Annotated in this window: 108 protein-coding genes and 2 tRNA genes (2 of these 110 only partly in view); 78 read left to right on the forward strand and 32 right to left on the reverse strand. The window is 60.3% G+C overall.

The window, feature by feature from the left end; all coding sequences use genetic code 11:
• From RB548_RS01045 to RB548_RS01060, 4 genes are all read right to left on the reverse strand, one after another.
• Positions 1-1020: the 5' portion of an LTA synthase family protein gene (locus RB548_RS01045; protein ID WP_331373226.1), read on the reverse strand. 573 nt of this gene lie to the left of the window's left edge; the window shows 1020 of its 1593 coding nt (coding positions 1-1020); it begins with the start codon at positions 1018-1020; its stop codon lies beyond the left edge, outside the window.
• Between the two features lie 164 nt (positions 1021-1184).
• Positions 1185-1988, reverse strand: a complete 804-nt coding sequence (locus RB548_RS01050; RefSeq protein WP_331373227.1) for an SDR family oxidoreductase — start codon at positions 1986-1988, stop codon at positions 1185-1187.
• 94 nt (positions 1989-2082) lie between these two features.
• Positions 2083-3498 carry an aminotransferase class I/II-fold pyridoxal phosphate-dependent enzyme gene (locus RB548_RS01055; protein WP_331373228.1) on the reverse strand — a complete coding sequence of 472 codons (1416 nt, stop codon included), beginning with the start codon at positions 3496-3498 and terminating at the stop codon, positions 2083-2085.
• The gene (locus tag RB548_RS01060; protein WP_331373229.1) at positions 3495-11033 is read right to left on the reverse strand and encodes a type I polyketide synthase; all 7539 of its coding nucleotides are present in this window, start codon (positions 11031-11033) and stop codon (positions 3495-3497) included. The genes RB548_RS01055 and RB548_RS01060 overlap by 4 nt, the downstream gene beginning before the upstream one ends.
• A 413-nt stretch (positions 11034-11446) precedes the next feature.
• On the opposite strand from RB548_RS01060, the gene RB548_RS01065 reads away from it, so the two are divergent.
• The 3 genes from RB548_RS01065 to pncB all read left to right on the forward strand — a co-directional run bounded on the left by RB548_RS01065 (position 11447) and on the right by pncB (position 15517).
• On the forward strand, positions 11447-12634 hold the full coding sequence (locus tag RB548_RS01065; RefSeq protein WP_331373230.1) for a polysaccharide biosynthesis/export family protein: 1188 nt from the start codon (positions 11447-11449) through the stop codon (positions 12632-12634).
• 116 nt (positions 12635-12750) lie between these two features.
• A complete protein-coding gene (gene pncA / locus RB548_RS01070) occupies positions 12751-13350 on the forward strand; it encodes a bifunctional nicotinamidase/pyrazinamidase (protein WP_331373231.1) in 600 nt (199 codons plus the stop codon).
• A gap of 862 nt (positions 13351-14212) precedes the next feature.
• On the forward strand, positions 14213-15517 hold the full coding sequence (gene pncB, locus RB548_RS01075) for a nicotinate phosphoribosyltransferase (RefSeq protein ID WP_331373232.1): 1305 nt from the start codon (positions 14213-14215) through the stop codon (positions 15515-15517).
• A gap of 124 nt (positions 15518-15641) precedes the next feature.
• Here the strand turns inward: pncB and RB548_RS01080 are convergent, their stop codons facing one another.
• Entirely contained in the window at positions 15642-17927 is a 2286-nt protein-coding gene (locus RB548_RS01080; RefSeq protein ID WP_331373233.1) for a methyl-accepting chemotaxis protein, read from the reverse strand.
• A 349-nt stretch (positions 17928-18276) separates the two neighbouring features.
• Here RB548_RS01080 and RB548_RS01085 point away from each other — a divergent pair, with 349 nt between their 5' ends.
• Positions 18277-18489, forward strand: a complete 213-nt coding sequence (locus RB548_RS01085) for a hypothetical protein (RefSeq protein WP_283961895.1) — start codon at positions 18277-18279, stop codon at positions 18487-18489.
• Here RB548_RS01085 and RB548_RS01090 read toward each other — a convergent pair.
• From RB548_RS01090 to RB548_RS01095, 3 genes are all read right to left on the reverse strand, one after another.
• On the reverse strand, positions 18458-18664 hold the full coding sequence (locus tag RB548_RS01090) for a hypothetical protein (RefSeq protein ID WP_331373234.1): 207 nt from the start codon (positions 18662-18664) through the stop codon (positions 18458-18460). The genes RB548_RS01085 and RB548_RS01090 overlap by 32 nt on opposite strands.
• Before the next feature lie 170 nt (positions 18665-18834).
• On the reverse strand, positions 18835-19116 hold the full coding sequence (locus RB548_RS32130) for a DUF2380 domain-containing protein (protein ID WP_408642390.1): 282 nt from the start codon (positions 19114-19116) through the stop codon (positions 18835-18837).
• Positions 19117-19188: 72 nt separating this feature from the next.
• Entirely contained in the window at positions 19189-19326 is a 138-nt protein-coding gene (locus RB548_RS01095; RefSeq protein WP_331373235.1) for a hypothetical protein, read from the reverse strand.
• Positions 19327-19656: 330 nt separating this feature from the next.
• Between RB548_RS01095 and RB548_RS01100 the strand changes: the two genes are divergently transcribed.
• Both RB548_RS01100 and RB548_RS01105 read left to right on the forward strand, forming a co-directional pair.
• On the forward strand, positions 19657-21279 hold the full coding sequence (locus RB548_RS01100; protein ID WP_331373236.1) for an ABC-F family ATP-binding cassette domain-containing protein: 1623 nt from the start codon (positions 19657-19659) through the stop codon (positions 21277-21279).
• Positions 21280-21653: 374 nt separating this feature from the next.
• The gene (locus RB548_RS01105) at positions 21654-22457 is read left to right on the forward strand and encodes a nucleotide-binding protein (protein ID WP_331373237.1); all 804 of its coding nucleotides are present in this window, start codon (positions 21654-21656) and stop codon (positions 22455-22457) included.
• Positions 22458-22478: 21 nt separating this feature from the next.
• Here RB548_RS01105 and RB548_RS01110 read toward each other — a convergent pair whose 3' ends face one another.
• The 3 genes from RB548_RS01110 to RB548_RS01120 form a co-directional block, all read right to left on the reverse strand.
• On the reverse strand, positions 22479-24143 hold the full coding sequence (locus tag RB548_RS01110; RefSeq protein WP_331373238.1) for a P-loop ATPase, Sll1717 family: 1665 nt from the start codon (positions 24141-24143) through the stop codon (positions 22479-22481).
• Between the two features lie 325 nt (positions 24144-24468).
• Positions 24469-25644, reverse strand: a complete 1176-nt coding sequence (locus RB548_RS01115) for an HNH endonuclease (protein ID WP_331373239.1) — start codon at positions 25642-25644, stop codon at positions 24469-24471.
• Positions 25645-25809: 165 nt separating this feature from the next.
• Complete coding sequence (locus RB548_RS01120; protein ID WP_331373240.1) at positions 25810-26187, reverse strand: hypothetical protein; 378 nt, start codon at positions 26185-26187, stop codon at positions 25810-25812.
• 187 nt (positions 26188-26374) lie between these two features.
• Here RB548_RS01120 and RB548_RS01125 point away from each other — a divergent pair, with 187 nt between their 5' ends.
• Complete coding sequence (locus RB548_RS01125; RefSeq protein ID WP_331373241.1) at positions 26375-26866, forward strand: tyrosine-type recombinase/integrase; 492 nt, start codon at positions 26375-26377, stop codon at positions 26864-26866.
• Positions 26867-27559: 693 nt separating this feature from the next.
• Here RB548_RS01125 and RB548_RS01130 read toward each other — a convergent pair.
• The 5 genes from RB548_RS01130 to RB548_RS01150 form a co-directional block, all read right to left on the reverse strand.
• Positions 27560-30649 carry a type I restriction endonuclease subunit R gene (locus RB548_RS01130; protein ID WP_331373242.1) on the reverse strand — a complete coding sequence of 1030 codons (3090 nt, stop codon included), beginning with the start codon at positions 30647-30649 and terminating at the stop codon, positions 27560-27562.
• A 29-nt stretch (positions 30650-30678) separates the two neighbouring features.
• The gene (locus tag RB548_RS01135) at positions 30679-31200 is read right to left on the reverse strand and encodes a hypothetical protein (protein ID WP_331373243.1); all 522 of its coding nucleotides are present in this window, start codon (positions 31198-31200) and stop codon (positions 30679-30681) included.
• Positions 31197-32468 carry a restriction endonuclease subunit S gene (locus tag RB548_RS01140; RefSeq protein ID WP_331373244.1) on the reverse strand — a complete coding sequence of 424 codons (1272 nt, stop codon included), beginning with the start codon at positions 32466-32468 and terminating at the stop codon, positions 31197-31199. Before RB548_RS01140 ends, RB548_RS01135 begins: the two co-directional genes overlap by 4 nt.
• Complete coding sequence (locus tag RB548_RS01145; RefSeq protein ID WP_331373245.1) at positions 32465-34300, reverse strand: type I restriction-modification system subunit M; 1836 nt, start codon at positions 34298-34300, stop codon at positions 32465-32467. Before RB548_RS01145 ends, RB548_RS01140 begins: the two co-directional genes overlap by 4 nt.
• 160 nt (positions 34301-34460) lie before the next feature.
• Complete coding sequence (locus RB548_RS01150; protein WP_331373246.1) at positions 34461-35090, reverse strand: hypothetical protein; 630 nt, start codon at positions 35088-35090, stop codon at positions 34461-34463.
• A gap of 332 nt (positions 35091-35422) precedes the next feature.
• On the opposite strand from RB548_RS01150, the gene RB548_RS01155 reads away from it, so the two are divergent.
• From RB548_RS01155 to RB548_RS01170, 4 genes are all read left to right on the forward strand, one after another.
• Positions 35423-36007, forward strand: coding sequence for a recombinase family protein (locus RB548_RS01155; RefSeq protein WP_331373247.1), 585 nt, complete (start codon positions 35423-35425; stop codon positions 36005-36007).
• 126 nt (positions 36008-36133) lie between these two features.
• Positions 36134-37444: a hypothetical protein gene (locus RB548_RS01160; RefSeq protein WP_331373248.1), complete on the forward strand. Its 1311-nt coding sequence runs from the start codon at positions 36134-36136 to the stop codon at positions 37442-37444.
• A 345-nt stretch (positions 37445-37789) separates the two neighbouring features.
• On the forward strand, positions 37790-38248 hold the full coding sequence (locus RB548_RS01165) for a hypothetical protein (RefSeq protein WP_331373249.1): 459 nt from the start codon (positions 37790-37792) through the stop codon (positions 38246-38248).
• A 295-nt stretch (positions 38249-38543) separates the two neighbouring features.
• A complete protein-coding gene (locus RB548_RS01170; protein WP_331373250.1) occupies positions 38544-39584 on the forward strand; it encodes a tyrosine-type recombinase/integrase in 1041 nt (346 codons plus the stop codon).
• Here RB548_RS01170 and RB548_RS01175 read toward each other — a convergent pair.
• Together RB548_RS01175 and RB548_RS01180 are read right to left on the reverse strand one after the other, a co-directional pair.
• Positions 39581-41116 carry a DUF6538 domain-containing protein gene (locus tag RB548_RS01175; RefSeq protein WP_331373251.1) on the reverse strand — a complete coding sequence of 512 codons (1536 nt, stop codon included), beginning with the start codon at positions 41114-41116 and terminating at the stop codon, positions 39581-39583. The two genes, RB548_RS01170 and RB548_RS01175, sit on opposite strands and share 4 nt — an antisense overlap.
• A gap of 79 nt (positions 41117-41195) precedes the next feature.
• Positions 41196-41270 (reverse strand) — tRNA-Thr (locus RB548_RS01180).
• Positions 41271-41420: 150 nt separating this feature from the next.
• Between RB548_RS01180 and RB548_RS01185 the strand changes: the two genes are divergently transcribed.
• The 10 genes from RB548_RS01185 to RB548_RS01230 all read left to right on the forward strand — a co-directional run bounded on the left by RB548_RS01185 (position 41421) and on the right by RB548_RS01230 (position 47955).
• Positions 41421-41633, forward strand: coding sequence for a hypothetical protein (locus RB548_RS01185; protein ID WP_331373252.1), 213 nt, complete (start codon positions 41421-41423; stop codon positions 41631-41633).
• 266 nt (positions 41634-41899) lie between these two features.
• Positions 41900-43192 (forward strand): UDP-N-acetylglucosamine 1-carboxyvinyltransferase, encoded by a 1293-nt coding sequence (gene murA, locus RB548_RS01190; RefSeq protein WP_331373253.1) that lies wholly within the window; start codon positions 41900-41902, stop codon positions 43190-43192.
• A gap of 361 nt (positions 43193-43553) precedes the next feature.
• Positions 43554-43994 (forward strand): DUF2948 family protein, encoded by a 441-nt coding sequence (locus RB548_RS01195; protein ID WP_331373254.1) that lies wholly within the window; start codon positions 43554-43556, stop codon positions 43992-43994.
• A 36-nt stretch (positions 43995-44030) separates the two neighbouring features.
• A complete protein-coding gene (hisD, locus tag RB548_RS01200) occupies positions 44031-45335 on the forward strand; it encodes a histidinol dehydrogenase (RefSeq protein ID WP_331373255.1) in 1305 nt (434 codons plus the stop codon).
• Positions 45332-45808 carry a UPF0262 family protein gene (locus tag RB548_RS01205; protein WP_331373256.1) on the forward strand — a complete coding sequence of 159 codons (477 nt, stop codon included), beginning with the start codon at positions 45332-45334 and terminating at the stop codon, positions 45806-45808. Before hisD ends, RB548_RS01205 begins: the two co-directional genes overlap by 4 nt.
• A gap of 10 nt (positions 45809-45818) precedes the next feature.
• The gene (locus tag RB548_RS01210; RefSeq protein ID WP_331373257.1) at positions 45819-46289 is read left to right on the forward strand and encodes an arsenate-mycothiol transferase ArsC; all 471 of its coding nucleotides are present in this window, start codon (positions 45819-45821) and stop codon (positions 46287-46289) included.
• Between the two features lie 190 nt (positions 46290-46479).
• Positions 46480-46698, forward strand: coding sequence for a translation initiation factor IF-1 (gene infA, locus RB548_RS01215; RefSeq protein WP_004435948.1), 219 nt, complete (start codon positions 46480-46482; stop codon positions 46696-46698).
• Positions 46699-46747: 49 nt separating this feature from the next.
• A complete protein-coding gene (locus tag RB548_RS01220) occupies positions 46748-47368 on the forward strand; it encodes a Maf-like protein (RefSeq protein ID WP_331373258.1) in 621 nt (206 codons plus the stop codon).
• 6 nt (positions 47369-47374) lie between these two features.
• Positions 47375-47584, forward strand: coding sequence for a DNA gyrase inhibitor YacG (yacG, locus tag RB548_RS01225; RefSeq protein ID WP_331373259.1), 210 nt, complete (start codon positions 47375-47377; stop codon positions 47582-47584).
• 295 nt (positions 47585-47879) lie between these two features.
• Positions 47880-47955 (forward strand) — tRNA-Phe (locus RB548_RS01230).
• A gap of 160 nt (positions 47956-48115) precedes the next feature.
• Here the strand turns inward: RB548_RS01230 and RB548_RS01235 are convergent.
• Positions 48116-49273 carry a ceramide glucosyltransferase gene (locus tag RB548_RS01235; protein ID WP_331373260.1) on the reverse strand — a complete coding sequence of 386 codons (1158 nt, stop codon included), beginning with the start codon at positions 49271-49273 and terminating at the stop codon, positions 48116-48118.
• Positions 49274-49518: 245 nt separating this feature from the next.
• Between RB548_RS01235 and RB548_RS01240 the strand changes: the two genes are divergently transcribed.
• Both RB548_RS01240 and RB548_RS01245 read left to right on the forward strand, forming a co-directional pair.
• Entirely contained in the window at positions 49519-49707 is a 189-nt protein-coding gene (locus RB548_RS01240; protein ID WP_331373261.1) for a hypothetical protein, read from the forward strand.
• 192 nt (positions 49708-49899) lie between these two features.
• The gene (locus tag RB548_RS01245; protein ID WP_331373262.1) at positions 49900-50127 is read left to right on the forward strand and encodes a hypothetical protein; all 228 of its coding nucleotides are present in this window, start codon (positions 49900-49902) and stop codon (positions 50125-50127) included.
• A gap of 147 nt (positions 50128-50274) precedes the next feature.
• Here RB548_RS01245 and RB548_RS01250 read toward each other — a convergent pair whose 3' ends face one another.
• From RB548_RS01250 to RB548_RS01275, 6 genes are all read right to left on the reverse strand, one after another.
• Positions 50275-51318: a GlxA family transcriptional regulator gene (locus RB548_RS01250; protein ID WP_331373263.1), complete on the reverse strand. Its 1044-nt coding sequence runs from the start codon at positions 51316-51318 to the stop codon at positions 50275-50277.
• Between the two features lie 578 nt (positions 51319-51896).
• On the reverse strand, positions 51897-52358 hold the full coding sequence (locus tag RB548_RS01255; protein WP_331373264.1) for a YbaK/EbsC family protein: 462 nt from the start codon (positions 52356-52358) through the stop codon (positions 51897-51899).
• 94 nt (positions 52359-52452) lie between these two features.
• Positions 52453-52641 carry a hypothetical protein gene (locus tag RB548_RS01260; protein WP_331373265.1) on the reverse strand — a complete coding sequence of 63 codons (189 nt, stop codon included), beginning with the start codon at positions 52639-52641 and terminating at the stop codon, positions 52453-52455.
• A 68-nt stretch (positions 52642-52709) separates the two neighbouring features.
• The gene (locus RB548_RS01265; RefSeq protein WP_136506116.1) at positions 52710-52964 is read right to left on the reverse strand and encodes a GlsB/YeaQ/YmgE family stress response membrane protein; all 255 of its coding nucleotides are present in this window, start codon (positions 52962-52964) and stop codon (positions 52710-52712) included.
• 177 nt (positions 52965-53141) lie between these two features.
• Positions 53142-54434 (reverse strand): L-rhamnose catabolism isomerase, encoded by a 1293-nt coding sequence (gene rhaI, locus RB548_RS01270; RefSeq protein WP_331373266.1) that lies wholly within the window; start codon positions 54432-54434, stop codon positions 53142-53144.
• 13 nt (positions 54435-54447) lie between these two features.
• Positions 54448-56547 (reverse strand): bifunctional rhamnulose-1-phosphate aldolase/short-chain dehydrogenase, encoded by a 2100-nt coding sequence (locus RB548_RS01275; protein ID WP_331373267.1) that lies wholly within the window; start codon positions 56545-56547, stop codon positions 54448-54450.
• Positions 56548-56747: 200 nt separating this feature from the next.
• Between RB548_RS01275 and RB548_RS01280 the strand changes: the two genes are divergently transcribed.
• The 20 genes from RB548_RS01280 to visR all read left to right on the forward strand — a co-directional run bounded on the left by RB548_RS01280 (position 56748) and on the right by visR (position 77623).
• The gene (locus RB548_RS01280; RefSeq protein ID WP_331373268.1) at positions 56748-57560 is read left to right on the forward strand and encodes a DeoR/GlpR family DNA-binding transcription regulator; all 813 of its coding nucleotides are present in this window, start codon (positions 56748-56750) and stop codon (positions 57558-57560) included.
• A gap of 126 nt (positions 57561-57686) precedes the next feature.
• Complete coding sequence (gene rhaS / locus RB548_RS01285) at positions 57687-58676, forward strand: rhamnose ABC transporter substrate-binding protein (protein ID WP_331373269.1); 990 nt, start codon at positions 57687-57689, stop codon at positions 58674-58676.
• Between the two features lie 286 nt (positions 58677-58962).
• On the forward strand, positions 58963-60474 hold the full coding sequence (locus tag RB548_RS01290; protein ID WP_331373270.1) for a sugar ABC transporter ATP-binding protein: 1512 nt from the start codon (positions 58963-58965) through the stop codon (positions 60472-60474).
• On the forward strand, positions 60471-61451 hold the full coding sequence (locus RB548_RS01295; protein ID WP_331373271.1) for an ABC transporter permease: 981 nt from the start codon (positions 60471-60473) through the stop codon (positions 61449-61451). Before RB548_RS01290 ends, RB548_RS01295 begins: the two co-directional genes overlap by 4 nt.
• A complete protein-coding gene (locus RB548_RS01300) occupies positions 61451-62455 on the forward strand; it encodes an ABC transporter permease (RefSeq protein WP_331373272.1) in 1005 nt (334 codons plus the stop codon). Before RB548_RS01295 ends, RB548_RS01300 begins: the two co-directional genes overlap by 1 nt.
• Before the next feature lie 8 nt (positions 62456-62463).
• A complete protein-coding gene (gene rhaM / locus RB548_RS01305; RefSeq protein WP_331373273.1) occupies positions 62464-62778 on the forward strand; it encodes an L-rhamnose mutarotase in 315 nt (104 codons plus the stop codon).
• Positions 62775-64169, forward strand: coding sequence for an FGGY-family carbohydrate kinase (locus tag RB548_RS01310; protein ID WP_331375042.1), 1395 nt, complete (start codon positions 62775-62777; stop codon positions 64167-64169). Before rhaM ends, RB548_RS01310 begins: the two co-directional genes overlap by 4 nt.
• Before the next feature lie 711 nt (positions 64170-64880).
• Positions 64881-66515 (forward strand): globin-coupled sensor protein, encoded by a 1635-nt coding sequence (locus RB548_RS01315; protein ID WP_331373274.1) that lies wholly within the window; start codon positions 64881-64883, stop codon positions 66513-66515.
• A 42-nt stretch (positions 66516-66557) separates the two neighbouring features.
• Positions 66558-66851, forward strand: coding sequence for an STAS domain-containing protein (locus RB548_RS01320; RefSeq protein ID WP_331373275.1), 294 nt, complete (start codon positions 66558-66560; stop codon positions 66849-66851).
• Between the two features lie 3 nt (positions 66852-66854).
• Positions 66855-67220, forward strand: coding sequence for a response regulator (locus tag RB548_RS01325; protein ID WP_065784641.1), 366 nt, complete (start codon positions 66855-66857; stop codon positions 67218-67220).
• 19 nt (positions 67221-67239) lie between these two features.
• Positions 67240-69510, forward strand: a complete 2271-nt coding sequence (locus tag RB548_RS01330) for a chemotaxis protein CheA (RefSeq protein ID WP_331373276.1) — start codon at positions 67240-67242, stop codon at positions 69508-69510.
• Positions 69511-69515: 5 nt separating this feature from the next.
• A complete protein-coding gene (locus tag RB548_RS01335) occupies positions 69516-69983 on the forward strand; it encodes a chemotaxis protein CheW (RefSeq protein ID WP_331373277.1) in 468 nt (155 codons plus the stop codon).
• A complete protein-coding gene (locus tag RB548_RS01340) occupies positions 69980-70888 on the forward strand; it encodes a protein-glutamate O-methyltransferase (RefSeq protein ID WP_331373278.1) in 909 nt (302 codons plus the stop codon). Before RB548_RS01335 ends, RB548_RS01340 begins: the two co-directional genes overlap by 4 nt.
• On the forward strand, positions 70885-71943 hold the full coding sequence (cheB, locus tag RB548_RS01345) for a protein-glutamate O-methylesterase CheB (RefSeq protein WP_331373279.1): 1059 nt from the start codon (positions 70885-70887) through the stop codon (positions 71941-71943). The genes RB548_RS01340 and cheB overlap by 4 nt, the downstream gene beginning before the upstream one ends.
• Positions 71943-72332: a response regulator gene (locus RB548_RS01350; RefSeq protein WP_034851752.1), complete on the forward strand. Its 390-nt coding sequence runs from the start codon at positions 71943-71945 to the stop codon at positions 72330-72332. The genes cheB and RB548_RS01350 overlap by 1 nt, the downstream gene beginning before the upstream one ends.
• Positions 72332-72880 (forward strand): chemoreceptor glutamine deamidase CheD, encoded by a 549-nt coding sequence (gene cheD / locus RB548_RS01355; protein WP_331375043.1) that lies wholly within the window; start codon positions 72332-72334, stop codon positions 72878-72880. Before RB548_RS01350 ends, cheD begins: the two co-directional genes overlap by 1 nt.
• A 68-nt stretch (positions 72881-72948) precedes the next feature.
• Positions 72949-73341, forward strand: coding sequence for a chemotaxis protein CheT (gene cheT / locus RB548_RS01360; protein WP_331373280.1), 393 nt, complete (start codon positions 72949-72951; stop codon positions 73339-73341).
• A 259-nt stretch (positions 73342-73600) separates the two neighbouring features.
• A complete protein-coding gene (fliF, locus tag RB548_RS01365) occupies positions 73601-75274 on the forward strand; it encodes a flagellar basal-body MS-ring/collar protein FliF (protein ID WP_331373281.1) in 1674 nt (557 codons plus the stop codon).
• A gap of 854 nt (positions 75275-76128) precedes the next feature.
• Positions 76129-76866, forward strand: coding sequence for a transcriptional regulator VisN (visN, locus tag RB548_RS01370; protein ID WP_331373282.1), 738 nt, complete (start codon positions 76129-76131; stop codon positions 76864-76866).
• A gap of 13 nt (positions 76867-76879) precedes the next feature.
• Positions 76880-77623, forward strand: coding sequence for a transcriptional regulator VisR (gene visR, locus RB548_RS01375; protein ID WP_331373283.1), 744 nt, complete (start codon positions 76880-76882; stop codon positions 77621-77623).
• A 28-nt stretch (positions 77624-77651) separates the two neighbouring features.
• Here the strand turns inward: visR and RB548_RS01380 are convergent, their stop codons facing one another.
• The 6 genes from RB548_RS01380 to motA all read right to left on the reverse strand — a co-directional run bounded on the left by RB548_RS01380 (position 77652) and on the right by motA (position 83004).
• On the reverse strand, positions 77652-78098 hold the full coding sequence (locus tag RB548_RS01380; protein ID WP_331375044.1) for a hypothetical protein: 447 nt from the start codon (positions 78096-78098) through the stop codon (positions 77652-77654).
• Positions 78098-79180 carry a flagellar biosynthesis protein FlhB gene (gene flhB, locus RB548_RS01385; RefSeq protein ID WP_331373284.1) on the reverse strand — a complete coding sequence of 361 codons (1083 nt, stop codon included), beginning with the start codon at positions 79178-79180 and terminating at the stop codon, positions 78098-78100. The genes RB548_RS01380 and flhB overlap by 1 nt, the downstream gene beginning before the upstream one ends.
• Before the next feature lie 263 nt (positions 79181-79443).
• Positions 79444-80475 (reverse strand): flagellar motor switch protein FliG, encoded by a 1032-nt coding sequence (fliG, locus tag RB548_RS01390; protein ID WP_331373285.1) that lies wholly within the window; start codon positions 80473-80475, stop codon positions 79444-79446.
• A gap of 28 nt (positions 80476-80503) precedes the next feature.
• Positions 80504-81118 carry a flagellar motor switch protein FliN gene (fliN, locus tag RB548_RS01395; RefSeq protein ID WP_331373286.1) on the reverse strand — a complete coding sequence of 205 codons (615 nt, stop codon included), beginning with the start codon at positions 81116-81118 and terminating at the stop codon, positions 80504-80506.
• A 58-nt stretch (positions 81119-81176) separates the two neighbouring features.
• Complete coding sequence (locus RB548_RS01400; RefSeq protein ID WP_331373287.1) at positions 81177-82124, reverse strand: FliM/FliN family flagellar motor switch protein; 948 nt, start codon at positions 82122-82124, stop codon at positions 81177-81179.
• Between the two features lies 1 nt (position 82125).
• A complete protein-coding gene (motA, locus tag RB548_RS01405; protein ID WP_180940168.1) occupies positions 82126-83004 on the reverse strand; it encodes a flagellar motor stator protein MotA in 879 nt (292 codons plus the stop codon).
• Between the two features lie 184 nt (positions 83005-83188).
• Here motA and RB548_RS01410 point away from each other — a divergent pair, with 184 nt between their 5' ends.
• From RB548_RS01410 to fliP, 14 genes are all read left to right on the forward strand, one after another.
• Entirely contained in the window at positions 83189-83968 is a 780-nt protein-coding gene (locus RB548_RS01410) for a DUF1217 domain-containing protein (protein ID WP_331373288.1), read from the forward strand.
• Between the two features lies 1 nt (position 83969).
• On the forward strand, positions 83970-84695 hold the full coding sequence (flgF, locus tag RB548_RS01415) for a flagellar basal-body rod protein FlgF (protein WP_331373289.1): 726 nt from the start codon (positions 83970-83972) through the stop codon (positions 84693-84695).
• A gap of 15 nt (positions 84696-84710) precedes the next feature.
• Positions 84711-86117 (forward strand): flagellar protein export ATPase FliI, encoded by a 1407-nt coding sequence (gene fliI, locus RB548_RS01420; protein ID WP_331373290.1) that lies wholly within the window; start codon positions 84711-84713, stop codon positions 86115-86117.
• 56 nt (positions 86118-86173) lie between these two features.
• Complete coding sequence (locus tag RB548_RS01425; RefSeq protein WP_331375045.1) at positions 86174-86671, forward strand: flagellar protein; 498 nt, start codon at positions 86174-86176, stop codon at positions 86669-86671.
• Between the two features lie 204 nt (positions 86672-86875).
• Complete coding sequence (gene flgB, locus RB548_RS01430; protein WP_136506090.1) at positions 86876-87256, forward strand: flagellar basal body rod protein FlgB; 381 nt, start codon at positions 86876-86878, stop codon at positions 87254-87256.
• A 5-nt stretch (positions 87257-87261) separates the two neighbouring features.
• The gene (flgC, locus tag RB548_RS01435) at positions 87262-87681 is read left to right on the forward strand and encodes a flagellar basal body rod protein FlgC (RefSeq protein WP_173510903.1); all 420 of its coding nucleotides are present in this window, start codon (positions 87262-87264) and stop codon (positions 87679-87681) included.
• Positions 87681-88016 carry a flagellar hook-basal body complex protein FliE gene (locus RB548_RS01440; protein WP_331373291.1) on the forward strand — a complete coding sequence of 112 codons (336 nt, stop codon included), beginning with the start codon at positions 87681-87683 and terminating at the stop codon, positions 88014-88016. The genes flgC and RB548_RS01440 overlap by 1 nt, the downstream gene beginning before the upstream one ends.
• A gap of 11 nt (positions 88017-88027) precedes the next feature.
• A complete protein-coding gene (gene flgG, locus RB548_RS01445) occupies positions 88028-88816 on the forward strand; it encodes a flagellar basal-body rod protein FlgG (RefSeq protein WP_331373292.1) in 789 nt (262 codons plus the stop codon).
• A gap of 21 nt (positions 88817-88837) precedes the next feature.
• Positions 88838-89341: a flagellar basal body P-ring formation chaperone FlgA gene (gene flgA, locus RB548_RS01450; protein WP_408642391.1), complete on the forward strand. Its 504-nt coding sequence runs from the start codon at positions 88838-88840 to the stop codon at positions 89339-89341.
• Complete coding sequence (locus RB548_RS01455) at positions 89338-90453, forward strand: flagellar basal body P-ring protein FlgI (RefSeq protein WP_331373294.1); 1116 nt, start codon at positions 89338-89340, stop codon at positions 90451-90453. Before flgA ends, RB548_RS01455 begins: the two co-directional genes overlap by 4 nt.
• Positions 90450-90989, forward strand: a complete 540-nt coding sequence (locus tag RB548_RS01460; RefSeq protein ID WP_331373295.1) for a MotE family protein — start codon at positions 90450-90452, stop codon at positions 90987-90989. Before RB548_RS01455 ends, RB548_RS01460 begins: the two co-directional genes overlap by 4 nt.
• The gene (flgH, locus tag RB548_RS01465; RefSeq protein ID WP_331373296.1) at positions 90986-91696 is read left to right on the forward strand and encodes a flagellar basal body L-ring protein FlgH; all 711 of its coding nucleotides are present in this window, start codon (positions 90986-90988) and stop codon (positions 91694-91696) included. Before RB548_RS01460 ends, flgH begins: the two co-directional genes overlap by 4 nt.
• 90 nt (positions 91697-91786) lie before the next feature.
• Positions 91787-92278 carry a flagellar basal body-associated FliL family protein gene (locus RB548_RS01470; protein ID WP_331373297.1) on the forward strand — a complete coding sequence of 164 codons (492 nt, stop codon included), beginning with the start codon at positions 91787-91789 and terminating at the stop codon, positions 92276-92278.
• Between the two features lie 53 nt (positions 92279-92331).
• A complete protein-coding gene (gene fliP, locus RB548_RS01475) occupies positions 92332-93069 on the forward strand; it encodes a flagellar type III secretion system pore protein FliP (protein ID WP_331373298.1) in 738 nt (245 codons plus the stop codon).
• 165 nt (positions 93070-93234) lie between these two features.
• Here fliP and RB548_RS01480 read toward each other — a convergent pair whose 3' ends face one another.
• A complete protein-coding gene (locus tag RB548_RS01480) occupies positions 93235-95214 on the reverse strand; it encodes an O-linked N-acetylglucosamine transferase, SPINDLY family protein (protein ID WP_331373299.1) in 1980 nt (659 codons plus the stop codon).
• Between the two features lie 346 nt (positions 95215-95560).
• Here RB548_RS01480 and RB548_RS01485 point away from each other — a divergent pair, with 346 nt between their 5' ends.
• The 21 genes from RB548_RS01485 to RB548_RS01585 all read left to right on the forward strand — a co-directional run.
• Complete coding sequence (locus RB548_RS01485) at positions 95561-96505, forward strand: flagellin N-terminal helical domain-containing protein (protein ID WP_331373300.1); 945 nt, start codon at positions 95561-95563, stop codon at positions 96503-96505.
• A gap of 291 nt (positions 96506-96796) precedes the next feature.
• Entirely contained in the window at positions 96797-97741 is a 945-nt protein-coding gene (locus RB548_RS01490; protein ID WP_331373301.1) for a flagellin N-terminal helical domain-containing protein, read from the forward strand.
• A gap of 303 nt (positions 97742-98044) precedes the next feature.
• Complete coding sequence (locus RB548_RS01495) at positions 98045-99016, forward strand: flagellin N-terminal helical domain-containing protein (protein ID WP_331373302.1); 972 nt, start codon at positions 98045-98047, stop codon at positions 99014-99016.
• 412 nt (positions 99017-99428) lie between these two features.
• Positions 99429-100082 (forward strand): hypothetical protein, encoded by a 654-nt coding sequence (locus RB548_RS01500; protein ID WP_331373303.1) that lies wholly within the window; start codon positions 99429-99431, stop codon positions 100080-100082.
• Positions 100079-101287, forward strand: a complete 1209-nt coding sequence (locus RB548_RS01505; protein ID WP_331373304.1) for a MotB family protein — start codon at positions 100079-100081, stop codon at positions 101285-101287. The genes RB548_RS01500 and RB548_RS01505 overlap by 4 nt, the downstream gene beginning before the upstream one ends.
• Before the next feature lie 4 nt (positions 101288-101291).
• Positions 101292-102596: a chemotaxis protein MotC gene (motC, locus tag RB548_RS01510; RefSeq protein WP_331373305.1), complete on the forward strand. Its 1305-nt coding sequence runs from the start codon at positions 101292-101294 to the stop codon at positions 102594-102596.
• Positions 102593-104104, forward strand: a complete 1512-nt coding sequence (fliK, locus tag RB548_RS01515) for a flagellar hook-length control protein FliK (protein WP_331373306.1) — start codon at positions 102593-102595, stop codon at positions 104102-104104. The genes motC and fliK overlap by 4 nt, the downstream gene beginning before the upstream one ends.
• Positions 104055-104606: a transglycosylase SLT domain-containing protein gene (locus tag RB548_RS01520; protein ID WP_331373307.1), complete on the forward strand. Its 552-nt coding sequence runs from the start codon at positions 104055-104057 to the stop codon at positions 104604-104606. Before fliK ends, RB548_RS01520 begins: the two co-directional genes overlap by 50 nt.
• Positions 104607-104877: 271 nt before the next feature.
• The gene (rem, locus tag RB548_RS01525) at positions 104878-105549 is read left to right on the forward strand and encodes a transcriptional activator Rem (RefSeq protein ID WP_136506072.1); all 672 of its coding nucleotides are present in this window, start codon (positions 104878-104880) and stop codon (positions 105547-105549) included.
• Between the two features lie 88 nt (positions 105550-105637).
• Entirely contained in the window at positions 105638-106867 is a 1230-nt protein-coding gene (locus RB548_RS01530; RefSeq protein WP_331373308.1) for a flagellar hook protein FlgE, read from the forward strand.
• Positions 106868-106891: 24 nt separating this feature from the next.
• Positions 106892-108349 carry a flagellar hook-associated protein FlgK gene (flgK, locus tag RB548_RS01535; RefSeq protein ID WP_331373309.1) on the forward strand — a complete coding sequence of 486 codons (1458 nt, stop codon included), beginning with the start codon at positions 106892-106894 and terminating at the stop codon, positions 108347-108349.
• A 2-nt stretch (positions 108350-108351) separates the two neighbouring features.
• Positions 108352-109410, forward strand: coding sequence for a flagellar hook-associated family protein (locus RB548_RS01540; RefSeq protein WP_331373310.1), 1059 nt, complete (start codon positions 108352-108354; stop codon positions 109408-109410).
• 35 nt (positions 109411-109445) lie between these two features.
• The gene (gene flaF / locus RB548_RS01545) at positions 109446-109793 is read left to right on the forward strand and encodes a flagellar biosynthesis regulator FlaF (RefSeq protein WP_283961594.1); all 348 of its coding nucleotides are present in this window, start codon (positions 109446-109448) and stop codon (positions 109791-109793) included.
• The gene (flbT, locus tag RB548_RS01550) at positions 109790-110239 is read left to right on the forward strand and encodes a flagellar biosynthesis repressor FlbT (protein WP_331373311.1); all 450 of its coding nucleotides are present in this window, start codon (positions 109790-109792) and stop codon (positions 110237-110239) included. The genes flaF and flbT overlap by 4 nt, the downstream gene beginning before the upstream one ends.
• Positions 110230-110646 carry a flagellar hook assembly protein FlgD gene (gene flgD, locus RB548_RS01555; protein ID WP_331373312.1) on the forward strand — a complete coding sequence of 139 codons (417 nt, stop codon included), beginning with the start codon at positions 110230-110232 and terminating at the stop codon, positions 110644-110646. Before flbT ends, flgD begins: the two co-directional genes overlap by 10 nt.
• A 7-nt stretch (positions 110647-110653) precedes the next feature.
• A complete protein-coding gene (gene fliQ / locus RB548_RS01560) occupies positions 110654-110920 on the forward strand; it encodes a flagellar biosynthesis protein FliQ (protein WP_136506065.1) in 267 nt (88 codons plus the stop codon).
• Positions 110921-111136: 216 nt separating this feature from the next.
• Complete coding sequence (gene flhA / locus RB548_RS01565; protein WP_331373313.1) at positions 111137-113224, forward strand: flagellar biosynthesis protein FlhA; 2088 nt, start codon at positions 111137-111139, stop codon at positions 113222-113224.
• Positions 113221-113973, forward strand: a complete 753-nt coding sequence (gene fliR, locus RB548_RS01570) for a flagellar biosynthetic protein FliR (protein WP_331373314.1) — start codon at positions 113221-113223, stop codon at positions 113971-113973. Before flhA ends, fliR begins: the two co-directional genes overlap by 4 nt.
• Positions 113974-113975: 2 nt before the next feature.
• Entirely contained in the window at positions 113976-114368 is a 393-nt protein-coding gene (locus tag RB548_RS01575) for a hypothetical protein (protein WP_331373315.1), read from the forward strand.
• 223 nt (positions 114369-114591) lie between these two features.
• Positions 114592-115143 (forward strand): rod-binding protein, encoded by a 552-nt coding sequence (locus RB548_RS01580; RefSeq protein ID WP_331373316.1) that lies wholly within the window; start codon positions 114592-114594, stop codon positions 115141-115143.
• Between the two features lie 68 nt (positions 115144-115211).
• Positions 115212-115343, forward strand: the start of a protein-coding gene (locus tag RB548_RS01585; RefSeq protein WP_280660104.1) for a hypothetical protein. 237 nt of this gene lie beyond the right edge of the window; the window shows 132 of its 369 coding nt (coding positions 1-132); it begins with the start codon at positions 115212-115214; its stop codon lies beyond the right edge, outside the window.

The raw sequence follows: 115343 nt of genomic DNA on the forward strand, positions 1-115343 counted from the left end.
GCGTTTCAATTTGCCCGGCCAGACGACGTCCGCATAGTGGGAGGCGCGCAGATAGGGATAACTCGCATCGACATGGAGATCGTCCGGGACAAGTCCGCTCAGCACTGCAAATTCGGTGCGCAGGGTGTAGCCGCCCTCGAACACATTGCCGAGGCGGCCCCACTGCACCGCCTGCTTGCGCAGCCGGTCGATCGTCGGCAGCTTGATCGTGTCGACGCCGAAGTGGCGCATGTCGATGAAGGATTCCGATTGCCAGACGACGATCAGCGGGGCTTCTTCGTGCCCGATAAGATCCAGCACGGCGGCGCGAAGCCGTTCAGAGATTTCGGCGACGATTTTTTCACGTTTCACGCCCAGCCATATGATGAAATGGAAGACGACGGAGGCAAACGTCCCGAAGCGCACCGTATTCATCTTGACGTTGATGGCCCTGACGAGCTGCTGCACGAGAGCCGCTGTCGGTCGGTTCACCGGACCGTAAAACAAAAGCCCCCAGGGCGCGCTGGCAACGAGGATCATCAGCAGGATCCAGAACAGCTTGCCCTGCTCGGGCAAGATGCTCGGCTCGAAATACATGTAGAGCGCGGAAACGCCGAACACGTAAAGGAAAGCGACGATCCAGAACAGGATATTCAGCGAAGTCGCGTAGAAGATCGTCTTGTATTTGAAGACGTCCGCAACGAGGGCGATGTCCGAGAATACCAGCGGCTCGCGGATGAACTTGAACTTCGCGCGGGAAATGCCGGTGAAGATGATAAAGAAGCTCATGACGCCGGCAGCGGCATAGAGCGGCCGCCAGGAAATCGCGAAAAAACCGGCAAAGACGAGCGCTATAACCGGCAGGCGCGCAAGGATGTTGGCAATATCCTGATTGCGCCCATAGGGAGGCCTGTTCCTCCTGCGCTCGCGCGCCGGCAGCGCAAAGCGATCCGTGAAGAAAATCACGGCGCAGGACAGGAGATAGCAAAAAAGGGTCAGCGCCGCCGGATAATCATGGAGATGAAAGGAAATTTGCGGCAAACGGTTACCTTCAGGCCAATCGGTCGCGCCGCGTCCTCCTACAGCGCCGCGCGTCCAATCGGACGTGCTAAGGTCGCTGTAGCACTTTGAAATGCTGCACGGCAATCGCCCGACACTTAGAACCTATCTCCGATCGGTACAAGCGCGGTCGGGGATATCGGCGGTCACCGTCCACTGTGGCGTGCGATCGTCCGATCGAGCCACCAGTTGATGAATGGCCTGGCGGCCGGGCCGAACCGGCCGAGCAGGAACAGGGTCGCGCCGAAGTAAACTTCGAAACGTCCCCTGCCGATGCCTTCGGCAATCCTGCGGGCGACCGCATCCGCCGGCCATGGCCGGACAGTTCCCATCACCGCATTTGCCTCGCGCGGGCGCAGAGAGAGTTCGCGCTTGAACTGCGGGGTTTCCGTGTCCGGCGGGAAGCTCACCGATATCTGCACATTATGCCTTCGCGCCTCGCTGCGCAGCGCCTGGGCAAAACCGTGAAGCGCGAATTTTGACGCGCAGTAGGCCGAATAGCCATAGATGCCGATGAGACCGGCGCCCGAGGAGATCATCATGATCTTTCCTCCACGCCGTCGCTTCATGTCCGCATAGACGGCGCGCACTGCGTGCACCGTGCCCGAAAAATTCGTTTCCATCTGTCGGCGGAAGGCTGTGCTTGGCTGTTCCTCGAAAGGCGCCGGTTCGACGATGCCGGCCGAGGTCACGAGAATGTCGCAGGGGCCGAAGGTTTCGATGCAGCGCCGAATGGCCGTTTCGATTTCTTCCTCCCGGGCAACGTCGGCTGCTTCCACCTGGACATCTCCGGCCTTTGCGCCATGCTCCGAGAGGAGCTTTTGCCTGGCCTGCTCCAGAAGATCACGGGAGCGCGCGATGAGAGAGAGCCGTGCGCCGCGGCTCGCGTAGACGGAGGCAAGTGCCAGGCCTATGCCGCTCGAGCCACCGGTGATGATCACATGGGTCATGCTGAGGTTTCCGCCTGCGGCTCGGGAGCAGAGGTTTGTAGAGAATTCCGGAAACGCGTGTAACGGTTCTCTTGGAATTGCGTAAGAAATGATCCTACCGCGCCGACAGCGCCTTCAACATCTGTTCGATATCGACTCCACCAAGCCCGAAATTCCGTTCAGTCAAATCCTTGAGGCGCTCGGCGGTGAGCGCGACGGTACGGCGGATCTGCTCTTCGGTGTGATCACTGGTGATGAAGAAGCGCAGCCGCGCCAATCCTTCCGGTACGGCCGGATGGATGATCGGCAGTACGTTCACTCCGGCCGCGAGCAGATCGTTGGAAAGCTGCACCGCGCGGAGCGAATCGCCAACGATGACCGGAACGACCGAGAAGCCGCCGCTCAAGCCGGTATCGAGGCCAGCTTCCTTGGCAAGCTTGAGAAACAGGCCGCCGTTGCGCCTGAGCGCCGCGGTGCGTTCGGGCTCGCGTTCGAGGATATCGAGGCTGGCGACCGCCGATGCGCCGAGCACCGGTGCCAGGCCGACGCTGTAGACGAAGCCGCCGGCCGATGCCTTGAGCACCGCCGCCAATGCTTCGCTCCCGGCAATATAGCCGCCGCAGCTCGACGTCGTTTTCGACAGCGTTCCCATCCAGATGTCGATCTCGTGGGGATCGACGCCGAAGTGTTCGGCCAGACCCTTGCCGTGCCGCCCAAGAACACCGAGAGAATGGGCCTCGTCGACCATCAGCCAGAAGCCATATTCGGCCTTGAGCTTCAACAGCGCGGGAAGGTTCGCGACATCGCCGTCCATCGAATAGATGCCTTCGACGATGACCATGATGTGACGGTATTCGCCGGCAACGGTACGAAGCACATGCTCGAGATCGGTCGTGTCGTTGTGCTTGAAGAGACGGCGCGTAGCGCCGGAAAGCTTGATGCCGGCAAGCGCGCTGTTGTGGATGAACTCGTCATGGATGACGAGGTCCTTTGGTCCCATCAGGCAACTGATGGCGGCAACATTGGTGAGATAACCGCTGACGAAACAAACCGCCGCGTCGACGCCATAGAAGCGAGCAATCTTTTCCTCAAGCTCGACATGCACGGGCCGCTCCCCGGCAACAAGCCTGCTTGCGGAAGCGGAAATCCCGAAGTTGCCGATCGCATCGCGCGCTCTATCGAGCACGTGGGCGTGGCGGTTCAGCCCGAGGTAATCGTAGGAGGCGAAATTGATCATCGTGCGACCGTCGATCACGGTCGTCGCGCCGGCTGCCGTCTGGTGTGCCCGATAGAAGGGATTGGCAATACCCAACTGCTCGCTTGCGAATTTTTGCGTGAGCACCTGCTTATATTCGGGAAGATCCTCGAAGCGCGCCTGGCGGCGACGGGGAGGGGCCGGCAGCTCCCGTTCCGAGCGCGCCACGCGGTTGCGCTCGGACGATTGGTGCGTGTTCCTCATCCTGTCCAGCAGGTTCTCCTTGAGGCTGCTGTTCATCTTGGAGAAGGTCTGGCCGTTTCCGTCGTTGCTCATTGGCTCAGTGCTTTTTCCCTATCAGCCCCGACGTGGCGCTGTGCAAGTTCGCTCACAAGCCGGTCATCGGCCGCCTCGCCATCGTTGCCCTGGTCTCGCTTGCTTACCTTTTCATAGAGTTTGCGCGCAACATCGCCCACCGTCGTATTGTCGGCGACGCCGCTCAAGGGCATGTCGAAACCGGTGTTCTGCTGGAAGCTCATGCCGAGTTCCACCGCCATCAGGCTGTCCAGACCGATTTCCTTCAGGATCTTGCCACGGGTCACTGTATCTTTCGACACGCGAAGGATTGCGGCGATCTCGCCTGCCACCAGGTCGAACAGGATGTCTTCCGCTTCCTGCGGTGACTTCCCCTCGATCATCGCGACGAGGTCCATCTTCGCGCCCTCGGCACCGGAAGAATGCTGATCCGCGCTGCGTAGGATCACCTCGAAGAGCGCATTGCGGGCGACCGGCAGGTTGCGCGCGGCCGTCCAGTCGATCTCCGAAATCATAACGACCGCCGCATCGACGGTGCCGGGATCCGAGGCCATGTGGCTTTCGACCATGTCCAGCGCCACCTGGGCCTTCAAGGCGGTCTTGCCGATGCGCTTGGCCAGAAGATCGTTCACGTCGGTGTTTTGCACGAGATAACCGGCGTCGGCGATCGCGCCGAAGCCGACGGCGAGACCCGCCAGGCCCTCCGCGCGTCGGGCGCGGGCAAGGCCTTCGAGATAGCCGTTGGCTGCGACATAGTTGGCCTGTCCGGGGTTACCGACCAGGGTCGTTGCCGAGGAGAACAGGATAAAGTTGTCGAGTTGATCGTTACGCGTCAGCCGGTCGAGGATTGCTGCGCCCTTGGCCTTCGTATCGATCACGGGCCGGTTGCGCTCGCGGTTGAGATTGCTGATCAGGGCGTCGTCCAGTACCATCGCCGCATGGACGACGGAACGCAGCGGCACCTCGGCGCGAAGCGTCGCAAGAAGCCCGTCGACCGCGGCAGCGTCGGTGATGTCGCAGGCATGGAGCGAAGCAGACACGCCCGCCTTCTTCCAGTGCGCGAGCACCGCGCTCGTCTCGGCGTCCGCCTGACCGCGGCGCGAGCACAGTGCGATCCTGCGTGCACCCTTTTCGACCAGCCAGTTGGCGGCTGCGAGGCCGAAACCGCCGATGCCGCCGACAACGAGATGAACGCCGTCCGCATCCACCTTGACTCCCTTATGCGTCTTCACGGCGATTTCGTGCTTGCCGGCGACCGGCGGCAGGACGACGATCTTGCCGATGTGCCCGGCATTCTGCATCAGACGGAAGGCGTTGCCGATTTCATCGAAATCGAAGGCCCGGTAGGGGAGCGGCGTCAGCTTGCCTTCCTCGAAAAGCGCCCCGATTTCCATGAAGATGCGTTTGGTGAGCGCGGGCGCGTTGACCAGAAGCTGGTCGGCATCGATGCCGAAATAGCTGACATTGCGCCGGAACGGCCGCAATCCGATCTTGCTATCCGCGTAATAGTCGCGCTTGCCGAGTTCCAGGAACCGACCGAAAGGCTTCACCAGCGCGAGGCTTTGTTCCATCGCCTCGGCGAACAGCGAGTTGAGCACCAGGTCGACGCCCTCTCCGCCGGTGACGGCGCGCACGTCGTTGACGAAACCGAGCGACCGCGAATCGAAGACATGATCGGCACCGAGCATCGCCAGGAAGCGCCGTTTTTCACGCGTTCCAGCCGTCGCTATGACCTTGGCGCCCTTGAGCTTGGCGACCTGGAGCGCGGCCAGGCCGACGCCGCCTGCAGCGCCATGGATGAGGATCGTCTCTCCGGCCTGGATGCGGCCGAGCTCGACCATCGCGTAATAGGCCGTGAGGAAAGCGACCGGCACCGTGGCAGCGGCCACGGGGCTGATGGTTCGCGGCAGTTTTGCAACGCCCGCGCGGGAAACGACCGCGTGCGTCGAGAATGCCGAAGATGCGATCGCCATGACCGCGTCGCCGACGGCAAGGTCGTCGACCCCTTCGCCGACCGCCATCACATGGCCCGAAAGCTCCATGCCGATCGTCGCGCCGGCAAACCCGTCCTCGAGCGCTTCCTCGGGAAGAAGGCCCATTGCCCACATGACGTCGCGGAAGTTCAGCCCCGTTGCCGCAACCGCGACGACGATCTCGCCCCTTCCGGCCTGCGGTACGTCAGCTTCCTCCCAGGCGATGCTCGCAACCTGCGAGCTGACGCGCTGGCGGATGGTCGCTGCCGCGAAGGCACTTGTCTTGCCTTCCGTTCTGACGGCGGGGCCGGGGACGGCGCGGATTTCCGAGAGCAATCCAGTGGCCTTGTCCAGCAACCATTCACGATTTGAACCGGACACCGTCAACAGCGGCAATGCCGACGCGATGCCATCCTCCAGGCTCGCCTTGTCGGGACCACCAAGGTCGAGCGAATGGACATCGAGGAATTCGTACTCGTTCTGAAGAACGCGAGCGAACGCCCAGAGGCCGGAATTCACCCCACTGAGCGCAACGCCACTTGCGTCAGAAGTAACCGGCGCGCCGCCCGGAGCAACGAGCACCAGGCGAGCGCGGTCGTCGACTGACGCGTCAGCGCCGGCGAGATGCTGCCTCAGTGCTTCGGCGAAGGCGCTCAGCGCAAGCACATAAGTCTGCAGCGAGGCGGAATCGGTTTCGCCCGCACGACCCGTCGCGGGCGAAACGAGCACCGCGCGAACAGGATTCTCGCCCATTGTACCGAGCGCCGTCTGCAGTGTCGCAACGTCCACGGCGATGTCGCCCACGAGCGAAACTGGTACGGCGTGGCCAGGCATCGACGCGGTGTCGTGGGGCGTACCTTCCACTTGGATGATCAGGTAGGGGCCGGAAACGGCCTTGTTCTCCTGCACCGGCTCGCCGGATGTTGTCGTCGCGGTCGCGCCGCGGGCCTCGAGCAGAATGATGTTGCCGTGTGCGCACTCATGGTCCGCGACGTCGATATCGCGCAGTCCGAGATCCGAAAGACATTTCTGCCAATGCGATACGGCAGCAAGATTGCCGATCGGGAACTCAGCCGTCTGACTGCGGGCAAACCAGCCGTCGGACAATCCGAGAGCGAAGTCACCGAAGACGGAGGGCGCACTGACGGCTGCAGCGAGGGCGCCGCCTTCGCGCAGCATCGCGCGCAATGCAGTGCGCAGCGCGACTTCATCCTCGATCAGCTGGTAAAGATTGTCCGAGGCGCTGACGGCGAGGTCGAAGGGCGCGATCGCCGCGAATTCGCTTTTCTTGAGAATGCGCACATGCGCATCGTTCTCGAACGCGATCTCAAGGTTGCGCTGCGCGTTGTCGCGCGGTTCGGCGACGACCAGGTTCGCGCCATGACGCGCCGCGAGGTCAGCGAGCCGACGCGTGAAACCCGTCGACACGCTTCCGAATTCGACAACGCGCAAGGGGACGCCGGTGGTTTGCGCAGTCAGTGCCCGTTCCGCCGCGCCGAGCACCCGCTCCATGCGCTGCCGGCTCGCAACGGAATGCACGGCCTGGTGGTCGAGCGTCGCGTCGCTGATGAAGCCCGCGAAGGACGGAGAGTGGTCGCCATCCGGCCCCGCGGCGAAGAGCGCGTCAAGCCGGCTTAAGGCTTCGGCGTGGGCATTGTTGATAAGCACGGCTTCGACCGCACGGTCGGGACGCTCGCCATAGAGTTCGCCGAGGATTTCGGCCACGGCCGGAAGGCTGAACTCCCGCGCGACCGTCCAGACACCATTTTGATGTTCGCTGAGCCCGGCGTCCTCCAATACGTAGAGGCAGCTTGTCAGGAAACACTGGAAGGCGAAGTCGCCGGGCAGGGCATCGCCGCGGATCGTGGCGCCCCCCCTTGCAAGCTTCAGCGCGATTTCCTGGCAGGCGCGGTAGATCGCAGCGTTGAACAGCAGGGTCGCGTTGTCCACGCTGTCGTCGCCACCGGCGGGCGCCGTCAGCAAGGACGGCATGGGTGCGGCCCGCTTGGCGTCGGCCGGCGTCGTCTCGGAGAGCACTGTCTCGTAGTGGAAGGAAAGCCCGTCCAGCGTCTTGTGCTTGCGCAAATAGGTGCGGCGGAAACGGCAATCGTCGAAATGTGCGATCGCTTCGCCCGACTTGTCGAAGAAATGGAACCTTGCCTTAATCGAATTGGCGCTGACGCGCTCGATCTCGATCGTTGCACGGGCAATCGGCCGGCCGGCATTGACGACATGCACGGAGCCGAAGCGAACCGGAATGTAGGGTGCGCCGCCCTTGTCGCCCGTAAAGCGGTCGAAGAGCGCAACGAGCCCATGGAACGTGGCGTCGACCGAGATTGGATGGAGGGAATAGGTGACGAGCGGGTGCCCGGCCGCATTCGGCGCCTTCAGTTCGACTTCGATGACCCGGTCGCCGTATGCGACGGCCTTTGAAAGCAACTGGAAGCTCGGACCATAGTCGAGCCCGAATTGCTTCGCCGTATCGTAGGCTTTCGCAGGATCGACACTTGCCGTTTTCGCCATTTTGGCGAAGGACGGAGAGGCATTGTTTTTTCCGGGCACGGGCTTGCGGCTTCGCGCCACGGCATGCACCGTCCAATCGTCCTCCGAGAGGCGCTCGCGCGAGCGGATCTCGATGTCGCCCGTCTCTGGCGACAGGATGGTCGACAGCTCCATGATGCGGCTGTCATTGAGCTCCAGCGGGCGAACGATCTCCATATTGGTGATCTCCACCTCGTCACTGCCGTAGTACTGCTGTGCGGCGGAAACCGCCACTTCGATGAAGCCGCTACCCGGCAATATCGGTTTGCCGTCGACGACATGCTCCGCCAGATCCGGGAAGAGGTGCGCGTCGACGTGGTTCTTCCAGCTTCCGCTGTTCGGATCGCTGCGCCAGCCCGTCAGGCGATAAGGCCGGGCGGCACGGCCGAAGAGGTCGGTGGAATCGGTCGTGGCCGCAGGCCGCAGCTCGACCGGTTCGAAGGGCAGCGCCGGCAATTCGACGAAAGCGTTGCGCTTGCCATAGACGCGGGGCCGGTCGACCGCCGCACCGTGCGCGACCGCGCGCGCCATCGACGCCGAAATCGGATCGTGACCGCTCTCGCCGACGTCGCGGAGCAATGTCGGGACGACCGCCGCCGGGAAGGCGGCCTGCTTGATCGTTTCCTTGACATAGGATGCCAGGATCGGGCGCGGGGAAATTTCGATGAAAAGCCGGCAGCCGAGTTCGAGCGCCGCCTCCGCTGCGGCCTGGAAGCGGACCGGTTCGCGGACGTTCTTCCACCAATAGTCCGGGTCGAGCTGCGTTCCCTCAAGTGCCGCGCCGGTTACGGTCGAGAGATAGGTCAGCTCTGTCCGCCGCGGGGCAATGTCCGGAATGTCGGAAAGGAACGCCTGCTTTGCCTGGTCGATGACCGGATGGTGGAACGGGTAGTTGATGTCGAGGATCTGGACCGGGATCTTGGCCTTGCGCGCGGCGTCGCGGAAAGCGGAGATTTCGTGCGCCGGACCGGACATGGTGACCGAATTATGCGCGTTGACGGCTGCGACGCAGAGCTCGTTGAGACCGCGGGCCTGCGCGAAAGCCTGGGCCGCGTCCTCGCCAAGCATCGCGGCCGCCATCGTTCCCTGGCCCGCCAGGAGATCCTGATGCAGCGACCGCTTGGCAACGATCGACACGGCATCGACGAGCGACAGGGCGCCGGCCGCATAGGCGGCTGCAATCTCGCCGACCGAGTGGCCGAATACCGCAGCCGGCTTGATGCCCATCGCGACCAGAGAATCCGAGAGAGCAGCCTGCACAGCGAAAAGCAGCGGCTGCGCGATCTTCGTATCCGAGAGCTTCTTGTCGAGCTCCGGATCCGTCAGTAGGTCGGTCAGGACGATGTCGGAATGGAACTTGAAGAGCGCGCTGACGGACGTGAAGGACTGACGGAAGTGCAAGTTCTCGCGGAAGGCTTCGACGCCCATGCCGGCCCATTGAGAGCCGTTGCCCGAAAAGACGAACGCGACCTTTGCATCCTTCACCGGGGCTTCGCCCACTTCGCCGATGTCGGAGCGGGGCTTGTCCAGATGGCTGGCGATTGCACGCACGATATCTTCGGGGTGATCGCTGCGCGCCGCGAAGCGATGGCGCATATGGGTGCGGTTGGCGCCGGAGGCGGCGATCATCGCGCGCGTCTCTTCCTTCGACGCGCTCGCAAAGCTCGCCTTGTACTCCTTCAACAGGTTCTCGAGGCTCGACGCCGTGTGGGCGCTTGCCATGAACACGTGACCGGCCGACGAAGGCGCGGCTTTCTCTTCCTGTGCCGTTTCCGGATCGCTGATGACCACGTGCGCGTTGGCGCCGCCGAAGCCGAACGAGTTGATGCCGGCAAGCCGTGCACGCTTGCCCTTGAGCAGTTCGATCGGGTTGGCGGTGACGCGAACGTTCAGTCCGTCGAAATCGATGTGTTCGTTCGGCGTATCGAAATGCAGCGACGCCGGCAGGTAGTTGTGCTCAAGCGCCAGGATGGCTTTCATCATGCCGAACAGACCGGAGGCCGGCTCGGTGTGACCGATATTGGACTTGATGGAGCCGATCGGCACCGGCGCCCTGCGTTTGGCGCCAATGACGGTGCCGATGGACCATACTTCCGCCGGGTCGCCTACCTTTGTTCCGGTCCCGTGGCCCTCGACGAAGGCGACCTGGTTGGCGTCGATGCCGTTGCCTTCGTAAATGGCCCTGAGCAGATTGGCCTGCGCCTCGCGCGAAGGAAGCGAAATGCCATTGGTCCGGCCGGCGGAATTGACGCCGGTCGCCACGATCCTGGCGTAGCTGCGGTCGCGTTCGCGGCGCGCCCGGTCCGAGCGGCGCAGGATGAAGACGACGCCGCCCTCGGCGCGCACATAGCCGGCGCCGTCGTTGTCATAGGCCCGGCAGAGGCCTTCCGGCGACAACATCCGCGCCTGGGCGAAGCCGACGAAGGGAAGGGGGTGGGCAAGAATATTGACGCCGCCGACGATCGCGGTGTCGATCTCGCCGGCGCTGAGAGCCCGCATCGCCTGATCGAGCGCCACGAGCGAGGAGGAACAGGCGGTATCCACCGTCATGCTCGGCCCGCTCAACCCGAAGATGTGGGAGATGCGGTTTGAGACGATCGACAGCGTGTTGCCGGTCATGAAATAGGGACCGGCGGCGGCCGGATCTTCGACCGTCAGGTTGGCGTGGTCGAGGCTCGACGCGCCGACATAGACGCCGACATTCTCGCCATGGAGGGACGCCATGGAAATATTGGCGTCTTCAAGCGCGCGCCAGGCGAGCTGCAAGAGCACACGCTGCTGCGGGTCCATGTACATGGCTTCCCGCTGAGACATGCCAAAGACGGCCGGATCGAAATCATAGATTTGATCGAGCACACCGGCCGCAAAGGAATAGGTCTTGCCTTGCACGCCCATGACGGGATGCCAAAAGCGAGCCAAATCCCAGCGGTCCGAGGGAACACTGGATACGGTGCATTTGCCCTGCCGAAGAATCTTGAACAGCGCCTCCGGCGATTTCGCTCCGGGGGCAAGGCATGCACGCCCTATGATTTCAACAGTCATGTATGATCGAACGCTCTAAACTGCCGTTAAAATTGTCCTAGCCAATTGCCGTGCCAAACGTAAATTGCAATTGGCGAGAGTACCGATTTGTTATTTTCCCCGATTTTATTCGTCTAGCCGTCCCCGCTGTATTAGTGAGCTTTTAACTCAAAGTACCTAGCTTTCAACCCCAAAGGCTTAGATACACAGGTTGCAAGGCCCCTTCCAGACAATTACCGCGACGGATCGTAAACAATGTCGAGGAGGTATGACCGGAAAGGCGCAGTGCTGAATATTTTAGTTGCCTGGTGGTGAGGTGGCTTGTTGTGGCACGGCGATTGTGCTTTGCAGTGACCGGCGGATTCCCTGCCGGGAAAACATACGGCGCAGATCTGTAAGCAGAGTCATCGCTGTGCCGAATACGGAGTATCGTAGTGAAACGAGTGACTGCCCTTCTGCTTTGCACCGCGCTTGCGGGATGTCAGGCCGTGCCGGGAGAAGGACCTCTGACAACCGATATCGTTGCGGATGCCGGCCAGTCCGGTGCGCAGATCGGCAGGAAGAATGCGACCGTCTTTGACATTGTCGACGTTGATGGCCAATCGGCACGATTGGTCTCGGACTATGTTTCCACGACGCTCAGCCGGCGCTTCGGCATTGGCGGTGGCGTCGGGCAGGTGGTCATCGGCGTCGGCGACCAGCTGAAAATATCGATCTTCGAGGCGGGCAGCGACGGGCTGTTTTCCACAACGGAATCGAAGCAGACCAACATCGATCTGGTTGTCCAGCCTGATGGCAAGGCGGCCATTCCCTATGTCGGTCCGGTTCGCTTTGCCGGCCTGACGCTGGAACAGGCGCGACAGGCAATTCTCGAAGCACTGAAGCAGAAGGCCGTGGAGCCCGATGTCATCGTGACCAGCACGTCCACGGCATCGCGCATCGTCACCGTCTCCGGCGCGGTCGGCCGTCCGTCGGTCGTGCCGTTGAACCTCGTCAGCGAGTCGATCAACGAGGTCATCGCCAAGGCCGGCGGTCCGTCGGCGCAGCCTTACGAGACCTATGTAACGCTTGTGCGCGGCAAGAAGACCGGAACGGTCCTGTTGAAGTCGATCATCGAAAACCCGTCGGAAAATATTCACGTCAAGCCGGGCGACCAGGTCTTCGTGACCCGCGATCCGCGCACGTTCACGATCCTTGGCCAGGTCAGGGCAAACCAGCGCGTCGAGTTCGGCGCCAATGATCTGAACCTGCTCGAAGCCGTGGCGCTCGCGGGCGGTGGTGCCGACCGGACGGTCGATGCAAAGGGTTATTTCGTCTTCCGTTACGAAGAGCCAGACATCGTGATGAGCCTGCTCGGAAGAGAGCGATTCAACACGATGCTGAGCAAGGGCATGAAGCCCGACAGCGTCGGGCGCTATCCGATCGTCTATCGTTTCAATATGACCAATCCGGATAGCCTGATCGTCGGGCAGACCTTCCCGATCAAGAATCGCGATGTGATCTATGCTTCGCGTCATCCTTCCGTCGATATTGCGAAATTCCTCGACTTCGTGGCTCGCCCGATCGGCATCGCGAATACGGGCATCAACATCGCGGACAACCTGGACGATCTGCAGAACTGACGAAGCTTGGCGTCGAGCAAACCCGCTTGCTGCCAGGCCAATTCTGTGATTGATCTTCGGTTTAAATCGATTTTGTTGATGGTCGGTGCGGTCCGGCTGGATCGCGAGGAGGGCCCATGGCTGAAGAAGCCTTGATCGTCATCGATGTGCAGAACGATTTCTGCCCCGGCGGCGCCCTTGCCGTTGCCGGCGGCGATGAAATCGTGCCTATCGTCAATCGCCTCATCCAGCAGTCGGCCCATGTCATCCTCACGCAGGACTGGCATCCCGCCGGCCATTCCAGTTTCGCATCGAGCCATCCCGGCAAGGCGCCCTTTGCCACGGTTACAATGCCGTACGGCGAGCAGACGCTCTGGCCCGATCATTGCGTTCAGGGCAGCCCGGGCGCTGAATTCCATCCGGATCTTGAATGGACGACGGCAGAGCTGGTGGTCCGCAAAGGATTCCGCACCGAGATCGACAGTTATTCCGCTTTTTTCGAGAACGATCACCGGACCCCTACCGGCCTGGCCGGCTACCTGCGCGAGCGTGGCATCTCCAAGGTATCGCTCTGTGGTCTTGCGACCGACTTCTGCGTCGCCTTTTCGGCGCTCGATGCGGTCGCCCAGGGTTTTTCGACCTCCGTTGTGCTCGGCGCTTGCCGCGGCATCGATCTGAACGGATCACTCGCGACAATGACGCGGCGCATGCGCGATGCGGGCGTTAAGCTGATCTAGGGAGGAACGTTCTGCCCCCGTTCATCATTGAAGCTCTACAATTGCACCTCATGACGAGAGGAGCTCCAAGATGGCAGGTACAGGGGTTAGGCATTTTCTCGCCGCCGCGATAGTCGCCATGTCGATGGCACCGACGGCCGGTTTTTCTCAAGACTTCGAACTCTACATCGGTCCCAACGGCCCTGGTTATTACGACGACTATCGCCCACGATACTATGATGAGTATGGACCGCGGCGATATTATCGCGAGCGCTATCGTGAGGGATATCAATGCACCAAGCGCCAGGCGCTCTATCTGTCTCGGCAATATCTCCGGAGCCCCAGGATAGGGCGAACGACGAGATACTCCATCGAGGTGAGGGGGACAGGGCGTAGGGGAGAGCGCAATCGCGTAATTTTTGCAAACGAGCCCGGATGCCCACGGATAGACTAAAATCCGCACGAGGAGTCAAACGGGCGCGGCGCGGCGATCAGTTCGTGATCACCGACTTGCCGTTAAGCGTGGACGTGCGTGTGCATCGGTCGCAGTTCACCAAATCGTACCGTCTTAGTTGAACTAGAGCGCCGTGCGTTCAAGTGAACGCACAAAGGACGCTCTAGCACTTTGATTCTAGAGCATCCTATCCGCTTTCAGTGATTCCACTTGAAAGCGGGATGCTCTAGTCGCCGGAAGCGCGATCGTTCGGAATTTGCGAAACCGATCGTGATGGCCTCCTCCTTGGCCGAGTCCACGACGGCGCCAGGTGTCTTGCAGACGCACAAGGGTCGCTGTAGCACTTTGAATTGCTGCATGTTTTTATCGTTGAATCGGCTTCGATATAAGGAAGCCTGCAGCGGTGACCCGGAAGGAGCGTAATCGCAGATGCCAAAGACCGATATCGCACGGCGGGTCTATAACCATACCTGGAAGCTCGATCCGATCATCCGCAGCCTTTTGGACACGGATTTCTACAAGCTCCTGATGTTGCAGATGATCTGGCAGCTCTATCCGGACGTCGACGCGACCTTTTCGCTGATCAACCGCACCAAGACCGTGCGCCTTGCCGAGGAGATCGACGAGCAGGAGCTGCGCGATCAGCTCGACCACGCGCGGACGCTGCGTTTCAGCAAGAAAGAGATGATCTGGCTCGCCGGTAACACGTTCTACGGGCGCAAGCAGATCTTCTCGCCGGAATTCCTCGCCTGGCTCGCCAAGTTCCAACTGCCCGAATACGAGTTGTCGCGCCGCGACGGCCAGTTCGAACTGATCTTTCGCGGCCGCTGGGTCGAAACGACGATGTGGGAGATTCCGGCGCTGGCGATCATCAACGAGTTGCGTTCGCGCGCCGCGATGAAAGGCCTCGGCCCCTTCACGCTCGACGTGCTCTATGCGCGCGCCAAGGCCAAGATGTGGTCGAAGGTCGAGCAGCTCAGGCAATATCCCGACCTGCGCATTTCCGATTTCGGCACGCGCCGCCGGCACAGCTTTCTTTGGCAGCGGTGGTGCGTCGAGGCACTGAAGGAGGGGATCGGCGGCTCGTTTTCCGGTTCCAGCAACGTGCTGCTTGCCATGGACACCGACCTCGAGGCGCTCGGCACCAACGCGCACGAGCTGCCTATGGTGGCGGCGGCGCTCGCGCGCAACGACGAGGAGCTTGCCGCAGCGCCCTACAAGGTCCTGCAGGACTGGAACCGGCTCTATGGCGGCAATCTGTTGATCGTGCTGCCGGACTCCTTCGGGACCGCGGCATTCCTGCGCGACGCGCCGGATTGGGTGGCGGACTGGACGGGCTTTCGACCGGATAGCGCGCCGCCGATCGAAGGCGGCGAGAAGATCATCGCCTGGTGGATGAAGATGGGCCGCGATCCGCGAGAAAAGCTGCTGATCTTCTCCGACGGGCTGGACGTCGACACGATCATCAAGACCTATCGCCATTTCGAGGGTCGCGTGCGCATGAGTTTCGGCTGGGGAACCAACCTCACCAACGATTTCGCCGGCTGCGCGCCGACGGAAATCAGCGGCCTCAACCCGATATCGATCGTGTGCAAAGTCAGCGAAGCCAATGGCCGGCCCGCAGTCAAGCTTTCCGACAATCCGCGCAAGGCGACTGGAGATCCCAAGGAAGTGCAGCGCTATCTGAAATTCTTCGGAACCGAGGATTTCGTCGAGCAGACAGTCAAGGTCTGAACTCGCCCCATAAAAAAGAAACCGGCAAGCGCCGGTTTCAAGAAGGGGATTGCGATTGTCCATCATCGCATTGTCAGATCTAGCAATAGAATCTTAAGCTTGCGTTAAGGTCGACGTGGGGCCATCACGCGCGCCGAACGAATTGGACATCGGCGTCAGCACGGTTACCGATCTCGGCAGGCTGGTCGAAGGCTATGCGAAACTGCGAGACGAGCTCCGAGAGGCCGGACGCCTCGTTCGAAAGCCGATGCGTCATCGCCGTGCTTTCTTCGACCATCGCGTTGTTTTGCTGTGTCATGCGGTCGAGCTCACGTACGGTCTCGTTGACGTCCTGAAGGCCGCTCACCTGGGCGCGCGCATCGGCGGCGATCTCAGATATCTGGTCGTTGATGGCGTGGATTTGTCCGGAGATCCGGCTGAGTGCGTCGCCCGCTGCCCTCACGAGCGACACGCCATTCGCCACCTCGTCCGCAGAGGCTGTGATGATGGTCTTGATTTCGCGCGCTGCGACGGCGGATTTCTGCGCGAGCTCCCGCACTTCGTGTGCGACAACCGCGAACCCCTTGCCTGCCTCACCGGCACGTGCGGCTTCGACGCCGGCATTCAGCGCCAAGAGATTGGTCTGGAAGGCAATGTCGTTGATCGTCCCGATGATCTGTGAAATCGAATGCGAGGCAGCTTCGATCCTGCCCATGGCGTCAACCGCATCGTTCACGACATTGCTGGACTGGTCGGAACTGTCCTTCGCAGCGGCTGCGATCTGCGTCGCGGAAGTGGCGTGTTCGGCGGTGCGTCGTACTGTAAGCGTGATGGTGCCGAGTGCCGCCGCTGCTTGCTCCAACGACAGCGCCTGATGCTCCGTGCGCTTTGCAAGCTGGTCCACTGCGTCACGCATTTCACCGGTGTCGCCGTGAATGTGGGCGATTCTCGTCTTTACGTCGCGGAGCGTGAGCGACAGGCGGTCGAGAGACATGTTGTAATCCAGGCGCAGGCGATCGAGTCCTTCGACGAATGGCTGGTCTAAGCAGGTGGTGAGGTCGCCAAGCGAAAGCCGTTCGAGCCCTGCCGCCAGCTCGTCGACTGCTTTGCCGATGTGACGGGCCTCCTCCATCCGCGCGACATCGCGTGCCCGTCGCTCGTCCTCCATCGATGTCCGCGTATCTTCCGCCGCCTTCTCGAGGCGCACCCGGTCAATCGCCGCATCGCGGAAGACCACGACGGAGCGGGCCATGTCGCCGATTTCGTCCTTGCGCTCCTGGCCCGTGCAGGCGATCGCTGTATCTCCACCGGCGAGCCGGTTCATATCCTTCACCAGGGCCGAGATCGGTTTTGTCAGGCGGCGCGAATACCAGATTGCGGTGACGATCGCGGCAATCAGGACCATGAAAGCTGACAGCAATGTCCAGTTGCGCAGCGCCGTCACCGCCGCAAAAGCCTCGCGGGAGGTCATGACGGCTGCGACAGTCCAGCGGGTGCCGAAGGCATCGAGGGCGGTCGCCGCCATCCGTGCTTCTTCGCCGCGGAAATCCGAAAGCGCGCTGCTGGCGATCCCGTCGCTTTCGGTGACTGCCGGTCGGTCCACCCGCGCTCTCAGCATGTCGTTTTCGGTCGTCCTGATGCTGTCCGTCAGGAAGAAGCCGTTATCGTCGAGCAGGATCGTCTCGCCGGTTTCGCCGAGGCCGGTCGTGTTGCCGACGATTTGGCCGATCATTGCGTCGGGCATTTCGAGCACGAGTGCACCGATCTTGCCGTCTAGGGACGCGATCGGAATGGCAATGAAGGCCGACGGTCTCTTGCCAAGCGGGCCGTAGGTCTCGTAGGAGGCGAAGGCAAGGCTGTTCTTGTCGGTACCTTCGGCGGTCGCCTTGAAGATGCGGCCAAGTCCTGTGTCTTTCCACGACGCCTGCGAGAGACTGACGGCGAAGTTGCCCTTCTTGTTCAGCGTATAGACCACGTCGCCATTGAGATTGACGAGCAGAACATCCCTGTAACCGTGCTCCTCGGCGAACCGTCGGAAGAATGGATGGTAGCGGCCGTGCAGGTCGTCATATTTGTCCTTTCCGGCAGAGCTGAGCAGTGCCCGCTTGTACTCCGCGTTGGGGTTCGCCGTCGCGTAGCGCCGCGCAAGTTCGCCTGCAGCATCGTTGCCGATCCCGGCCATTGCACTGTTGAGATCGCTCAATGCCTTCGCGACCGTTTTTTGCGCCTGCAGATTGCGCAGGTCGTTTTCGATCGTCGTCAGGTAATGGCGCAATTCGTTGCGTCGGGCATCCGCCAGCGCTTCGAGTTTCTCGACGGCCGCTTGAGCGGACATGCTGCCGCTGACGGTGAGGCTGGCAAGGCTGGTGGCGGCGATGGAAAGGACGGCCAGACCCGCCGCTGCGAGCGGAAGCTTCACGGATAAACGCATGACAACACCGAATTTTGGAAGAAAATCAAATGCCGAAGAGGCAGGTCGTGACGCGTCATGCATCCGGCGGGTTTGCCGCAAGCGGAGTTATACGGATTTGTTTTAAGGTTTGATGACGGCGTGGCACGCATGACGCAAATAGCATCGGGCGCACGTTTCGGACCTTCGAGGGCGCGCCGCACGGGACCTGGTCGGGGCCGCCAAGAGCCGAACAACAGCCAAAACGACGTCGGAAAGCTTACCAATCGTATGACTTATTGGGGTACCTCAGTATTTTCTTGAATTTGCCCCAAAATGCCCCATGATGCCCATAATGAATGCATTGAGGTACACACCTTGGGAGGGGTTCGTGCGTCAAGCCTATTCACCGGATGATGTCGATGTCATGCGCGGGGCGCTGGATGTCTGGTGCGCTCTGCATAACGTCGGAAGGGATGGTGTGGAGGCCAATGAGGCGGCCCGCCGCATCCTGGATCTGATGGGCAGGAAGAAGTTCACCTGCGACCAGCTTCTGGCGCAGCTCGCCGATTTCAGGCCGGCCCCTCGTCACCGGGTTTCCTGATCAGGCCGGAAACGGTATCCCTGAGTTTCAGCAGCGGCAGATATTCGTTCGCCAGATGAATATCGAGGTGCGCCAGCCGTTCACCGTTCAGTTCCGCCGCCTGCCCGGTTTCCTTGTCAATCACCGTCCAGGAGCCGTCCGGTTCCTCTTTAAGGTCGTATCTCTGAGCTTCCATAAGCAGAAGCTTAAGCGACGTGCGGTGCGTTTGGTAGAGGTTTCTGCGGTTGAACGATACCCGAGCGGCTCATCCGGTCGGCTACCGGGCCTACAGCACCTCTCCGTGCCGCGTGTTGCTCATCAGGAGAACCTGTGTGCCTGACCTCTTCGGGAAGCCGCCGTGTCGCGCTACCGCAAAATTCTGTTTGTCATCAGCCATTTCGCCGAGCGGGGCCACGCATGGTTTGCGCCCATGCGAAGATTGGTAAAACCCGCTGAAACCGGTTTGCCGGTTTCGGCATCAAGGATACGGATGAGCATAGTGTGCTCTGTTCGGTTCACGCGCGTAACGACGCCCAGCAGGGCAAGAGACGCGCCATGAGCTTTGGCAATTGGGGCCTCACAGCCCCCGCAGTTCCGTAGTCCGTGCGGCGCAGCCGCCTGTTCGTTCTCTGCGGGTACATCGATCACGGAAAAACGCCCAGACTTTCGCAACCTGTGCCGATTCGGACAGATAGCGCCTGTCGTAGTCGTCTGGGGGGATTATTCCTCCCCGGCGCTCTTGTCCTCCAATTCGAAGGGAAACACCTCGATCGACATCGGCTCTTTTTGCTGAGCATGTGCAAATGGGCAGGTGCCCGCCAGCAGCGCCGCGAGAACAGTCAATGTGGGAATGCGCATGGGTGGTCCTCCCATGAACGAGGCGGTCATTGTACACGGCCTGACCACCCAAATCACGATTAACGCAGCGCAGCCGGCAGACCATGTCGTCGGCGTGCTTCGGAGCGTCCGAGGTATATGGAGTTTACCCTTGGCCGGACCCGCGTCTTGCCTCCTGACGATCGACGCCACACAGCAATTGACCGTCGTCGGTCAGATACCGAAGAATGCTTGCATCCGTTATTCCCACGACTCTGCGGCAAACGTTGACGACAAAGGATACGGGTTCGCGTGACAGCGGCACCGAGCCGTGGCATAGGGGGCCCGCAACCCCACCAGGCCGTCCTCCACATGATCCGTATCGATAACATCAGCAAGTCCAACAGTCACCGCATCCTCTACATTGAAGGCTCGGCAGCGTTGAACCGTGGCGAGAAGATTGGCCTTGTCGGTCCGAACGGGGCGGGAAAGACGACGCTCTTCCGGATGATCACAGGTGAGGAGCAGCCCGACGAGGGACAGGTCTCAGTCGAGAAGGGCATGACGATCGGCTATTTCGACCAAGACGTCGGCGAGATGGCCGGACGTTCGGCCGTCGCCGAGGTGATGGAAGGGGCAGGGCCGGTCAGCGCGGTGGCAGCGGAACTGCGCGAGCTCGAGGCGGCGATGTCGGATCCGGACCGCATGGATGAAATGGATGCGATCATCGAACGCTATGGCGAGGTGCAGGCGCGCTACGAGGAGCTCGATGGCTACGCCCTGGAGGGCCGTGCTCGCGAGGTTCTGGTGGGACTGAGCTTCAGCCAGGAGATGATGGACGGCGATGCCGCCAAGCTGTCGGGCGGCTGGAAAATGCGCGTCGCGCTCGCCCGCATCCTGCTGATGCGCCCGGACATCATGCTGCTCGACGAACCGAGCAACCACCTTGATCTCGAGAGCCTGATCTGGCTGGAGGAATTCCTGAAAGGTTATGACGGCGCACTGCTGATGACGTCTCATGATCGCGAGTTCATGAACCGGATCGTCACCAAGATCATCGAGATCGATGGGGGCGCGCTGACGACCTATTCCGGCGATTATGGTTTCTATGAGGAACAGCGGGCGCTGAACGAGCGGCAACAGCAGGCGCAGTTCGAGCGCCAGCAGGCGATGCTCGCCAAGGAGATCAAGTTCATTGAGCGCTTCAAGGCCCGCGCCTCTCACGCCTCGCAGGTTCAAAGCCGGGTGAAGAAACTTGAAAAGATCGACCGCGTCGAGGCGCCGCGCCGGCGCCAGACAGTCGCCTTTGAATTCCTGCCGGCTCCGCGCTCTGGCGAAGATGTCGTCAACCTCAAGAATGTCCACAAAGGCTACGGCAACCGGACGATCTATGACGGCCTCGACTTCATGGTGCGCCGGCGCGAACGTTGGTGCATCATGGGCATCAACGGCGCTGGCAAGTCGACACTGCTCAAGCTGGTCACCGGCACCACGACACCGGACAAGGGCAGCGTATCGCTCGGCGCCAGTGTCAAGCTCGGCTATTTCGCCCAGCACTCCATGGACCTGCTCGACGCCGACAGCACCATATTGCAATGGCTGGAGGAACGCTTTCCCAAGGCCGGGCAGGCGCCGCTCAGAGCGCTGGCCGGCTGTTTTGGCTTTTCCGGCGATGACGTCGAGAAGCGCTGCCGCGTGCTCTCCGGCGGCGAGAAGGCGCGGCTGGTGATGGCCGCGATGCTGTTCGACCCGCCAAACTTCCTCGTCCTCGACGAGCCGACCAACCATCTCGACCTCGACACGAAGGAGATGCTGATCAAGGCACTCTCGGCCTACGAGGGCACCATGCTGTTCGTCTCGCACGACCGCCGCTTCCTGTCGGCACTCTCCAATCGGGTGCTTGAGCTAACGCCGGACGGGATCCATCAATATGGCGGTGGATATATCGAATACGTGGAGCGCACTGGACAGGAAGCGCCGGGGCTGCGCGGGTGATGGGCGTTCCTTCCGCGATCTGCACCGGAGGCTGACGGACGCCTGGGCGAACGCGGTGACCGAGCGCAACTTGTTTGTAGCGGAAGAAACCGGCATCTGTCAGGGCGAAGCGCCTCCCGAAGTCCGGTAACGATTTCAAGGGGATAGACTGGTGCTGCTAGAGAGATTTGAACTCGGCGGAGTTGCTCATCGATTATTGAATTTATTGATGAATTGAGAGCGGAAATCAAGGGCTGTGTACCACCGTCGTGTTCCTCCATCATGCAACCGGGCAGTAAGCCTATTTCGAGGAGCTTCCCGGTCGAAGTCGCTTGAACTTCCTAGAATTAGCTTTAATGGTTGGCGCTTGGATGCAACTTATGCGGTGAAGTAGATTGAGCGATGCGCGAAAGGCCGTCGAACTGCTCCTGGAGCGGGGTAAGCAGTTCACTTACAGTAACTTCTCTACGAAGGGCCAATACGGGTATCCTGACGCTTATCACCCCGACTGGGTCGCTTGGAAGGCGCGCATTCAAGGCGCCCTGGGCGCTCTATTCGGAGAGAACTCCGCGCCCTATAAGCTCATGGCAGCTGCTTCAAAGGCTCAACTTCTAGGGAACGGCAAGGATCAGTTCGAAAACGCGAAGGCCCACTATCTCGGTGCCCTCCAAGCCGCACTGGAGGTGCTTGAGAATGACACGTTCGGAGAACTGATTAAACGAGAAGTGGCCGTCGCTCCCAGGGATCTTACGAATAAAGTGTTCGTCGTGCACGGACATGATGAGGCTGCGAAGAACGAGTTGGAGATCCTACTGCGAGATATGGGGCTTGAACCCATTGTCCTACATCGCCAAGCAGATGGGGGAAGGACGATAATTGAGAAGTTTGAAGATCACGCGGATGTCGGATTTGCTTTCATCCTTCTAACCCCCGACGAGATAGCCTATGTTGTCTCGGAGGAAGCCAAACCTGACCACGAACGTGCGAAAGAGTTTCGTGCTCGTCCAAATGTAATATGGGAGTTCGGTTACTTTGTCGGACGTTTGAGCCGTAAGAGAACCTGCTGCCTTCATCGTGGTAAAATGACCCTACCCAGCGATCTAAGCGGGCTCATCTACAAGCCTTTTGAAAAAGGCGTTGAGGAGGTTGCGTGGGCAATACAAAAAGAACTAAAGGCGGCTGGTTATAGGCTCAAATGACCGCGCGAGTTCCCAGGTGAATTAGCCCCTTTCGGGCTGCAGCGCTGGCTTCGGTTTTTTTCCTTTTTCGTTTATTCGAAGGTATGCGTAGAGCATTTTGACAACCCGAACGCCCGTTTCCTCGTCAATCTCAGCTGCTGAGACGATTGGCCTGTTTCGGTGTGCATAGATAACAGGCTCGTCGGGCGACAATTTGAGACCGATCGCGCCCACTCGATACAGAACCGAGGCGAGTGTGCGTTTAAATAAGCTCCGGGCATGGGGAGATGGATTGTCGCAAAGTGCAGTTGCCGACCTCGATAGCGAATTTAGGTACGGCTTTTTTCGAGCTATAATTTCCAGGGCAGTGTTATCAATTTCATGGTCAGTGAACTCGCCTAAGCGGAATGCGTGCTCTTTGCCTCGCAACAGTTCCATGATGAGGGAGAGAGAAGGAAACGGAACACGCCACTCATCGAGAAGAGCTTCGTAACGATATTGAGAGTATCGAAGCTCTGCGTTCTGTATATCACTTGGGGATATCGCGTACTTTTGATCAGCCGTCTCAAGGCACTCATTCGTAAAAGAGATGAGGTCGCGGGGCCTCAGCAATGTTCTATCTAAAATGTAGTCAAACGGAGACTGCCCCTTAACTTTTTGAGTGAATAAGTCGTCAAATAATACCTGCCTTTGTGGTGAGTATTTTCTTCGAAACGTAAGACCTATACGCTTGTCGATCAGCTCTTTGAGGCTTTTCTCATTCCACTCAATTCCAATTAGTTTGTCTCTAAATTTCTCACGTTGAAACGCGCTGTCCTCGTTCTCCTGAATTGACCTTTCAATGACGTCGGTTCGAAGGGCGACAACAATCTTGAGGTTTCGAATAGGTCTAAATTTCGGGAGAGCTTCAACAAGAGAATTTATCAGCTTATACTTTATACCCTCATCTACCCAACGCTCATCCAGATGATCAATAAGTATGTAATGATTATTCATGGCTGACGAAGATCCATCAGCGAGCAAACTTATCACTTTAGAGAGATCTTGAAGCTGGTCCGCGTTCATGATTTTGCGGACGCGCGCTATATATTCAGTCTTGTTCTGTTGGCTAAGGTTGGCGCCATAACCAGCCTTAGTCGCAAATTTGCTTACATCAATGCCAAGTTCGGCCTGAATTCGCCCTTCATAGCTTTCGGTTAACTGCTTAACATTTTCGTCTATCGTGACCCAGAGGTTACCGGCGTATTTTTCAAGATAAGCCAGTGCCCTTGCTTTACTTCTATCTGTATTAAATGTCTGCCATATACCGTTGAACCAGCCGGTTGAATTTTTCTCGTCTGTTATTCGATACTTTAACCTTATGTATTCGACTAAGAGTACGTGCTTCCATATCGCCTGAAAGAACAAGTTTAGATCTGCGCCAATGTCATTCAGGAATCTTAAGACATCTGAGTTGGAAATGTGCGTCATTGCCATATCAACAGGTGACAAGAAAGACGTTCGTTCTCGCCTGTTGATATATTGTATTATTGCACTTTTTCCGGAGCCGGTCCTCCCGGAAATAATGGATGCATTGCTATTCACATCCATAGCTTCATGTAGTGCGGAGCTGTCTACAAAGCATTCGAATAACAACTCAGTGTCTTCTTCTGCCGCATTCTTCCCGACGCGAATATCTCGCGTAATAATGTTGTTGTTCCTGGTCATTTTATCCCCAGCCACCCCAGGGTTGTGAAGCTAAGGCGGTTCACTAGCGCGCACAAGATGCTTCAGGCCCTGGATCAACAGCTCATTTGTTCACGTTCGCCGAGAAATCGCTCGGTGGCGTTCGAATTGGTGCTCCTCCAAGGCACGCGGCCCAAAAGGTGACCCGCACTGCGGCGGTCGCCAAATCTTTGGGAGAAATTTTCGAGCGGGGGATCGGACTAACAGCTTGCGCGTACACCCCTACCCCCTCCCGTTCCCCATAAGGGCCGAGCGTCTTTTCTAAACTCGAGCTGGCTGGCTTCGTCCTGAGCGCCGCACAGAACCCCTATCCGACGAACACGGATGCCCGGTGGTGCTTCAGATATGCGCGGTTTCCCTCGGTGAGCCCGGTTAAGCGCAGGGATAGGTCCAAACCGAATGCTTTTCTTGTGCCACCACTCATCAGCGCTGAAATCAAGATAACTCCTTCGTCATCGAATGAAATCAAGCCCCTGTCGAAGAGACTGTCGAGATGAACCACCAAGAGGAGACCATTGTCCGCATCGAGCCGCTCGGTTCCGCTTGATTTGCTCCAAGGCTTGATGTGGGAGGCTCGCAAAACTTCCGGCATGTCGATCGAAGTCAAAGCGCATCTGCCCTTGTATCGCTCCAGAAGGCCACTTCGAAATTTTTGCTGACCTAGACGCGCAGCTCGTGTGACCTCGGTTTCCGTAACAGGATCAACTTCAACCGCACCGGGGCTTGGAACCGGAAGGACGGAGGGCTGGGCCGCCGTCAGAACGCTTAGGAATTTGGAAAGAGCAGTCGCCCCGTCGAAGCCAAAGTCGAGGCCGTAAGGTATCTCTCCAGTCCCACCGTTAAGCCTTTGAGGGAAGCTCCGCATGGTGGAGTTATGATAATAGAAACGATCATCTGGCCTAAGCCCTCCGGCTGAAATTAATTCCGTCATCAACTGTTCCCAATCCGGCCCGATCACGAGCGGAAAGGATGTCGTAAGACGCTTGGCGTAGATGACCAACCTTCCTCGTGTCGCGCGCTGGGTGTGAACGCCTGGAGGGTCCAGCGTAAACCCCGCACTGCCCAAAGCGGCAGGTAACTCCGGATTGGCATTTCTGTCGGCGAAGGTCCAATGAATGGTTACCGGCTGCGTGTCGAGGACCTGCGTCACTCGGCCCTGCCCAGCATAAACGAACGGCGCTCTGTCCTCGTATCGGTAAAATATGTGAACTGGATATCGCTCTGACGCCAGCCTAGCAATCTGTGGCTGGCTTACATTTGTCCCGCGCTTGGCGCGCCAAACTAGCGTCTCGCCGTCCCAATAGTTGTCGTAGTCATGTCCCGTTCGACCAGCTACGCCGATATTACAGAAGATGAAGAACTCATCTTGATATTGGGTGTAGCCGGTATCCCAATCGCCGCCACGAAGGTCGTCTGGAACCTGTAGCGCTTCCTGCACTGTGGCTCGTGTAAATAGCAGCCCCGGCTGTTCGTGAAATGGCATATTACTCCCCTGTAGCGCCGATGTACCCATCCTAAGTTGTCTTGATTTCAAAAATCTCTGAAGGAAATGACAACAAGGTCAGGCAAGCACGAGGTGTGGTTCAATTCTGGGTGCATTACAGAGGTGTGCGGCCGTGCTCCAGCCGGAAAAAGCGGCGCCGCTCTTCTATTCTACGTTCTCGGTTTTGGGTATCGAGTAACAGAAGCGGTTCTTAAGGCTATGGAAAGCGCAAGTCTCATCAACCAACGCGCCTTTTGCTTCCATGCAAACACGGAACAGCCGGTATCCTTCCTGCGCGAACTGGTCCGCGATATGATTGATCTGTTCCATGGTTGTAATGTTTGGGTTGTCTGAGGTTTTGTTGATGAGGCGATCACCATCCACGTTCCACCGTTCCTCATCCTTGAGCATGCATTGCGCGTGGATTTGGCGGAGGCGGGGATCGTCTCCCCGTTGACGAATGTAGTCGGCGTGTGCTGTGGCGGTGAAAGCTGGGATTGCCAACGCGAGCGTGAGCATGGCGGCGGAGATGGATCGTGGCACGTATCAGGCTCCGTTGTCCGGTTCGCGCAAAGATATAGAGCTTTCGCGGAGCGGGGGGCAAGTATCATCGGTCCCGGCGAACCTGATCTTAAGGATATCGGGAAGGGGAGGACCGGGGGCAACGGCCCGAAGGAATGACGGTTCCGCGAATAAGCGCTTCAATCGATACCGCCTTAGAGTTGACGATATGCTGCCCGCGAACGACGAAGCCTTGCGGCGCTGGTTCATCACTCAGGCGGCACACGCCGAGCAACCGAGAGAGACGATCAAAGAGGTTCGCGACACAGGATGTCTGCGGCTCGCGTCGTCGCATCCCTGTCCAAGGCACTCAAAAGACATTGGCTTCCTGCGCTTCGTCGAGCGGCAGCGCAAGCAGAAGCACAAGCGGCTGTTCCCCGACCTTCCAAAGGCTGCGGACGGTACCTACTCAACTGCTTACTCCACGAAGTTCGGCAACACGCCGAAGGCCTTGAGCATCAAGCACGACAGGATTTCGTTCCACAGCTTCCGCCACAGCTTCGAGGACGCTTGCCGCAACAGCCGGATACCACTCGATTTCGTGAACGCGCTTCAGGGACACGCTCAGCAAGGCATGGCCGGGCGCTACGGAAACGGTCTTTATGGGCTGCAGCTGCTCAGTGAGGAAATGGAGAAGCTCAGCTATAACGGCCTCGATTGAGCAACTTGCATCCCCTTTAAACTCATGGTGCTGCATCCGGTCAGCCTGGAATTGGACGATTCCAGTTAACCGGATCCCAGCCTCAATAATTCGGTTTCAATTCTTAGAAGCTGACCGTCGCATTCACGAATTGTCTTGAGAGCAGCTTCTCGGTGCTGCTCAACTCGTTTGCGATCTTCTCGCAATATCTCAATTTGCGTCGCGGTGGGTGGGGGGCTCAGTCTTTTTGCTGGGGTGGAACTCGTTCCTACAACATTCGTCTTTACCGAAACAGGCGGCAACTCACCGCCATACTTTTTCCGCTTCTTCTCTACGAATTTCTCAAATTCGGGCTGCGAGCGAGCCCACTTCAGCGCCCCACCTGCCTTCTGTACCTGCGACTCCAAATACGCCCTCGCCTTTCGAGGGGCGTTTGGTAGGGGCTGCTGTCGGAACTGAGCGTCGAGAATTGTATGCAGGTACGCAACCCTTAAAGCATCTAAATCCGCGGGCTTCGGCCCTTTCGCCGCCTTCTTTGGTTTCGGTACAGGGGGCTTGGTTGGGGAAGATTTGGTTACACTCGGCTTGGCACCGGAGCGAGGGACGCCAACACCGGTGAACCAACCTGACAGGGGCCCCACCACAGTGCTGCCGCCCAGATAACCTCCCTTACCCATTCTCGCTGTCCCCCGTCAGATTGCATTAATGAGCTTGCTAAGCGTTCTCTGCCTTCTCCCTCAGGCCCTCCCAAAGCTGCCCAGGTCCAAGCAGGATGTCCTTGATCCCTTCGCGGATCTTCGGCGAGTCGAGGGCCTGTTTGCTCATAGCCGAATGGGCCTCGAAGGCATCCATGATCGCATCGAGAATGGCCTTGGAGAGATCCGGCGAACTCGCGAATTGCTCCTTGGTGTTGTGTTCCGCTTGCTGGACGAGCGTTTCCGACTCCAGCAGCTTCCCCTTCAAGACGCTGTTCACATAGATGACCTGGTCGTCATCCGTTAGTTCGCCCTGGAACAGATCGTTCACCCTCGCGACGATCTCAGCGAGCAGCGCCTTTTCCTTGTCCTGTACCGAGCCCGAGCCCGGGGCCGTGTAAGGCGTTAACGGAGACGCTTCGCCCGTGAGAGCGAGGGTGCGGTGTCCCTTAGTCGACAGCTTGTGATGCGTCAGCTTGATCTGAGAGACGTCAACGGTGTCCCGTTCGCGACCGAACTCGAGCAGCGGGATCAGTCGCTTGTAGAAGATCGATCGCTTCTCGATGTCGGTGTTGCCGTAGTCGAAGATCTGCGACAGGAAGGCGTAGACGCGGATGAATGCGCCCATGTCGCTGCGGAACAGGAGGAGGGCGTCCATCTCGTCCTTAGCGTCTTTCGCGGCTTTCGCATCCTCTTTGGACAGAGCGACTCGGCGGCGCTCCTGAGCCTCCCTATAGGCCCTCAAGAGAGGGTCGGCGACGGGCATGATGGCGGCAACAAGATCACCCTGCTTCGATTGCGGGTCGAGTTCCGCCTTCACGACACGATCGACCTCGAAGCTGTCATAGTATCCGGCGGCGTCCAGCTTCGCCCTGAGGTCGAACACGAGGTTGGGGTCGGTGACCCCGGCAAGTTCAGCCGTCTCATAGTAGGTCTGGAACGCCTTCAGGATGTCGTCGCCGCTATTGACGAAGTCGAGGACATAGGTCGTGTCCTTGCCCGCGTGTGCCCGGTTGAGGCGCGAGAGCGTCTGGACTGCCTGTATCCCCGCCAAGCGACGATCGACATACATGCCGCACAGGAGCGGCTGATCGAACCCGGTCTGGAATTTGTTGGCGACGAGCAGCACGTGGTATTCCGGCAGCTTGAAGGCCTCGCGGATGTCCCGCCCGTTCAATCCCGGGTTCAGCTCCTTGCTCGACTCCGAGAAAGGCTCCGGTCCGCTTCCCTTGTCATCGACCTCCCCGGAGAACGCCACGAGCGTGCCGAGGTCGTACTTCTGGTCCCTGATGTACTTCTGCATCGCGATCTGCCACCGCACTGCCTCGACACGGCTGCCGGTGACCACCATGGCCTTCGCCTTGCCGCCGAGCAGTGGCTGCACGTTCGCCCGGTAATGTTCGACGACGATCTGGACCTTCTGGCTGATATTGTACGGATGCAGCCGCACCCAGCGCATCAGCGCCTTGACCGCCTCCTTGCGCTCCACCTCCTTGTCGTCCATCTCGCCGCCAGCATTGGCCAGCTTGAAGGCGAGATCGTAGGGTGTGTAGTTCTTTAGGACGTCGAGGATGAAGCCCTCTTCGATGGCCTGACGCATCGAATAGACGTGGAAGGGCTCTGGCTTGTTGGTCTCGCTTGCCGGTTCGCTCGGTTTCGGACGGCGGCCAAAGAGCTCCAGCGTCTTGCCCTTGGGGGTCGCTGTGAAGGCCAAATAAGTGATGCCGCTTTCGCCAGCACGAGCCGCCATCTGAGCCGCGAGAATGTCTTCGCTGCTGACCTCACCACCGTCCCCGAGTTCCGCGAGTTCCTCGGCTGAGAGAACCTGCTTCAGCTTCGATGCCGCCTCGCCCGTCTGGCTTGAATGGGCCTCGTCGGCGATCACTGCGAACTTCTTGCCCTGGGTCGCTGCTAGCTCCCGCACAGCCTCCAGCGCGAAGGGGAAGGTCTGGATGGTGCAGACGACGATCTTCTTCCCCCCGGCCAGCGCCTCGGCCAGCTTGCTGCTCTTCGCCCCGCCTTCGTTGGTGATCGTCTCGACGACACCCGTGGTGCGCTCGAAGCTGAAGATTGCCTCCTGAAGCTGAGTGTCGATCACATTGCGATCGGAAACGACGATGACGGTATCGAAGATTTTCTTGTGCTGCTCGTCGTGGAGATCGGCAAGGAAATGCGCCGACCATGCAATCGAGTTGGTCTTTCCCGATCCCGCCGAATGCTGGATCAAGTACTTGCCCCCGGCTCCCTCCGCGAGAACCGCAGCTTGAAGCTTCCGGGTTGCGTCTAACTGGTGGAAGCGCGGGAAGGTCAGACCCGAGATTTTCTTCTTGGCGTCCTTCTGAGCAACGATGTAGCGCCCGAGGACTTCCAGCCAAGAATGGCGCTCCCAGATCTCCTCCCAGAGATAAGCGGTCGGATGTCCGTTCGGGTTGGGCGGGTTGCCCTTGCCACCCTCGTTGCCTTTGTTGAACGGCAGAAAGCGGGTGTCCGGCCCTTCGAGCTTTGTCGTCATCATCGCTTCGGCATTGCTGACCGCGAAGTGAACAAGGGCACCGCTGGGGAAACTCAGGAGCGGCTCGGGAGATCGCCCCTTTGGGCTCGGATGCCGATCGAACCTAAACTGGTCCACCGCATCCTGGACACTCTGGGTGAAGTCCGTCTTCAGCTCGATGGTCGACACGGGAAGGCCGTTGAGAAACAGCACCAGATCGATGCAGTTCTCGTTACCCAAGGAATAGCGCACCTGACGAACGACACGCAGCCGGTTTGCATTGTACCGGGCGAGTATCTCCTCGTTCAGGCCAAACGCCGGTTTGAACTCGGCGAGCTTCAGGGGTGCCCTAAGGCCGATCAGTTCGACGCCGTGGCGCAGCACATCCAGAGTCCCGCGCTCGTCAAGCTGCTTGCGGATGCGGTCGAGTAGCATGGTCTCGGCAGCGGATCCGTGGTTCTTCGCCAGCGTCTGCCAAGCCTTCGGCTGCGAAGTCTGGACCCACGCCACGAGATCGGCAGGAAGTAGCGCCCGGGTGCGGTCGTACTTGTTGGCAGCGTCGCCGTCCTCGTAGTGCCAGCCATGGAGCGCAAGATAACCGCAAATTTCAGTCTCCAAACTGATTTCCTTGTGGAGGCTCATGGTCGCTACCTTGTGGACGGCTTTATACCGATGGCTGCCAATCCCGCCGCTACCTCCGGCTTCATCGTGAAGCCGTGGCTGACATCCGAGTAGTTGGCGAGGATACCGCAATAGAAGTTTGCGTCCCGCGTTACCGCAGGTTCGGCGTCCCAGAGGAGACGCTCCCGCCGTTCGCACATTTTACCGAAATGCAAATGCCAGGACTGGCCGCCCCAGCCCAGCTTTGCGCTGAGGGCCTGAGATGTCTGATCAGGATTGTCGACCAGCGCCTGAAGCAGTGCCCGTTCAGTTTCTGTGGGTGGAATGGAAGTAAAGGCGTTCACCACGCGTTCGGGTATCGCCATTCCGGAAATTTTGGAGCGTCGCTCTGCCTCGTCCTCGTCGACAATCCTGGCAAGCTCCTGTAGCGCGCCCTGGGCGGCTGCCTTCTGAGCGTCGGTCCCGTGCTCTAAATAGTGTTCGGCGTTCTCCCTCAGTTGAGCCCTTTGGGTCGAATCCATCTTTGCGATATCAGGCTTCTTCATCATGCAGCGTCCTCAATGTCGACGAGGCCGCGTACATCGACTTTGCCCGTGACGGCTGCGGAAATCAGGGCCAAGCGGCGTTCCTGGAGCAGCGTAACGGACTTCTCCGCTTGGTCGCGCAACTCATCAAGTGCAGACGTGGCGCGCCTAAGGTGCTCCACAATAGCTATCTGCTCGGCCAACGGCGGTTTTGCGACGACAATCTCTGAATACCGCGACGGATTGAGATTGCACTGACCTATGGCCACAAATGCCCTCGCTCGCGCCACACCCAAGATGCCCTCTGTGTTGAGGGCGTAGGCAAAGAAATCGGGGCAGCAGTCTGGGGAGGTCCTAAGTCGAACAAGATACGAAGCAAAGCTGACCGCTTGTAAATCCCCAGGAACGTAAAGTCCCACCTTGCCGATCTGATCAAGGCTGTTAGTTCTGTTGTATAAAAGATCCCCGCGATCGAGCAGAAGAGCACTATCTACCGCATCAACGAACTTCAAATCGCCAAGATCAATGCGACCGTCCTGAATGTTGCCCATACGAAGTATTGCAACGGCCCCCTCGGGGCCTAACGTGTCTGAGATACCATAATCGACCGATCGCAAGCATCTCTTCAATTGAACAAGCTCCCAATGTTCAGGTGCCTCACGGAGCCATTCGATGCCGGTGTCCTTCAATGAGACATTTGGGTTGAGCCCCTTGGTGACCGCGTGGGATATGACGGCCTGACGCTTTTCCTTGAGCAGTTCGATAAGCCGCTTCTGCTCCTCCACTAGTGCATCGATCTTGGCTGTCTCGAGGTCGAGGAAGGCGGCAATGGCGGCTTGTTCGGACTTAGATGGATATGGCAGCCGGACCTCGTACGCGGCCTCCCGCGACAGCCCTGGAACGCCCGTATCTTGGGACAGGGTTCCGAAGTTTGCGGTATGAAAGGCCCAGTACAGCCACCTCAGATTGCATTTTGAATGGGGAGGATCCACATAGTAGACGGTATCGATGGCAAAGCTTGGAACATCGCTCCAGTTGAGTGCACCATAAGAGCCCTTTCGCCCAACGAGAATTGCGGGAGCCGACGTATTGGCTTCGCTGTGCTTTCCGAACGCACCATTCGAACCATAGACCGGCACTTCTCCAGTCTCATCCCTAACATCCGACGGCAATGCATCGCCATATACCAGCGTCGAAAGGCGTTTGACGGGCCGCATTTCCCACGTGGAAGGAACCTCGGGCGGCCAATCGACACCGGTCCTCTTGTAATGTGGATAGGCTTGGGCGCTCATGCCGACAGGTCTCCAATCATCTGCACGATACGCCTGGTGACCTGTTTCAGATCGGTATCGATCTCCGACAGCGGCCGTGGTGGCTCGAAGACGTAGAAGTGACGGTTGAACGGGATCTCATAACCCGCCCTGGTCTTCTCGTGATCGATCCAGGCATCAGGGGCATGGGGCAGGACCTCCCGTGCGAAATACGCCTCGACCTCTTCGCCGAGCGGCACGTTCTCGGAGTCGCGAAGTGAACTGTCGGCTTGTGGCTTGCCCTTTGCCTTGCCCTTGGTGCCGAGGACGACATGACCCTTCTCGTCCCTAAGGGGACGCTCGACGGTGATCGTGCGATAGCCGAAGGCCTCGGTGGGGAGGATGCGCGACAGCGGCGCGAGCTTCACCTTGCCGCCCTGGGGGACAGCCGGGGGCTTCTCACCGTCAACTACGATCTCGCGCCCGATCTCCTTGCCGCCGGCATCCAACACAGTGGCAATCTGAGCCTCGGAGAAGCTACCGAACAGCCTGGTGACAGCGGCAATATCTGCTTCACCCATCTCCTTGCGCTTGGAGCCCAGGCTTTTGCGCATCTTCTGCCAGAAGGAAGAAGCGTCGATCAGTTGGACCTTGCCCTTTCGGTGGTCCGGCTTGCGGTTCGACAGCACCCAGACATAGGTAGCGATGCCGGTGTTGTAGAACATGTCGGTCGGCAGAGCGACAATGGCTGCAAGGAGATCGTTCTCCAGCACGTAGCGTCGGACCTCGCTTTCACCACTGCCAGCCCCGCCGGTAAACAGAGGAGAGCCGTTTAGGACAATGGCGAACCGGCTGCCGCCGTCAACAGCCGGGCGCATCTTCGAAATCAGGTGCAGGAGAAACAGCAGCGACCCATCGGATACTCTGGGAAGCCCGGGCCCGAAGCGACCATTGAAACCCTTCTGCTCGTGTTCCGCCCGGATCTCCTTCTCGACCTTCTTCCACTCAACACCGAAGGGCGGATTGGAGAGCATGTAGTCGAACTTCTCCCCCGCATGGCCATCGTCGGACAAGGTGTTGCCGAAGACGATGTTGCTGACGTCCTGTCCTTTAATCAGCATGTCGGCCTTGCAGATGGCGTAGGACTCCGGGTTCAGTTCCTGTCCGTTCATCACCAGGCGGGCCTGTTCGTTGTGCTCGCTGAGATACTCCTCGGCAATCGACAGCATCCCGCCCGTTCCAGCAGTGGGGTCGTAGATCGTGCGGACCACGCCAGGCTTCGACAGGATGTCGTCATCCTCGACGAACAACAGGTTGACCATCAGCCGGATAACCTCGCGGGGCGTGAAGTGCTCCCCGGCAGTCTCGTTGGAGAGTTCGGAGAACTTGCGGATCAGTTCCTCGAAGACGAGGCCCATCTGATGGTTACTGACCTTGTCCGGGTGAAGGTCGATCCGGGCAAACTTTTCGGTGACCTGATAAAGCAGCTTGGCCTTGGCCAAACGATCAATCTGGGCAGCAAACTCGAAGCTCTCGAAGATGTCGCGGACATCCGCTGAGAAGCCCTGGATATAGGCATAGAGGTTGGCAGCAATGTTGTCCTGATCGCCCATCAGGAGCCGCATGTCGAGCTTCGACGTATTGTAAAAGGACTGTCCAGCTTTGCGCCTAAGGAACGACTCCGGGTTGATCCCGGCAGCGGTCTTGGCTTCGTATTCGGCAAGCACCGCCGCCTTGGTCGGCTCCAGAACACAATCGATGCGGCGAAGGACAGTGAACGGCAGGATCACCTTGCCATAATCGGCTTGCTTGTAGTCCCCCCTGAGAAGGTCCGCCACAGACCAGATGAATGCCGATAGTGCCTGTTGGTTCATGCGTATTCCCCGAATGCGTGTGCCGCGCCATTTATGCTCCTGGCGGGTAAACAAGGCGTGACTGCCGTGTCAGATGTTGCGAATGTTTGGCGCAGAAATGTGCGCGACCCATCAGATATACGGCAAATGCGGCTTCCCCCCGTAGGGGCTGCGGGCGTACCTAGCAGCGATCAGGTGACTTTGCCGGGGACCAATAAGAGGTGTCATCGCCGTATGTGCCGGGATCGTACCAATCTGCGACCAGCCATCCTGGTTCTCCACGAGCAGAAAGCGGCCGGAAACCGGCGACGCGATCAGATTGATAATAACGGGCAAGTCTTCGGCAATCGTCATCGGACGTTTGATCGCCATCGGGATGGGCTTTGAGAAGCGCGAGCGATCCAAATCGGCCAAACATATTTCGAGCCTCCCTCATCAGCCGCAAACCAAGCCGGTTACCGCGAAAGTCTTCCCGGACCCATAGCTTTTCAAGATGGATGAACGTGCCGGTGAAATCCATGTCGAGGTCGGGCAACACTCGCTTGATCATCGAGCGTCGCTTAGTGATGACTCTGAAGGTATCAACTGCGTGCCCACTTCTCATGTCGAATGCCTGAAACACGCCTATATCACGGACGGTCGGATAATAGCCTAGATCCAGAATAAAGCCGCTCAAGGATGCAATCTCGCAAGAGAGGTCAAAGCTTCCGTCGCTCTTGTGTCCGCAGCAGATAATCTCGAACTCGATGGACCCTCCCACATCGTTGTTCTTCCAGGACATTGTTCTGATGCTATAGAAATCGTCGCTCACATTCTTCTCGTTTATTACAAACAACGGTTAAGCCACGTGTAACCGAAGCCATTTCGCAGATCAATGCGGCTCCAACGAGGGCTTTGAACCTATGATGTTTCCGCTTCAAAGTGTATCCGGTCGCAGTGCCTAGAGTGGGCATCGCACCCAGATTGGACCTGCCACCGCATCTTGTCGTAAGCGCCCGACTCAACCAGAGCTGTCCAGATGGGCAGGGTCCAAAGGACGTCCGCTTCACGACGCCATGCAGTGTCCAATAAACCCTCTATTGACTTTTGGACGCGATTGACTCACAAGCCTAGATGCTAATGGACACATCGGGGGCTCAGACCATGCAAGTTGGATATGCGAGGACATCAACAGAAGAACAGGTCGCCGGGCTGGAGGCCCAGGTCCGAGACTTAGAGGCTGCCGGGTGCGAACGTGTATACCGCGAGCAGGTATCGGCATTAGGGGAGCGACCTGAATTGAAGGACGCGCTGTCGTTCCTTCGCTCAGGTGATACCCTTGTCATCACGAAGATTGACCGCCTTGCTCGAAACACTCGCGCCCTTGGGGATATCGTTGATGATCTTCACAAGCGTGGAGTTGGCCTAAAGGTTCTGCAGTTCGGCAAGGAGACGCTCGACACCACGGGTGCCTATGGCCGGCTCATGCTGAACATGTTCGCGGCTTTCGCCGAGTTCGAGCGCGATCTGATGAAAGAGCGGCAGAAGGAAGGCATCGCCAAAGCCAAGGTCGAGCAGAAGTACAAAGGCAGGAAGCCAACCGCCCGAGCCAAGGCCGGAGAAGCGATCGAACTCTTCCGACAAGGAAGATCGGTCTCCGAGATCGCTAAGGCGGTTGGCATCGGACGTGGTTCCGTGTACCGCGCTCTGGAAGCTGCGGGCCTGAAGGAGCCCTCGCCCTCACAGTGACACATACTTGGCTATAGGGCGGCGCTGTGAGTCCTACCAAGCCTCTTCGATCAGCTTATGCATGTCTGTCGGTGCCCCGCTGTCCGCAAGAGCGGGGTGGCTATTTTGATGATTGGAACTTTACGGATGGATCAGGTCGCACCGATCTTTGACGCACCAGACGACGAGGTCGAGGCACGGGATCGCGCCTTCAACGCCTACCGGTTCGCCGCCTCCGAGAACGCCAAGGCCATTGTGGCGGAAGTCATTCGTTTGCTTCTGAACTACGAAGCGCATTTCGGGCTAAAGAAGAACAAGCGACGTGCGAAAGATCAGGAGACGTTCGACCTCACAGTCGACGCCATCCTATCCGACCTCATGCACCACCGTCTCGTCGGAGAGGAAGGCAGCATTTATGTCACCCGCTCCAACCGAGTGCTGGGCACGAAGAGCCGCTACCGGCCACGCGCCTACAGCAAAATGTTCCCGTACATCGTGGACCTCATGGCGAAGCCGGAAATGGGCTTTGTCGTGCAGGATGTGGCACCTGCGGTCGAGGGCTTGGCGCGATCGACGGTAGTCCGAGTCGGACGGCCACTTTTGCTGCGGATCGAAGAACATGAAATCGGTCTGGATGACCTGGGCCAGCATCTGCACGGCGAGACCATTATCCTGAAGCGCACCAAGGACGTTGACGACTATTGGGATGAAGGCGGGTTTCAAGAGTATGAGGACACCGCGGTAACTGACAAGTTCCGCCAGGAACTCGACAATATAAACCAGTGGCTGGCTTCGGCAGACCTGAGATTCGACCACACGGGCACCCCATGGCCGCAGACGGCATTTCATATCGGAGACCGGCAACTGCGTCGCATCTTCACCCAGGGGCGTTTCGACAGTGGCGGCAGATTGTTCGGCGGCTTTTGGCAGCGCCTCCGGAAGCATGAGCGGCGGCAGGGGCTCTGGATCGGCGGTGAGAAAGCTGTCGAATTGGATTACGGGCAGGTCGGCCCTCGCATCTTGTATGCCCTGACCGGGCAGAAGCCACCGACAGACGATCTGTACCACCTCTGGGGCTACACTCAGCAGAGGGATGGCATCAAGCGCGTGATGAGCGCGATGATCTTCGCCTCCGATCGACTGGACAGATTTCCCAAGGGCACCCGCAAGCTGTTTCGGAGAGGCGATAAGGTCGGCGACGTGGTCGAAGCGATCGAGGCCAAACATCCGCTGATCAAGGGCAGTTTCCATCGTGGCCTCGGGCACGACACCCAGTTCATTGAAAGCCAGATCATGGTCGAGGTAATTCTGACCCTGAAGGCAGAAGGTATCGTGGGTCTACCAATCCATGACGCGGTGATGGTCCCAGCTACCAAGACTTCCATCGCAACCGACATCATGCTCTCCACTTTCCACAGGCACACAGGAGTGGAGGGAATTGTTACGGAGGAGGCATGAGAGGAGGTCTCTGACCTCTTCTTTCTTCTCTTCATTATGGTCGGGTGGGACCTCTCCTACCAACTAGGGGGAACCTACCGCTCACCTTAGAGGGACTCGAGATTGACGACAAACTGGACGAGAAAACGCGAGAGACGAGACGAGGTAAAGGCCCGGGCTGCCGAGCCCAGCCACATGTTCTCGCGGTGCCGCGTGATCGGGTGCGGCAAACCCGCTCGCGCTGGAACGGACGACGGCCTGGACACGCGGTTCTGTCGTTCCCATGCCGATCACTACGCCCGGCATGGTAGCCCCTACAAGCCTTCCTATACCGCTCACGAGATCGGCCCATATCGAAAGGCGGCCATGGAGTGGCTGAAGGCGAACGAAGGCGATCTGTGGGTCCGCAATGCTATTGACCGCGTGAGGACACTGTACGAGACCGCAGGGCCTCACGTAGAGGCGTTCCGGCTGCGCGGGTTGCCTCCAGAAGCTCGCGCCAAGGCAGCCTGGGCGAGGCTGAGAAAGGCCAACGTGGACCCGCGCCGGGTGGTCGTAGCGTGGGTCGCGATCGAGGCGATCGTTCGTGATGATCCACAATCGGACACGAAGGCCGAATACAAGCGTGTTCAGGCCGCGAAGCTCATTCACAAAATGGCATCCGGGACGCATAAAAAATGGGGCGATGGATCAGACGCTAAGCAGCTTCACGTGTATCCGAGATCACGCGGGAAAGTGCTGAGGCACATGGGCCGAGATGCCGAGCAGGCCTGTGAGCTTCTGGTGCAGCATTCGGAGCCCCGGTTCCATCGCGCAACCACTTAATGCCTCGTTCGCACCCGCTGAAGTCTTTGGCAATCAACGTGTGCTCTTTAGGAAGCCCATCCAACATCGCACTGGCGGTAAATGGCACTCGCGCTCCTTCTGTCGTTCAGGTCGAGCCTGGAACGCCATTTGCAAGAGCAAGTATGGGACGCCTGCCTACAAAATCCCTGAAGCGGGATCATCTCCAAAAGCGGATTAAATACAAAAAAACCAATCGCTTAGAGACAAGAATACCCCTTGCCTCATCTATCCGACAACCTTAGCCTGTTAGTGTGTCAACTGTAGGAGGCAGAGCATGGCGGTCCGGGAACGCGGGAAAGGCTATCAGGTAGACTTCGCCGTAGCAGGGGTAAGATATAGACCACCGGTCTTTGCCTCTGCCGAAGACGCAATCAAATGGGAAGCTGAAGCTCGGGCCGCTGCTAGGCTTGGAAAGACGTTGCCGAGCCTTCCGACATTCGTTGAGGGTTTGCAGGAGAGCAGCATCGGACATGCCCTGAAGCAAGCGAAGGAGAAACGGTGGGCGTACAAGAGGGGCTCTTCAAGGACTGTCTCCAATGCCGAGAAGTTTGCGGAATGGGTCGGCAAGAAGGAAAAAGTCTCCATCGCGCTGTCCGAGGATAAAATACACGAGTTCGTCCGCTACCTCATCAATAAGCGGAAGGTTTGCGGCTCGACAGTGAACCGATATCTCTCGGCCATCTCGGTCCTGATCGAACACGCGAGGGTGGAGCGGCCCGAACTTCCTTACCAGAGCAAAGGGAAGACACGACAACGGTTCTTTACTGACGAAGAAGTTGACCTTGTCATTCAAACCCTCTCGCTTTGGGGCAAAAGTCGCGAAAGGGACCTGTTCATTTTCCTCGTGGATACCGGAGCGCGCCCTTACGCCGAAGCTTGCTCACTCCGTTGGAAGAACATCGGCAATCGTAGGGTAACTTTCGTGGGTACCAAAAACGGCGACGACCGGACACTGCCTCTGACAACCCGCGCATGGGAAGCGGTGCAGCGCCAGCGAAGCGGGGCTCAGGGCCAACTCGAAGGGCCTTGGTTCGATATCGCCGATTGGCAGATGGTGGAGGTGTGGCGGAATATCCGGGCGCATATCCCGGCATTGAAGGACACCGTCGTCTACACAGCCCGTCACACCTGTGCATCTCGGCAGGTGATAGATGGCATAGACCTTTTGCGGGTCATGAAGTGGATGGGCCATCGATCGTACCAAACGACACTCGGCTATGCCCATCTTGCTCCAGATCATCTAATGGAAAACCTTCGCGTACTGGAAGGCCGTGGCTCGAATAGGCTGATGGAGATCAATCGCAGAAACGATTAGTGCGCCCGCATTTTTGCTTTCACATCATATTTCGGGAGCTTGAGAATTTCACGGTACAGCGCTTTCATGGTGTTCTCACCGTAGTCAGAACTTGCACTGCCATCTTCGTGACCCTGTATGGCGTCCATGTATCGAGGCGCAATATCGACATCTCGTGCGACTGTCTTGAAGCGGTGCCGCCATGCGTGGTTGGGCTGCACACGCCTGTCCGTAATCTTCGCAACATCCCTAACCCAATCACTCACTTTACCCCGAACGCTTGCTGCCTGAGTGTGGCCAGGCTTTCTTTTGCGGTCGTTCGGAATGTAGAAGAGCGGACCTTGCGGTCTCGATTGGACGAACTCTATCAATCCCAGTTCAACCAGATGGGGATGGATTGGCACCATCCGATATTGGCCCGTTTTGACCGAGCCGGCTTCCGGCGTGATCTTGAGAAACGGGATGCCGTATTCCTCTGAAAAATCCTCCCGCCTCAACTGCGTGATTTCCCCGGCTCTTGCTCCCGTATAGGCGCAAATCCACGGAACCCATCGACAGGCCAACTTATTGAGCTCTGACATCTGACCGAGAGAGGATGGATCCCCTAGGGCACACGCCAGAATGACCTTGGCCTCCGCATCTGTGAAGCTCTTGGGTCGTTCTTTGATGGCCTTCGGGACGGAGACTTTGATGTTCGCCGTGGGGTCAGCTTTGATACGAGATTTCGCGAGCCCAACTCGGAAGATGATCCGGATTGCAGCGAGGTATTTGCCGTTGACTGTATTGGCAGACAAGCCCCGATCGTGTCGCAGCATGTCGCAATATTCCGACACATTCAGCCCGGTTACCGTCTCTGCGTTCTCATGCCCTAGGTGCTTTTTGAAGTCTTCGATCTTCTGCAGGAAGTCCGCTGGCGTTCCCTGTGCGCCATTGTCGGCTAGGTGATCGCGCTCCCATAGCTTGAACAAATCTGTGAGTGTCACGGCTTTGGCCTTCGTACCCATTGGCTTCAAAGGGGGGAAGCGATTGGCATTGGGGTCTGGACTGTAGTCGCCCTCGGCTTTCTTGACTTGCTGTGCCGCCGCCAGGAGAAGTGTTTGATGCACCTGCTGGATGAGGCGCTCGCGGCTCTCGTGATCGGTTACGGTGTCTTCGCTCAGAAGAAGTTCATCGGCGCTCGGACCGTACCATTGTTCCCAGTTTCCATCAGCTGCGACCCGCTCGGCCAGCGATATGATGTTTCGCCACAGTTGCGGGCTACCGGGCTCGTCATCAAACTTCTCGATAATTTTCCGGTAGACCTTGCCGCTCAACGCGACGATCTGTTTCTGGGACAGTGGTTCCGGCTTGGTCCTAAGCAACCTCCAGTGTTTCGTGACCTGCTGTTCCTTAGCGGAGAACAGCTCTTTGGCGGCTGCTGGCTCTTTAGTCCCCAGCGAAATTTTTATCTCACGCTTTCCGATGGCACCCACCAAATCGACAGGGACGCGCATTCGAAAATAGTAGACACCGGTCTTAGGATGTTTGAACGGGCGGGGCATGTGCAGAACCATTGTGGCCACCTCTGTGTACCACCGAGGTGCTTACAAATCCTTGAAAACAGCTAGTTATTTGATTTCCAAACAGGAAAACTGGTGCTGCTAGAGAGATTTGAACTCTCGGCCTCTCCCTTACCAAGGGAGTGCTCTACCCCTGAGCTATAGCAGCATTCCGGCGGCCGGTTTGTGACAAGCCGCATCAAGCGAGGCGCCTATTGCCATAGCTTTGGGGCGAGCGCAAGCCGCATTTCGAAGTTTTTGGCTCGATCCATCAGAAATCGCCCTCATGCTTTCGAAGGTCCCGATTTTGCGCTAATGCATGGCCATGCAGGACGATGACGACAAGCAGCACGCGCCGAAGGCAGCAAAGGGCGGGCGCACCGTGGAAGCAGACGCCAAGCGGTTGCGGCTGGCAAAGAACTTGCGCGACAATCTCCAACGCCGCAAGCAGCAGATGCGCGCGCGTCGCGCCGGCGCCGCCGACGAGGCATCCGGATTGCCTGCCGCAAAATCGGACGAATCGGACGATTAGAGAGAGGTGGGGACGATTGTCGGGAATTCTTTCGGGATTCTTGGTTGTCTCCCCTACTGCATGTCTCCTTAAATCGACCTCGATTTAAGGACAAAGACATGCAGCAATTCAAGGTGCTACAGCGTCCTTTGCGCGTCTGATAAGACGCGCGGCGCTGTAGACCGCATTTCAAGGCACTTCTAATTTCACGGCATCTCCAATAAGAGACGCCTTCAAACAACACTGAATTTATGGAAAGGCGGGCTTGAGCCCGTTCAAGAGGCCTTATGGATCGCATCAGGATTGTAGGCGGCAACGAACTTCACGGTGTCATTCCCATTTCCGGCGCCAAGAATGCGGCCCTGCCGCTGATGATCGCGTCGCTGCTCACCGACGATACGCTGACCCTGGAAAACGTTCCGCATCTGGCCGACGTCGAGCAACTGATCCGCATCCTCGGCAACCATGGCGCCGACATTTCCGTCAATGGCCGCCGCGAACGCCAGGGCGAGAGCTACGCCCGCACGATCCATTTTACGAGCCGCAACATCGTCGACACGACCGCGCCCTATGAGCTCGTATCGAAGATGCGCGCGAGCTTCTGGGTCATCGGGCCGCTGCTCGCCCGCGAAGGCAAGGCGCGCGTGTCGCTGCCGGGCGGCTGCGCCATCGGCACGAGGCCCGTCGATCTCTTCATCGAGGGGCTGACCGCGCTCGGTGCCGATATCGAGATCGACGGCGGCTACGTCAACGCGACGGCGCCAGCGGGCGGGCTCATCGGCGGGCGCTACGTGTTCCCGAAGGTTTCGGTCGGCGCGACGCATGTGTTGATGATGGCTGCGACGCTCGCCAATGGCACGACGGTGCTCGGCAATGCCGCCCGCGAGCCGGAGGTCGTCGACCTCGCCAAGTGCCTCAATGCCATGGGCGCGAAGATCAGCGGGCAGGGCACGAGCACGATCACCATCGAGGGTGTGCGCTCTCTTTCCGGCGCCCGCCATCGTGTGCTGCCCGACCGCATCGAGACCGGCACCTACGCCATGGCGGTCGCGATGGCCGGCGGTGACGTCATTCTCGAAGATACCGACGCCGCCCTTCTCGATACGGCGCTCGAAGCGATCCGGCGGGCGGGCGCGGAGATCAGCCAGACCAACAGCGGCATTCGCGTCGTTCGCAACGGCGCCGGCATCAAGCCCGTCGATATCGTCACCGATCCTTTCCCGGGCTTCCCGACCGACCTGCAGGCCCAGTTTATGGGGCTGATGACCAAGTCAAGCGGCGTTTCCCACATCACGGAAACGATCTTCGAGAACCGTTTCATGCATGTGCAGGAGCTGGCGCGGCTCGGCGCGAAGATCTCGCTGTCCGGCCAGACGGCGAAGATCGAAGGGGTGAGCCGGTTGAAGGGCGCGCCGGTGATGGCGACCGATCTGCGCGCCTCGGTCTCGCTCGTCATTGCCGGGCTTGCGGCCGAGGGCGAAACCATGGTTTCGCGCGTCTACCATCTCGATCGCGGCTTCGAGCGCCTGGAAGCGAAACTTACCCGCTGCGGTGCGCATGTGGAGCGCGTCAGCGATTGATTCTCGGCGGAGCGGCCTAGAGCATCCCGCTTTCAAGTGGAATCACTGAAAGCGGATAAGATGCTCTAGAATCAAAGTGCTAGAGCGTCCTTTGTGCGTTCACTTGAACGCACGGCGCTCTAGTCCAGGCTTGCAAGGTGGGTCGACACCAGGAAAACGGAGCGGGATGCGCGCAAAACCACTTCCCGCCCTTTTCGTCGGATCAACTTTTGAGACGACGCAAGTCCGGGCGGAAAACAGCTACACACGTTTCCTGGACTTGCTGTAATGCGCGTGGAACCGTTGCGGTTTCGGGCGCGACGTCTTATGTCCATTGCGATTGCGGCGCAAAAATATAGCGTCTGATAACAGGATGGATCGCATGGATGCTCTGAAGCTGCTGGCACTCGACGAGGAAGACCTTGGCGTCGTTTCCGCGTATGTGCAGGACGCAGTCTTCAAGGTGGCGGGCATTTCCTATGACGCCCGCCGTGGTCAGCTTTCCGTGGTCATCAACCGGTTCGTCTGGGAAAATGCCGAAGGCAAGCGCCGCGGTTTCGAGCGGCGCCGGGCCGTACTCTCGTTCAAGCGTGTGGTCGCGGTACGTTCGCTCGGTTTCGACCGAGGGGATGCGGACGCGGTTCTCGACCTGCTGGCCCTGCGTTTCTCGGTCAAGGGCGAAGGGCCGGACGGTACGGTCGAACTGGTGCTCGCCGGCGAGGCATCGATCGTGGTCGATGTGGAATGTATCGAAGTACAGCTTGCCGACACGGGCGGGGCGTGGGAAACCGCCTTCAGACCCCGGCATCCCGAAGGCGCCTGAGCAGCTGACCGGTCATCACCAGAAGGATATCTCGCATTGGCAATCAGGCTGAACTATCTCGACAGCGGCTTCGAACAGGCATTTGCCGCGTTTTTGACAACCAAGCGGGAAGTATCGGAAGACGTCAATGCCGCCGTACGCGCGATCATCGATGACGTACGCGCGCGGGGCGATGCGGCGTTGGCCGACTACTCGGCTCGCTTTGACGGAATCGATTTCGGCACGACCGCGATGGCGGTCAGCGCGGCCGAGATCGATGCCGCAATCGACGCCGTCGCGCCCGAGGTTCTCGGCGCCTTGAAGGTTGCCGCAACCCGGATCGAGGCGCATCACCGCCGGCAATTGCCGAAGGACGATATCTACGAAGATGCGATGGGCGTCGGGCTCGGCTCGCGCTGGACAGCGATCGACGCAGTCGGGCTCTACGTGCCGGGCGGCACGGCAAGCTATCCGAGTTCGGTTCTCATGAATGCACTGCCTGCCAGGGTTGCCGGCGTGCCGCGCATCGTCATGGTCGTGCCCGCAAGCGGCGGCGCGATCAACCCGGCCGTTCTTGCGGCGGCGCGTCTTGCCGGTGTGGAGGAAATCTACCGTATCGGCGGCGCCCAGGCGGTTGCCGCACTTGCCTATGGCACGGAGACGATCGCGCCGGTGGCCAAGATCGTCGGTCCGGGCAACGCCTATGTCGCTGCCGCCAAGCGTCAGGTCTTCGGAACCGTCGGCATCGACATGATCGCCGGTCCGTCGGAAGTGCTGGTGATTGCCGACGGCGCAAACGACGCCGACTGGATCGCTGCTGACCTCCTGGCGCAGGCCGAGCATGACGCCGGCGCGCAGGCGATCCTGATTACCGACGATGCGGCCTTCGGGGATGCTGTGGAAGCAGCGGTCGAACGGCAGTTGAAGACGTTGCCGCGTGCCGAAACTGCGGCCGCAAGCTGGCGCGATTTCGGCGCCATCATTGAGGTACCGGATCTCGAGAAGGCGGTGCCGCTCGCCAACCGCATCGCCGCCGAGCACCTGGAACTGGCGATGGCGGATGCGGATGCGATGGTTGCGAAGATCCGCAATGCCGGTGCCATCTTCATCGGCCGCCACACACCCGAGGTCATCGGCGACTATGTCGGCGGATCCAACCATGTGCTGCCGACGGCGCGCTCGGCGCGCTTCTCGTCCGGTCTCGGCGTGCTCGACTACATGAAGCGGACGTCGATCCTGCGGCTTGGTGCGGATCAGTTGCGCGCGCTTGGTCCAGCGGCCATTGCGCTTGCGCGATCGGAAGGCCTCGAGGCTCATGCCCGCTCTGTCGCCATTCGCCTCAATCTCGGGGGCGAGGGATGAAAGCCGATCGCAACCTGCGTCTCTGCGATGTCGTGCTGGACGAAACGATCGGCCGCTCGACCCCGGACGTGGAGCACGAACGCGCGGTTGCGATCTTCGACCTGCTCGAGGAAAATCTCTTCGAGCCCGTGGGGCACCCCGGCGGTCCTTATCGACTGAACCTGTCGCTGGTTGACGCGAAGCTCGTCTTCGCGATCTCGACGGATGGCGGGGAGGATGTTGCCACGCACATCCTGTCGCTGACGCCCTTCCGGCGGATCGTGAAGGACTATTTCATGATCTGCGAAAGCTATTACGCCGCGATCCGATCGGCGACGCCGAGCCAGATCGAGGCGATCGACATGGGCCGCCGCGCTATTCACAACGAGGGCTCGCAGACGCTGATGGATCGTTTGTCCGGCAAAATCAGGCTGGACTTCGACACGGCGCGGCGGCTCTTCACGCTGGTCTGTGTGCTCTATTGGCGTGGTTGACGGGGGCGATATGATCGGTACCGCCTTGCCGCAATCGAAGACGCCTCGCTCGATACTGTTCATGTGCGGCATGAACGCCATCCGCTCGCCGATGGCCGAAGCGCTTGCCAAGGCGACGCTGCCGAAGGGGACTTACGTCGCATCCGCCGGCGTGCGGCATGGCGAGCGAGATCCCTTCGTCGATGTGGTTCTCGCCGAAGTCGGGTTGACGATCGACCGCCATCAGCCGCGCACGCTCGATGAACTCGAGGACGACTACTTCGACATCATCGTGACGCTCGCGCCGGAGGCGCATCACGTGGCGCTTGAATTGACCCGGTCCATGGCCGTCGATGTCGTCTATTGGCCGACGCCGGATCCGACGGTTGCGACAGGGACGCGGGAGCAGATCGTTGCGGCCTATCGCTCCGTTCGCGATCACCTGAAGACGTTGATCACCAGCCGGTTGGCTGCCGAGCACGCGCGCCGCAAGGAGCCCTGACCCTCAAAAAGCACTGCCGTTCCGTCCAAGGGCAAACGGCATTGATGCCGATTGAGGAAGCATTGCGGAGAATTGCTGAAAAAGCCGGATCAAAGCGGTTCACAAATCCTCCCCGATTGTGTAGTTTCCGGCAAATTTTTCGAGGATGCGTGGCGCATCCCAGAATGAACACGAGAAAGAACAATCCTGCATGGCGAAAGAAGAAGTCCTCGAATTTCCGGGCGTGGTCACCGAATTGCTTCCCAACGCGACCTTCCGCGTGAAGCTTGAAAACGAGCATGAGATTATCGCTCATACGGCCGGCCGTATGCGCAAGAATCGCATCCGCGTTCTTGCCGGCGACAAGGTGCTCGTCGAAATGACCCCCTACGATCTGACAAAGGGCCGCATCACCTACCGCTTCAAGTAGGTCCCGGCGACGGCAGCGCTTACCAACCGGGAAATAACGGCTCGCTTCGATGGCAGTGAACCAAAAACTGATACTGGCGTCCGGGTCGCCGCGTCGTGTGGAGCTTCTGGCGCAGGCAGGCATCGAACCTGCGCGCCTGCTGCCGATGGATCTCGATGAGACCCCGAAGCGTGCGGAACATCCCCGCTCTCTGGCGCGGCGCCTGTCGGCCGAGAAGGCGAAAGCGGCGCTGGATGCGATCAAGGGAGAGCCAGGCTGGGACGGCAGCTACATTCTCGCCGCTGATACCGTCGTTTGCGTCGGCCGCCGCATTCTGCCGAAGCCGGAGCTGGTGAGCGAGGCGTCGAGCGCGTTGCACCTTCTGTCCGGCCGTAGCCATCGCGTCTATACCGGCATTTGCCTCGTCACCCCGGACCGCACCATCCGCCAGAAGGTCATCGACACGAAGGTGCGCTTCAAGCGTCTTTCCGGCCACGACATCGAAAGCTACCTGGCCTCGGGCCAGTGGCGTGGCAAGGCGGGTGGCTATGCTATCCAGGGCATTGCCGGGAGTTTTGTCGTCAAGCTCGTCGGTTCCTACACGAATGTGGTAGGCTTGCCGCTCTACGAAACCGTCAATCTTCTCATCGGTGAAGGATATGACGTGCACAATCGCTGGCTGGAAGGCTGAAGAGAATTGAGTGGCGAAGGCAAGAAGAACGGTTCGAATGTCGAACCCCTGCGCGCGACGCGGCCCTGCCCGGAATGCGACCGTCCGTCGGTGCGGGAGCATTATCCATTCTGTTCCGAGCGCTGCCGCAACGTCGACCTCAATCGCTGGCTCTCCGGCTCCTATGCCATTCCGGTAGCCGACGACGAGTCGAAGGCGGACGACGAGGATCGTTGACGCCTCTTGATGCGTCCGCTCGGTGCTTCGTTCTCGGCCGCATCTCCCCTGTTCCCTGCAGCGGCCGGCCGCCATCGATTTCGGCCCGGAGCGCCCCGAAATCGTTGCTGTTCCAGCGCGATCCTGCTGAATAGCCTTAACTTTTTTGCCTTTTCCACCGCGCGCCAATTTCCTTTCAAAAAAGAGTCATTTGGTGCTGGACACGGGCGAACAAGATGTTATAACCCCGCTCGCTTCCGGGGCGAAGACACGCCCCGATGGCTCCGAAGAGAGCCATTGCCGTCAAAGGCAGGATGCCCGGATAGCTCAGTTGGTAGAGCAGCGGATTGAAAATCCGCGTGTCGGTGGTTCGAATCCGCCTCCGGGCACCATTCCCAAAATCAGTCAGCGATATTCCTTTAGTTTCGTCCGGAAATCCCAAATCCCCCCTAAAAAACTGAACTTTTGTTCGCGAATTGCTGGCTCAGTCGTCCCGACTTTCCTGTCGAGCAACTCGATCGCCATCTTGTTGAGGAATTATGCGTAGCGCTGTTAAGAGGTGCTCGCGAGCGGCCGGGGCGCAGTTGTTTCGAGCCGGGACTCATGCGAACCGATCGACATTCTGTTGCCTCGCCAATCGGCACTGCCCGCCAGCCAGCCTCGAACCCACACGATTGGAAGCAATGCATCGCGCGTGAACATGGCGATGAGCGACCATCGGGAAATGTGCCAGTTCTTCCGGTAGGCGAGGGTGAGTTCCGGCAAGTAGCTGGCACCGACGACAAAACCAGTGATGGCCAACGGGCTGCGACCTGCAACGAAGGCGGCGATCAACGACAGCAGAAGTGGCGGCATCACGCCGAGCAGGATTTCCGGCGAGTAGAATTGAGGAAAGGTAACGCGCCGCAACCTCGCCCAGCGGCACTGACGTGCCCAGACCTCGCGAAATGTCCTGGTACCCAGCGGCTGTTCGAACGGCGAGGAAACCAGGTGCACTTTCAAGCCGAGACTTCTCACAAGTTTCGTTGCTGCCGCATCCTCGGCGATCTGCGACGCCAGTGCCTGAATGCCACCATGGGCATCCAACATGCTCTTGCGCCAGAGCATGCTCTTGCCCTGCGCAAACCCGAAGCCAAGCGCTTCGCCGGCGTATTGCCAGCGCGCCTGGTGGGCGTTGAGGAACGCACATTCAACCTCCGCCCAAAATCCATGCGGACGTGAACCAAGCGGAGTCGAGCATACCAGCCCGGTATCCTGCCGCCACCCAGCCATCAGGCGAATGAGATAGTCGGCCGGCATAAGAACATTCGAGTCGGCGAGAACCACCCATTCATGCGAGGCCGCTTTCCAGCCTTTCACGCAATTGTTCAGCTTGGGATTGGCGCTGATCAGGTCGTCACCGACAAGAATTGTTGCGGAAATGGCTGGGTGGCGCTCACGCGCTTCCTCGATCAATGGGATCACCGCGTCCTCTGCGTCGGCGATGCAGAAGATGACTTCGTAATCGGGCCAATTCAGGCGAAACGCGCTCTCGAGCGTTTCCCGGGAAAATTCCTCGACGCCGCAGAGCGGGATCACGACGGAAACAGGAGGTCGATGCAGCGTCTCGGGCTGAGGATCCAGACGCGGCCAGATGCGCCAGCCCGCGATCATCAGGCTCAGCACATTGATGGCCAGGAATGCACCGGCGGCGGCGAACAAGTTCAGCATCATCTATCCAGCGACGAGTCGCGGCGCCATTCCGACGAACTCAGGCACCGGATAAACATCACCGTAAGATGACATGCCTATGACAGCCGACGCTGAGACCCAAGCGTCGGTCGCCTTGCAGCCTGTCTTCGGACAGCGATCCGTCAAGCCTCGAGTGCGCTCGGTCTCCCGCTCGGGCAAGTGTCCGCGCCGTGGAACCAAACCCCGCGACCGGCGTTCTTTGGAGGATATCCGGGAGGCGAAGGATGACACATGCTGATATCAGGACGCTCGACAAGTCTCGGGCCAAGCATGTTTGGGACGTGGCAGAATATTGCAGGCGGACGGGCATACATAAAGCCGAGGAAAAGCGCCTGATCAAAGTGCTCGGCAGGTATGCATCGAGCCACGAACTGCAGATGAACATCGTTCGGCCTCAAAGCCGCATCCGCTGACCGGTAAGATCTAGAGCATCCCGCTTTCAAGTGGAATCACTGAAATCGGATAAGATGCTCTAGAATCAAAGTGCTAGAGCGTCCTTTGTGCGTTCACTTGAACGCACGGCGCTCTAGAACGCAATTTCTCGCAGCGACATTGCGCTTCCGCGCGGCGTTTTCGTGTTGCGAGGAACGCCGGAGGAGGCGCGCGTGTGGGCAATACTGGTCGGCGTGTTTCTTGTTGTCTGCGGCATGCTCTTCATGGCGCGGGAGGCGCTCGGCCGTAGAAATCTGAGCAACCCGTCGCCCTCTTCGCAGGACGGAAACGGACCAACGCTCGAGCCGGACGAGCAGGGTTTGGGCTTTCTCGGTCTTGCGCGGAACTGGCCCGGTCTGGCGCTCATGGCAGTCGGTGCCGTCCTCTTGCTTTTCGGCTAGAGCAATTCCAGGAAAAGTGTGAAACGGTTTTCCGTCCGGAATTGCGTGATTTCAAACGGTTAGATCATTTCACTGGTTCAAAGAAACAATGAAATGATCTAAGGCGATCCGTGCCGAATTGCGTAGTTTCAAAACGAGTTGGAGCGATCAGCGGCCGGAGGCCGGGCGCCTTGCCGCCGCAAGTTGCTTGCGCGCTGCACCGGGGGTTAGCGAAAACGCCTCCCTGAACTTCCGGATGAAATGAGAGACATTCTCGAAGCCGGTTTCGAGCGCAATGTCGATCAACGGCTTTTCGGTGGATGCAACCAGCCGCATCGCCGCGTCGAGGCGAAGTTTCAGATAGACCGAAACCGGGGTGGCATCGAGTTCGTTCTGGAACAGACGTTCGAGTTGCCTGCGCGATATGCCGAGTGCGTTTGCCACATCGTCTATGCCGATGATGTCCTCAAGATGCTGCTCCATCACCATGAGCGCGAGACTGATCCGCTTGTCCTGCACGGTGACTGCGCCGAGCGGATTGCGCGTCTGCATTTCCGTGGCGTCTCTGCGGCGTGTGATCTGCATGATTTCGAGCGCGTTGCGTTCGGCCTCCTCGCCGACATGTTTGCGGATCAGGTAAGTGGCGAGGTCTGCGACGCTGCTGCCGCCGGCGCAGGTGATCACCTTGCCATCCTCGACAAAGATGCGTTTTGACGTCACCTCGATTGCGGGGAAGCGTGATCGAAATTCATTGTGATGCAGCCAGCTGACGCAGGCGGCATGTCCATCCAGCACACCCGCCTCGGCCAGAATGAAGCTTCCCGTGCATACACCGATGATCGGCACGCCCTCTCGCGCCGCCCGGTGAAGGTAGTTGATCGTTTCACGGTCGATCGGTTCTTCGACGTTGAGCCGCCCGCCAACGACGGCGATGTAGCTGAACTCGGTCGGCGGGCGAAGCGAGGCCGTGGGCGCCACCTGTATGCCGCAACTGGACATCACGAAGTTCCTCGTGCTGCCGAGCACCTCCCAGTCGCAGTTCACCCGGCCCGACTTGTCCTCGATATCGCTGCCAAGCCTCAAGGCGTCGGCAAACAGGGAAAAGGCGCTGAGCGTGAAGCTCCGCGCGAGAATGAAGCCGACGCGCAGCACCCCGTGACCGGCGAGATGCCTGTTCGCGGCCGCCTTTTTTCCTACCAGAGTCGTTTCCAATGCGATGCAATCCATTCCTGCCGGGCGGCAAGCGTCCGTGCGCGGCCCATGAGGAACGCATAATACCAAGCGCAAGGCGCTATAGGTAGGCCGCCCGCGTCCCGGACTGGCCGACAAGAGGCGGGCAGTTCCCGATGTCGTCGTCTGTGCCGGTCTGCGTCCTAGGCGGGCTAATCCCCATGTATATGATGATTTATTAACCGATTTGTCAGAAAATTGTCATTGTCCGACAGGGGCGCGGCTCGGCGCATTGGGCCGATCGAAGTGTCCCTGGGAGCCGGGGCTGGCTCCGGACGCATCGTTTCGCCGCTATTGTCGCTAGGTTCGTTCATCGGGGAATGAGGCTGGGATGTACGAAATGACGGAACACATGATGAAAGTGCTCATGAGCATCATGGCCGCGCTTTCGCTCGGCTCGCTGATGTTCCTTATTGTCGTGCTTTAGGATTTTGAACCTACCGCGCCGTGCGTTATATCGGCGCGCAAAGGACGCTGTAGCACTGCTTTCAGTGAATCCACGTGAAAGCAGGATGCTGCAACCGTGCTTAAGCCCTGTGGCTATTTCCAACGCAGAAACATCACGTTGCCGAAACGTCGACCCATTCCGCTCCGGTCAATTCCGCGATGCGTTCCGGGCTGATATGGACGGCGGCGTTGGTGGCGCCGGCCGCGGGAACAACGACGTCGTAGGCCTTCAAGGACTCGTCGCAATAGACATTGTGCGGTTTGGCGAGGCCGAAAGGGCAGACGCCGCCGACCGGATGGCCCGTTTCCGCCTCCACCTCGTCGAAGCCGAGCATGCGGGCCTTCGTGCCGAAGCGGGCCTTGTATTTCTTGTTGTCGAGCCGGGCGTCACCGCGTGTGACGATCAGGATGACGTCGTCTCCGACCTTGAGCGCCAGTGTCTTGGCAATTTGCGCGGGCTCGACACCGTGGCCTTTGGCTGCAAGTTCCACGGTGGCGGTACTTTGCGCAAGTTCAATGACATCGATATCCGGGGCGTGTTCGGAGAAGAACTGTTTGACGGAAGCAAGGCTCATCGGGCGATCTATGCGGCAAAAACAGGTTGTCGGGAAAAATACGAATGTGTGGCGGCAAGCCGGGATTGCGCTCGCTGCAGACGGCGTCAGTGTTTCAATCGTCGTTCGAGGCGTCAAGATCTTCGGGGCGCCGGCCTTCCTGCTGCGGCGGCAGATAGCCATGGCTCGCGAACCAGTTCTCAAGGATCGTCGAGATCGCCTGTTCGCGCGTAAGCATCCCCCGATGATCGGTGATGAAGGTTTTGAGGGCCGTCTCGATATTTGCGGCGTAGAGTTCGGTCATGGTTGCCTCCGGCTCTTGCAAGAGGCGGTCCGCGCTTTCGCGCGGATCGCAATATTTCATCGGCGGGCTTATGCCTGTTTGACGATGCGGATCAGTACCAGAAGGATGATCGCGCCGATCGTCGAGTGAATGATCGCGGAAAGGATACCAGTCCCGAGGCTGATGCCGATCGCGGGAAAGAGAAAGCCGGCGATGAAGGCGCCGACGATGCCGACGACGATGTTGCCGATCAGGCCGAAACCGAAGCCGCTGACGATCAGACCGGCAAGCCAGCCGGCAACAGCGCCGACAATCAGGAATACCAGGATGCTTTCAATACCCATGAATCGCTCCTCTCCGTTGGATCCATGAGGAAAAGATAGATCAGGTTTTGAAATCAGATAGAGGGCAATTTTATCGTGCGGCGATTTTGCACCGATTTCCAGCTGCCGATCACGCCTCCGGCGGCTCCGCGAGGTCGGGCGATTGGGAGCGACCGCCACTGGCCGCTCCTCGATTGCTCAGACGATGCCGCCGCCACCGCCAGCTACAGCCGGCCGTTCGCCCGCCACCTTGGCGCGGTAGCCGCTCGCACGGTAGGTCGCGACCGGCGCGATCGCACCGCCATGCTCGAGGCGTGCCATCGCGAGGATCGGTTCGACGTCTGTCCGGAAGGCGGCTTTCAGCGTCTCCGACGCCATCAGTGCATCATTGCCCTGCTGATAGTCGTTAAGCGCCTTTCGATCGACAAGAAGGGCCTGGGCGTAGGCGCGGCAGACTTCCATCGCGCTGGTCATCAGGCTTTCGATCGGGTCCGTCACGTTATGGCTCTGGTCGAGCATATGCGCGGGATTGAAGCCTTCCGCGCCGCGCACCTCGGCGTCGACCAGCTCGTTGAAGACGAGGAACAGGCGATAGGGATCGATCGATCCGGTATCGAGGTCGTCGTCTCCGTATTTTGAATCGTTGAAATGGAAGCCGCCGAGTTTTTTGAACTGGATCAACCGGGCGACGATCATCTCGATATTGACGTTCGGCGCGTGGTGTCCGAGGTCGACGAGGCAGAAGGCCTTGGGCCCGAGTTCCTGCGCAATCAGATAGTTCGTACCCCAGTCCTGCACCACCGTCGAATAAAAGGCCGGCTCGTACATCTTGTGTTCGGTGAAGACGCGCCAGTCGTCCGGAAGTGCCGCGTAGACTGCTTTCATCGCATCGAGATAGCGTTCAAACGCCTTGGTGAAATTGCACTGCCCGGGAAAGTTGGAGCCGTCGCCGATCCAGACCGTCAGCGCCTTCGACCCCAGCGCCTTGCCGATCTCGATGCATTCTAGATTGTGCTCGATCGCCTGGCGCCGCGTCGCCGCATCGCTGTGCGAGAGCGACCCGAACTTGTAGGAGTGAGCCTGCCCGGGCGCGTCCGAGAAGGTGTTCGAGTTCATCGCATCGAAACCTAGGCCCAGCGCCGCACCCTTCTCCTTCAACGCTCGGAGATCGGAAACCTTGTCCCACGGGATATGCAGCGAAACGGTCGGCGTCGCGCGCGTCAGCTCATGGATGACGCCGCAGTCTTCGAGCTTGTCGAAGATGTTGCGCGGCTCGCCCGGGCCGGGAAAGCGGGCAAAACGCGTGCCGCCCGTGCCGACCCCCCAGGAAGGAACGGCAACGCCATAGGCGGCGACCTTTTTCTTGATCGTGTCGATCTCGATGCCGCGGCGGGCAAGCCTTTCGCCGAGGCTGTCGTAGTCTCGGCTGAGCACGTCCCGGCGGCCTGCATTTTCGGCTTCGACAACGGCCTTGCTGATCATCTCGGTCATGGCAGCCTCCGCATCATCGCGTAAACGACTGGGCATTGCCCGCGTCGACATTGACGATGTTGCCGGTCGATTTTGCCGACATGTCGGAAGCGAGGAAGTAGATCGCTTCGGCAATGTCTTCCGGGAAAACGCTGAGCTTCAGCATCGAACGCTCGCGATAGTGTGCCTCCAGATCGTCCACGTCCATCTTGTAGGCGGCCGCGCGCTGCTCCTTCCATTCGCCGGTCCAGATCTTGGAACCGCGCAGCACCGCGTCCGGATTGACGACGTTGACGCGGATCTGCGCCGATGCCCCTTCGAGTGCCAAGCAGCGGGCAAGATGGATCTCCGCCGCTTTCGCGGTGCAGTAGGCGGACGCGCCGGGCGAGGCGGCAAGGCCGTTCTTCGAGGCGACGAAGACAATATTTCCGCCGGCCTTCTGGTTGCGGAAGATGCGGAAAGCCTCACGCGAGACAAGGAAATAGCCAGTCGTGAGAATGTCGATGTTTTTGTTCCAGAGGGCGAGGGTCGTATCCTCGATCGCCGCCGACGAGGCGAGCCCGGCATTGGAGACGAGAATGTCGAGGCCGCCGAAGGCGAGAAGCGCATCGCCGAAGCCGGCTTCGACCGCCGCCTCGCTGGTCACGTTCATGTTGACCGCACGGACGAAATCCTTGCCGTAGCGTCCGGCGAGTTCGCTCTGGGCAGCCTCGAGCGCCGTTTCGTCGATGTCCGCGAGAACGACGCAGGCGCCTTCCTGCATCAGCCGGTTGGCCGTCGCCTTGCCGATGCCGCCGGCGGCGCCGGTGACGAGCGCGATGCGACCCGCGAGACTCTTGGGCTTCGGCATGCGCTGGAGCTTCGCTTCTTCCAGCAGCCAGTATTCGATGTCGAACGCTTCCTGCTCGGGCAGGCCGACATAGGTCGATACGCCGGAGGCGCCGCGCATGACATTGATGGCGTTGACGTAGAATTCGCCGGAGATCCGGGCCGTCGCCTTGTCCTTGGCGAAGGTGATCATGCCGACGCCGGGGACGAGATAGACGACGGCGTTCGGGTCGCGCATGGCCGGGCTGTCGGCGCGCTTGCAGCGCTCATAGTAGCCGGCATAATCGGCGCGATAGGCGGCAATCGCCTCGCAAAGCCCGGCGAGCGTCCTGTCGATATCGGGATTGGCCGGATCAAAGTCGACCACCAGCGGGCGGATTTTCGTCCGGAGGAAGTGGTCAGGGCAGCTCGTTCCGAGCGCGGCCAGCGGTTCGAGATCTTTGGATGTCACGAAATCCAGGACAGCCTGGCTGTCGTCGAAGTGCCCGACCTTTTTCTCGTCAGCGCTGATCAGCCCGCGGATCACCGGCATCAGTCGCTTGGCGATCGCGGCGCGTTCTGCGCTGTCCAGCGTCGGCTTTACCGCCCCGCCGAAGGCCGGTGCCGTGTTTTCTGCCTCGAACCAGGCGATCGCGCGGTTGATGATCTCGATCGTCGTCTCATAGGCTTGCTTGGCCGTATCGCCCCACGTGAAGAGGCCGTGGCTTTCCAGGATAACACCGCGTGCCTTCGGATTTTCGAGGCAAAATTTTTCGAGCCACAGGCCGAGTTCGTAGCCCGGCCGTTTCCATGGCAGCCAGCCGATCTCGTCGCCGAAGATCTTTTGCGTCAGCTCCTTGCTGTTCTTGGAGGCGGCGATCGCGATGATCGCATCCGGATGCATGTGGTCGACATGCGCCTTCGGCACATAGGCATGGAGCGGCGTGTCGATCGAAGCGGCGCGCGGGTTGAGGTTGAAGGTGCAATGCGGCAGGTAGCCGACCATCTCGTCTTCGAATTCGACGCCCCGGTAGATGCCCTTCAGGGCATTGAGCCTGTCCATGTAAAGGGTTGCGAAGCCGTCGAGCTTGATGGTGCCGACGTCGCCGCCCGATCCCTTGACCCAAAGAACCTCCACCATCTCGCCCGTCAGCGGGTCCTTTTCCCTGACCTTGGCCGACGTATTGCCGCCGCCGTAATTGGTAATTCGCTTGTCCGATCCGAGAAGATTCGATCGGTAAAGAAGCCGCTCTGGCTCGCTCATTCCTGCCGCCTTGCCCTCGTCCCAGAGATTGGCCAGGCGTGCGCCCTGTTGCTTGTCGAGCATGTTGAATTCCTCCCGGTAAGCTATCCGGCGGCAGTAAGACCGCGGCGACATGATTGGCATCAGATCACACGGTCGGCGCGCGAATGTCAATCAAAAACGATCAAAATCGTTCATATTGCGCTGCACAATGAAAAAATATGATTGATACTGATTGACAATGCTTGGGACTGATGGAAGCATGCTGGGCATCGGAGGAGCGAATGCACGAAAAAGAAAGACATAGGGTCATCCTGTCTGCGGTTCAGGAAAAACCGGTCGTGACGGTGCCCGAACTCGTCGAACTGACCGATAGTTCGGAGGCGACGATCCGGCGCGATATCGCGGCGCTTCACGTGCAAAAACGCCTGCGCCGGGTGCGCGGTGGCGCCGAGGCGATCAATCCGCCACAATTCGTCGGTCTCGCCGGCCGGCCCTTCAGCGTCAACGAAGGCCTGCACGCCCGCGAGAAGCAGGCGATCGCCAAGGAAGCGGTGGCGCTTTGCGAGGACGGGGAACCGATCATCATCAACGGCGGCACCACGACCTTTCAGATGGTGCATTTTCTGGCAAACCGCCGGATGCAGGTCTTCACCAATTCCTTCCCGATCGCCGAACATCTGCTCAAGCATTCGAAGAACACGGTGATGCTTTCGGGAGGCACGATCTACCGCGAGCAGAACATCATATTGAGCCCCTTCGACAACGACGTGACGCGCAACTTCTATGCGCGCCGCATGTTCATGGGGGCGCAGGGGCTCGGGCCCCTCGGACTGATGGAAGCGGATCCGCTTCTGATCCAGGCCGAACAGAAGCTGATCGATCAGGCCGACGAATTGGTCGTGCTGGTCGATTCCTCGAAATTTCACAGGCGCTCGAGCCTCATCCTTTGCGGGCTCAAGCGCATCGCCACTGTGATCACGGATTCGGGCATCGAGGACAGGCATGCCGCAATGCTCGAAGGCGCCGGCGTCAACCTGGTCATCGCCAAGGCGAAGCCTGTCGTTGACGCGGAAAGTGCTTCATCGTCCGCCTAACGCGGGCGAGGAGAGGGGAGTGAGGACGTTGCGGTAGTTCTGGGCATGCCCGGACAGGCCGCAGATTAGGGGGCCGGACCGATGCATTCATACCGAATGCGCGCGACCCAAAGGGAGGAGAAAGTCATGAAGATTTTGAAATCATTGATGGTTACGGCCGCCGTTGCGGTGGCGCTCATGGCCAATGCCGCGCATGCGGAAAACAAGAAGATCGCGCTTGTCGTCAAGGCGCTCGGCATCGGCTTCTTCGAGGCTGCCAACAAGGGCGCGCAGGAAGCCGCCAAGGAACTTGGCGACGTCGAGGTCATCTATACCGGCCCGACCTCGACGACAGCGGAAGGCCAGATCGAGGTGATCAATTCGCTGATCGCCCAGAAGGTGGATGCGATCGCCGTTTCCGCCAACGACACCGATGCACTGGTGCCGGCTCTGAAGAAGGCAATGGATCGCGGTATCAAGGTCATCTCGTGGGATTCGGGCGTCGCCAAGGACGGCCGACTGATGCACCTTAACCCGTCCTCGAGCCCGCTCATCGGCAACATGATCATCAAGCTTGCCGCCGACAACCTGCCTGAAGGCGGCGACGTCGCGGTACTCTCCGCCTCGGCGACGGCGACCAACCAGAACACCTGGATCGCCGAAATGAAGAAGGTCCAGGGCAACTACAAGGGCATCAATGTCGTGACCACGGTCTATGGTGACGATCTCGCCGACAAGTCCTACCGCGAGACCCAAGGCCTCATTCAGTCCTATCCGAATCTGAAGGCGATCATCGCGCCGACCTCCGTCGGCATCGTTGCGGCCGCGCAGGCGGTCACTGACGCCGGCAAGATCGGCCAGATCAACGTCACCGGCCTCGGTCTGCCGTCCGAAATGGCGGGACACGTGAAGTCCGGCGCATCGAAGTCCTTCGCGATCTGGAACCCGATCGACCTCGGCTACTCGGCAACGATGATCGCCTATGGCCTCGTCAATGGCGCTGAAGCCAAGCCCGGCGCGGAACTGAAGATGGGTCGCATGGGAACGGTCAAGCTCGACGACAACAATGAAGGCGCCATGGCCGATCCGTTCGTCTACGATGCCTCGAACGTCGAAGAGTTTGCGAAGATCTTCTGATCGCGCAGGCGAGGGGCACTTGCCCCTCATCCGGCCTGCCGGCCACCTTCTCCCCGTAGGCGGGGAGAAGGAGACACGCGGCGAACGCACTCGTCCCTCTCCGCGGTAAAGGAGAAGGTACACGTAACGGCACTCTCGTCCCCTCTCCCCGCGAGCGGGGAAAGGGTTAGGGTGAGGGGCAACCGATCGAGGCCTCACCGCGAAGACCGCTGAGCCCGACCGCCGCCCAATAGAAACGACTGACTTGGTGGACTGTCTCTTGTTGCAGGATAAGATCACATCGCGGATGAAGCCCGCGGTCGCACTCGAGGGCATATCGAAGTCCTTTCCCGGTGTGCGCGCCCTTTCGGATGTCTCGCTCGCGCTCTATCCCGGTTCGGTGACGGCGCTTGTCGGGGAGAATGGCGCGGGCAAGTCGACCCTCGTCAAGATCCTGACCGGCATCTATCAGCCGGCTGCCGGCGTCATCCGCGTGGCGGAGGAGGAAACGACGTTTCCAACCGCGCTCGCCGCCGCCCGTGCGGGCGTAACCGCGATCCATCAGGAAACGGTGCTTTTCGACGAACTCTCCGTTGCCGAAAACATCTTCCTCGGCCATGCGCCGCGCAATCGCTTCGGTTTCATCGACTGGAAGAAGCTCAATGGCGAAGCACGGGCCTTGCTGCACCGCGCCGGCGCCGACTTCGATCCGACGATCCGGCTGCGCGACCTTGGCATCGCCCGGAAACATCTGGTGGCAATCGCCCGCGCGCTGTCGGTCGATGCGCGCGTCGTCATCATGGACGAGCCGACGGCGGCGCTGTCGCACAAGGAAATCCATGAACTCTACGCCTTGATCGAACGGCTCAAGGCCGACGGCAAGGCGATCCTCTTCATCAGCCACAAGTTCGACGAGATCTTCCGGATCGCCGACCGCTACACGGTCTTCCGCGACGGGACGATGGTCGGCGAGGGCCTGATCGCCGACGTGAGCCAGGATGATCTCGTCCGCATGATGGTCGGCCGTGCTGTTGGTTCCGTCTATCCGAAGAAGGAGGTCGCAATCGGCGAGCCGGTGCTGACCGTCTCCGGTTATCGCCACCCGACCGAATTCGAGGACATCAATTTTGAACTGAGGCGCGGCGAAATCCTCGGCTTCTACGGCCTCGTCGGTGCCGGACGCTCGGAATTCATGCAGTCGCTGATCGGCATCACCCGCCCGTCGGCCGGCGCGGTCAAGCTGGGCGGGCAGGTGCTGGTGATCCGAAGCCCGGCCGAGGCGATCCGCGCCGGTATCGTCTATGTGCCGGAAGAGCGCGGCCGGCAGGGGGCGATCATCGGCATGCCGATCTTTCAGAATGTCACCTTGCCCTCACTGTCGCACACATCGCGCTCCGGCTTCCTGAAGCTCGCCAACGAATTCGCCCTCGCACGTGAATACACTTCCCGGCTCGATCTCCGCGCCGCCTCGCTCGACCAGGACGTCGGCACGCTCTCCGGCGGCAATCAGCAGAAGGTCGTGATCGCAAAGTGGCTCGCAACCAGGCCGAAGGTCATCATCCTCGACGAGCCGACCAAGGGCATCGATATCGGCTCCAAGGCGGCCGTCCATGCGTTCATGAGCGAACTCGCGGCCGAAGGCCTGAGCGTCATCATGGTATCTTCGGAAATTCCCGAGATCATGGGCATGTCGGATCGCGTGATCGTCATGCGTGAGGGGCGGATCGCCGGACGCTTCGAGCGAGCCGAACTAACCGCCGAAAAGCTGGTGCGCGCGGCTGCCGGCATCGAAACGCAATCGAACGGTAGGGCCGCATGATGGCGAAGCTCCTGAAAAATCGCGAAATCCTGCTCGTTGTCGCCATCGTCGCGCTCGTCGCCCTGATCGCACTGCGCTTTCCCGCTTTCGTAACTCCGGCAAGCTTTGCCCGCGTCTACAACGACACCTCTATTCTGATCATTCTGGCGCTCGGGCAGATGGCGGTGATCCTCACCCGCTGTATCGATCTGTCGATGGCTGCAAACCTTGCGCTCAGCGGCATGGTTGCAGCCATGTTGAACACCGCCTTTCCGGGGCTGCCGATTCCCCTTGTCATTCTTGTCGCGATGGCGCTCGGCTGCCTGCTCGGCATGGTCAACGGAACGCTCGTCTGGAAACTCGACATACCCCCGATCGTCGTCACGCTCGGAACGCTGACGATCTATCGCGGCCTGATCTTCCTCCTGACGGACGGCAAATGGATCAACGCCCACGAGATGAGCGACGCCTTCAAGGCGCTGCCGCGCCTGGGCCTTGCGGGCGTGCCGGTGCTCTCGTGGCTGTCGCTCTTGATGATCGCGCTGATGTTCCTGGTGATGGGCCGCACCCCGATCGGTCGTGCCTTCTATGCGGTCGGCGGCAATCCGCACGCGGCCGTCTATACGGGCATCGACGTCGGCCGCACGCGCTTCTTCGCCTACTGCCTCTCGGGCACGCTCGCTGGCCTCTCCGGCTATCTCTGGGTGTCGCGCTATGCGGTCGCCTATGTCGATATCGCCGCCGGCTTCGAGCTAGACATCATCGCGGCCTGCGTCATCGGCGGCATTTCGATTGCCGGCGGCATCGGCTCGGTGGCAGGCGCGGTGCTCGGCGCGCTTTTCCTTGGCGTGATCAAGAACGCACTGCCGGTCATCAACATCTCGCCCTTCGCGCAGATGGCGATTTCCGGAACGGTCATCGTCATCGCGGTCGCCGTCAACGCCCGTGCCGAGAGGCGCAAGGGCCGGGTCATTCTCAGAAAAGCGGAGGCGGTCTGATGACGGACGCTCACCTCTCTCCCCGCAACATTCCAGACCGGCTGCAGGGCCGCGGTGCACGCATCCTGAAAAGCTGGGAAAGCCTGCTGCTTGCCGTCGCCGTCGCGATCTTTCTCGGCAATTCGCTGGCCTCGCCCTATTTCCTCGATCCGTGGAACCTCTCTGACGCCACGTTCAATTTCACCGAGAAGGCGATGATCGCCTTCGCCATGGCGCTCGTCATCATCTCCGGCGAGATCGATCTTTCGGTCGCATCGATCATCGCGCTTGCCTCGACGGCAATGGGCTATGCCGTGCAATTGGGCGTGGACACACCGGCGCTCGTCGCGATCGGTCTCGGCGTCGGGCTCATCTGCGGCATGGTCAACGGGCTGCTGATCACCGGCCTCGGCCTGCCGTCGATCGTGGTGACGATCGGCACGATGAGCCTGTTTCGCGGGCTTTCCTTCATCGTCCTCGGCGACCAGGCCTTTACCGGCTATCCCGAAAGCTTCGCCTGGTTCGGGCAGGGCTATGTCTGGTGGGTCTTCTCATTCGAGTTCACCTTGTTCGTCGTGCTCGCAGTCGTCTACGGCGTGCTCTTGCACAAGACGAATTTCGGCCGCGCCGTCTATGCGATCGGCAACAACCAGACGGCAGCGCTCTTTTCGGGCGTGCGCGTCGCGCGGGTGAAGTTCATCCTTTTCCTGCTCACCGGGCTGATGGCGGGGCTGGCCTCGATCTGCCTCACCTCCCGCCTTGGCTCGACGCGCCCATCGATCGCACTCGGTTGGGAACTGGAAGTGGTAACGATGGTCGTCCTCGGCGGCGTCAACATCCTCGGCGGCTCGGGCACCATTCCCGGGGTCGTGCTGGCAGCACTGATCATGGGCATGGTCACGTTCGGCTTCGGCCTGCTCAATGTACCGGGTATCGTCATGTCGATCTTCATCGGCCTGCTGCTGATATCGGTCATCGCCCTGCCGATTCTTTGGCAGCGCGCCCGCCGTCGTCTCGCACATTGAGGTTATCCATGGAAAAATACGCCTTCCGCATGCGTCTCAACCCGGGAATGGCCGACGAATACAAGGCACGCCATGATGCGATCTGGCCTGAGCTGGTTGTTCTGCTCAAGGAAGCGGGAGTTTCCGACTATTCGATCCATCTCGATGAAGAGACCAACCTGCTTTTCGGCGTGCTCTGGCGGACCGACACGCACGGGATGGCGGAGCTTCCTTCGCACCCTGTCATGCAAAAGTGGTGGGCCTACATGGCCGATATTATGGAGACGCATGCGGACAACGAGCCCGTTGCCGTGCCGCTGAAGACCGTTTTCCATCTGAGCTGACGATGAAGACGGTGGCGGTCATCGACATAGGCAAGACGAACGCCAAGGTCGCGCTGGTCGATCTCGATCGGTTCGAGGAAATCGCCGTGCGCAAGACGGGCAACGGCGTGGTCAATAGCGGCCTTTACCCGCACTTCGATATCGAGCGCCTTTGGCGCTTCATTCTCGACAGCCTCGCAGCACTTCATCGCGAGCGCAGGGTGGACGCCATATCGGTTACCACCCACGGGGCGACCGCCGTCCTGCTCGACGACGCCGGCGATCTTGCGCTTCCGGTGCTCGATTACGAGTTCGCCGGACCCGACGCGCTCGCCGACGACTACGACCGGGTTCGCGCGCCGTTTTCTGAGACCGGTTCGGCGCGCCTGCCGATGGGCCTGAATGTCGGCGCACAGCTCTTCTGGCAGGAGCGCATGTTTCCGGAGCACTTCGCGAAGGTCACGACGATCCTGACCTATGCGCAGTATTGGTCCTACCGGCTGACCGGCATAAGGGCGAACGAGTTGACATCGCTCGGCTGCCACACCGACCTCTGGAACCCAAAAGCCACGGCGTTTTCCTCGATGGTCGAGGCACTCGGCTGGCGCAACCTCTTCGCGCCGGTGCGCAAGGCAAGCGACGTGCTTGGCGGGTTGCTCCGAGAGCTCGCGGATGAAATGGGCATGCCGCAAGACCTGCCGGTCTATTGCGGGATCCACGACTCCAACGCCTCGCTGCTGCCGCATCTGCTGACGCGCAGTGCCCCGTTTTCGGTCGTTTCGACCGGCACCTGGGTCGTCATCCTGTCGGTCGGCAGCGACAGGGTGGATCTCGACGAGAAACGTGACACGCTGATCAACGTCAACGCGCTCGGCGATCCGGTGCCCTCGGCCCGTTTCATGGGTGGCCGCGCTTTCTCGACGCTTATGGGCGAAAACCCGCCCGCCGGTTCGCTGGAGGCGGAAAGCAAGGTTCTGTCTGCGCGCCACATGCTGCTGCCGTCGGTGCCGGTCGGCTCCGGCCCTTTCCCTTCGACCGGCGCGCGTTGGACCACTGACGAAAGAGCGCTTGCTTCGGCCGAGCGGCTTGCCGCCGTTTCCTTTCACCTTGCACTGATGACGGCGACATGCCTTGATCTCATCGGAGCAAGGGGAGAGATCGTCGTCGAAGGGCCGTTCGCCACCAATGCCGCCTATTTGCGGATGCTTGCCGCGGCCACGAGCCGACAGGTCCTTGCCGACAGCCGCAGTGCCACCGGAACCAGCCTTGGGGCGGCCTGTCTGGTGACCGGCGTTCGCGTCCACACGGGGGCGGAACGTTTCATGGCCACCGTCTCCGACGACTATGCGAGATACGCCGAGGAATGGCGTGCGCTCACTGCGGCGCACGTTAAGCGCGTAGTCGACGCCTAAAGTCTACCCGATGTAATGTGATGTACACGCGAAGTAGAGCGGTCGCGTTGCGCAAATCGATCAGAAAACCGCGCTCCGGTTTAGCGACCGGTTATGTTCAAGATTGATGACGATCGAAATTGCCGTCATTGTCAGGAATGCAGTGATGGCGGCGCCTATGCCAAGAACAATCATTGTTCATTTCCCGTCGGCGCACCGTCATGATGTCGCCAGCCTGTGTGAAGGTTACTGCAGGCGGTCTGCGCCTTATCACCTTTGCTTTCGATACGCGACGCCAAGTAGAAGCACAATTCTAAACTCTTGTGATTGAAAACCTGTTGTTGTCCGGTCGAATAACGCCGTTTCGTTGCAATGCAAAAACGGGCGCCCGAAGTCATAGGTGAATTTTAGCGATTCCAGTTGCGGGCCAGGAACCGTTAACTTTCAAGCAACGAATTAACCATAAACATGGTCGCACACGTCGGAATAGGAAAGTCTCAGCTACTCCTCAAGGCATGACGCCGCACCGCCGTACCGGTTCCGGTCCGGTATCTATTGTTCACCGAAATACTTGCGGGATGGGACGATGGCAAACGCTGCGGCGCGCTGATCGCATCGATCGGGCGTGACCACTGCTGGCCGTTTGGCCGGCCCTCCCCAGGCGAGTTTCGATTGCGCACTACAGCGCCGCGCGTCAGACGCGCAAAGGTCGCGGTAGCCCCGGGGATTGGTGTGAAGCAGGACGCGTCGTCAGAACAGGCAAGAAGGGGCCAAGCGGGAAGCTTGCTTGAGCGTCTGCGTTTTGCCGGGCTCGACGAAGACGGCTGCGCGCTCCTGCGCCACCATCGCCAGGCCCTTTCGCCGCGCATCAACCTTGCGCTTCGGGATCTCTTCCAAAGGTTTCAGACCTACCCGGAGGCCGCCCGCCACTTCGACAGTGACCGCCAGCTCGATCGTCTGCACGATCTGCAGTCGTCGCATTGGAACGTGCTGACCGATGCCCGTTTCGACGGGCTTTATGCGGAGCGCGTGAAAGTGCTTGCCGATACGGAGGGCCGCATGGGGCTCGACCCCCGCTGGCAAGTCGCAAGTCATGCGGTGGTGCTGGAACATTTGCTCACCGGTCTCATCGAGGACGCGTGGCCCAACCCACTGCTTTCCTTCGGCAAGGCGCGCAAGAAGGAACTCTGCAACCTCGTTGCCGCGCTCGTGCGCACCACCTTCGTCGACACGGAGATTGCGGTGTCGCTGCGGTTCAATGCGCTCAGGCAGCAGCATCAGCGGCAACTCGCCGAGCAGCGCAGGGACGACGAGACCGAAGTCAGCGACCTTTTCGCAAACTTTCTGCAGGCTCTCGGTGACGGCGATCTTGCTGCCCGGCTGCCCGAGGACGCTTCAGACGCGTATCAACCGATCGTCGCACGCCTCAATGCTTCCCTGGATCAGATTCAGGCGGCGCTGCAATCCGCGGACGAGCGCAGCACAGCGGCAGAAGCGATGGTCTCGCAGCTGCAGGCCCGCGCGGCGGAATTTTCCGGCAAGGCCGGAAGCGAAGCGGAGGCGCTTTCGCGTCAGGCGGCAGCGCTCGGCGGCATGACCGGACGCATCCAAGCGGGATCGGCGCGCATCGGCGAAACCGAGGCGAAAGCGAACGAGACGCGCATTGCCGTCGAGCGGAGCGGTGAGATTGCCGGCCAGGCGATTTCGGCGATGGCCGACATCGAGGCGTCTGCCGAAAAGATCGGTCAGATCATCGGTGTGATCGACGAGATTGCCTTCCAGACCAATCTTCTGGCTCTCAACGCCGGCATCGAGGCGGCGCGCGCCGGCGAGAGCGGCCGCGGCTTCGCGGTGGTCGCACAAGAGGTCCGCGCACTTGCCCAGCGCTCCGGCGAGGCGGCGCGGGAGATCAAGCAGCTTGTTACCGGAACCAAGGCCCAGGTCGAGGCCGGCGTCGAAATGGTCGGCCGAACCCAGGATGCGATCAGCAGCATCGTCGAGCAGGTGATTTCCATCAACGCGGCCGTTTCGGGCATCGCCCGCGATGCCGAAGGCCAGGTGAGCGACCTTCGTACCGCCACCTCTGAAATCGGCGGCATCTCGCAAGCGATGCAGCAAAGTGCGGCATTGGCGGAAAACGCGGCGAGATCGTCGGACGACCTTCATGGGGTCATTGAGGAACTCGGCCGGACGATCCGCAGGTTCCGTCACGAACGGCATCAGGCGGGACGTGCCGCGGCGACCCGCAACCCGGCGCTCTCGCGCGCAGCGCAGCGCGCGCCGGCACAGGCGAGCGACGACGACGCGATCGCTCTGTTCGACGATGGTGCTGTCACGGGACGAAACGTTGCGGGACGGCACCACTAGTCTTGGGCAAGACATTCAAAGCAGGCAGGCGAGGAAACCGAAATGGCCAGCAAGAAGACAGCTCAGAAGACGCTCAGGCTCGCTCCTGTGCTCGATCTGAACGAGGCGACGGCGCTGCATGAAAAGCTGCTGGCGCTGAAAGGCAGCGCAGTCGCTATCGATGCCTCCGCTGTCGAGCGGATCGGTGCGCTCTGCGTTCAGGTGCTGATCGCCGGCGCAAAAAGTTGGGAAGAACAGCAGCTGTCTTTCACCTTTGCAAAGGTGTCGGACGCCTTCGTTAAAACGACACAGCTCATCGGCGTGGACATCGATCCCCTGATGGCAAAGGAGATTTGAGAAATGAAGAAGAGAGTTCTGACTGTCGACGACTCCCGGACGATCCGGAACATGCTTCTCGTCACGCTCAACAATGCCGGATTCGAAACGATCCAGGCGGAGGACGGCGTCGAAGGTCTCGAGGTCCTCGAGGAAGCCAATCCGGACGTCATCGTCACGGACATCAACATGCCGCGCCTCGACGGCTTCGGTTTCATCGAGGGCGTGCGCAAGAACGACCGCTACCGCGCCGTGCCGATCCTCGTACTGACCACGGAGAGCGATGCTGAAAAGAAGAACCGCGCACGGCAGGCAGGTGCCACCGGCTGGATCGTCAAACCGTTCGACCCGACCAAGCTGATCGACGCAATCGAGCGCGTAACGGCCTGAAATCCGAGGACAGCCTCCAATGGATATGAACGAAATCAAAGAGATTTTCTTCCAGGAGTGCGAGGAGCAGCTCGCGGAACTGGAGTCGGGTCTCCTGAAGCTCAACGACGGTGATCGTGATCCGGAAACGGTCAATGCCGTCTTTCGCGCGGTCCACTCCATCAAGGGGGGCGCTGGTGCGTTCGGGCTGGATGATCTCGTGTCGTTCGCACATGTGTTCGAGACGACACTCGACTGCGTTCGATCCAACAGGCTGGAGCCCAATCAGGACGTTCTGAAGGTCATGCTGAAGTCGGCGGACGTGCTCGCTGACCTCACCAATGCTGCCCGCGATGGCGGCAGCGTCGATCAGGCGCGCAGCCGTCAACTGATCAAGGAGCTCGAAGCGCTGGCGAATGGCGAACTGCCGCAGGCGTCCGCTGCCGAACCGGCGCCCAAGGCTGCAGCTCCTGCGCCCGCGCCTGTTGCCGCGCCCCCCGTCAACGAGGAGGGCTTCCAGCCCGTTGCCTTTTCCTTCGAGGATTTCGAGGCCGACGAACCGGACCTGATCGAGGGGACATGCTACGAGATCATCTTCAGGCCAAAATCCGAGCTTTATGCCAAGGGCAATGATGCGACGCTGCTTCTGCGCGATCTGTCGCGCCTCGGCGCGATGAGCATTCACTGCGATATGGATGGCCTGCAGCCGCTCGACCGGATGAATCCGGAGGCGGCCTACTTCTCGTGGAAGATTTCGCTGAAGACGGACAAGGGCGAAGACGCGATCCGCTCTGTATTCGAATTTGCGGAATGGGATTGCGACCTCGACATTGCTTTGGCCGGTGGCGGCGCGGTTGATGCGTGCGAGGAGCTGCCGATGCAGCCCGTTCCCTTCGATCTCTCGATGCTGGACGAGGCAGCGGCCGGTTCGGCTGAAGAGGAAGTTCAAATCGCCGCCCGCGACCGCGCTGCGGCCGTTTCGGCGGCCGAGACGGCGAGCAACGTCTTGCAGATGGCCCAGTCCTCCACCAGGGCACCGGCAGAGGCGCAGAAGAACGCAACGGCTGCGGCCAACGCCGCCGCCCAGCAGGCTGCGTCAGCCGCGACCCCGACTATCCGCGTGGACCTCGATCGAGTCGATCGTCTGATCAATCTCGTCGGCGAACTCGTCATCAACCAGGCGATGCTGTCGCAGAGTGTGATCGAGAACGACACCAACGGTACGTCGTCGATCAACATGGGCCTCGAAGAGCTGCAACAGCTCACCCGCGAGATCCAGGACAGCGTCATGGCGATCCGTGCGCAGCCGGTGAAGCCCGTCTTCCAGCGCATGTCGCGCATCGTCCGCGAAATTGCCGATATGACCGGCAAATCCGTTCGTCTCGTCACTGAGGGCGAGAACACGGAAGTGGACAAGACGGTCATCGACAAGCTGGCCGAACCGCTGACGCATATGATCCGCAACGCTGTCGACCACGGCCTCGAAACGCCGGAAAAGCGACTTGCAGCCGGCAAGAGCGCCGAAGGCACCGTGCGCCTGACGGCCAAGCACCGTTCGGGTCGCATCGTCATCGAGCTTGCCGACGACGGCGCGGGCATCAATCGCGAGAAGGTGCGCCAGAAGGCGATCGACAACGATCTCATCGCCGCCGACGCCAACCTCTCGGACGAGGAAATCGACAACCTGATCTTCCACGCGGGCTTCTCGACCGCCGACAAGATCTCCGACATTTCCGGCCGCGGCGTCGGCATGGATGTCGTCAAGCGCTCGATCCAGGCGCTCGGCGGGCGCATCAACATCTCGTCGAAGCCCGGGCAGGGTTCGGTCTTCACGATGAGCTTGCCGCTCACGCTCGCCGTCCTCGACGGCATGGTGGTGACGGTCGCCAACCAGACGCTGGTCGTGCCGTTGACCGCCATCGTCGAAACGCTTCAGCCCGAGGCTTCCGCGATCCATAGCTTCGGCGCCACCCAGCGCCTGATCTCGATCCGCAACTCCTTCTGCCCGCTGGTCGATGTCGGCCGCATCCTGAACTTCCGCGCGACGCAGGCCAATCCGGTCGAGGGCGTCGCGCTGCTCGTCGAGTCCGAGGGTGGCGGCCAGCGCGCCCTGATGGTGGATGCGATCCAGGGGCAGCGGCAGGTGGTGATCAAGAGCCTGGAGGCGAACTACACCCATGTTCCAGGCATCGCAGCGGCGACCATTCTCGGCGACGGCCGCGTGGCGCTCATTCTTGATGTCGACGCCATCGTCGCCGCATCGCGCGGACAGTCTCTGAAACCTGAAATGTCATTTGCTGCAGCCGGATAATAGTCATGACCTATGCCGCAAAAAATCTGACGACTGGCGGACGGGAGCTCATCGCTTTCCGCGTCGGAGATCAGGAATTCTGCGTGAACATTATGGCGGTCCGCGAAATTCGCGGCTGGACGCGGGCTACTCGGATGCCGCATGCGCCATCCTATGTGCTCGGCGTGATCAATCTGCGCGGCGCAGTGTTGCCGATCGTCGATCTGTCGGCGCGTCTCGGCATGAAGCCCGCGGAACCGACCGTTCGGCATGTGATCATCGTCGCCCAGGTGAAGAGCCAGATGGTCGGGCTTCTGGTTGACGCCGTATCCGATATCCTGACCGTCAGGGACGAGGAGATCCAGCCGACGCCGGACATTTCGTCCGAATTCGAGAAGAGCTTTGCCCGAGGCGTGTTGGCGATCGAAGGCCGGATGATCTGCCTGGTCGAACTCGAGGCGGTCTTCCCCCAGGAAGAAAGGGAGGCTGCATGAGAGCGCACGCGATTCTCGAACAGAAACTGTCGCCGGACGAATGCCTTGCAAGCGGCGAGTATCCGCTGACGCGGCGCGATCTTAGCGAAATTGCTGCGATGATTTACGCCGATGCCGGCATCTATCTCAACGAATCCAAGGCGTCGCTCGTCTATTCGCGGCTGTCGAAGCACATCCGCAATCTGGGCCTGAAGGGTTTTCGCGACTATTGCCAGCTCGTCGCCTCGCCGGCGGGCGCAGCGGCGCGGCGCGACATGCTCTCGCACCTGACCACGAACTTCACCCGCTTCTTCCGCGAGAACCACCACTTCGAACACCTGAAGACGGACGTGTTGCCCGACCTCATCGCCCGCGCCAAGAATGGTGGGCGCGTTCGCATCTGGTCGGCTGCGTGCTCGGATGGTCAGGAGCCCTATTCGATCGCGCTCACGGTTCTGTCGCTGCTGCCGAACGCGGCGGACTATGATTTCCGCATTCTCGCGACGGACATCGATCCGAAGATCCTGGCACTCGCCCGGGCCGGTGCCTACGACGCGACGGCGCTCGAGACGGTTAACCCCGCCATGCGCAAGCAGTGGTTCAGTGAGGTCAATGTCGGCGGCCGCGTCAAATGGCAGATCGACGATCGCGTCAAGCGGCTGATCACCTTCAACGAACTCAACCTGATGGCACAATGGCCGGTAAAGGGACCCTTCGATGTGATCTTCTGCCGCAACGTGGTGATCTATTTCGATGAGCCGACGCAGATGAAGATCTGGTCGCGCTTTGCCGGCGTGCTGAACACGAACGGACATCTTTATATCGGCCATTCGGAGCGCGTGTCGGGAGACGCCAAGTCGAACTTCGACAATATCGGCATCACCACCTACCGCCATACCGGCAAGTTTCATGGAGTTCGGGCATGAGTGTTCCCGCACGCGTTCTCGTCGTCGATGACTCGGCCACCATGCGCGGTCTGATCACTGCCGTGCTCAATGCGGATCCGGAGGTCACGGTCGTCGGTCAAGCGGCCGATGCGATCGAGGCCCGCCAGGCGATCAAGCAGCTTGATCCCGACGTCGTCACCCTCGACATCGAGATGCCGAACATGAACGGCCTCGAGTTTCTCGACAAGATCATGCGGCTCAGGCCCATGCCGGTCATCATGGTCTCGACCTTGACCCACAAGGGCGCCGAAGCGTCGATCGCCGCGCTCGAGATCGGTGCCTTCGACTGTGTAGGTAAGCCGCATCCCGGCGACCCGCATCCCTTCGGCGATCTGGTCGACAAGGTGAAGGCGGCCGCCCGGTCACAGCGCAAGCTCATCATCACCGGCAACAAGGCCGCAGCACCAGCCGCCGCAAGCGCGAATGCCGCTTCCGAATACAGGGCCGGCCGCAAGATCATCGCCATCGGAGCGTCGACCGGCGGTGTCGAAGCGCTGATCTCCGTGTTGCAGAAGTTTCCGGCCAATTGCCCGCCGACGGTGATCACGCAGCATATGCCGCACACCTTCACTAGGAGCTTCGCGGAGCGGCTCAATCGCCTTTGCGCGCCGACCGTGCAGGAGGCGACCGATGGCGCCCGCCTCGAGATCGGCAAGATCTACCTGGCGCCGGGCGGCGAACGCCATCTTCAGGTGGCCAATGCCGCCGCGCCTTGCTGCCGGCTGGTCGAACGCGCCCCTGTCAACGGTCATCGCCCCTCGGTCGACGTTCTGTTCGATTCGGTCGCCGAGCTTGCAGGCCGCAATTCGATCGGTGTCATCCTGACTGGAATGGGCCGCGATGGCGCATCCGGTCTCCTCAGGATGCGACATGCCGGAGCGCGCACCTTCGGACAAAATGAAAAGACTTGTGTCGTCTACGGCATGCCGAGAGTTGCCTATGAATTGGGTGCTGTCGAAACGCAGCTCCCCCTCGGATCGATCGGGGAGGAGATCCTGAAGACCGCAGCAGCCCGAAAAGAAGGAAGCGAATAATGTCCATCGCCGAAAAAATAAAAGTTCTGATCGTCGACGATCAGGTCACCAGCCGCCTGCTCCTCGGCGACGCCCTGCAGCAGCTCGGTTTCAAGCAGATCACTGCAGCCGGCGACGGGGAGCAGGGCATGAAGATCATGGCCCAGAACCCGCACCATCTGGTTATCTCGGATTTCAACATGCCGAAGATGGACGGTCTGGGGCTGTTGCAGGCCGTTCGGTCGAACCCGACGACGAAGAAGGCGGCCTTCATCATCCTGACCGCACAGGGCGATCGCGCGCTGGTGCAGAAGGCAGCTGCCCTCGGTGCCAACAATGTTCTCGCCAAGCCGTTCACGATCGAAAAGATGAAGGCAGCAATCGAGGCCGTGTTCGGGGCACTGAAATGATGGCCGCGGCTGCTGCCGGCAGGCGCGTTCACGTCATCCAGGGCGAGTTCAAGGTCGTCAACGATCCGGATATCGTTCTTTCGACCATTCTCGGTTCCTGCGTCGCCGCCTGTCTGCGCGACCCCGCGATCGGTGTCGGCGGCATGAATCATTTCCTGTTGCCCGGCTCCGCGACAAGCTCCGGCGGCGATGCCACGCGCTATGGCGTGCACCTGATGGAACTCCTGATCAACGGCCTGTTGAAGCAGGGAGCACGTCGCGACCGCCTGGAAGCGAAGATTTTCGGTGGCGCCAAGACGATCGCAAGGTTCTCCAATGTCGGTGAGCAGAATGCCGCCTTTGCGCGCCAGTTCCTGCTGGACGAGGGGATCCGCATCGTCGGCGAGAGCACAGGAGGGGAGCACGGCCGCAAGCTGGAATATTGGCCATCCTCCGGGCGTGCCCGCCAATACGCTTTGACCGGGGTGGAAGCGCAACGGGCGATGCAGATGGACCAGCGACCTGTACCCGCGCCAAAGCCGGTGGAAAGCTCGATCGAATTCTTCTGATCGTGCTCGCCCATAGGCCCGCCAGGGAAAACGCACTTCAGAATTCGCAGACGACGTGAGAACAGACCATGCAGATCGACTATCAGAGCCATACGCCTCACGCCGAAGAATCCTTGCCCGGTGTGCTGATGCGCATCGTCACAGAGCTCCATGACGTGGCCTATCTCATCGAACGCATCGAGCCGCAGCTCTACGGCAATCGCGGCGTGGCCGCGGCCGACGAGTCCGAGCAGATGATGGTGCTTCAGGGCCTTGATCTGGCCGTGCAGAAGACGCGTGGGCTGGCCGAGTTTATCGATACGATCACGGGATCCATCCCCGACACCTGGCTTGTCGACGTTACGACTGCGGTCAACCTGATCAAGCTTGCCGATATGAGGAAGGCGTTGGGAAATGGCATGCTGCGCCATGGTCACTCGCAGCCTTTGACGAAAGCCTCCGGTGACTTCGAGGCATTCTGACCCCACCGTCGACGGTTCTCGCCACATGCCTGAGAAACGTCCGCAGTGGCCCCGAGATTGTTTTAGCCAACGCAACGCGATCTGACCAAGTTCGCGCAAGTTTCGCCGCCTAGCTTCGCATCCGGGGCTGGTAGATTCGCGCGTATTGGACATCGGCTGAAGCGCAAGCCGATACCCAGCGAACCCGAATGTTGGATCTGCGCATGGCGCAAGCCGGATGACCGGCTGGCCGTCCTGCGATACTGGGTGCGGAAACAGAATGAATCTGTTCGATCAATTCTCGACGTTCACGAAAAACCTCGGCAGTCTGGGGCAAAGCAAACTGATCGCGCTCGCCGTGGCCGGTATCGTTGCGGTCGGCTTCGTCCTTGCCGCCGGCATCTACGTCAACAGACCTTCTTATGAAACGCTCTATGTCGGCCTAGAGCGCAGCGATGTGACCCAGATCAGCATTGCGCTCGCCGAGGCGAACATCGATTTCGACGTCGGGTCCGATGGCGGTAGCATCCAGGTTCCAGTCGGCATGACCGGTAAGGCCCGGCTGTTGCTTGCCGAACGCGGTCTGCCGAGCAGCGCCAATGCCGGTTACGAACTCTTCGACAATGTCGGCTCCCTGGGCCTCACCTCCTTCATGCAGGAGGTCACGCGCGTTCGTGCGCTTGAAGGCGAAATTGCCCGCACCATCCAGCAAATTTCTGGCATCGCCGCCGCACGCGTGCACATTGTGATGCCGGAGCGCGGAAGCTTCCGCAAGGCCGACCAGACGCCGACGGCGTCGGTGATGATTCGCGCGAGCGCAACGGTGGGCCGCAATGCCGCAGCCTCGATCCGCCATCTCGTGGCATCCTCCGTGCCGGGACTTGATGTCGACGACGTTACCATACTGGATTCGACCGGACAGCTTCTCGCCTCCGGCGATGACCCGGCGAACAGCGCACTCAATCAGTCGCTCGGCGTCGTCCAAAATGTCCAGACAGATCTTGAAAAGAAGATCGATAATGCGCTCGCCCCGTTCCTCGGCATGGACAATTTCCGCACGAGCGTGACGGCGACGCTCAACACCGATGCACAGCAGATCCAGGAAACCGTCTTCGACCCCGAGTCGCGTGTCGAGCGCTCGACCCGCGTGACCAAGGAAGAGCAGAAGTCCAGCCAGCAACAGCCGGACAATGCCGCAACCGTGCAGCAGAACGTGCCCCAGGCCGCACCGCGCGGCGGCGCCGGTCCGCAGTCCAGCGACGAGGCGGCAAAGAAGGAAGAGCAGACCAACTACGAGATCAACAGCAAGACGATCGCCACCGTCAAGAACAGCTATTCGATCGAGCGGCTGTCGATCGCCGTCGTCGTCAACCGCGGTCGTCTCGCGGCGATGGTGGGAGAGCCGGCTGATCAGGCGAAGATCGACGCCTATCTGCAGGAGATGCAGAAGATCGTCTCGTCGGCCGCGGGCGTCGACGCCAACCGCGGTGACGTCGTCACCCTGAACGCGATGGATTTCGTCGAGACGCAACTGTTGGACCAGCCGGTATCCGGCCCGGGCGTGATGGAAATGCTGACGCGCAATCTCGGCGGCATCATCAACTCGCTTGCCTTCGTCGCGGTCGCCTTCCTGGTTGTCTGGATGGGCATGCGGCCGCTCGCCCGCCAGATGGGTTTCGGCGGCAAGGCAGGCCAGCTGGAAAGCGAGGCGGCCGGCCTCGAACTGCCCGACTTCTCGCCGGTCGGTGCCGGTTCCGGAGGTGCGCTCATGGAAGGCTTCGGCTCGGACTTCGGTTTCGACAGCACCGACGACCTGCTCAACATCGGCGAGGAGGGCAACTTCAACCGGCGCGTCAAGGAAGGACCGGAACGGCGGCTCTCGCGCATGGTGGAGATCAGCGAGGAGCGCGCCGCGAAGATCCTGCGCAAATGGGCCCTCGACCGCGCCGCCTGACCGACATTCGGCAAGGCAGACACTTTTCAGAAAAGTCCCGCCCGAGTGGCGGGATTTTTTGTGCGGCCGGATCAGTTCGGCCTGCGTGACGAACCCAGGGCCACGAATGCGAATTGTGGCTCTTGTCGAAATATTGGCTGAGCCCGGCGTGTATTGGCGACCGGATCGGGAATCGACATCAAGAATCCGCTGCCGCCCTCGGAGTCTCGGCCACGAGGTCCGGGATGAAAATTAACAATAAAGCAACCTTTGTAGATTCGGAGCCGCGATCGATGCCCAGACTGACGGTGCATCTACTGATCATCTCTATGTCCAATGCTGAGTTTTCGGCAAATATAGTTTGGGATATTCCAAATAAAATGGAAGAATGAGGGATTTCTATTCATGAATCGTCTCCGCGCAGACTGCGTCGAAATTGATGCATTTCGGCAACAGGCGTTGCGGTAAAGTAAATTTCGCTTTTATTTCGTTGGGAGCGTTTGGGCGAAAAAACAGGTTTGAGCGCCGCAGAAATCGCGCTCACGCGCCGGTTCAGAGGCGCCTTGGTCGTGTTCCGAGGAGCCGAAATTGCGTATAAAAATATTGAATATCAATGCGGTATGTTCAACAGGACCTTTCGGTCCGGATCCTGCTTGATTGGTCGCGAACCAAGCAATTGCAAATGATTTCATCGGTCATTGCCGAAGTAAACGGGCGGGCGGAGCCAGTGGTTTTTCCGCGGACGCGATGTACTGTTTAGGAACTGATTCGCGTCCTGATTTGCGGATGGCGGTGAATATCGGTTCCGGCCGGGCTGTCGGCGGCGATAGCAAGCGCATGTTCAGGGCGTCGAGTTCGGCACGGGGGCTGAGGTTATGGACATTTCGCAGGCAGGGGCCGTCTGGCCTTTGCAGACGGCCGCGCCGCATCGAAGCGGTCGCGAAATTTCAAAGGAACAACTGATCCAGCGGCTCGCTGAAACCGCCGAGCGCGGGGGGGTTGCAAACGCACTTGCGGCGCTGACGGATTATGTTGGTGCGACCCACTATCTGCTTGCGCGCCACGAACTGTCCCAGGACGGCGGGCTTGATAGCGTCGTCTGCTCCGATTGGCCGTTTGATGTCGTGCGACGGCTGGCGGGAATCGTCATGGGCCTGAACGCCAAGACGACCGAGCTGGAGAAGTGCCTCGCGGTTCTGCAGCCGTGCTTTCACACTATGCCGGATGACATAGACCTGACGCGCGGAGTGAGCCGGGAATATTGCGCCGTTGCTTTCAACGTCGGACGAACGCGGTTCTCGCTCATGCTCCTGTTCCCCGCGGACGTGATCCTGTCGCAGGTGGGCCTGCGCGATATTGCGCTGCTTGCCGCCTATGTCGCAAGCCTCAAGACCAGCGTCGATGCGCGGCAAGAGCGCGAATGCGAATTGACCGAGCGTGAAATCGAATGCCTGTTCTGGATTGCCGAAGGCAAGACGAGCGAGGAGATCGCCGTCATTCTCGGAATATCCCGCAACACCATCAATAACTACATCACCAGCGTGATGCGAAAGACTGCAACGCGAACGAGGTCGGAAGCGATCGCCCACGCCGTTCGCAACAATCTGGTTTAGGGGGGAGGCACCGATGGTTCATTTTGTCACAGGCAGTCGCCCCGACGACGATGGCCGACTGGCCAGGAATGGTCGAGCTGCTCGTGCGGCGACGCTGGTGACACGGCTGCAGGCGATGCAGCGGCTGATCAACGCTAGGAATTTCGCTGTTCTGCGCGTTAACGGCAGGGGCACAGCTGCGGCGCGCAAACTAACCTGCGCCCTTCACAATTGGGGCACTGCGTGCGAGGCAAACGCCCGCGAACTCATTGGTGTTTATGGCGAGGAGCTGCTCGCACATCTCGATCGATCTCTGCTGCCGGTCCTGTGGGATGGTCTGGGTGAGCATCACGCCGCCGAAGCCGCCGATTTCCGCCCGTTCGTGCAGCGGCTGCCAGGGCGAAAGCTTGCCTGTTCGGGGATCGCCTTTCCCGTCCGGCTCGGCGCCCAGGGCAACGGCTATGTCGTCTTTACCGGCAGCTATATCGATGCGTCCAGCGAGCAGGTCGTCGATCTGCATGCGCAGAGCTGCCACATCATGACGGATATGCTTGCGGCAGACGAAAGGCGGCTGTTTCAGGCGGAAGCGCTCAGCGACCGGGAGATCGCCTGCCTGCAGATGGCCGGCGACGGGCACATCAGCGAGGAAATCGCCGAGAAGATGGGTCTTTCCGTGCACACGGTGAACGCCTATCTCGGGGCGGCAACGACGAAGCTCGATTCCGTCAACCGCATCCAGGCGATCGCCAAGGCGATACGCCTCGGTTACATCAGCTGACGCCTTCGGACGCGGTGGCTCCTCAATTCTAGCTCGCGAGCGGAAGCGCGTAGGATTTGACGAATTTCGCCTCTTCCAGGCTTTTCGCGAGGAAGGCGGTGTTTTCGTCTGCATCCGTGGAGGGGTGCTGAAAGCTTATATGGCTGATCTCGACCCCAGCGGTGTCATTGCCGAGGGTCAGCCGCGCATAGATCGTAACGCCACGCGGCTTCAGTTCGAGGTCGAGGACGATCTCGGGGTTGCTGTCCCAATCCAGATTGTAGTTGCCGCCGAGACCGAAATTCACCGTGCCGGGGAGGAAGTAGAGCTCGGCGGCAGACTCCACGAGGTCGGCGAGGCTCGCATGGGACTCGAACCGTAAGAGCGCGATGAAGTCCGCAGCGTCGATCAGACGCAGTTCCGTCGCCACCGGGCGGATTGCTTCCGCCACTATCTGTTCGCGTTTTTCGGAGAATTCGCACTTTTTCATCGAGATCACGTCACCCGTTTTTGTTGCGGCTGAGCTGCATAAACCCGGTGAATGAGTTCCGCGACTGCCTTGTAAAACACCGGTGGAATCACACTATCCGCCGAGACTTGTGCAAACATGGAGCGTGCGAGCGGCGGATCCTCGAAGACCGGAATGCCGTTTTTTTCGGCAAGCTCGCGGATTTTGAGCGCAACCAGGTCCTGGCCCATGGCCACCACGACCGGCGCATCGTTCTCTTCGCGGACGTAACGCAGCGCGACGGCATAGTGGGTCGGGTTGGCGATCACCAGTGTGGCGCGCGGCACCGAGGAAATCATGCGCTTGCGCGCCCGGTCGCGCTGGATCGAGCGCAACCGCGACTTGACGATCGGATCGCCCTGGGACTGCTTCAGTTCCTCCTTTACCTCCTGCTTCGTCATCATGAGCTCCGTGTACCAGTGATGCCGCGTCCAGAAGAGGTCGACGATTGCAAGCACGGCCGTCGCCAGCAGGACCACGATCATGATCTGCTTGAGGTCGGACGTCATTGCCGTGAAAATCGTCACCGGATCGGAGAACATCAGGTCGAGCGTGGCGAAATAGTCGTTCCACAAAACGAGGACCACTATGGTCGAAACGACGACGATCTTGAACAAGGATTTGCCGAATTCGACCAGTCCCTGCACGCCGTAGATGCGCTTGAAGCCGACTGCAGGCGATATGCGGTTCATCTTCGGTTGAATGCGGTCGAGGACCGGGCGGGGGAGATTCTGGAAGATAGACGATCCGACGCCGAAGATGATGAGCAGCACGAAGATCGGCACGAGCAGCGCCCCCGATTTCAGGACGATGTGCGAGATCAGCGCGACGACGTCGGTCGAAGTGTCCAGCCGCCAGGCTTCCGGCTGCTCGAAAATGTCCTTGAGAGCCTCGGCGACGCTGGCCGCACCATCCGACAGAAAGAAGACGACGAAGATGTAAATCGCGAGCGTCGAGGCGAATACCGTCACCTCGCGGGAAAATGGGACATTACCCTTGTCGGCGGCATCGGAGAGCTTCTTCTCCGATGGCGCCTCGGTCTTGCTGTCTTTGTCCTGATCTTCCGACATGAAACAGGAAGCTCCCGGCGATTTCCCGATCGAACGTCACCCGACCTACAGCGGCGCGCGTCTTATCGGACGCGCAAAGGACGCTGTAGCGCTTTGAACTGCTGCATGCTTTGTTCTTAGATCGGCTACGATTTAAGAAAACATGCAGTAGCAAGCCTGCGGCGATGCTCTTGAGCTGTCGTGAACCGGGAAGCTCTGACGCGCAAGGGTCTGGCGACGCCGGCAGGGCCGAGTCAACAGGAATTATGGAGTCGCGGCAGGCCTCAGGCGGCCTCCGCTTCCTTGTCCTTGAGCTCCAGCTGTCCGCTGGCGGCGAGGCGGATCGCCTCCTGCGTGATCGACCGTCTGGCGATCGCGATGTCGCGGGGGTTGATACCTGCGTCGCCGACAGCCAGATCCGATTCGATCATGCGGCGCTGGCGGGCGCCGATCGACGCGAGAACCGATTCGCGCAGTTCCGGCGCCGAGCCGCGAAGTGCCATCGTGATGATATCGGTGGAGACATCGTTGAACAGCTGAACGCGGCTTCTCTGCGGCATGAAGAGAATGTCGTCGAAGAGGAAAATCTTCGGCCGGACCTTCTTGGCCGAGTCGGTGTTGATCGTCTCGAGCGAGGCGAGCAGCGTGTCCACCTGTCCCTTTTCGAGTTCGTTCATGACCTCGGCGATCTTGGCCGGTCCGGGCGAGTTGCGCTCGGCTTCCATCTCGTCGATCATTTCCATCACGCGCGCCTCGATGATGGCGGCCGCCTTCGGGCTCACGTTCTTAATGTTGACGGCACGGTTGAGGATATCGGGCCGTTGTGTTTCAGAAAGCTGTAACAGCACCTTGGCGCCGAAGCTCGAAGGCATCATCGACAGGACGTACGCAATCGTCTGCGGGTGTTCCTTGGCGAGCGACTGGGCAACGAGGATCGGATCGCACTCCTGCAGACGATCCCAGATATTTGCTTCGTAGGTCTGGAAGGTGGCGCGGCGGCCGAGCAGGCCATCGACCTCGTCGGGGGTCAGCCCTTCTTCGAGAATGCTTTCGATCGCCCGGGCATTGTCCATCAGGCCAGCACCTTCGGTGAAGAGGTCCTCGAACTCATTGACGAGCGCTTCGAGTTCGTGGGGAGGGATGGCGCGGAGTGATTGCGCCGCGGCGATGATCGCCTGGAGCTCGCTCTGGGTGAAGAACTTCAAGAGCTTCCCGGCCACGGACTTGCCCATGGCAAGCAATACGGCGGCCGCCTTGTCTGTCTGGCTCAGCGGATGTGCCGGCGTCTGTGCCCCGAAACTTTCGAAATCCATCATGGATTTATCCCTCGCCCACTCATTGGGCCTATGCGCTCTTGCTGCCCTTAATCTCGATGAGCTTGACGCCGAAACGTGTCACGTCGCCCTCGAGCACGGTAATTTCGCCACGACCGATCACCCGGCCATTGACCATGATTTCGACCGGTTCCCCGATCTTGCGGTCGAGCGCGATCGTCGCGCCCTCGGCCAGGCCCATGAGCCCGGAAACCTGCATCCGGCTGGTACCGAGTACGATCTGGACATCGATCGGGATGTCCATGATCAGATCGAGATTGGCCGTCATGCCGCTGCCCGGCGCGGATTCGATTGCCGGCTCGGGGGCATCGAAGCCGCCGCCGAAACTGCCACCGGCGTCGAAGGCGCCGGTCACTCCCGCATCGGCGAAGTCGCCGCCGAAACTGTCCGCCCCGAAGTCGCCACCGAATGCGCTCGAGCCATCGGCCGTGCCACCAAAGTCGCCGCCGAATTCTGTTGCCAAGTCCAGCGCGCCGGTGGAGGTGAAGTCGGCGCCAAAATCCGCCGCCTGCTCGCCATCCTTCTTGAGAACGCCGCGCAGGTCGTCGATCGCCTGGTCGAGCTCCGTGTCTTCGACGGCGAATGCGGCCTGTTCTTGGATGGGTGCTGCTTTCTTGGGTGCCATGTGCGAATTATTCCAGTTGAAGCTTGCCTCAGGCATTCTGCCGAGAGAGGGCGGGCTGTTAACTCATGATGTGGCGAAGAATGTCCTGTTCGGAGCCGTGCGTATCCTTGACTCGGACCGTGTATTTCGCGCCGGACCGTCCGAACTCGCAGACATAGAGCTCGCGTCCGTTGGCGTTTACGTCCACGCGAACGTCCTGGCCGTCATGAAACGGGATCACATCTCCCGGTTGCAGACGGCTGATCGTATCAAGCGTCAGGCTTTCCAACCGGATGCGTGCCTCGAGCGTCACGGCGGAGCGACGAACCTGTTCCTCGAGCTGTTCCGCCCATTCCGGCTTGCCCGTATCAGCCTGGCCGGCACCCCTGAACGGGACGATCTGTGTCTTGAGGAGAACGCTTTGGGGAACAACCACCGAAAAGGTCGACAGCACCGGCCCAAGGCCGATCGTCATATCGATGGAGGCCGCGAAAACGTCCACCATCGCCGGATCGGATTTGGGGCGTGCTTCGCTGTTGTATGGACGGCCGACGACAGGCTCGAAGCCACCCGGCGCGTTCACCGCTAGGCGCAGCACATCGGCGATTTTTTCGAAGACAGGCACCGCGACGTCGATCTCGATCTGCGACATCGACCGGGGCTGCGGTTCTCCGATGCTCATGGGCTCGGCGCCGAGCAAGGCTTCGACGAGGGTGATGAGAACCGGACTGTCGCAACCGATCTGGAAATCCTGGCACCAGTTGCGCAGCGAAGCGTCGGCTAGCAGCACGCCGTCTCCAAGACCGGCAATCAGCTCGTTCCTGAGACCGGTCTTGAAACCGGCATAGCCGATTGCAATGTCGTGACCGGTCTCGGCCTTATATATGCCCGGAAGCAATTCGCCGAAGACCTGGCCGAGTTCGAGTGCGGTGCGGCCGATGGTCTTGTCGTCGCCGAGCGCGCCGATCATGCGCGCAAGCAGCCTCTTGTCGAATGCGTAGACGTTCGTTGCCGAGCTCAGGTTCATGTTATGCCGCCTTGCTTTCGCTGCCGCCGCCCGGGTTCATCATCTCCTGCTCGACTGCGTCGATGGACGGCCGCTCGTAGGCGGAGATGGTCTTGCGGCCATATTCGAGCGCGACCTGCGGAACCGAGCCGTTCATGTAGGCAAGCAGCGTTTGCTTGACGATGACGTAGAGGCGGTTCTGCTTCTCGCGCACGGCCTTGATGTTTGCGACGAGCGGGCCGACGATCGAATAGGAGAGGAAGACGCCGAGCAGGGTTCCGACGAGTGCGGCGGCGATCTTGGCTCCAAGCACTTCCGGGGCCTCGTTGATAGCGCCCATCGCCTTTATGACACCGAGAACCGCTGCAACGATACCGATCGCCGGCAGCGCATCGCCCATGATCGTCAGGGAGTGATAGCACTTCATCTTGTCATGGGTGATCGTCTGGATCTCCTCGTCCATCAGCGCCTCGATCTCGTGCGAGCGGGCATTGCCGATGATGATCAGTCGTACATAGTCACAGATGAAGGCGGTCAGTTCCTTGTTCTGCAGGACGGTCGGCGCGGACTGGAAGATCGAGGATTCCTCCGGGTTGTCGATGTGGCTCTCGATCTCGTTGCGGGACTTGGTCCTGAGATCGCGCATCAGGCTGTAGAGCACCCCGAGCGTATCGAGGTAGTGGCGCTCCTTCGGCACCTTGTGCCGGAAGGCTTCGCCGAGCGCCTTGCCGGTGTCTTTCACGACCTTCATCGAGTTGGCCATGATGAAGCCGCCGATGCCGGCCCCGCCGATGATCATCAGCTCGAAAGGCTGGTTCAGCACTTCCAGGTGGCCGCCCATCGCGAGATATCCGCCGAGGATACAGCCGAAGGTCACAAGAAGCCCGATGATGATGTTCATTGTCGATACCTGTCGCGATCGTGGTTTTCCGTTGATGGAATAGGGATTCATCCTTGCGTGAAGCTGTTCGTAGAGCCCTCTTGAGACCCGCGCGCGGAACAGGTTCGCGCAAGCCAGTCAGGTCAGGATTTGCGAGGTCGGGCCAAGTGGCGCCCGGCTTTATTCCGGACAGGGCGAAGCGATCGTGACCACGACCTATACGAGCTACAAGCTGATCACCGCCGATCTGACGAAATCGCTGGAGCGCGTTTCCGAGCAGCCGGACGTTGCCCGCGAGACGGAATATTATCTGGCGAAGATCGGCAGCATCAAAACCATCGACGATTTTTTCGCCGATAGCCGGCTCTACAACTACGCGATGAAGGCGCACGGCCTCGAAGACATGGCCTATGCGAAGGCCTTCATGCGCAAGGTGCTTTCCGAGGGCATCGACAGCGACGACGCCTTTGCCAACAAGCTGACGGATGGTCGTTATAAGGCACTGGTCGAATCCCTGAACTTCGCCCGCAACGGCGAGGCGGCGACCTCATTCGACCGCGCGCAAAGTGGCGTTGCCGACAAATATGCGCGCCAGACGCTGGAACAGAACGCCGGCGAGGAAAATGCCGGCGTGCGGCTGGCGCTCTATTTCTCGCGCATGGCACCGACGATCACGAGTGGCTACGCCATCATCGCCGACGAGGCGCTGGCACAGGTTGTGCGAACAGCTCTGCAACTGCCCGAGGAGTTCTCGGCGACCGATGTGGATCGCCAGGCCGAGGCCTATGAGGCGGCGATCGATCTCAAGGACTTCCAGGATCCCGAGAAACTGGCGGCGTTTCTCGACCGCTTCACCGCCCTTTGGGAAGTCAACAACTCCACGGACAGCTACGATCCGCTTGCAGTTTTCGGTTCATCGAGCGGCTACGGCATTTCCTCCGATCTGCTCCTGTCCATCAACAGCCTGAAACTCGGGGGACGCTGACGTGCAGACTGGTCTCTATGTGGCGATCTCGTCGCAGATGGCGCTCGAAAAGCGCCTGAACACGCTTGCCGACAACATCGCAAACTCCGGCACCGTCGGCTTTCGCGGCGCTGAAGTGAAATTCAACCAGATGCTCGGCGACACCAAACCGACCAAGGTTTCCTATGTGTCGGAAGGCGAGGAATACCTCAACACCAATACCGGGTCGCTTGCACGCACCGGCGCCTCGCTCGACTTTGCAATCAAGGGCGACGCCTGGTTCTCGATCGACACGCCCGGCGGGCCGGCTTTGACCCGCGACGGCCGATTCACGCTGACGGAGACCGGCGAGCTCGTCACCATCAAGGGCTATCCGGTGCTCGACGCCGGCGGCGCGCCGATCCAGCTGAACGGCGGAACAGGCGAGATCACCGTCGGCGCCGATGGCGCCATCCACCAGAACGGCAATCAGGTCGCTCTGCTCGGCCTCTACGAGGCGGACTTCAGCAACGGCTTCATGCGCTACGACAACAGCGCGGTCATGCCGGCAATTCAGCCAGAGCCGGTCGTAGACCGTTTTGACGTTGGCGTGATGCAGGGTTTCCTAGAAGAGTCGAACGTCAACGCCATCCAGGAAATGTCGCAGCTCATCATGGTCACCCGCGCCTTCGACAACATCACCGCCCTGATGCGCGACAGCGAGGGATCGCTGGAAGAGGCGATCAAGACGCTGGGCGGCACCCGCTGATAAATGACGGAAACCATGGAACGCGAAGGCCCCGAGACCCTTGCTGCATCGACATCGCTGGCGGCGCTCGCCGGGCTGGTCGAACGCTACGCCAAGCCGGAGTTTTCGATCGCACCGGGTGGGCACGTGCAGACGATCGCGCCCGGGCATTACACCGTTAGCGGTCTTTCGCGCCACGTTCGGCTCGGCGACTTCGTCGCGCACAAGAGCGCGACGGGTACACATCTCGGCGAAGTCGTCCGTGTCGAACCGGAGCAGGTCGTCGTCTGCCCGATCGAACCCGGCGATCCGATCGGCATTCACGATACGGTCATACGCAAAGGCGCTTTCCGGATAGCGCCCACAGACAACTGGTGCGGCCGCACGATCAACGCGCTGGCGGAGCCGATCGACGGCCTGGGACCGCTGTTGCAAGGCGACGTTCGCCGCTCGATCTCCAACACCGCGCCGCCGTCCATGACGCGCAAGCGCGTCGAGCATGGTTTCAAGACCGGCGTGCGTGCCATCGACATTTTCTCGCCGCTCTGCCTCGGGCAGCGCCTCGGCATCTTTGCCGGCTCCGGTGTCGGCAAGTCGACGCTGCTTTCGATGCTCGCGCGTGCGGATGCCTTCGACAAGGTCGTGATCGCGCTGGTAGGCGAACGCGGCCGCGAAGTCCGCGAATTCATCGAGGACACGCTCGGCGACAATCTTTCAAAATCGGTCGCCGTCGTCGCCACCAGCGACGAAAGCCCGATGCTGAGGAAGATGGCGCCGTTGACCGCCGTCACAATTGCCGAGCACTATCGCGACAAGGGTGACAACGTGCTCCTTATCGTCGATAGCGTGACGCGCTTTGCCCATGCGATCCGCGAGGTGGCGACGGCGGCGGGTGAGCCTCCGATCGCGCGCGGTTATCCGGCTTCCGTCTTCACCGAACTGCCCCGCCTGCTCGAGCGTGCCGGTCCCGGCGTCGAAGGGACCGGGACGATCACGGCGATCATCTCGATCCTCGTGGATGGCGACAACCACAACGATCCGGTCGCCGACTCAACGCGCGGCATTCTGGACGGGCATATCGTGCTGGAGCGCAGCCTGGCGGAGGAGGGGCGCTATCCGCCGATCAATCCGCTTGCCTCGATTTCGCGCCTGGCGCGGAAGGCGTGGACTCCGGATCAGGAAAAGCTCGTGGCGCGCCTGAAGGCGTTGATCCATCGCTTCGAGGAAACGCGCGATCTACGCCTGATCGGCGGTTATCGGCCAGGCGGCGATGCCGATCTCGACATGGCGATCAAGCAGGTGCCGGTCATCTATGAGGTACTCAAGCAGACGCCCGGCGAGCGGGCCGCGTTCGACGCCTTCACCGATCTTGCCAATGCGTTGAAGGCGGCCGCGATGGGGAATCAACCGGGTGCCGCCGGCGGCATGCGACCGAGGGGGTAGGGGTGACCGACTTCGACGCAGACGAGATCGTTCGGCAGCACCGTTACGAGGGAAAGATGCCACTGTTCGACAAGTTCCTGGCTGCCATCGGATTGGCGATGGCGGCGTTCGCGACGTTCTTTCCCTGGTATGCTTTCCTCCACCAGGACGAATTCTCGATGCCTCGCCTGTGGCAAGGCACGACGCGTGATTTGCCGGAAAGCCCGGGCCGCGATGTGCCGTCGGTCTCGCCGCTGGCGATGGCCGACATGGACAGCGACACGGCCGCCGCCGTGGATCGTCTGACAACGGCGACTGTGCCTGGCCTCGGCGACGCACCAGACCACGGGCCGCCGGACCCCGAAGCAGGGATGGATCAGCCGCTGCCGGGACAGTCGGAGTTCAGGCTGATGCATGTCGTCAACGGCCGCGCTCTGATCGAGGACGCAAGCGGTTTGTATATTGTTCGCGTTGGGTCGATCCTCCCGGACAACAGTCGCCTTGCGACGTTTCAGGAACGCAACGGTCGTTGGGTGATGATCACCTCCAGGGGCGAGATCTACGAAGAGCAGTAGACGGTGGTCGGGAGTATGCGGCGGAGGAGCGGTGGCGCGCCGCTGCTTTAGCCGTCGGCAGCTCCGGTTCTGTTCCGTGCTCAAAATGAGGCGCTGCCGCGGCGCTTTAGGGCCGAATTGCGAGGCAGCCAGAAATCCGCGATCCCGACAAGTCCCACGCAAGATTACCTGCCTAGGTTCGTCACCATCAGGCAGGAGCTTTTGATGGAACCGATTCAGCTTTTCGAACTAGCGTCGCGCCAGGCCCAATGGCTGACGGTTCGTCAGAACGTCGTGGCGGGTAACATCGCCAACGCCAATACGCCGCACTACCGGGCCAAAGACGTCGAGCCCTTTGAAAGCGTGCTGCAGAACACCGGCATCCAGATGGCGGCGACGCATCGTGCGCATTTCACCGAAAGCCCGGATGCCGCCCAGGTCACCGAAGTCAGCATGATCGACGACGTGCAGGTGCAGCAGTCCGGCAACACGGTCGCGATCGAACAGGAAATGATGAAAACCGGTGAGATCAAGCGCGACTACGAGCTCAATGCCGGGCTCGTGAAAGCCTTTCACCGGATGATGCTCATGACGGTACGGAAATAAGAATCATGGATCCTTTGACTTCGGCCCTCAAGGTTTCAGCCTCCGGCCTGCAGGCGGAATCGACCCGCCTGCGCATCGTTTCAGAAAACATCGCCAACGCCCGCTCGACCGGCGACACGCCCGGCGCCGATCCCTATCGCCGCAAGACCATCAGCTTTGCGGCGGAGGTCGACCGGGCGAGCGGCGCATCGCTCGTCGAGATCCAGCGTCTTGGCACGGATGATTCGAATTTCAACATCGAGTTCGATCCCGGCAATCCGGCGGCCGACGAAAAGGGCATGGTCAAGATGCCGAACGTCAACGTCCTGATCGAAATGGCCGACATGCGCGAGGCCAACCGCGCCTATGAGGCCAACCTGCAGACCATCAAGCAGTCTCGCGATCTTATCTCCCAGACAATCGACCTGTTGAGGGCTTCGCAATAATGATCGATGCAATCCAGTCCGTCGGCGCGTTTTCGGCCATGAAGGAGACGGAACGCGCGAGCCTGACGGCTTCCAGCTCGCTTACCACGCCCAGCGCCGGCGCTTCCATTCCGCAGGCGCAGAGCTTCGCCGAGGTCCTCGGCAACATGACGACCGACACCATCCGTTCGATGAAGTCCGCGGAGGGGGCGTCGCTCCAGGCCGTTCGTGGCGAAGCCAATACCCGTGAAGTCATCGACGCGGTGATGAATGCGGAACAGTCGCTGCAGACCGCGCTCGCCATCCGCGACAAGGTTGTGAGCGCCTATCTCGAAATCGCGCGCATGCAGATCTGAAGGAACGAGACATGAAGGCCCTTTCCATCGCCGCCACGGGCATGAATGCCCAACAGCTGAACCTGGAAGTCATCGCGAACAACATCGCGAACATCAACACGACGGGCTACAAGCGGGCGCGTGCCGAGTTTTCCGATCTGCTCTATCAGACCGAGCGCGCCCAGGGCGTGCCCAACCGCGCCAACCAGGCGATCGTCCCGGAAGGCGCGATCATCGGCCTCGGCGTCCAGACCTCGGCTGTGCGCAACCTTCATATCCAGGGCAGCCTCGTCAACACCGGAAACGATTACGATCTGGCGCTCGTCGGCCGAGGCTGGTTCCAGATCGAGACGCCGGACGGAGAGACCGCCTATACCCGTTCGGGTGCTTTCAACACCAATGCCACCGGTCAGCTCGTCACGATTGACGGCTACACCGTCGTTCCCGGCATCACCGTGCCGCAGGATGCGAGCGAAATCACCTTTACCTCTTCCGGGCAGGTCCTCGTGCGTATCGGCAACAACACGGAACTGCAGGAAATCGGCCAGCTGACGATCGCGAACTTCGTCAACGAGGCCGGGCTCGAGCCGCAGGGCGAGAACCTCTTCAAGCAGACGCCGGCTTCCGGCGAGCCGATCATCGGGACGCCGGCGGATCCCGGCTTCGCCCAGGTCAAGCAGAACTATCTCGAGGCCTCGAACGTCGATCCGGTCAAGGAAATCACCGACCTGATCTCCGCCCAGCGCGCCTATGAGATGAATTCCAAGATCATTCAGGCCGCAGACGAGATGGCGGCGACGGTCAGCAAGAATCTCAGGTAACGTGAAACAGGGGCAAACATGATGTTTCGCCGATCCGCCGCAAACAAATCGCCAAACGGTTCCCCGGTTCGGGTGCGGACCGCGGCATTCGCCGTGGCTCTCGCGGCCCTTCTGTCGCCAGCTACTGTTTTCGCGGAACGGCCGACCGCTGTCATCCCCAAGCAGACGATCTATCCCGGCGAGACGCTCGATGAGAGCCTCGTCGAGGTCGTCGACGTGACCAATCCCAATCTCACGGACGGCTATGTCCGTTCCATCGAGGAGATCGAGGGCAAGGTTACGAAACGGACCCTCCTTCCCGGACGGGTAATCCTCGCCTCGGCATTGCGCGACCAATACGCGGTCGAGCGCGGTTCGACGGTTCGGCTCATCTTCAACAATGGTGCCCTGACGATCACGGCGGCCGGTTCGCCATTGCAGGACGCCGCGGTCGGCGACCTGATCCGCGCACGCAACGTCGATACCGGCGTCATCGTCTCCGGCACGGTTATGGCCGATGGCACTATCCATGTGGTGGCGAAATGAAGCTGCACGTCTGTAAGTGGTTCCTGACGCTCGTCGCGGCCTTCGTCACGACGCTGACGCTTGCTCATGGCGCCTCGCGCATCAAGGACGTGGCGTCGTTGCAGGCCGGACGGGACAACCAGCTGATCGGCTATGGTCTCGTCGTCGGCTTGCAGGGAACCGGCGACAGCCTGCGCTCCTCGCCGTTCACCGATCAGTCGATCCGCGCCATGTTGGAGAACCTCGGCATCGCCACGCAGGGCGGCGAGTCGCGCACCCGCAACGTCGCGGCAGTGCTGGTCACGGCAACGCTACCGCCCTTCGCGAGTCCCGGCAGCCGCGTCGATGTAACAGTCGGCTCTCTCGGCGATGCGACGTCGCTGCGCGGTGGTACGCTGGTCATGACCTCGCTTTCCGGCGCCGATGGCCAGATCTACGCTGTGGCGCAAGGCTCGGTCGTCGTCACCGGCTTCAATGCGCAAGGGGATGCCGCCACCCTCAATCAGGGCGTGACCACCGCCGGACGCGTGCCGAACGGCGCCATTATCGAACGGGAGCTGCCGGCGCGGTTCAAGGACGGCGTCAATCTCGTGCTGCAACTGCGCAACCCGGATTTCTCCACGGCTGTCGGCATGGCCGCGGCGATCAACAAATACGCCGCCGCACAGTTTGGCGGTCGCATCGCCGAAGCCAAGGATTCGCAATCGGTGCTGGTCGAAAAACCCAAGATGGCCGATCTTGCGCGCCTGATGGCCGACGTCGAAAATCTCGTGATCGAAACCGATGTGCCGGCGCGCGTCGTCATCAACGAAAGGACCGGCACGATCGTCATTGGCCAGGACGTGCGCATTGCCGAGGTCGCGGTCAGCTACGGCACACTCACCGTACAGGTGACCGAAGCGCCGACCGTCGTGCAGCCGGCGCCATTCTCGCGCGGCGAGACCGCCCTGGAACCGAACACCATTATCGAGGCACAATCGGATGGCGGCACGGTCGCGATCCTGAACGGCTCGAGCCTGCGTTCCCTGGTCGCCGGCCTCAACAGCATTGGCGTCAAGCCGGATGGTATCATCGCCATCCTCCAGAGCATCAAAACGGCGGGAGCCCTTCAGGCGGAGCTTGTTCTGCAATGACCGGACACTTGGACGAACTTCTCGGCAAATCGCCGCGCACGCTCCTGATCTCGGCCGTTGGCGCATTGATGTTGGCACTGCCGGGCGCTTTCGCGCAGGACGTAACGGCACCACCGCCGGAAAGCGGCAGCGCCAACGAGATCCAGCAGTTCTGCACAAATATAGCCGATGCCGCGCGTGACCAGCGCTACCTCCTGCAACGCAAGGAACTTGAAAATCTTCAGGCCAGCGTCGACGAGCGCATCTCGACGCTCGAGAAGCGGCGCGCCGAATACGAGGACTGGCTGAAGCGCCGCAACGATTTCCTCAAGCAGGCGGAGCTGGGGCTCGTCGATATCTACAAGACGATGAAACCCGATGCCGCGGCCGGCAAACTCGAAATGGTGCGCCCGGAGATCGCCGCGGCGATCGTCATGAAGCTGCCGCCGCGTCAATCTTCGCTGATCCTCAGCGAGATGAGCGACGACAAGGCAGCGGTGCTGACGAACATCATTTCGAGCGCCAGCGATCCCAACACCTCGAAGGAGCCATCATGAGAAAGCATTTTACGGCCGTCCTGGCCGCGGGCCTCCTTGCGGGATGTCAGAACCAGGCGTTGAGGGAGATCGGACAGGCTCCGTCCATGAGCCCGATCGGCAGCGGTCTGCAATACACGCAGGCGCCGCAGCTCGCTGCATATCCAAAGCAGCCGCATCAGATCAGGAACGGATATTCGCTGTGGAACGATCAGCAGGCAGCGCTCTTCAAGGATGCGCGCGCGATGAATGTTGGCGACATTCTCACGGTCGACATCAGGATCGACGACAAGGCGTCCTTTGAAAACGAGACAGACCGCAGCCGTAAGAATTCGAGCGGCTTCAACCTCGGTGCCAGCGGCGCATCGCAGACCAGCGATTTCGAATGGTCGGGTGATCTCGAATACGGCTCCAACACCAAGACCGAGGGCGATGGCAAGACCGAGCGGTCCGAGAAGCTGCGCCTGCTTGTTGCCGCAGTCGTGACCGGTGTGACGGAGAACGGCAACCTGCTGATCAGCGGTTCGCAGGAAGTTCGCGTCAACCATGAACTGCGCATTCTCAATGTCGCCGGGATCGTCCGGCCGCGGGATGTCGATGCCGACAACATCATCGCCTACGACCGTATCGCCGAGGCCCGCATCTCCTATGGCGGCCGTGGCCGCCTGACCGAAGTGCAGCAACCGCCTTGGGGTCAGCAAGTCGTAGACCTGCTCTCGCCGATCTGATCGAGGGCAGATTGCAGATCAAAGAGCCACGACGCCGCCAGTTTCCTCGACGAGGTGTGGCGCCGTGGCCAACCGGCACGGAATGGCGTCATGGAAGAAATCGATAGCGCGCAGTCCTCCAAATCCAAAGTGATGACGATTGCCGCCCTAGCCGTGCTGACCGTCATCGCCGGCGGCGGCGGGTGGCTCGTCGGCCAGTTGCTGGCACCGCCGCCCCCAACGGAGCAGACCGAAGCCGTTGCCGAAGTCGCGCCGAACGCCACCGGTGCCGAGGGGGTTCCGAAAATCGCCACCGAGGCCAACGGTGTCGTGCAGCTGGAGCCGATTACGACGAACCTCGCTTACCCCTCCGAAAACTGGGTCCGGCTGGAAGTGGCGCTGCAGTTCAATGGCATCCCGGACGTTGCCTTGGCCGAGCAGATACACCAGGACATTGCAGCCTATCTCAAGACCGTGTCGCTGCAGCAGATCCAGGGCCCGCGCGGCTTTCAATATCTCCGGGATGACATTCAGGAGCGGGTTGACCTGCGCTCCGACGGACGCGTAACGAATGTGATGTTCCGAACCTTCGTCATCCAATGATTCGGTAGCGGGTCGGGACCTATTCATTCATCCATTTCTGTTCAGGCCCCTCAATGCTCCGGATCGCTGCCTTCATAGTCGCCATGATGGCGATGTCGGGAATTGCCGGGGCGCAAGGCTTTCCCGCCGACATTCTGAACACGCCGGTCGACGGTTCCGTCGCATCGTGGATCATCCGCACCTTCGGTCTCATCACCGTTCTGTCGGTGGCGCCCGGCATTCTGATCATGGTGACGAGCTTCCCGCGCTTCGTCATCGCTTTCGCAATCCTGCGGTCCGGCATGGGACTGGCGACCACGCCGTCCAATATGATCATGGTGTCGTTGGCGCTCTTCATGACCTTCTATGTGATGGCGCCGACCTTCGATCGCGCCTGGCGCGAGGGCATCGATCCGCTGCTCGACAACGAAATCTCGGAAACCGAGGCGATGCCGCGCATGGCGGAGCCCTTCCGCGAGTTCATGCTGGCCAATACGCGCGACAAGGACCTGCAGCTCTTCATCGATATCGCCAAGGAAAAGGGCCAGACGGTCGTGGTCGACGACAAGGTCGATCTGAGGGCAGTCGTGCCGGCCTTCATGATCTCGGAGATCCGCCGAGGCTTCGAAATCGGCTTCCTGATCATGCTGCCGTTCCTGGTGATCGACCTGATCGTCGCGACCATCACCATGGCGATGGGCATGATGATGCTGCCGCCGACAGCGATCTCGCTGCCCTTCAAGATCCTCTTCTTCGTGCTGATCGATGGCTGGAATCTTCTCGTCGGCAGCCTGGTGCGATCCTTTACCTGACTTGCTCTCGGCGACAGCCGAGCAAGACAGGGGCTGCCACGTCCTGCCGGGCGCACGAAAGTTCTTGCGAAATGCACGCCGCTGACTGGTGTGGCGATCATTGAATAGAAAAAGAGGCAGTGGAACCACCGCCTCTTTTCCAATGGTCTTTTCTGCAGTGCCGATCTATCGCTCGAAGGAACCCTCGCGCGGGGGAAGGGCCGGAACGTCGATGTGATCCGGTGGCAGCTTCTGCTTGGCGCGATCCACCATCATCTCGTAGCCGCGCTCAAGATGCCGGCAGAAGCGCTCCGCATCGAACAGCGGCATGCGGAAGCGATTTTCCTGTAGCGCCTTCCTGTATTCAACAATCTTTTCGCGGTTCTCGTAGAGGGCGACCGCTTCGGCGACGTAGGCTTCGGCGCCCGCGGCCACGAGCTGCGGCAGCCCGATCGCATTGAGCAGGCTTTCGCTCACGCGCGAGGCGAAGTTGGTACCCTTGAACGTGAGCACCGGCAGGCCCGCCCAGAGCTGTTCGGACGTGGTCGTGTGGCCGTTGTAAGGGTAGGTGTCGAGGCCGAGATCGGCGGCGGGCAGTCGGTTTATGTGCTCTGCATAGGCCGTCTTGCTGCACAGGATAATGCGGTTCGAGGCGATACCGCTACTCTGGAACTTACGCAGAACGTTGGCCTGCGCGTCCCGCTTGCACATGAGCCACAGAATGCTGCCGGGCGTTCTGCGCAGGATCTCGATCCAAAGATTGATGGTCTGGAGAGAAATCTTTCTGCTGGCGTTGAACGATGCGAAGACGAACGCGTCATCCGGAAGGCCGAGATCCTTGCGGGCGATGCCGTAGGGGCGAGGGCGGTGAAAGGGATCGTTCGGCTGATAGGTTTCCGGAAGCCGGCAGAACTTTTCATAGTAATGCTCTTGGCTTCCCTCAGGCAGCACGTACGGGTCGCCGATAACATAATCGACATCGATGTTTGTCGTGGTTCCGGGGAACCCGAGCCAGGAGACCTGAACCGGTGCGGCCTGATGGTTAAGGATCTTCAGGCGGTTGTCGAGCGTGTGGCCCTTCAAGTCGACCAGGACATCGATGCCTTCTGCACGAATGACACTGGCCGCCGCCGCATCGGACATATCGTCGATGCGGATAATCCGTCCCCAATTGATGCGATTGCCCCGGTCACGGGCCAGATTGCTCTCCTTCGTGTGACAGAAGAGCGTGACCTCGAATTTTTCCGGATCGTGCAGCTCCAGCACCGCCTGCAGGAGCTTCATCGTTGCGTGCTGATCCCAGAAGTCCGCCGAAAGATAGCCGATACGGATCTTCTTCGCCCATTGATGCGGCATGTTGCGCCGCGCCTCAGCAATTGCAGAAGCAAAGGGCTGGCTCCTCGCTCCAGCCCACCGATTTAGCCTTTCATCGCCGCACCAAGTAACGTGATAGTAGGGGGACTCGGCGGCCAGAATCTCGTACTTTCCGGCATCCAGCGCTTTCTGTACGTCCGGATAGTATTTTTCGATCTCGGCGTAGTCGTTGGCCTCACGGGCAAAGACGAGATAGGCCGCCCGCAACACCGTGCTCTTCGGATTTTTCCGGAAGAGATTCACGACAGCATCGCGATCCTGCGCATCGTCGATATCGGCCGTCAGAAGTTTGAAGGCGAGGGACTGATGCTGGATGTTTACGCTCGTCGAAAGCGGCGCCTTGAACAGGCCGAGAATTTCCTTCTGGTCCCGCCTCAAGAAAATGGATGCGATGATGAACGCGATGTCGGGGTCGGTCTTCGCCTTTTCGAGAAGGGGAAGACCGATGCTGAGCGCCTCGTCCTCGTTGCCGCACGCAAAATGCAGCTTCATCGCTTCGCTCAAATAGTGCTCTGAACGCGAACCCTTTTCCTCTCCCGCCAATTGATAGGCGCGCGCCGCATCCGTCTTGAAGCCAAGTTTCAAGAGAACCTTTGCCAGCAGGACGAATGTCTTGGCCTCCCTGCTGATGTTCATCAGGTGGTTGAGTTGGTTGAGCGCCTCGGTGTACTGGCCTTTCTGATATTGCCGGGAGGCGTTCGTGAAGAGGGCATGCGCGTTCAATTGCGGCTCCGTCGCATAGGTCGGATCGCGGCCGGCATTCTGCCGCTCCGGTCCTGATTCGATCGACATGTTTCACGCAACATTGTCGTCGGCGGACCTTGCCTCAGGCGTGATTCTCAGAATGGCTGGTCTGGCCTTCGGCCATGGCTGTCGAGGGAGGGTGCGTGAACAAAAAGCTTCATGAGGTCAATCATTTAATCGTACGTTAAGCATGAATGGAGGCATCCAGAACAGGCGCCTGCATTTAATGAATTCGCAAGCATTGGCCTCGATATTCGACTCCACATGACGGGTTTGGTTTCTTCCAAAGAATGTTTGTTGGAACCGAGAGGCATGAAGCCGGTCCGTCATCACCGGTAGTGTACACAGTCCGGTATGTCCCCCAACCGTATTCAGTAAAAAAGGGACAACTCATATGACCAGCATCATGACGAACTCTTCGGCAATGGCCGCAATCGCGACCCTGCGTTCGATCAATTCCTCGATGGAAACGACCCAGGACCGGATTTCCTCCGGCTATCGCGTTGGTTCGGCCTCTGACAACGCCGCTTATTGGTCGATCGCGACCACGATGCGTTCCGACAACAAGGCGCTTTCGACGGTTCAGGACGCTCTCGGCCTCGGCGCCGCCAAGACCGACGTCGCCTATACGGCGATGAAGTCCTCGATCGACGTCGTCGACGAAATCAAGGCGAAGCTCGTTGCCGCCAGCGAACCGGGTGTCGACAAGGGCAAGATCCAGAAGGAAATCAAGGAACTTCAGAACCAGCTCGTCAGCATTGCGAAGTCCGCTTCGTTCTCCGGCGAAAACTGGGTCTACAACGACAACAACAACGCTGCCGGCACCAAGTCGATCGTCGGTTCGTTCAACCGCGACGCCAGCGGCAATGTCAGCCTGACCCAACTGCAGTTCGACACGACGAAGAGCTCGCTCATCGAAGTCGACTCGGCTGGCGCCTATGTCACCAACGGTTCGGGCCTGCTTTCGAGCGACCTCGAATACACCGACACTGACGGCACGACGACGGTCACGCTGAGCTACAACCTGCTCGAGATGGACATCAGCAGCATGACGGCCGGCGACCTGGCCGGGGCGATCTCCGGTGTCGACGCTGCCTTGCAGACCATGACCGACGCTGCCTCCGATCTCGGTGCGCTCAACAGCCGCGTCGATATGCAGAAGGACTTCGTCGCCGATCTGATGGACTCGATCGAGAAGGGTGTCGGCAAGCTCGTCGATGCCGACATGAACGAGGAATCGACCCGCCTGAAAGCCCTGCAGACGCAGCAGCAACTCGGCATCCAGTCGCTGTCGATCGCCAACAGCAACTCGCAGAACATCCTGTCGCTGTTCCGCTAAGCGAGTTTCCGATCGGCGGGTGACTACCGCACCTGGCTGCAGCCAATCGAGGCCGCGTTTCGCAGGAAACGCGGCCTTCTGCTTTTCAGGCGATGGCGTCTCTCAAAAAATTCTGACGTATCGAGGATCCGCTTTAGCCTTCGTTAACTATGTTGGTGTTTGCTGTGGCCATCGAAACAGCGGGTTAACCAACAAATTTAACGCGTTAGCAGGCATGAAGCTGACCGCCGTTTCCCGGTAATCCCGGAATGTCCCTTTCCTTTCAACTGTTCACCAAGGGGCACTCAGCCAATGACAAGCATCATGACGAACACCGCCGCAATGACGGCGCTCGCAACTCTGCGCTCGATCAACTCCTCGATGGAAACGACCCAGGACCGCGTTTCCTCGGGCTATCGCGTAGGCGCTGCCCAGGACAACGCCGCCTACTGGTCGATCGCGACCACGATGCGTTCCGACAACAAGGCACTTTCGACAGTTCAGGACGCCCTCGGCCTCGGTGCCGCCAAGACCGACGTTGCCTACACGGCAATGGAATCCTCGATCGACGTCGTCGACGAGATCAAGGCCAAGCTGGTCGCAGCCAGTGAACCGGGCGTCGACAAGAGCAAGATCCAGAAGGAAATCACCGAGCTCCAGAACCAGCTGATCAGCATCGCGAAGTCTGCTTCCTTCTCCGGCGAAAACTGGATCTACAACGACAACAACAACGTTGCCGGCACCAAGTCGATCGTCGGTTCGTTCAACCGCGACGCAAACGGCAATGTCAGCCTGACGACGCTTCAGTTCGACACGACGAAGAGCTCGCTCATCGAGGTCGACTCCGCCGGTGCCTATGTCACCAACGGCTCGGGCCTGCTTTCGAGCGACCTCGAATACACCGACACTGACGGCACGACGACGGTCACGCTGAGCTACAACCTGCTCGAGATGGACATCACCAGCATGACTGTCGGCGATCTGGCCGAAGCCATCTCCGGCGTCGACGCTGCCCTGCTGACCATGACCGATGCCGCCTCGGACCTCGGTGCACTCAACAGCCGCGTCACCATGCAGAACGACTTCGTTGCCGATCTGATGGACTCGATCGAGAAGGGTGTCGGACGCCTGGTCGATGCCGACATGAACGAGGAATCGACGCGTCTGAAGGCCCTGCAGACGCAACAGCAACTCGGCATCCAGTCGCTGTCGATCGCCAACACCAACTCGCAGAACATTCTGTCGCTGTTCCGTTAATCGGTCCAGCTTCAGCTTAGTCCGACAAGAAAGCCGCGCTGCTCGATAAGCAGCGCGGCTTTCGGCTTCCTTGCCCGACAAGCGTTTGGTTAGGATTTATCCATCTTTGTTTATTTTCGTTTATTTTTGTTACCGATGCGTAAATCGCGTTAACCATTTGTTAACCAACAAATCGTTACACCTTCGTTAAGAGCGAAGGGTCGCCTCCCAGGGCAAATTGGAGGCGGTTCGCATGACGCTGGTCCCGTCGCTGCCGGTGCACTCCGGAATGTTTTTGAAAAAATCATTCAGGGCGAACGATCTATGACCAGTATCATGACCAATGCCGCCGCCATGGCGGCGCTCCAGACATTGCGCTCGATCAACAACAACATGGCCGAGGTGCAGAACCGGATTTCGTCGGGCTACCGCGTCCAGACCGCAGGCGACAACGCGGCCTACTGGTCGATCGCAACGACCATGCGGTCCGATAATGCGGCCCTTTCGACAGTCCAGGACGCGCTCGGTCTTGGCGCCGCCAAGGTCGATACGGCTTATGCCGCCATGGACACGTCGATCGATGTGATCAGCGAGATCAAGGCGAAGCTCGTTGCCGCGCGCGAGCCTGGCGTCGACAAGCTGAAGATCGACAAGGAAATCACCGAGCTCAAGAACCAGCTCTTGTCCGCAGCGCAGTCCGCATCCTTCTCCGGCGAGAACTGGCTCTACAATTCCAACGCTGCCGCGGTCGGAACCAAATCGATCGTCGCGTCCTTCAACCGCAGCGGCAACGGCAATGTTTCCGTAACGACGCTCGACTTCGACACGGCTCAGTCGATGCTGATCGACACGGCCGATGCCACCCGCGGCCTGCTGACCAACAGTTATGACGCTGATCAATTGCAGGCCACGCCGTCCGGCACCCCGCGGCTCTTTCACCTCATCGTCGCGCCCCCGGCCACACCTGTCGCCGGCAGCACCGAGATCAAGCTGACGGGCGCGACGACGAGTGCGCAGCTGGACGACATGATCAGCGTTGTCGACAAGATGCTGAGCAAGCTCACCGATTCCGCCGCCACGCTGGGGGCGATCACCAACCGCATCGACATGCAGGAGAGCTTTGTCGCGAACCTGATGGACGTGATCGACAAGGGCGTGGGACGCCTGGTCGATGCGGACATGAACGAGGAATCGACACGGCTCAAGGCTCTGCAGACGCAGCAGCAGCTCGGCATCCAGGCGCTGTCGATCGCCAACACCAATTCCGAGAACATCCTGCGCCTCTTCCAGCAGTAAGGCGCTGGCATTTCCGTCGCTCCCCGTCCGCTTGCACGAAAGCAAGCGGCGTCGCCTTCCGCCGTGCCGCCGGTCATCGGCATTTGGCGGGAACCGTTGGACCGCGCTGTTTGCCCTGGCGCGGTCCAACCATTTTCGCGCAAGTTTGACCGAATAGCCTCCCATCACAGTCTTGTCGGACTGTCGGCCAAGATGAGTTTTGCGCCGCCGCTTGCACCGGCTCTGCCAGCTTTGCTTTCGCAAGAGCCGCTGCACATCGAGAATGTTGGGTCCTGTCGCTGTCTCGGGCGTTCGGGACCGAGGGAGACATTGGAAACGTGTCAGGCTCTTTGGATTTCCGGGCCGTGAGGCCGCGTGCGAGGGATGGGCGGAACATGCCGACGTCCGCCGCGCGACCGCGGGAGGCGCGCCGATGAGCGCGCCGCTTTCCCGGTACCTCAAGGATTTCAGCGCGCCGAAGATCGAGTTGTCGAGGATGCCGCCGAAATACTTCCCGGATATCGACTCCGGCTTTCCAGCCGTGGATCGTCCCGGCGCGAGGCCCGCCATGCCGGAGATCGACATCGATGCCGAGCGGCGCGATGCGTTCGCGGAAGGCCGCGCCGAAGCCAGCGCCGAACTCGTTTTCGAGCACCAAAAGCAGATCGCCGAACTCGAGGCGCGCCACGCCGAGGACATGCAAGCGTTGACGCTGCGCCTCGAAGGGGAAGTTGCCGGTAGACTGGCAAGCAAGTTTACGGAAATGACCGAGCGGCTTGCCGTCGGCCTCGGCGACCAGACGGCGCGCGTGCTTGCGCCGGTCATGGAAGAGGCGCTGCTGAAGCGCGCCATCGAAGATCTGGCGCAGATGGTCAGACAGGGGCTCGCGGCCGGCGAGGGTGGCGTGATCACGGTCAAGGGGCCGCAGTCTCTTTTCGAGGCGCTGAAGCGGCATATGCCGGATGACGCTACGCTTTTCCGCCATATCGAAACCAACGACATCGATCTCGCGGTCGAAATGGGTGACGCCGTACTGGTGACCAGGATGGCCGCCTGGTCCGATACCGTCCGGAAAGTTCTGGCATGAGTGACGAAAGCCATCATAACGGCAAGAACGAAATCATCATCGTCAAGCGTTCCCCGGACGGCCACGGCGAGCATCATGGCGGCTCGTGGAAGATCGCCTATGCCGACTTCATGACGGCGATGATGGCTTTCTTTCTGGTGATGTGGCTGATCAACGCCGCGAACGAAGAGACGAAAGCGGCGATCGCCTCCTATTTCAATCCGGTGCAACTCACCGACCAGAAGCCCTCGGAGAAGGGGCTGAAGGATCCCGCCAAGGACGCCCAGGGCGAGCAGACGCAGCAGCGGTCGAAGACCGACGGCGAGCAATCGAAATCCGGCGGCGCCGCCAAGAAAGGCGATCAGCTGACGGCGACCTCCGGCGAGGAAACGAAGTATTCCGACGCCGATTTCTTCGAGAACCCCTATTCGGTTCTTTCCGAAATCGCCAAGGAAGTCGGCCAGCAGGCCAATATCAGCGTCAAGGGCGATGGCGGCGCGGCGCAGTCGGGTCCGGCGACGGGTGCCGAAGGCGGCGAGGCCTACCGCGACCCCTTCGATCCGGACTTCTGGACCAAGCAGGTCGAGATCAAGGAGGCCGGCAATACCGCGCTAAGCGACGTGGCAGCCGCGACGAACCCCGCGCAGCAGGGAGCAGCCGAGCAAAAGCCGGTCGCCGATGGTCGGGTGCCGGCCAAGATCGAAGGCCAGACTGCCGCGAGCGCGGACGCATCCAAGCCTGAGCCCGACGGAAAAGATCTGCAGAAAGAGGCAGACGCGCTTAAAGTCGAAATCGAGAAGGAACTCGGCCAAAATGCCGGGCGGCTCATTGAGGGGCTGATGGTGACCCCTGCCGAGGGCGGCCTTCTCGTGACCATCAGCGAGCAGACGGACGCCGCGATGTTCGCGGTCGGCTCCGCCGTGCCGCAGAAGGAACTCGTGCTCGCGATGGAAAAAATCGGCCGGCTGCTCGCAGCGCGCAAGGGTGCCGTGGCAATCCGCGGCCACACGGACGGTCGTCCGTTCAAGGACGGAACCTACGACAACTGGCGCCTCTCGGCGGCGCGCGCGCAGAGCGCCTACTACATGCTCGTCCGTGGCGGGCTGACGGAAGACCGTGTCAGCCAGATCAGCGGCTTCGCGGATCGGCGCCTCCAGGTCCCGAGCGATCCCTACGCGCCCGGCAACCGGCGCATCGAAATCCTGTTGCAGTCGGGACAGGGCTGATCGGATGCTGAAGCGGCTGCACGCGATCCTCCTGATGTCGGCTCTGACTCTCCCGCTTCCGGGGGGGCTTGCCTGTGCGGCCGCGGCGGAAGAGCTCGCGCCCTTCAAGATGATAAGGTCGCTGCAATTCGTTCAGGATTCGGTCGTGCTCGGCGATCATTCCGCAATCGAGATGCAGCGTTTCATGCTGGGGGCGATCGACAAACGGCTGAGGGTCGTCGAGCAATCGGCCTTCCGCGATCCGCGCAACGTCGATGCGGCGCTGGTTTACGTCATGAGCGGCGGCAACCCCGACACGCTCGACTATCTGACCGACCGCGACATCGAAGGAAATTTCGATAGCAGGGTAACGGAAGCGTTGCGGCAGTATCTCAGCGGCAAGGGCGCGCTTATCGTCGAAGCCCTTTCCAAGGCCGCGCCGGAATACAAGAACGCTCGCATCGGCCCTTATCTTTTCCTGATCCTCGGCAATGCGACCTCGCAGCAGAATCCCCTGGCTGCGATGAAATATTACGACTGGGCCCGTCTGACTGCGCCAGGCACCATCATCGAGGAGGCGGCGCTGCGACGCTCCGTCTTTCTGGCGGCAAGGGCGAACGAGCCCGACAAAGGGTTTCGCTATGCCTTGAGCTATGCGCGCCGTTACCTGACGTCGCCCTATGCAAGCCAGTTCGCCGACGTGTTCGTCGAACTGGCGGTTGCACATTTCGATGAAGCGGCGGAGCAGCGGGTCTCCGAAGTCCTGGCCTTTATGGATCGGCCGCGCCAGCGCGAGGTCTATCTTCGTGTCGCCCGGCGCGCGGCGATCGGCGGCAATCAGGCTCTCGCGCGGCTTGCGTCGAAACGGGCCGAAGGTCTCGCTGATGGCGGCACTTCGCCGTCGCAGGTACTCGCGAGCTTTTATGAGGGGCTCGCCGCGGTGCCCTCGGCGGACGTGTTCACGGCCACCGAAACCATCAATGCAATCCCTGATGAAAAACTATCTCCGCGCGATCGGGCGCTCCGCGATGCGGCGAAGGCGATTGCGGATGCGGTGGTGCAGCTACCGCAGGATGAAAGCTCCATGCAAGCGTTAGCGCCTACACCGGACAGAATCGCCGCGGAAGAGGGCGAGGCTGTGTCCGAGGAGACGGGAAGCGGGATGAGCCCATTCGGCGAGACGGCTGAGGCATCGGGTCAGTCGAGCGACGGTGGCAAGACCAGTGCCGGAACGAAGCGGTCTGTGGACCCGACACTCGACCGGTTCCTCACCAACGGGCGCTCGAAGATCGCTGAGATCGATTCTCTCCTGAAGGAGGAAGGACTATGAGGCCTCTTGACGAGAGTATGCGTAGCCCACCCCCGGCTGCCACGAGCAAGGCGGGGTCGAGGCAGGGCGGAAGGGAAGAGATCGGCGGAGCGCCCCGCGGCTTCGAAGACGCGATTGCCGACGCCAGCCGCCAGAAAGCACAGGGACAAGGCCCGGCTATTAGCGATGCCAAACAGCAGGCGGACAATCCATCTGCTAACGGCTCGCGGGGACCGATCGACAACGGCACGGCAGCCGAAGATCGTGAGATACGTGCTTCGATCGGACGCAACGGATCAGAGGGCAGCTGGGACGCGGAGTCATTGCACGACCTCGGCAATGGTGGTGCGGAAGATAAGAACGCGGCCGGCAATCGAGCGACATCCGATTCGGGTTCCGTCCGCGAGCAGGCAATTAAGCGGCTTCAGCGCATGGGCCTCGCGAACAAGGAACGTACGCCATCGGGCAGAGATCGTGGCGGCGAACAGGACACGGATGCGTTGGCGCAGAAGGTAGCTGCCCTCGCGCGCGGGCAGGCAAAGGCAGGCGCCGCGGCAACGCCCGAAGCGCCGGCGGGCGCCGAGCAGGAGGACGCTTCCGGCACGGCCGAGCCGGCAAAGGGGGCCGTCGGCGATCTGCTTACGATGCTCGGCGCGGCGGCCGCGATAACCGCCGCTCTGCAGCAGCCGGAAGGCGAGGCGGACCGCCTGTCGGGTGAACGCACCGTGCCGGGCAACACGGCCCGAATCAACGGCGGCGAAGGTTTGGCCGATGCGGTCCCGGACGACGGCCTGCAGGGAGAGAAGGACGTTTCCGAACCCGATCAACTGTTCCGGTTTGCGCGTGCCGACGGCAAGGGCCAGACGGTGTCGATGGCCATTTCGCGAGATGGGGAGAAAGCCGTCGTCGATAACACCAAGCCGGGCACCACGTCCAAGGCGGAAAACGTCACTGTCTTGGAAGCGCGCCGTTACCTCGGCCTGGCGATGAACCCCAACGCAGCGTCGGTGACAGGCGCGATTGCGGGTGACAGTGGATGGACGCAGTTGATGCAATCGAGCACAGCCCTGGCGCAATCCGATACCTCGGGCCAAGTCGGCAAGACGCTCAACACGCTCAAGATCCAGATGCATCCGATCGAGCTCGGCACGGTGACGGCGACCTTGCGGTTGAAGGACGACGCGTTGCAGGTCGATCTGAAAGTGGAGTCCGGCGAGGCGTTCCGCCAGTTGCGTGACGACCAGGGTGAGATGGTCAAAGCCTTGCGCGCCCAAGGCTTCGCGGTCGACCAGGTGAATATCGTGTTCAATGCCGGCGGCGACGCTTCGTCTGGCGGCAGTGCGCAGCAGCAGGCGCAAACCGCCCCAGGCCAGCAGGGGCGCGAACACGCCGGCGAGGGGAGCGGACAGGAGCGCCAGAGACAGGATAGTGCGCAAGCAGCGGCGGCAGAAAGGTGGGCGGGCAATGATGGACAGGGTGATGCGCCGGTTGACGCTGAGCGCACTCGTGCTGGTTACGTCTACATGTAGCGCCTGGGCAAGCGCCGGCGTCTGCGAGAGCGAGATCATTTCCGCCGCTTCGAAATATGGCATTCCGACCGGTATTCTCTATTCCGTGGGCCTGACCGAGACCGGCCGCAAGGGATCCCTCCAGCCTTACGCGATGAACATCGAGGGCAAGGCGTATTTCGGCACCAGCGTTGAGGACGTCTTGGCTCGCTTCGGCACAGCGCGAGCGGAAGGGGCCAAGCTCATCGATCTCGGCTGCATGCAGATCAACTATTACTTCCACGGCGAGAATTTTCGTTCGCCGGAGGAAATGCTTGATCCGCGCAAGAATGTCGAATATGCCGCACGCTTCCTGTCCAATCTCCGCGCGAGGCACGAGAGCTGGACGATGGCCGTCGCGCGTTACCATGCCGGTCCGAACAACGATCCGGCGCAGAAGAAGTACGTCTGCCGGGTGATCGCGAATCTCGTCGCGACGGGCTACGGGAAGTGGACGCCGAACGCCACGCAGTTCTGTCAATAATCAACCTGAGATTGCTCTCGTCCGCTTGAGACCGCATTGTGGCGACAATGCGGGCAGATTGTGATGGCAAGTGGATTTGTTGCAGTTCGTTAACTTTTCCACACGATTTTAGTGTCATGATTAACGAGCACCTACTAGATGTAGATCAAATCGGCACGCAATCCCTAATCAATTATTAAAATCTCCCATTAACTTCCTCTAGTTGTTCGTGAATCCCTCGATTCGTACCTCTTTATCAACGAGGCACCCATATTGATTCGGAGGCGGACGAATGATCGTGGTGGTTGATGATAGAGAGCTCGTAAAGGATGGCTACACGTCCTTGTTCGGGCGCGAAGGTATTCCCTCGACGGGCTTTGATCCGAGGGAATTTGGCGAGTGGGTAAACACGGCTGCGGACTCGGATATCGATGCGGTCGAGGCGTTTCTGATCGGGCAGGGTGACAGCGCATTCAGCCTGCCACGCGCGATCCGTGACCGCTCGATGGCACCGGTAATCGCGATGAGCGATACACCTTCGCTCGAGAACACTCTGGCGCTGTTCGACTGCGGGGTCGACGACGTCGTGCGCAAGCCGGTGCACCCGCGAGAGATCCTCGCTAGGGTTGCCGCGATCCGCCGGCGCCTCAAGGCCATCACCAACTATACCGATATCGGTCCGATCCGCGTTTTCGCCGACGGCCGCGATCCGGAAATCAACGGCGAGGTCTTCGCCCTGCCGCGGCGCGAGCGGCGCATTCTCGAATACCTGGTCGCCAACCGCGGCCGCCGCGTGTCGAAGTCCCAGATCTTCAACGCGATCTACGGCATCTTCGACGAGGATGTCGAGGAGAACGTCGTCGAAAGCCACATCAGCAAGCTGCGCAAGAAACTGCGCAAGAAGCTCGGCTTCGACCCGATCGATTCGAAGCGCTTCCTTGGTTACTGCATCGACTGGAACTGAGTGTGTGGCAGTGGGCGGGGCAGCTCAAGACAGGTTCACGCAAGGCCCGGCTCCTAGTGTCGCCGCAACGATGAATTGAGGATCCGATATGAGTCTCTACGGTACCATGAGAACCGGCGTGTCAGGCATGAACGCCCAATCGAACCGGCTCAGCACAGTCGCGGAGAACATCGCGAACGCCAATACGACCGGCTACAAGCGTGCATCGACGGAATTCTCATCGATGATCCTGCCGTCGAGCAACGGTGCCTACAATTCCGGCGGCGTGCAGACACAGGTTCGCTACAGTATCTCCGAGCAGGGTGCGACGACCTACACGACCTCCGGCAGCGATCTCGCGATCGATGGCGGCGGTTTCTTCATCGTTGAAGGTGCAAACGGTCAGGAATACCTGACGCGTGCCGGCGCCTTCGTCCCGGACAAGGAAGGCAACCTGGTCAACGCCGCAGGCTTCACACTGATGGGCTACGAGTACCAGGCCGGCGCCGATCCGACGGTTGTTGTCAACGGCTTCGACGGTCTGACCAAGGTGAATCTCAGCTCAGAAGGCTTGGTCGCTCAGGGATCGACGAAGGGTTCTATGGGCGCCAATCTTCCCTCGGGAGCGGCCGTAGGCGATACCTCCACGACGTCGCTTGTCGTCTATGACAGCCAGGGTAACACGCGCATTCTCGATTTTGTGTATGAGAAGACCGCAGCAAACAATTGGTCGGTCGAAATCCGCGACCGTGCGACCTATACCGCCGGTCCGCCCGCCACCGGTGTACTCGGCACCGCGGCCTTGGCCTTTGATGCAAGCGGGGCGCTTACGACCTCTCCGGCAACGCTCACCACCACAGCGATGACTGGCCTGCCCGGGACTGGTGCAAACCTCGCGGCAATCACCATCGACCTGACCAAAACCACCCAGCTCGGCTACGCCTTCAACTCCGACGGCGGCACGATCGACGGCAACGCGCCGAGCAAGGTTGCCGGCTTTCAGATCGATTCCGATGGCATCGTCTACGTCAAATACGAAAACGGCAAGCTCGATCCACGCTATCGCATCGCGCTTGCCAATGTGCAGAGCCCGGACAAGCTGCTGCCGGAGTCCGGCAACGTCTATTCGCAGGGCGTCGATTCCGGCGTGATTATCACCGGCTTCGCCGGTGCCGGCAACTTCGGCGAAATCCTTTCGGGTGCGCTTGAGAGCTCGAACGTCGACATCGCTGAAGAACTGACGGCGATGATCGAATCCCAACGCAACTACACGGCCAACTCCAAGGTCTTCCAGACCGGCGCCGAATTGCTCGACGTGCTGGTCAACCTGAAACGGTAATCGGAAAGAGAGACGGTCCGCGTCATGTCGCTGTCCACCGCAATCACAATCGCGCAGTCGGCTTTCAACACCACGGCGGCTCAGACGGCCATCGTGTCGAAGAACATCGCGAATGCGGGCAACGCGGACTACTCACGCCGGATGGCGCTGCTGGGATCGACGCCGGGCGGGGCGCAGGTCGTCTCGATCTATCGGGCGCAGAACGAGGCGCTGCTCAAGCAGAGCATTGCCAGCATCGGGCAGTCCTCGGGTCAGGGTCGCCTCCTCTCCGGTCTGGAACTCCTGAAATCGTCGCTTGGCGGCAACGACTACGAAACGTCGCCGGCAAGATACCTGGCGGCATTTCGCAACAGCTTGCAGACATTCGCGTCGACACCCGGAAACCCGGCGATGGCGGCTTCCACAGTGTCGGACGCTGGCGATCTGGCAAATGCCATCAGCACGGCGGCAAATGCGGTTCAGAGCCTTCGCGCCGATGCCGACAAGGAGATCGCGATCGAGGTCGAGAAGCTGAACAGCCTGCTTGCCGAATTCGAGCAGGCCAACAATGCGGTGAAGGCGGCAACGGCTCAGGGGCAGGACGCGAGCGATGCCCTCGACCAACGGGACAAGATCCTGAAGCAGGTATCGGAGATCGTCGGCATCTCGACGGTCACGCGGGCCAACAACGACACCGTGATCTATACGGCCGACGGCACGGTGCTGTTCGAGACCATGCCCCGAGCTGTCACCTTCGCCCCCAAAGCAGCCTATGACGCGACGATCACGGGCAACAAGATCTATGTCGATGGTGTTCCGGTGGCGGCCGGCGCTGGAGCCAACACGACTGCCGAAGGCAAGCTGGCGAGCTTGCTTCAGCTGCGCGACGACGTCGGGCCGAAATTTCAGTCGCAGCTCGACGAAATTGCCCGCGGTCTGGTGACCCTCTTCCAGGAGGGCGACCCGTCCGGCGTGCCGCCGATCCCCTATGCGCCAGGACTTTTCACCTGGGCAGGTGGCACGGTTCCGCCGGCGGGCACAGTTGTTCCCGGCCTTGCGGCAACGCTCGCCGTCAATCCTTTGGCAAAAGCCAATCCGATGTTGCTGCGTGACGGTGGTTTCAACGGCGTCGTGTCCAATCCGGGCGGCGCTGCAACGCCCGATGCGGGCTATACCGCCCTGCTCGAAGGCTTTATCGACGCCATGGGTGAGGACATGGCTTTCGACCCCGCAACGGGCCTCGACGGAACCAGCTCGATCCTCGATTTCGCAACATCGTCGGTCGGTTGGCTGGAGCAGCTGCGCAGCACCGCCTCGACCGCCAGCGATAACAAATCGGCGCTTCTTGCGCGCACCCAGGAAGCCTTGAGCAAAGAAACCGGCGTCAGCATCGACGAGGAATTGTCCCTGCTGCTCGACCTGGAGCAATCCTACAAAGCATCGGCCAAGCTGGTCAGCACCGTGGACGCCATGATGGCGGCCCTGATGGAAGCCGTGAGGTAATCATGAAGACATCCTTCGTTTCGAATCTGGCGATCCAAAACGCCATGCGGCTGACGATTCAGCAGCAGCAGGCGGAAATGCTCGACCTCCAAAAGGCCTTGACGACGGGCCGCCACGCCGATGTCGGCGTCACGCTCGGCGCGTCGACCTCGCGCTCGCTCAACCTGCAACGTGAGCTCGCGCGCATGAACTCGCTCACAAGCACCAACTCGATCGTCACCCAGCGGCTCTCCGCCTCGCAGGAGGCCCTCGAGACGATGGCGAGCGCGGCGCAAAAGGTCCGCGACACACTCGTGACCTTCAAGGGCAACGATTCTGCCGACAAGCTGGCAATCCAGAAGACGGAAATCGACAGCGCTCTTTCGCTTTTCACATCGGCGGCGAATACCTCGTTCAACGGGGAGTTCCTGTTCTCGGGTATCAATTCGGACGTGAAGCCGCTTGCGGACTATAACTCCGCGGCAACCTCGGCTGCCAAGACTGCGTTCAACACGGCCCTGTCGACATACATGGCGGCCCAGGTCCCGCCGCTGACGTCGATGGACCAGTTCTCTGTCACGCAGATGCAGGATTTCATCACCACGGTCGTGGAGCCGATGTACACCGGCGCACAATGGGATGCCGATTGGTCCGATGCATCGAACCAGAACATGACGAGCCGCATCAGCACCTCCGAGGTCATTGAAAGCTCGACGAACGTCAACACGACCGGAGTGCGGATGTTCGCGCTCGCGAGCGTCATCGCCTCGGAACTGATGGACAAGGGCGTCACTTCGGAAGTCCGCAACGCGATCGGAGAAGCAGCCATCGATTACGTCGAGCAGGGTATTACCGGCATCGACGCCGAACGCAGCAAACTCGGCGTCGCCGAGGCTCGCGTGAAGAAGGCAAACGACTCCCTGGCGGCACAGATCAAACTCGTCACCACGCATATCGGCGACATCGAAGGCATCGACGAGGAGGCAGCGTCGACGCGCATAAACCTTCTGAAAACGCAGCTTGAGACATCTTACACGCTCACATCGCGGATTCAGCAGTTGAGCTTGCTCAATTTCCTCTGATCGAGAGGGACCGGACAAACATGAAGGATGTCTGAATGTATCAGTTTTCGTATGCCGAGATCATGGAGGACGGCGTCGCCGATTCCAAGGATCGCGAACGGCAGGTACTCGATCGCTCGATCGCACTTTTGGAGGCGGCGAAACAGCAGAATGGGTATTCGCGGGAGGCTATCGAGGCGATCTATTTTACCCGACGCGTCTGGATCCGCTTCATCGAGGATTTGCGCACGCCGGATAACCAGCTCAACGAAGAGCTGCGCGCCAATCTGATTTCGATCGCCATCTGGATCTTGAACGAGACCGAGAAGATCCGCAAACGCGAATCTTCCAACTTCCAGGGCATCATAGACATTACCACCATCATCAGGGATGGACTGAAATGAAGAGCACACTGCGTATCTCGCTGAAATCGGGCGAAAGGATTTTTGTAAACGGCGCGGTGCTTCGCGTTGACCGCAAGGTTGCGGTCGAATTCCTGAACGACGTCACCTTCCTCCTGGAAAACCACGTGCTGCAGCCGGAAGACGCGACAACCCCGCTGAGGCAGCTCTACTTCATTGCCCAGATGATCCTGATCAACCCGGAAGGCGCCGACCAGTCGACGGCGATGTTCCGCAAGTCGATCGTCATGCTGCTCACCTGCTTCAAGAATGAAGAGGTTCTGGCCGAGCTGAAGCGCATCGACGGTCTCGTCACGCAAGGGCGCGCATTCGAAGCACTGAAGGCGATCCGGGCGCTCTATCCGATCGAAGATCGCATCCTCAATGCGCAGGAAATCACGCCGGCAACGGTCGAGCAGATTCGCAAGGAGATCGCACCATGGCGGTAAGTGGCGTCAGCAATACTTCGACCACCTACACACCGACGGTTTCGGCCACGGAATCGTCGGACGACGCGACCGCTGCGACGCTGAACTACGAGAGCTTCCTGAAGCTGCTCGTGGCGCAGATGAAGAACCAGGATCCGACCAGCCCGATGGACGCGACGCAGCAGATTGCCCAGCTCGCGACCTTCTCGCAGGTGGAGCAGACGATCAAGACCAACAAGAACCTCGAAAGCCTGCTGCAGCGCACGTCCCTCAGCGAAGCGGACGCGGTTATCGGCAAAACGGTGACGAGCGCCGACGGCAAGACGACTGGTGTCGTCAAGGAAGTAAAACTATACTCGGACGGAATCATCGCCGTCTTGGATACGGGCAAGGAGCTCGTCATCGGACCCGGCGTCAAAGTGAAGTGATTTCCTTATGAACGAGGCGGACGCCCTTGATATTGTGCAGGCTGCGATCTGGACGGTGATCGTGGCCTCAGGCCCCGCCGTGCTCGCCGCGATGGTGGTTGGTGTCGTCATCGCGTTCATCCAGGCCCTGACCCAGGTCCAGGAAATGACGCTGACCTTCGTGCCGAAGATCCTGGCCGTGATGATCACTGTCGCCGTTTCCGCACCCTTCGTCGGTGCGCAGATCTCCATCTTCACCGACATCATCTTCTCCCGGATCCAGTCCGGATTCTGATTGTTTCCGCCTGCTGCATGTTTCCGTAAATCGCATTCGATAGACGGACAAAAAACATGCAGCGATTCGAAGTGCTACAGCGACCTTTGTGCGTCTGAAAAGACGCACGGCGCTGCAGTGCCACCCTCGCGCAAGCTTGGGCCTGTAGATCTCCGGCGATAGCTTGGGCAGCTTTCGCGGACTGCTGCCCGCCTCTCATGAAGAGACGGAAGAGACATGGCACAACAGGCGACGCTGACCATCCCGAAACTCGCACCCAAGAGCAGGGACATCGGCTTTGCGCTCGGGATCGTGATGATCCTGTCGATCCTGTTCCTGCCGATTCCGCCGTTCCTGATCGACCTCGGCCTGGCGTTCTCGATCGCTTTCTCAGTGCTGATCCTGATGGTCGCGCTGTGGATCCAGCGGCCGCTAGAGTTCTCGTCCTTTCCGACCATCCTCTTGATTTCGACGATGACGCGGCTGTCGCTGAATATCGCGACGACGCGCGTCATCCTTTCGCACGGGCATGAAGGGCACGGCGCTGCGGGTGGGGTCATTTCCGGCTTCGCCAGCCTCGTGATGTCCGGCGATTTCGTCATCGGTCTGATCGTCTTCCTGATCCTGATCACGGTGAACTTCATCGTCATCACCAAGGGTGCGACGCGTATCGCCGAAGTCGGCGCCCGCTTCACCCTCGACGCAATCCCCGGCAAGCAGATGTCGATCGACGCCGATCTTTCCGCCGGCCTGATCGACGAGAAGGAGGCGCAGCGGCGCCGCCGCGAGCTCGAAGAGGAAAGCTCCTTCTACGGCGCGATGGACGGCGCGTCGAAATTCGTCCGCGGTGACGCGATCGCCGGTCTGATCATTACCGCGATCAACATCTTCGGCGGCATCATCATCGGCTATCTGCGCCACGACATGCCGATCGGCGAGGCGGCCGACGTTTTCGTCAAGCTCTCCGTCGGCGACGGCCTCGTCTCGCAGATCCCGGCGCTGATCGTCTCGCTCGCCGCCGGCCTGCTCGTCTCGCGCGGCGGGACCGCCGGCTCCACCGACCAGGCGGTGGTCGGCCAGCTCAGCGGTTATCCGCGGGCGCTGACGGTCGCCGCCGGCCTCATCATCCTGCTTTCGGTGATGCCGGGGCTGCCCTTCCTGCCGTTCGCCGCTCTCGGCGGCGGCATGGCCTTCCTCGGCTGGGTCATTCCGAAGCAGCTCGAAGCCGCCGACGCGGAGAAGCGGGCGCAGGAGGCGATGAAGGCGCAGCAGACAAAGGAGAGCGACAAGGATTCCGTCAAGTCGGTGCTGAAGACGGCGGAGATCGAACTTCTGCTCGGCAAGCAGGTCTCGACGCGGCTGCTCGGCGCGCATCAGGAACTCGCTTTCCGCGTCGGCAAGATGCGCCGCAAATTTGCCGGCCAATACGGCCTCGTCGTTCCGGAGATCAAGGTTTCCGACGATATCTCGATCCCGGACAAGGCCTATCACATCCGCATTCACGGCACGACCATCGCGTCCAACACGGTGCGGGTTGGCGAAGTGCTGGTCGTGACGGGCGGCGGCCGCCGGCCGAGCGTGCCCGGCGACGAGATCAGGGAGCCAGCCTTCGGCATGCCGGCCGTCTCGATCCTGGAGACCTTTACGGAAGACCTGAAGCGCGAGGGTTTCCACCCGATCGACAACGTCTCGGTGGTGCTGACCCATCTGAGCGAGGTCATCCGCAACAATCTTCCGCAGCTCCTCTCCTACAAGGACGTGAAGGTGCTGATCGAGCGGCTCGATCCGGAATACAGAAAGCTCGCAGACGAGATCTGCACGTCGCACATGTCCTATTCAGGGCTGCAAGCGGTCTTGAAGCTGCTGCTTGCAGAGCGCGTGTCGATCCGCAACCTGCACCTCATTCTTGAGGCCGTGGCCGAGCTTGCACCGCATGTGCGCAAGACCGAGCAGATCGTCGAGCACGTACGCGTGCGCATGTCGCAACAGCTCTGCGGCGACCTCGCCGACAACGGCGTTCTCCGCGTTCTCCGGCTCGGCAATAAATGGGACATGGTCTTCCATCAGGCGCTCAAACGCGATGCCAAGGGCGAAATCGTCGAATTCGACATCGATCCCCGTCACCTGGAGGAATTCAGCGAACAGGCGACCAAAGTTATCCGTGAACATCTCGATCGCGGCATGCCCTTCGTGCTGGTAAGTTCGCCCGAATCCCGCTCTTATGTGCGTATGATCATCGAACGCCTCTTCGCCACGCTGCCCGTGCTTTCCCATGTCGAGCTTGCCAAGGGCCTTGAGATCAAGATCATCGGCTCGATTTCATGATCACCGACCCGGAGGGCACGGTACTGGCACTGTTTGCGGCCTTTTGCCGGATCGGCGCCTGCGTCATGATCATGCCGGGATTTTCAGCCGCACGCGTTCCCGTCCAGATCCGGCTGTTCATCGCCGTTGCGATCTCCATGGCCATTTTGCCAATCATGTGGGACGACATCTACCCGCAGGTCACCGGCAAGGGCCATACCTACATCTACCTCATCGCCACCGAGACGATCGTCGGCGCCGTCATCGGTCTCGTCGCGCGTTATTATGTGCTTGGCCTGCAGTTCGCCGGCACGGCTGCGACCATGCTGATGGGATTCAGCCCGCCGCCCACGGCGGACGTGCTTGAAGATACGGCCGAAAACCAGCTCACCACCTTGATCAGCTTCGCCGGGCTGATGATCCTGTTCATGCTGGACTTCCACCATGTGATGATCGAGGCGGTCGCCCAATCCTACCGTGTGATGCCGATCGGCAGCGGCTTTGATCCGCAAGGCGTGCTGATCACGCTCGCCAACTCGCTCGGGCAGACCTTCATGATCATGCTCAGGCTCGCGAGCCCGTTCCTGATTTATGGCCTGCTTTTCAACGTCGCGATCGGCATGGTGAACAAGCTCGCGCCGCAGATTCCGGTCTATTTCATCTCCCAGCCCTACCTCATCATGGGCGGTATGTTCCTGCTCTATCTCGGGATCGCCGCGATGCTGCGGCTCTTCGCCGACGGCTTCGCGCCGGTAATGCAGGGAGGCTAGGCGTGAAGACGCGCTCGGAAAAACTGAAGCGCCTGGTCGCCGTCCAGCGGCACCTAGAGCGGATGGCAGAAAGCGAGTTCACCGAGACCGCGCGCCAGCGCGCCGTTCTTGCCGAAACGATCGACGTGGTCGTCGACGCGATGGGTTCGGCTCACCCGATGCATCGCATCTTCTCGGCTCATTACGCCTCCCACCTCGGGCGCCTGGTACAGAAGGATCAGATGCTAATCGGCATCCAGCAGGTTCACGAGGCGCGCATGCTGAGAGAGCGCGCGAAAGGCGACCGGATCGAGGAGCACATGAAGGATGCCCGCCTCGTGGAGGACCGTGAGGCGGCCGACAACTCGATCCTCGATCTGATCGATCAGCACCTCGCTACAGCGCCGCGCGTCTAATCAGACGCGCAAAGGTCGCTGTAGAACTTTGAGTTTCTGCATGATTTTGTCCTTCAATCGATTCCGATTTAAGGAACCATGCAGGAGCGGTCCGCCAGCTTCCGGTAAGGTTGAAGGGCGATAGTGCGCCATCGGGGCTGCCCTTCCAGTGATGGGCAAGCCCCGATTCGGGACATTTGCGGCCGCGCAGGATTGCGGGTGCTTCCGTTCGAGAGGATCTGACATGGCTATTTCCCCGCCCAGCGACCTTGTGATGGACGTCGTCCGTGCGGCCGATCCGGCGGAAATCCAGGAAGCCCAGGCAAGGCTCAAGGCCAACCGCGCCGCCTTCCAGGCAACGAGCCTTGCGGAAAACGGCAATGGTTTTGCCGCGGCGGTCTCAGTTCTCGACCCCTCCGAGGGATCGACCGGACTGGGCGACATCAACAACCGGGTCGAGCAGAAGAAGATTCCCGAGACCTATCGGAAATTCGAGGCGATGGTGCTGCAGAATTTCGTGAAATCCATGCTGCCGAGCGAAAGCGAAAACGTCTATGGCAAGGGCACGTCCGGCGACGTCTGGAAGAGCATGATGGCCGAGCAGATCGGCGACGTTCTTGCCGCAGGCGGCGGTATCGGCATTGCCGATCGGTTGGTCGGAGACGATGCGACCGGTCGGGTCAATGCATCCGTCGACGGCAACAGCCACAACCTCGCGACGAGCATGGTCCAGGAATATGAGCGCAAGGCTCTCTCCGGCTTTTTGACCAACGATGAAAAGAAGAAGCAAGCCTAGAGCGGACGAGCATATCCGGCGGTTTCCGCCTGCATCTCGCTTTGGATTATTTTCGGGAGTTTATTTTTATGGAAGCTGTGGCATCGAACGACGTACGAATTCGCAATGTTCTCGGCCGGCTGGAAATGATCATCGACAACGAGAACAGCCGGATCGGCGTGGACCCTGATTTCGATATCAAGACGTCGAACGCACACAAG

This window comes from Sinorhizobium chiapasense (assembly GCF_036488675.1).
Lineage (GTDB): Bacteria > Pseudomonadota > Alphaproteobacteria > Rhizobiales > Rhizobiaceae > Sinorhizobium > Sinorhizobium chiapasense.

Excerpts from the sequence above, each read along its gene's own strand:
- RB548_RS01260 (WP_331373265.1), bottom strand. The coding sequence starts at position 52,641 with ATGACCGAACTCTACGCCGCAAATATCGAGACGGCCCTCAAAACCTTC.
- RB548_RS01165 (WP_331373249.1), top strand. The coding sequence starts at position 37,790 with ATGGAGTGGCTGAAGGCGAACGAAGGCGATCTGTGGGTCCGCAATGCT.
- fliN (WP_331373286.1), bottom strand. The coding sequence starts at position 81,118 with ATGGCACCCAAGAAAGCAGCACCCATCCAAGAACAGGCCGCATTCGCC.
- flaF (WP_283961594.1), top strand. The coding sequence starts at position 109,446 with ATGTATCAGTTTTCGTATGCCGAGATCATGGAGGACGGCGTCGCCGAT.
- RB548_RS01140 (WP_331373244.1), bottom strand. The coding sequence starts at position 32,468 with ATGAGCGCCCAAGCCTATCCACATTACAAGAGGACCGGTGTCGATTGG.
- RB548_RS01280 (WP_331373268.1), top strand. The coding sequence starts at position 56,748 with ATGCACGAAAAAGAAAGACATAGGGTCATCCTGTCTGCGGTTCAGGAA.
- RB548_RS01505 (WP_331373304.1), top strand. The coding sequence starts at position 100,079 with ATGAGTGACGAAAGCCATCATAACGGCAAGAACGAAATCATCATCGTC.
- flgK (WP_331373309.1), top strand. The coding sequence starts at position 106,892 with ATGTCGCTGTCCACCGCAATCACAATCGCGCAGTCGGCTTTCAACACC.
- flgH (WP_331373296.1), top strand. The coding sequence starts at position 90,986 with ATGAGAAAGCATTTTACGGCCGTCCTGGCCGCGGGCCTCCTTGCGGGA.
- RB548_RS01135 (WP_331373243.1), bottom strand. The coding sequence starts at position 31,200 with ATGATGAAGAAGCCTGATATCGCAAAGATGGATTCGACCCAAAGGGCT.
- RB548_RS01580 (WP_331373316.1), top strand. The coding sequence starts at position 114,592 with ATGGCTATTTCCCCGCCCAGCGACCTTGTGATGGACGTCGTCCGTGCG.
- RB548_RS01170 (WP_331373250.1), top strand. The coding sequence starts at position 38,544 with ATGGCGGTCCGGGAACGCGGGAAAGGCTATCAGGTAGACTTCGCCGTA.
- RB548_RS01490 (WP_331373301.1), top strand. The coding sequence starts at position 96,797 with ATGACAAGCATCATGACGAACACCGCCGCAATGACGGCGCTCGCAACT.
- RB548_RS01185 (WP_331373252.1), top strand. The coding sequence starts at position 41,421 with ATGGCCATGCAGGACGATGACGACAAGCAGCACGCGCCGAAGGCAGCA.
- RB548_RS01055 (WP_331373228.1), bottom strand. The coding sequence starts at position 3,498 with ATGAGCAACGACGGAAACGGCCAGACCTTCTCCAAGATGAACAGCAGC.
- visR (WP_331373283.1), top strand. The coding sequence starts at position 76,880 with ATGGTTCATTTTGTCACAGGCAGTCGCCCCGACGACGATGGCCGACTG.
- cheD (WP_331375043.1), top strand. The coding sequence starts at position 72,332 with ATGGCCGCGGCTGCTGCCGGCAGGCGCGTTCACGTCATCCAGGGCGAG.
- RB548_RS01340 (WP_331373278.1), top strand. The coding sequence starts at position 69,980 with ATGAGAGCGCACGCGATTCTCGAACAGAAACTGTCGCCGGACGAATGC.
- RB548_RS01330 (WP_331373276.1), top strand. The coding sequence starts at position 67,240 with ATGGATATGAACGAAATCAAAGAGATTTTCTTCCAGGAGTGCGAGGAG.
- RB548_RS01175 (WP_331373251.1), bottom strand. The coding sequence starts at position 41,116 with ATGGTTCTGCACATGCCCCGCCCGTTCAAACATCCTAAGACCGGTGTC.
- RB548_RS01495 (WP_331373302.1), top strand. The coding sequence starts at position 98,045 with ATGACCAGTATCATGACCAATGCCGCCGCCATGGCGGCGCTCCAGACA.
- pncA (WP_331373231.1), top strand. The coding sequence starts at position 12,751 with ATGGCTGAAGAAGCCTTGATCGTCATCGATGTGCAGAACGATTTCTGC.
- RB548_RS01325 (WP_065784641.1), top strand. The coding sequence starts at position 66,855 with ATGAAGAAGAGAGTTCTGACTGTCGACGACTCCCGGACGATCCGGAAC.
- RB548_RS01090 (WP_331373234.1), bottom strand. The coding sequence starts at position 18,664 with ATGGAAGCTCAGAGATACGACCTTAAAGAGGAACCGGACGGCTCCTGG.
- RB548_RS01160 (WP_331373248.1), top strand. The coding sequence starts at position 36,134 with ATGGATCAGGTCGCACCGATCTTTGACGCACCAGACGACGAGGTCGAG.
- RB548_RS01300 (WP_331373272.1), top strand. The coding sequence starts at position 61,451 with ATGACGGACGCTCACCTCTCTCCCCGCAACATTCCAGACCGGCTGCAG.
- visN (WP_331373282.1), top strand. The coding sequence starts at position 76,129 with ATGGACATTTCGCAGGCAGGGGCCGTCTGGCCTTTGCAGACGGCCGCG.
- RB548_RS01265 (WP_136506116.1), bottom strand. The coding sequence starts at position 52,964 with ATGGGTATTGAAAGCATCCTGGTATTCCTGATTGTCGGCGCTGTTGCC.
- RB548_RS01455 (WP_331373294.1), top strand. The coding sequence starts at position 89,338 with ATGAAGCTGCACGTCTGTAAGTGGTTCCTGACGCTCGTCGCGGCCTTC.
- RB548_RS01470 (WP_331373297.1), top strand. The coding sequence starts at position 91,787 with ATGGAAGAAATCGATAGCGCGCAGTCCTCCAAATCCAAAGTGATGACG.
- RB548_RS01210 (WP_331373257.1), top strand. The coding sequence starts at position 45,819 with ATGATCGGTACCGCCTTGCCGCAATCGAAGACGCCTCGCTCGATACTG.
- RB548_RS01060 (WP_331373229.1), bottom strand. The coding sequence starts at position 11,033 with ATGACTGTTGAAATCATAGGGCGTGCATGCCTTGCCCCCGGAGCGAAA.
- RB548_RS01540 (WP_331373310.1), top strand. The coding sequence starts at position 108,352 with ATGAAGACATCCTTCGTTTCGAATCTGGCGATCCAAAACGCCATGCGG.
- cheT (WP_331373280.1), top strand. The coding sequence starts at position 72,949 with ATGCAGATCGACTATCAGAGCCATACGCCTCACGCCGAAGAATCCTTG.
- RB548_RS01220 (WP_331373258.1), top strand. The coding sequence starts at position 46,748 with ATGGCAGTGAACCAAAAACTGATACTGGCGTCCGGGTCGCCGCGTCGT.
- rhaI (WP_331373266.1), bottom strand. The coding sequence starts at position 54,434 with ATGACCGAGATGATCAGCAAGGCCGTTGTCGAAGCCGAAAATGCAGGC.
- fliI (WP_331373290.1), top strand. The coding sequence starts at position 84,711 with ATGGAACGCGAAGGCCCCGAGACCCTTGCTGCATCGACATCGCTGGCG.
- RB548_RS01255 (WP_331373264.1), bottom strand. The coding sequence starts at position 52,358 with ATGAGCCTTGCTTCCGTCAAACAGTTCTTCTCCGAACACGCCCCGGAT.
- RB548_RS01485 (WP_331373300.1), top strand. The coding sequence starts at position 95,561 with ATGACCAGCATCATGACGAACTCTTCGGCAATGGCCGCAATCGCGACC.
- infA (WP_004435948.1), top strand. The coding sequence starts at position 46,480 with ATGGCGAAAGAAGAAGTCCTCGAATTTCCGGGCGTGGTCACCGAATTG.
- fliG (WP_331373285.1), bottom strand. The coding sequence starts at position 80,475 with ATGATGGATTTCGAAAGTTTCGGGGCACAGACGCCGGCACATCCGCTG.
- flhB (WP_331373284.1), bottom strand. The coding sequence starts at position 79,180 with ATGTCGGAAGATCAGGACAAAGACAGCAAGACCGAGGCGCCATCGGAG.
- RB548_RS01125 (WP_331373241.1), top strand. The coding sequence starts at position 26,375 with ATGCTGCCCGCGAACGACGAAGCCTTGCGGCGCTGGTTCATCACTCAG.
- RB548_RS01290 (WP_331373270.1), top strand. The coding sequence starts at position 58,963 with ATGAAGCCCGCGGTCGCACTCGAGGGCATATCGAAGTCCTTTCCCGGT.
- RB548_RS01050 (WP_331373227.1), bottom strand. The coding sequence starts at position 1,988 with ATGACCCATGTGATCATCACCGGTGGCTCGAGCGGCATAGGCCTGGCA.
- RB548_RS01110 (WP_331373238.1), bottom strand. The coding sequence starts at position 24,143 with ATGACCAGGAACAACAACATTATTACGCGAGATATTCGCGTCGGGAAG.
- pncB (WP_331373232.1), top strand. The coding sequence starts at position 14,213 with ATGCCAAAGACCGATATCGCACGGCGGGTCTATAACCATACCTGGAAG.
- RB548_RS01155 (WP_331373247.1), top strand. The coding sequence starts at position 35,423 with ATGCAAGTTGGATATGCGAGGACATCAACAGAAGAACAGGTCGCCGGG.
- RB548_RS01145 (WP_331373245.1), bottom strand. The coding sequence starts at position 34,300 with ATGAACCAACAGGCACTATCGGCATTCATCTGGTCTGTGGCGGACCTT.
- RB548_RS01425 (WP_331375045.1), top strand. The coding sequence starts at position 86,174 with ATGCCACTGTTCGACAAGTTCCTGGCTGCCATCGGATTGGCGATGGCG.
- RB548_RS01530 (WP_331373308.1), top strand. The coding sequence starts at position 105,638 with ATGAGTCTCTACGGTACCATGAGAACCGGCGTGTCAGGCATGAACGCC.
- fliQ (WP_136506065.1), top strand. The coding sequence starts at position 110,654 with ATGAACGAGGCGGACGCCCTTGATATTGTGCAGGCTGCGATCTGGACG.
- RB548_RS01080 (WP_331373233.1), bottom strand. The coding sequence starts at position 17,927 with ATGCGTTTATCCGTGAAGCTTCCGCTCGCAGCGGCGGGTCTGGCCGTC.
- rem (WP_136506072.1), top strand. The coding sequence starts at position 104,878 with ATGATCGTGGTGGTTGATGATAGAGAGCTCGTAAAGGATGGCTACACG.
- RB548_RS01295 (WP_331373271.1), top strand. The coding sequence starts at position 60,471 with ATGATGGCGAAGCTCCTGAAAAATCGCGAAATCCTGCTCGTTGTCGCC.
- RB548_RS01440 (WP_331373291.1), top strand. The coding sequence starts at position 87,681 with ATGATCGATGCAATCCAGTCCGTCGGCGCGTTTTCGGCCATGAAGGAG.
- RB548_RS01400 (WP_331373287.1), bottom strand. The coding sequence starts at position 82,124 with ATGAACCTGAGCTCGGCAACGAACGTCTACGCATTCGACAAGAGGCTG.
- RB548_RS01235 (WP_331373260.1), bottom strand. The coding sequence starts at position 49,273 with ATGCTGAACTTGTTCGCCGCCGCCGGTGCATTCCTGGCCATCAATGTG.
- flgG (WP_331373292.1), top strand. The coding sequence starts at position 88,028 with ATGAAGGCCCTTTCCATCGCCGCCACGGGCATGAATGCCCAACAGCTG.
- RB548_RS01480 (WP_331373299.1), bottom strand. The coding sequence starts at position 95,214 with ATGTCGATCGAATCAGGACCGGAGCGGCAGAATGCCGGCCGCGATCCG.
- motA (WP_180940168.1), bottom strand. The coding sequence starts at position 83,004 with ATGAACATCATCATCGGGCTTCTTGTGACCTTCGGCTGTATCCTCGGC.
- RB548_RS01350 (WP_034851752.1), top strand. The coding sequence starts at position 71,943 with ATGTCCATCGCCGAAAAAATAAAAGTTCTGATCGTCGACGATCAGGTC.
- rhaM (WP_331373273.1), top strand. The coding sequence starts at position 62,464 with ATGGAAAAATACGCCTTCCGCATGCGTCTCAACCCGGGAATGGCCGAC.
- RB548_RS01335 (WP_331373277.1), top strand. The coding sequence starts at position 69,516 with ATGACCTATGCCGCAAAAAATCTGACGACTGGCGGACGGGAGCTCATC.
- murA (WP_331373253.1), top strand. The coding sequence starts at position 41,900 with ATGGATCGCATCAGGATTGTAGGCGGCAACGAACTTCACGGTGTCATT.
- RB548_RS01520 (WP_331373307.1), top strand. The coding sequence starts at position 104,055 with ATGCGCCGGTTGACGCTGAGCGCACTCGTGCTGGTTACGTCTACATGT.
- RB548_RS01460 (WP_331373295.1), top strand. The coding sequence starts at position 90,450 with ATGACCGGACACTTGGACGAACTTCTCGGCAAATCGCCGCGCACGCTC.
- RB548_RS01115 (WP_331373239.1), bottom strand. The coding sequence starts at position 25,644 with ATGCCATTTCACGAACAGCCGGGGCTGCTATTTACACGAGCCACAGTG.
- fliK (WP_331373306.1), top strand. The coding sequence starts at position 102,593 with ATGAGGCCTCTTGACGAGAGTATGCGTAGCCCACCCCCGGCTGCCACG.
- RB548_RS01205 (WP_331373256.1), top strand. The coding sequence starts at position 45,332 with ATGAAAGCCGATCGCAACCTGCGTCTCTGCGATGTCGTGCTGGACGAA.
- flgD (WP_331373312.1), top strand. The coding sequence starts at position 110,230 with ATGGCGGTAAGTGGCGTCAGCAATACTTCGACCACCTACACACCGACG.
- RB548_RS01500 (WP_331373303.1), top strand. The coding sequence starts at position 99,429 with ATGAGCGCGCCGCTTTCCCGGTACCTCAAGGATTTCAGCGCGCCGAAG.
- motC (WP_331373305.1), top strand. The coding sequence starts at position 101,292 with ATGCTGAAGCGGCTGCACGCGATCCTCCTGATGTCGGCTCTGACTCTC.
- flbT (WP_331373311.1), top strand. The coding sequence starts at position 109,790 with ATGAAGAGCACACTGCGTATCTCGCTGAAATCGGGCGAAAGGATTTTT.
- RB548_RS01320 (WP_331373275.1), top strand. The coding sequence starts at position 66,558 with ATGGCCAGCAAGAAGACAGCTCAGAAGACGCTCAGGCTCGCTCCTGTG.
- RB548_RS01195 (WP_331373254.1), top strand. The coding sequence starts at position 43,554 with ATGGATGCTCTGAAGCTGCTGGCACTCGACGAGGAAGACCTTGGCGTC.
- fliP (WP_331373298.1), top strand. The coding sequence starts at position 92,332 with ATGCTCCGGATCGCTGCCTTCATAGTCGCCATGATGGCGATGTCGGGA.
- flhA (WP_331373313.1), top strand. The coding sequence starts at position 111,137 with ATGGCACAACAGGCGACGCTGACCATCCCGAAACTCGCACCCAAGAGC.
- RB548_RS01275 (WP_331373267.1), bottom strand. The coding sequence starts at position 56,547 with ATGCTCGACAAGCAACAGGGCGCACGCCTGGCCAATCTCTGGGACGAG.
- fliR (WP_331373314.1), top strand. The coding sequence starts at position 113,221 with ATGATCACCGACCCGGAGGGCACGGTACTGGCACTGTTTGCGGCCTTT.
- RB548_RS01095 (WP_331373235.1), bottom strand. The coding sequence starts at position 19,326 with ATGCGCATTCCCACATTGACTGTTCTCGCGGCGCTGCTGGCGGGCACC.
- fliF (WP_331373281.1), top strand. The coding sequence starts at position 73,601 with ATGAATCTGTTCGATCAATTCTCGACGTTCACGAAAAACCTCGGCAGT.
- RB548_RS01100 (WP_331373236.1), top strand. The coding sequence starts at position 19,657 with ATGATCCGTATCGATAACATCAGCAAGTCCAACAGTCACCGCATCCTC.
- flgB (WP_136506090.1), top strand. The coding sequence starts at position 86,876 with ATGGAACCGATTCAGCTTTTCGAACTAGCGTCGCGCCAGGCCCAATGG.
- flgA (WP_408642391.1), top strand. The coding sequence starts at position 88,838 with ATGTTTCGCCGATCCGCCGCAAACAAATCGCCAAACGGTTCCCCGGTT.
- RB548_RS01240 (WP_331373261.1), top strand. The coding sequence starts at position 49,519 with ATGACACATGCTGATATCAGGACGCTCGACAAGTCTCGGGCCAAGCAT.
- cheB (WP_331373279.1), top strand. The coding sequence starts at position 70,885 with ATGAGTGTTCCCGCACGCGTTCTCGTCGTCGATGACTCGGCCACCATG.
- flgC (WP_173510903.1), top strand. The coding sequence starts at position 87,262 with ATGGATCCTTTGACTTCGGCCCTCAAGGTTTCAGCCTCCGGCCTGCAG.
- rhaS (WP_331373269.1), top strand. The coding sequence starts at position 57,687 with ATGAAGATTTTGAAATCATTGATGGTTACGGCCGCCGTTGCGGTGGCG.